Source organism: Methyloterricola oryzae (assembly GCF_000934725.1).
Taxonomy (GTDB): Bacteria; Pseudomonadota; Gammaproteobacteria; order Methylococcales; family Methylococcaceae; genus Methyloterricola; species Methyloterricola oryzae.
In genome coordinates, this window is the sequence record NZ_JYNS01000008.1 from 1 (window position 1) to 90,822 (window position 90,822).

Annotated in this window: 87 protein-coding genes and 2 tRNA genes; 49 read left to right on the forward strand and 40 right to left on the reverse strand. The window is 61.2% G+C overall.

All coding sequences use genetic code 11. The annotated features are described in order from the left end of the window. Positions 1-388 (reverse strand): methane monooxygenase/ammonia monooxygenase subunit C (locus EK23_RS11830; RefSeq protein WP_045225592.1); only part of this gene is annotated, 388 nt, incomplete at its 3' end. Between the two features lie 358 nt (positions 389-746). Between EK23_RS11830 and EK23_RS23310 the strand changes: the two genes are divergently transcribed. Continuing rightward, positions 747-1,046 (forward strand): c-type cytochrome, encoded by a 300-nt coding sequence (locus tag EK23_RS23310; protein WP_045225593.1) that lies wholly within the window; start codon positions 747-749, stop codon positions 1,044-1,046. A gap of 19 nt (positions 1,047-1,065) precedes the next feature. After that, the gene (locus tag EK23_RS11840) at positions 1,066-2,322 is read left to right on the forward strand and encodes an NAD(P)/FAD-dependent oxidoreductase (protein ID WP_045225594.1); all 1,257 of its coding nucleotides are present in this window, start codon (positions 1,066-1,068) and stop codon (positions 2,320-2,322) included. 22 nt (positions 2,323-2,344) lie between these two features. Here the strand turns inward: EK23_RS11840 and EK23_RS11845 are convergent, their stop codons facing one another. Together EK23_RS11845 and EK23_RS11850 are read right to left on the reverse strand one after the other, a co-directional pair. Further along, positions 2,345-5,974, reverse strand: a complete 3,630-nt coding sequence (locus EK23_RS11845; RefSeq protein ID WP_082054143.1) for an HAD-IC family P-type ATPase — start codon at positions 5,972-5,974, stop codon at positions 2,345-2,347. A gap of 76 nt (positions 5,975-6,050) precedes the next feature. Then, positions 6,051-6,638, reverse strand: coding sequence for a DUF4202 domain-containing protein (locus EK23_RS11850; protein ID WP_045225595.1), 588 nt, complete (start codon positions 6,636-6,638; stop codon positions 6,051-6,053). Between the two features lie 127 nt (positions 6,639-6,765). Here EK23_RS11850 and uvrC point away from each other — a divergent pair, with 127 nt between their 5' ends. The 5 genes from uvrC to EK23_RS11875 all read left to right on the forward strand — a co-directional run bounded on the left by uvrC (position 6,766) and on the right by EK23_RS11875 (position 10,790). Continuing rightward, positions 6,766-8,610 (forward strand): excinuclease ABC subunit UvrC, encoded by a 1,845-nt coding sequence (uvrC, locus tag EK23_RS11855; RefSeq protein ID WP_045225596.1) that lies wholly within the window; start codon positions 6,766-6,768, stop codon positions 8,608-8,610. A 3-nt stretch (positions 8,611-8,613) separates the two neighbouring features. Beyond that, positions 8,614-9,183 (forward strand): CDP-diacylglycerol--glycerol-3-phosphate 3-phosphatidyltransferase, encoded by a 570-nt coding sequence (gene pgsA / locus EK23_RS11860; protein WP_045225597.1) that lies wholly within the window; start codon positions 8,614-8,616, stop codon positions 9,181-9,183. Between the two features lie 42 nt (positions 9,184-9,225). Next, a tRNA-Gly gene (locus EK23_RS11865) sits at positions 9,226-9,301 on the forward strand. Positions 9,302-9,357: 56 nt separating this feature from the next. Further along, a tRNA-Cys gene (locus EK23_RS11870) sits at positions 9,358-9,431 on the forward strand. 318 nt (positions 9,432-9,749) lie between these two features. Then, positions 9,750-10,790, forward strand: a complete 1,041-nt coding sequence (locus EK23_RS11875; RefSeq protein WP_045225598.1) for a TolB-like translocation protein — start codon at positions 9,750-9,752, stop codon at positions 10,788-10,790. 394 nt (positions 10,791-11,184) lie between these two features. Here EK23_RS11875 and EK23_RS11880 read toward each other — a convergent pair whose 3' ends face one another. The 11 genes from EK23_RS11880 to EK23_RS11930 all read right to left on the reverse strand — a co-directional run bounded on the left by EK23_RS11880 (position 11,185) and on the right by EK23_RS11930 (position 25,465). Continuing rightward, positions 11,185-13,119, reverse strand: a complete 1,935-nt coding sequence (locus EK23_RS11880; protein WP_082054144.1) for an IPT/TIG domain-containing protein — start codon at positions 13,117-13,119, stop codon at positions 11,185-11,187. A 385-nt stretch (positions 13,120-13,504) separates the two neighbouring features. Continuing rightward, positions 13,505-15,259, reverse strand: coding sequence for a flagellar hook-length control protein FliK (locus tag EK23_RS21785; RefSeq protein WP_052808142.1), 1,755 nt, complete (start codon positions 15,257-15,259; stop codon positions 13,505-13,507). Positions 15,260-15,398: 139 nt separating this feature from the next. After that, the gene (gene fliJ, locus EK23_RS11890; RefSeq protein ID WP_045225599.1) at positions 15,399-15,860 is read right to left on the reverse strand and encodes a flagellar export protein FliJ; all 462 of its coding nucleotides are present in this window, start codon (positions 15,858-15,860) and stop codon (positions 15,399-15,401) included. A gap of 92 nt (positions 15,861-15,952) precedes the next feature. Further along, complete coding sequence (fliI, locus tag EK23_RS11895; RefSeq protein WP_045225600.1) at positions 15,953-17,308, reverse strand: flagellar protein export ATPase FliI; 1,356 nt, start codon at positions 17,306-17,308, stop codon at positions 15,953-15,955. Next, positions 17,305-18,048, reverse strand: coding sequence for a flagellar assembly protein FliH (fliH, locus tag EK23_RS11900; RefSeq protein ID WP_045225601.1), 744 nt, complete (start codon positions 18,046-18,048; stop codon positions 17,305-17,307). The genes fliI and fliH overlap by 4 nt, the downstream gene beginning before the upstream one ends. Next, positions 18,035-19,036 carry a flagellar motor switch protein FliG gene (gene fliG / locus EK23_RS11905; RefSeq protein WP_045225602.1) on the reverse strand — a complete coding sequence of 334 codons (1,002 nt, stop codon included), beginning with the start codon at positions 19,034-19,036 and terminating at the stop codon, positions 18,035-18,037. Before fliG ends, fliH begins: the two co-directional genes overlap by 14 nt. After that, positions 19,029-20,825 (reverse strand): flagellar basal-body MS-ring/collar protein FliF, encoded by a 1,797-nt coding sequence (fliF, locus tag EK23_RS11910; protein ID WP_082054147.1) that lies wholly within the window; start codon positions 20,823-20,825, stop codon positions 19,029-19,031. Before fliF ends, fliG begins: the two co-directional genes overlap by 8 nt. Positions 20,826-20,854: 29 nt before the next feature. Continuing rightward, positions 20,855-21,169 carry a flagellar hook-basal body complex protein FliE gene (fliE, locus tag EK23_RS11915; protein WP_045225603.1) on the reverse strand — a complete coding sequence of 105 codons (315 nt, stop codon included), beginning with the start codon at positions 21,167-21,169 and terminating at the stop codon, positions 20,855-20,857. Between the two features lie 180 nt (positions 21,170-21,349). Beyond that, complete coding sequence (locus EK23_RS11920) at positions 21,350-22,705, reverse strand: sigma-54-dependent transcriptional regulator (RefSeq protein ID WP_045225604.1); 1,356 nt, start codon at positions 22,703-22,705, stop codon at positions 21,350-21,352. Further along, on the reverse strand, positions 22,692-23,921 hold the full coding sequence (locus tag EK23_RS11925; protein WP_235282028.1) for a sensor histidine kinase: 1,230 nt from the start codon (positions 23,919-23,921) through the stop codon (positions 22,692-22,694). The genes EK23_RS11920 and EK23_RS11925 overlap by 14 nt, the downstream gene beginning before the upstream one ends. Before the next feature lie 101 nt (positions 23,922-24,022). Continuing rightward, complete coding sequence (locus EK23_RS11930) at positions 24,023-25,465, reverse strand: sigma-54 dependent transcriptional regulator (protein WP_045225605.1); 1,443 nt, start codon at positions 25,463-25,465, stop codon at positions 24,023-24,025. Positions 25,466-25,858: 393 nt separating this feature from the next. Between EK23_RS11930 and EK23_RS22525 the strand changes: the two genes are divergently transcribed. Together EK23_RS22525 and EK23_RS23930 are read left to right on the forward strand one after the other, a co-directional pair. Beyond that, on the forward strand, positions 25,859-26,890 hold the full coding sequence (locus tag EK23_RS22525; RefSeq protein ID WP_082054148.1) for a collagen-like protein: 1,032 nt from the start codon (positions 25,859-25,861) through the stop codon (positions 26,888-26,890). A gap of 209 nt (positions 26,891-27,099) precedes the next feature. Then, entirely contained in the window at positions 27,100-29,091 is a 1,992-nt protein-coding gene (locus EK23_RS23930; protein WP_200892147.1) for an FkbM family methyltransferase, read from the forward strand. 29 nt (positions 29,092-29,120) lie between these two features. Here the strand turns inward: EK23_RS23930 and ettA are convergent, their stop codons facing one another. From ettA to EK23_RS21790, 3 genes are all read right to left on the reverse strand, one after another. Continuing rightward, on the reverse strand, positions 29,121-30,788 hold the full coding sequence (gene ettA / locus EK23_RS11950; RefSeq protein ID WP_045225607.1) for an energy-dependent translational throttle protein EttA: 1,668 nt from the start codon (positions 30,786-30,788) through the stop codon (positions 29,121-29,123). Between the two features lie 114 nt (positions 30,789-30,902). Further along, positions 30,903-32,864 (reverse strand): CRTAC1 family protein, encoded by a 1,962-nt coding sequence (locus tag EK23_RS11955; RefSeq protein ID WP_158002499.1) that lies wholly within the window; start codon positions 32,862-32,864, stop codon positions 30,903-30,905. A gap of 56 nt (positions 32,865-32,920) precedes the next feature. Next, the gene (locus EK23_RS21790) at positions 32,921-33,769 is read right to left on the reverse strand and encodes a sulfotransferase family protein (RefSeq protein ID WP_052808143.1); all 849 of its coding nucleotides are present in this window, start codon (positions 33,767-33,769) and stop codon (positions 32,921-32,923) included. A gap of 352 nt (positions 33,770-34,121) precedes the next feature. Between EK23_RS21790 and aat the strand changes: the two genes are divergently transcribed. From aat to infA, 3 genes are all read left to right on the forward strand, one after another. Then, positions 34,122-34,826: a leucyl/phenylalanyl-tRNA--protein transferase gene (aat, locus tag EK23_RS11965; RefSeq protein ID WP_097990956.1), complete on the forward strand. Its 705-nt coding sequence runs from the start codon at positions 34,122-34,124 to the stop codon at positions 34,824-34,826. Next, on the forward strand, positions 34,823-35,542 hold the full coding sequence (locus tag EK23_RS11970; protein WP_045225609.1) for an arginyltransferase: 720 nt from the start codon (positions 34,823-34,825) through the stop codon (positions 35,540-35,542). The genes aat and EK23_RS11970 overlap by 4 nt, the downstream gene beginning before the upstream one ends. Before the next feature lie 81 nt (positions 35,543-35,623). Continuing rightward, complete coding sequence (gene infA, locus EK23_RS11975; RefSeq protein WP_045225610.1) at positions 35,624-35,842, forward strand: translation initiation factor IF-1; 219 nt, start codon at positions 35,624-35,626, stop codon at positions 35,840-35,842. A 25-nt stretch (positions 35,843-35,867) separates the two neighbouring features. Here the strand turns inward: infA and clpA are convergent, their stop codons facing one another. The 3 genes from clpA to EK23_RS11990 form a co-directional block, all read right to left on the reverse strand. Beyond that, positions 35,868-38,144, reverse strand: coding sequence for an ATP-dependent Clp protease ATP-binding subunit ClpA (clpA, locus tag EK23_RS11980; protein WP_045225611.1), 2,277 nt, complete (start codon positions 38,142-38,144; stop codon positions 35,868-35,870). 12 nt (positions 38,145-38,156) lie between these two features. Then, entirely contained in the window at positions 38,157-38,477 is a 321-nt protein-coding gene (gene clpS, locus EK23_RS11985) for an ATP-dependent Clp protease adapter ClpS (protein WP_045225612.1), read from the reverse strand. A gap of 125 nt (positions 38,478-38,602) precedes the next feature. Continuing rightward, positions 38,603-39,355, reverse strand: coding sequence for an Aq_1264-related membrane protein (locus EK23_RS11990; protein ID WP_045225613.1), 753 nt, complete (start codon positions 39,353-39,355; stop codon positions 38,603-38,605). A gap of 102 nt (positions 39,356-39,457) precedes the next feature. Here EK23_RS11990 and EK23_RS11995 point away from each other — a divergent pair, with 102 nt between their 5' ends. The 9 genes from EK23_RS11995 to EK23_RS12035 are packed head-to-tail and all read left to right on the forward strand — an operon-like array spanning position 39,458 to position 47,560. Next, a complete protein-coding gene (locus tag EK23_RS11995; protein WP_045225614.1) occupies positions 39,458-39,934 on the forward strand; it encodes an NUDIX hydrolase in 477 nt (158 codons plus the stop codon). Then, the gene (gene mnmA / locus EK23_RS12000) at positions 39,931-41,019 is read left to right on the forward strand and encodes a tRNA 2-thiouridine(34) synthase MnmA (RefSeq protein ID WP_145998648.1); all 1,089 of its coding nucleotides are present in this window, start codon (positions 39,931-39,933) and stop codon (positions 41,017-41,019) included. The genes EK23_RS11995 and mnmA overlap by 4 nt, the downstream gene beginning before the upstream one ends. A 47-nt stretch (positions 41,020-41,066) precedes the next feature. Next, positions 41,067-42,425 (forward strand): adenylosuccinate lyase, encoded by a 1,359-nt coding sequence (gene purB, locus EK23_RS12005; RefSeq protein ID WP_200892148.1) that lies wholly within the window; start codon positions 41,067-41,069, stop codon positions 42,423-42,425. After that, the gene (gene lolA, locus EK23_RS12010) at positions 42,422-43,081 is read left to right on the forward strand and encodes an outer membrane lipoprotein periplasmic chaperone LolA (RefSeq protein ID WP_052808144.1); all 660 of its coding nucleotides are present in this window, start codon (positions 42,422-42,424) and stop codon (positions 43,079-43,081) included. The genes purB and lolA overlap by 4 nt, the downstream gene beginning before the upstream one ends. Before the next feature lie 7 nt (positions 43,082-43,088). After that, positions 43,089-44,411 (forward strand): replication-associated recombination protein A, encoded by a 1,323-nt coding sequence (locus tag EK23_RS12015; RefSeq protein WP_045225615.1) that lies wholly within the window; start codon positions 43,089-43,091, stop codon positions 44,409-44,411. Between the two features lie 53 nt (positions 44,412-44,464). Beyond that, positions 44,465-45,052 carry a PilZ domain-containing protein gene (locus tag EK23_RS12020; RefSeq protein WP_045225616.1) on the forward strand — a complete coding sequence of 196 codons (588 nt, stop codon included), beginning with the start codon at positions 44,465-44,467 and terminating at the stop codon, positions 45,050-45,052. Positions 45,053-45,073: 21 nt separating this feature from the next. Continuing rightward, a complete protein-coding gene (birA, locus tag EK23_RS12025; protein WP_045225617.1) occupies positions 45,074-46,066 on the forward strand; it encodes a bifunctional biotin--[acetyl-CoA-carboxylase] ligase/biotin operon repressor BirA in 993 nt (330 codons plus the stop codon). Continuing rightward, complete coding sequence (locus tag EK23_RS12030; RefSeq protein WP_045225618.1) at positions 46,056-46,811, forward strand: type III pantothenate kinase; 756 nt, start codon at positions 46,056-46,058, stop codon at positions 46,809-46,811. The genes birA and EK23_RS12030 overlap by 11 nt, the downstream gene beginning before the upstream one ends. Then, positions 46,808-47,560 (forward strand): hypothetical protein, encoded by a 753-nt coding sequence (locus tag EK23_RS12035; protein ID WP_045225619.1) that lies wholly within the window; start codon positions 46,808-46,810, stop codon positions 47,558-47,560. Before EK23_RS12030 ends, EK23_RS12035 begins: the two co-directional genes overlap by 4 nt. A gap of 29 nt (positions 47,561-47,589) precedes the next feature. Here EK23_RS12035 and EK23_RS12040 read toward each other — a convergent pair whose 3' ends face one another. Beyond that, complete coding sequence (locus EK23_RS12040; RefSeq protein ID WP_045225620.1) at positions 47,590-48,597, reverse strand: COX15/CtaA family protein; 1,008 nt, start codon at positions 48,595-48,597, stop codon at positions 47,590-47,592. A gap of 461 nt (positions 48,598-49,058) precedes the next feature. On the opposite strand from EK23_RS12040, the gene EK23_RS21795 reads away from it, so the two are divergent. Further along, the gene (locus EK23_RS21795; protein ID WP_082054150.1) at positions 49,059-51,401 is read left to right on the forward strand and encodes a methyl-accepting chemotaxis protein; all 2,343 of its coding nucleotides are present in this window, start codon (positions 49,059-49,061) and stop codon (positions 51,399-51,401) included. A gap of 86 nt (positions 51,402-51,487) precedes the next feature. Here the strand turns inward: EK23_RS21795 and EK23_RS12050 are convergent, their stop codons facing one another. Genes EK23_RS12050 through htpX form a run of 3 tightly spaced genes read right to left on the reverse strand, consistent with a single transcriptional unit; the run spans position 51,488 to position 54,203 of the window. After that, on the reverse strand, positions 51,488-52,327 hold the full coding sequence (locus EK23_RS12050) for an HDOD domain-containing protein (RefSeq protein WP_045225621.1): 840 nt from the start codon (positions 52,325-52,327) through the stop codon (positions 51,488-51,490). A gap of 24 nt (positions 52,328-52,351) precedes the next feature. Further along, positions 52,352-53,281, reverse strand: coding sequence for a CAF17-like 4Fe-4S cluster assembly/insertion protein YgfZ (gene ygfZ / locus EK23_RS12055; RefSeq protein WP_158002500.1), 930 nt, complete (start codon positions 53,279-53,281; stop codon positions 52,352-52,354). A gap of 37 nt (positions 53,282-53,318) precedes the next feature. Further along, positions 53,319-54,203, reverse strand: coding sequence for a protease HtpX (gene htpX, locus EK23_RS12060; protein WP_045225623.1), 885 nt, complete (start codon positions 54,201-54,203; stop codon positions 53,319-53,321). 103 nt (positions 54,204-54,306) lie between these two features. Here htpX and EK23_RS12065 point away from each other — a divergent pair, with 103 nt between their 5' ends. Genes EK23_RS12065 through radA form a run of 3 tightly spaced genes read left to right on the forward strand, consistent with a single transcriptional unit; the run spans position 54,307 to position 57,597 of the window. Beyond that, positions 54,307-55,422 carry a PQQ-dependent sugar dehydrogenase gene (locus EK23_RS12065; RefSeq protein WP_045225624.1) on the forward strand — a complete coding sequence of 372 codons (1,116 nt, stop codon included), beginning with the start codon at positions 54,307-54,309 and terminating at the stop codon, positions 55,420-55,422. Then, positions 55,419-56,165, forward strand: a complete 747-nt coding sequence (locus EK23_RS12070) for a class I SAM-dependent methyltransferase (protein WP_045225625.1) — start codon at positions 55,419-55,421, stop codon at positions 56,163-56,165. The genes EK23_RS12065 and EK23_RS12070 overlap by 4 nt, the downstream gene beginning before the upstream one ends. Positions 56,166-56,223: 58 nt before the next feature. After that, positions 56,224-57,597: a DNA repair protein RadA gene (radA, locus tag EK23_RS12075; protein ID WP_327037053.1), complete on the forward strand. Its 1,374-nt coding sequence runs from the start codon at positions 56,224-56,226 to the stop codon at positions 57,595-57,597. Positions 57,598-57,627: 30 nt separating this feature from the next. Here radA and EK23_RS23935 read toward each other — a convergent pair whose 3' ends face one another. Both EK23_RS23935 and EK23_RS12080 read right to left on the reverse strand, forming a co-directional pair. After that, entirely contained in the window at positions 57,628-57,789 is a 162-nt protein-coding gene (locus tag EK23_RS23935) for a hypothetical protein (protein ID WP_200892149.1), read from the reverse strand. 156 nt (positions 57,790-57,945) lie between these two features. Continuing rightward, positions 57,946-58,698, reverse strand: coding sequence for a DUF3530 family protein (locus EK23_RS12080; RefSeq protein ID WP_082054151.1), 753 nt, complete (start codon positions 58,696-58,698; stop codon positions 57,946-57,948). Positions 58,699-58,913: 215 nt separating this feature from the next. Between EK23_RS12080 and EK23_RS12085 the strand changes: the two genes are divergently transcribed. The 4 genes from EK23_RS12085 to EK23_RS12100 all read left to right on the forward strand — a co-directional run bounded on the left by EK23_RS12085 (position 58,914) and on the right by EK23_RS12100 (position 61,642). Next, positions 58,914-60,368: a polysaccharide deacetylase family protein gene (locus EK23_RS12085; protein WP_045225627.1), complete on the forward strand. Its 1,455-nt coding sequence runs from the start codon at positions 58,914-58,916 to the stop codon at positions 60,366-60,368. 111 nt (positions 60,369-60,479) lie between these two features. Next, on the forward strand, positions 60,480-60,794 hold the full coding sequence (locus EK23_RS12090) for a hypothetical protein (RefSeq protein WP_045225628.1): 315 nt from the start codon (positions 60,480-60,482) through the stop codon (positions 60,792-60,794). Between the two features lie 81 nt (positions 60,795-60,875). Continuing rightward, a complete protein-coding gene (locus EK23_RS12095) occupies positions 60,876-61,355 on the forward strand; it encodes a metallophosphoesterase family protein (RefSeq protein ID WP_045225629.1) in 480 nt (159 codons plus the stop codon). Positions 61,356-61,462: 107 nt separating this feature from the next. After that, the gene (locus tag EK23_RS12100; protein ID WP_145998649.1) at positions 61,463-61,642 is read left to right on the forward strand and encodes a hypothetical protein; all 180 of its coding nucleotides are present in this window, start codon (positions 61,463-61,465) and stop codon (positions 61,640-61,642) included. Between the two features lie 33 nt (positions 61,643-61,675). On the opposite strand, the gene EK23_RS12105 is transcribed toward EK23_RS12100, so the two are convergent. Further along, positions 61,676-62,539, reverse strand: a complete 864-nt coding sequence (locus EK23_RS12105; RefSeq protein WP_045225631.1) for a M28 family peptidase — start codon at positions 62,537-62,539, stop codon at positions 61,676-61,678. A gap of 117 nt (positions 62,540-62,656) precedes the next feature. On the opposite strand from EK23_RS12105, the gene metG reads away from it, so the two are divergent. After that, on the forward strand, positions 62,657-64,747 hold the full coding sequence (gene metG / locus EK23_RS12110) for a methionine--tRNA ligase (protein ID WP_045225632.1): 2,091 nt from the start codon (positions 62,657-62,659) through the stop codon (positions 64,745-64,747). 32 nt (positions 64,748-64,779) lie between these two features. Here metG and EK23_RS12115 read toward each other — a convergent pair whose 3' ends face one another. After that, entirely contained in the window at positions 64,780-65,256 is a 477-nt protein-coding gene (locus EK23_RS12115) for a hypothetical protein (RefSeq protein WP_045225633.1), read from the reverse strand. 252 nt (positions 65,257-65,508) lie between these two features. On the opposite strand from EK23_RS12115, the gene rsxA reads away from it, so the two are divergent. The 13 genes from rsxA (at position 65,509) to EK23_RS12180 (ending at position 77,880) form a co-directional block, all read left to right on the forward strand. Next, a complete protein-coding gene (rsxA, locus tag EK23_RS12120; RefSeq protein ID WP_045225634.1) occupies positions 65,509-66,090 on the forward strand; it encodes an electron transport complex subunit RsxA in 582 nt (193 codons plus the stop codon). A 10-nt stretch (positions 66,091-66,100) separates the two neighbouring features. Beyond that, on the forward strand, positions 66,101-66,640 hold the full coding sequence (gene rsxB / locus EK23_RS12125) for an electron transport complex subunit RsxB (protein WP_045225635.1): 540 nt from the start codon (positions 66,101-66,103) through the stop codon (positions 66,638-66,640). Further along, on the forward strand, positions 66,640-68,106 hold the full coding sequence (gene rsxC, locus EK23_RS12130; RefSeq protein ID WP_045225636.1) for an electron transport complex subunit RsxC: 1,467 nt from the start codon (positions 66,640-66,642) through the stop codon (positions 68,104-68,106). The genes rsxB and rsxC overlap by 1 nt, the downstream gene beginning before the upstream one ends. Before the next feature lie 65 nt (positions 68,107-68,171). Beyond that, the gene (gene rsxD, locus EK23_RS12135; RefSeq protein ID WP_045225637.1) at positions 68,172-69,200 is read left to right on the forward strand and encodes an electron transport complex subunit RsxD; all 1,029 of its coding nucleotides are present in this window, start codon (positions 68,172-68,174) and stop codon (positions 69,198-69,200) included. Beyond that, positions 69,197-69,841 carry an electron transport complex subunit RsxG gene (gene rsxG, locus EK23_RS12140; RefSeq protein ID WP_082054152.1) on the forward strand — a complete coding sequence of 215 codons (645 nt, stop codon included), beginning with the start codon at positions 69,197-69,199 and terminating at the stop codon, positions 69,839-69,841. Before rsxD ends, rsxG begins: the two co-directional genes overlap by 4 nt. Positions 69,842-69,958: 117 nt before the next feature. Then, positions 69,959-71,419 (forward strand): MBOAT family O-acyltransferase, encoded by a 1,461-nt coding sequence (locus EK23_RS12145; protein WP_045225638.1) that lies wholly within the window; start codon positions 69,959-69,961, stop codon positions 71,417-71,419. 1 nt (position 71,420) lies between these two features. After that, on the forward strand, positions 71,421-72,380 hold the full coding sequence (locus tag EK23_RS12150; protein WP_045225639.1) for a hypothetical protein: 960 nt from the start codon (positions 71,421-71,423) through the stop codon (positions 72,378-72,380). 16 nt (positions 72,381-72,396) lie between these two features. Continuing rightward, positions 72,397-73,122 carry an electron transport complex subunit E gene (locus EK23_RS12155; protein WP_045225640.1) on the forward strand — a complete coding sequence of 242 codons (726 nt, stop codon included), beginning with the start codon at positions 72,397-72,399 and terminating at the stop codon, positions 73,120-73,122. 64 nt (positions 73,123-73,186) lie between these two features. After that, complete coding sequence (gene nth, locus EK23_RS12160; protein WP_045225641.1) at positions 73,187-73,822, forward strand: endonuclease III; 636 nt, start codon at positions 73,187-73,189, stop codon at positions 73,820-73,822. A gap of 154 nt (positions 73,823-73,976) precedes the next feature. Next, a complete protein-coding gene (locus EK23_RS12165; RefSeq protein ID WP_045225642.1) occupies positions 73,977-75,623 on the forward strand; it encodes a putative bifunctional diguanylate cyclase/phosphodiesterase in 1,647 nt (548 codons plus the stop codon). A 289-nt stretch (positions 75,624-75,912) separates the two neighbouring features. Next, positions 75,913-76,227, forward strand: a complete 315-nt coding sequence (locus EK23_RS12170; protein ID WP_235282030.1) for an HvfA family oxazolone/thioamide-modified RiPP metallophore — start codon at positions 75,913-75,915, stop codon at positions 76,225-76,227. Between the two features lie 59 nt (positions 76,228-76,286). Further along, positions 76,287-77,123: an HvfB family MNIO-type RiPP peptide maturase gene (locus tag EK23_RS12175; RefSeq protein WP_045225644.1), complete on the forward strand. Its 837-nt coding sequence runs from the start codon at positions 76,287-76,289 to the stop codon at positions 77,121-77,123. Next, positions 77,116-77,880: an HvfC family RiPP maturation protein gene (locus EK23_RS12180; RefSeq protein ID WP_045225645.1), complete on the forward strand. Its 765-nt coding sequence runs from the start codon at positions 77,116-77,118 to the stop codon at positions 77,878-77,880. The genes EK23_RS12175 and EK23_RS12180 overlap by 8 nt, the downstream gene beginning before the upstream one ends. A 52-nt stretch (positions 77,881-77,932) precedes the next feature. Here the strand turns inward: EK23_RS12180 and ccmI are convergent, their stop codons facing one another. The 10 genes from ccmI to EK23_RS12230 form a co-directional block, all read right to left on the reverse strand. After that, positions 77,933-79,150 carry a c-type cytochrome biogenesis protein CcmI gene (gene ccmI / locus EK23_RS12185; RefSeq protein ID WP_045225646.1) on the reverse strand — a complete coding sequence of 406 codons (1,218 nt, stop codon included), beginning with the start codon at positions 79,148-79,150 and terminating at the stop codon, positions 77,933-77,935. A 6-nt stretch (positions 79,151-79,156) separates the two neighbouring features. After that, positions 79,157-79,618, reverse strand: coding sequence for a cytochrome c-type biogenesis protein (locus EK23_RS12190; RefSeq protein WP_235282032.1), 462 nt, complete (start codon positions 79,616-79,618; stop codon positions 79,157-79,159). After that, positions 79,615-80,151, reverse strand: a complete 537-nt coding sequence (locus EK23_RS12195) for a DsbE family thiol:disulfide interchange protein (RefSeq protein WP_200892150.1) — start codon at positions 80,149-80,151, stop codon at positions 79,615-79,617. The genes EK23_RS12190 and EK23_RS12195 overlap by 4 nt, the downstream gene beginning before the upstream one ends. 18 nt (positions 80,152-80,169) lie before the next feature. After that, entirely contained in the window at positions 80,170-80,634 is a 465-nt protein-coding gene (gene fliW / locus EK23_RS12200) for a flagellar assembly protein FliW (protein ID WP_045225649.1), read from the reverse strand. A gap of 107 nt (positions 80,635-80,741) precedes the next feature. Next, positions 80,742-82,727, reverse strand: coding sequence for a heme lyase CcmF/NrfE family subunit (locus tag EK23_RS12205; protein ID WP_045225650.1), 1,986 nt, complete (start codon positions 82,725-82,727; stop codon positions 80,742-80,744). Further along, positions 82,724-83,176 (reverse strand): cytochrome c maturation protein CcmE, encoded by a 453-nt coding sequence (gene ccmE, locus EK23_RS12210; RefSeq protein WP_045225651.1) that lies wholly within the window; start codon positions 83,174-83,176, stop codon positions 82,724-82,726. Before ccmE ends, EK23_RS12205 begins: the two co-directional genes overlap by 4 nt. Further along, positions 83,173-83,343 carry a heme exporter protein CcmD gene (gene ccmD / locus EK23_RS12215; protein WP_045225652.1) on the reverse strand — a complete coding sequence of 57 codons (171 nt, stop codon included), beginning with the start codon at positions 83,341-83,343 and terminating at the stop codon, positions 83,173-83,175. Before ccmD ends, ccmE begins: the two co-directional genes overlap by 4 nt. 101 nt (positions 83,344-83,444) lie before the next feature. Beyond that, positions 83,445-84,068 carry a calcium-binding protein gene (locus EK23_RS12220; RefSeq protein ID WP_052808146.1) on the reverse strand — a complete coding sequence of 208 codons (624 nt, stop codon included), beginning with the start codon at positions 84,066-84,068 and terminating at the stop codon, positions 83,445-83,447. Between the two features lie 109 nt (positions 84,069-84,177). After that, positions 84,178-84,735 carry an NUDIX hydrolase gene (locus tag EK23_RS12225; RefSeq protein ID WP_045225653.1) on the reverse strand — a complete coding sequence of 186 codons (558 nt, stop codon included), beginning with the start codon at positions 84,733-84,735 and terminating at the stop codon, positions 84,178-84,180. 15 nt (positions 84,736-84,750) lie between these two features. Further along, positions 84,751-85,191 (reverse strand): Rsd/AlgQ family anti-sigma factor, encoded by a 441-nt coding sequence (locus EK23_RS12230; RefSeq protein ID WP_045225654.1) that lies wholly within the window; start codon positions 85,189-85,191, stop codon positions 84,751-84,753. Positions 85,192-85,430: 239 nt separating this feature from the next. On the opposite strand from EK23_RS12230, the gene purD reads away from it, so the two are divergent. The 6 genes from purD to EK23_RS12260 are packed head-to-tail and all read left to right on the forward strand — an operon-like array spanning position 85,431 to position 89,306. Continuing rightward, positions 85,431-86,714: a phosphoribosylamine--glycine ligase gene (purD, locus tag EK23_RS12235; protein ID WP_045225655.1), complete on the forward strand. Its 1,284-nt coding sequence runs from the start codon at positions 85,431-85,433 to the stop codon at positions 86,712-86,714. Between the two features lie 16 nt (positions 86,715-86,730). Then, positions 86,731-87,336 carry an alpha-ketoglutarate-dependent dioxygenase AlkB family protein gene (locus EK23_RS12240; protein ID WP_045225656.1) on the forward strand — a complete coding sequence of 202 codons (606 nt, stop codon included), beginning with the start codon at positions 86,731-86,733 and terminating at the stop codon, positions 87,334-87,336. 3 nt (positions 87,337-87,339) lie between these two features. Then, the gene (locus EK23_RS12245) at positions 87,340-87,519 is read left to right on the forward strand and encodes a hypothetical protein (protein WP_045225657.1); all 180 of its coding nucleotides are present in this window, start codon (positions 87,340-87,342) and stop codon (positions 87,517-87,519) included. 3 nt (positions 87,520-87,522) lie between these two features. Further along, positions 87,523-88,044 (forward strand): NUDIX hydrolase, encoded by a 522-nt coding sequence (locus EK23_RS12250; RefSeq protein ID WP_045225658.1) that lies wholly within the window; start codon positions 87,523-87,525, stop codon positions 88,042-88,044. Between the two features lie 50 nt (positions 88,045-88,094). Further along, positions 88,095-88,766, forward strand: a complete 672-nt coding sequence (locus tag EK23_RS12255; RefSeq protein ID WP_045225659.1) for a DUF1614 domain-containing protein — start codon at positions 88,095-88,097, stop codon at positions 88,764-88,766. Between the two features lie 57 nt (positions 88,767-88,823). Then, entirely contained in the window at positions 88,824-89,306 is a 483-nt protein-coding gene (locus EK23_RS12260) for a CDP-archaeol synthase (protein ID WP_045225660.1), read from the forward strand. A gap of 42 nt (positions 89,307-89,348) precedes the next feature. Here the strand turns inward: EK23_RS12260 and EK23_RS12265 are convergent, their stop codons facing one another. Both EK23_RS12265 and EK23_RS24700 read right to left on the reverse strand, forming a co-directional pair. Beyond that, complete coding sequence (locus tag EK23_RS12265; protein WP_052808147.1) at positions 89,349-89,930, reverse strand: HupE/UreJ family protein; 582 nt, start codon at positions 89,928-89,930, stop codon at positions 89,349-89,351. Positions 89,931-89,985: 55 nt separating this feature from the next. Further along, positions 89,986-90,702: an Ig-like domain-containing protein gene (locus tag EK23_RS24700; protein WP_499842561.1), complete on the reverse strand. Its 717-nt coding sequence runs from the start codon at positions 90,700-90,702 to the stop codon at positions 89,986-89,988. Positions 90,703-90,822: the final 120 nt, after the last annotated feature.

The following is a 90,822-nucleotide window of genomic DNA, read 5'->3' on the forward strand; positions in this document are numbered from 1 at the left end:
AGGTGCCGTCCTGCTCGGTGAAGTAGGAAGCGCCCCAGTAGATGGCCCACGCATAGGCAAACAGCCAGATCAGGTGGGTCATGTTGCGACGCAGCTCTTCACGCGGGGTGATGGCAGCCAGGTTGCGGTCACGGGTCTTCCAGATGTAGCCCCACAGGATGGATGCCGTGGTAACCTCGAGGACGATTTCCGTGTACAGGAAGTTCATCCAATAGGTTTCGAATTCCGGAGCGAAAGAGTCAAGGCCAGCGGACCAGCCATAAACACCTTCGTACCAACGAACCCACATGTAGAACACCGTGTAGATGGTGAACGCGAAGGCAAGCCACTTCTTGTCGAGAAGCGGCTTATCTGCGACGCTCACATCGCCGATAGCGGTTGCAGCCATAGTGCTTTACCTCATTGTCGAAATTAACATTGAATGCTGCTCATGACTCGGAAGTCGCGGCAACCCTCTCTGCGTTCTTCCCTGGCACGGCAAACCCTGACAAGGTTCGCCCCCCTGGTCCCGAGGTGTGCGACACTTTGTCACACCCCCCTACCCCTGTCAAGACGACAAAACCACGAATTTTTGTTGCCATTTTCCAACGGCGGCTCGGTTTCCGACGGCGATTTCCGGGCACGGGGCGCGCATGCGCTACCCAGTGATCGGCTTCGTTTTTATACTGGCAACCTTCGTGCTGGCATCATGCAATTGGCTGATACCGGCGCCTGCCAATTGCTCACGAGGGGTTGCTACCGAGCTCATGACACGCACAATTCTTTTTCTCTTATGCCTGTGTTCTCAGGCGCTCGCCGCACCAGCACCCGGTGCGCGCCCGGCCGCCGCCATGCTGGCGCGCGCTTGCTCCGGTTGCCACGCTGCCGTTGACGAGCGAGCAGGCCCGGCGGTGCGGTCATTCTCAGGCATGCGGCGTGATCAGTTCCTCGGGGCCATGCGCGGATTCAAGTCAGGAGAACGCCAATCATCCATCATGAACCGCATAGCCAAGGGCTATCAGGACGCCGACTTTCAGGCCTTGGGAACCTACTATGAATTACCCTGACCGGCGGTCGGCGACACCCATGAACCGTCGCCAGTTTCTGGCGGTCTCCGCGGCGCTCGGATTAAGCGCCTGCAGCCATGGCCTTCGCTCCAGCCGTAACGCGGCTAAAGTGGTGGTCGTCGGCGGCGGCTATGGCGGCTCGACCGCAGCGAGGTATCTCAAGCTGCTTGCGCCTGAGATTGATGTCACCCTGGTGGACCCGGAACCGGCCTACCTCTCCTGCCCAGGATCCAACGAAGTGCTTGCCGGTTGGCATGACATGGCCTGGCTGCAGCGATCCCGAGACAGACTCTCGTCCCGGTTCGGAATTCGCTTGATAAGGTCCAGTGCCGCGTCCATCGACACCACATTCAGACGTGTCCGCCTGGATGATGGAACCGTGCTCGCTTACGACCGCCTCATCCTTTCGCCCGGAATCGCCATGCGCTGGGATGCCCTTGAAGGCTATGATCAGGCCGCCGCGGAACTGGCGCCTCACGCCTGGAGGGCCGGCCCACAGACCCAACTGCTGCGCAGCCAAATCCAAGCCATGCCGGATGGCGGTGTGATACTAATCTGCGTGCCAGCCAATCCCTATCGCTGCCCGCCCGGCCCCTACGAGAGAGCCTCGTTGATCGCGCATTTTCTGAGTCGACGGAAACCGCGGTCCAAAATCATCATCCTGGACGCCAAGACCCAGTTTTCCAAGCAGGCCCTGTTTCAAAAAGGCTGGAATGATCTCTACCCGGGGCTCATCGAATGGATTTCATCTGAAAAGGAGGGACGCATCGACCACGTCGACGCGCAACGTCGTATCGTTACCACCGAATTTGGGGAACACCGGGCCGCGGTCTTGAACGTAATACCGCCTCAAAAGGCGGGCGCCATTGCCGAGCGAGCGGGATTGACCGACGTCAGCGGCTGGTGCCCGGTAGATCCGCGCAGTTTCGAATCCACGTTGCAGCCTTGCATACACGTGATCGGTGATGCCTGTATTGCGACGCCGATGCCCAAATCCGCCTTCGCCGCCAACTCACAGGCGAAGGTCTGTGCAGCCGCCGTAATTGACTTGCTGGCCGACAAGCGCCCCGGCCTTCCGGCACTGATCAATCACTGTTACAGCCTGCTCGCGCCAGACTACGCGATTTCCATCAATGGTGTGTACGAATACACGGAGGAGACGCGTGAGCTTCTAGCTGTTGCCGGAGGCGAGACCCCGATGGATGCAGACCGTCAGGAGGAAGCCCGCTTCGCCCATGATTGGCTGAGGCACATCGCCGCCGATAGCTTCTCCTGAAGTTTTCCGGCCGACGCGCTCATCAGCCCCCACCGATACGGCGCGGCGATTCATCGTGGGCAAATGAAGCCGGATCCTCCAGAGGCTCCAGGTGCGTGACGATGGCAATGTCGCCCAGACGCCCACGCACCTCTCCCTCCATTTCCTCCGCCAAGTCATGGGCTGCCTTGACGGTCATTTCGCCGGGAATCAGCATGTGCACTGTCATGAAACGCTGCGTCCCGGATTGCCGCGTGCGCAGATCGTGAAACTCGACGCCTCGCGCGTTGAATCGCCGCAGCACCTCGTCGATGATGGCGTTTTCCGATTCGGGCAAGGTGGCGTCGAGCAACCCGGAGGCCGAACGGCGCAGCAACGAGAAACCCGCCCACAGGATATTGGCCGCGACCAGCATTGCGATGATGGGGTCCAGGACCTGCAAGCCCGTCAACCATACGGCAAGCAGGCCAGCGACGACGCCAACGGACGTCCACACATCGGTCAGCAAGTGCCTGGCGTCCGCCTCTAGCGTGATCGAGCGATAGCGCTTACCTACGTTCAAAAGTACCCGCGCCACCATGAAGTTCACCAGCGAGGCCAGCGTGGTGATCAGTAAACCCACGTCCAGCGATTGAAGCTCGCGCGGATTCAGGATGCGATCATAGGCGATGGCGCCAATTCCGGCTGCGGCTAGCACGATCAGCGCACCTTCCATACCGCTGGAAAAATATTCGGCTTTGCCATGCCCATAATGATGGCTGGCGTCCGGTGGTCGCGCCGCCAGCACCAGCATGGCCAGTGCCATCAGGGCCGCCATCAGATTGACGACGGACTCCAGCGCATCCGAAAGCAGCCCCACCGAGCCTGTCAAATAGAAAGCGCCGGTTTTCAGCGCGATGGTCAAGACCGCCGCCGCGATGGACAGCCAAGCAAAGGGCGTGAGGTTATCGGCACCACGGTGGCGCCAGGCCGCGCCGATGCGGACCAGCCACTTCTCAGCTTCCACCACCACGAACAGAACCAAGCCAAAAGCCAGGGTCCGGTGCCAGGCCACGAGGTCCATGGCCTGGGTCTTGAACAGGCCCTGCATGGCCGGGACATAGGTGAAAGCCGCTTGCAATCCCAGCAAGGCCAGGATCGCCATGGGCACATAGCGGTTGCCGCCAAAAGCGCGCGGCCGCAGCGCCGACGCGACGATGTAGCGGCTGTTGAACAGATAGAAGATCTCCCCCATGACCAACGCGTTGACAGCCGCCGTGCGCGCCAGTTCCAGGGTGGCGCCCTGCTGCAGCTCGTACATGAAGATCCCGAGCAAGCCCAGAACTAGCAGCAGGGAAACGAAGGCCACCCGCCAGGTGAGGAACCAGTCCAGCAAGGGCGCATCCGGCGCGCGCGGCGGGCGCTTCATCACCCGATCTTCCGGCGGCTCGAAGGCCAGCGTCAGGCACAGCGTGACCGCCGTCACCATGTTCACCCAGAGTATCTGCAAGGGCGTGATCGGCAGTGTCAAACCGAACAGGATGCCCGCCATGACGCCGCCGGCCTGTCCAAAACTGACCGGCAAAATGTAGACCAGCGCCTTGCGCAGATTGTCGTGGATGGTCCGGCCCTCCTCGACCGCATGGGCGATCGAGGCGAAATTGTCGTCTGCCAGAACCATTGCCGAGGCCTCCTTGGCCGCTTCGGTCCCCTTGCGCCCCATGGCCACCCCCACATCGGCTTGCTTTAGGGCGGGCGCATCGTTGACTCCATCCCCGGTCATGGCCACGATGTGGCCACTGCGCTGCAAGGCATTCACCAGCCGCAATTTATGTTCGGGACTGGTCCTTGCGAAAATGTGCGCATCGCTGGCCGCCTCGCAGAGAGACGCCTCGTCCATGGTTTCGATCTCTGCCCCGGTTAGCACGGCCGCGCCACGCCCAAGCCGCAACTGTGTGCCGATCGCAGCCGCCGTTACAGCATGATCGCCGGTGATCATCTTCACCTGGATGCCCGCATCGTGACAGCGCGCCACCGAGCGGCGCGCCTCGTCCCGCGGCGGGTCCATCAAGCCGCACAGACCGAGCAGGACAAAGCCGCCCCCCATCTCAGCCTCGCTCAAGGCCGCTGGCAGCGCGTCCAGCCGTTTCATGGCCACCGCCAGCACACGCTGCCCGTGCTGCGCCATACCGGTGATGCGCTCCAGCCAGCTCTCACGCTCGAACGGCACCTCTGCACCGCCGCGGCGCGCCCAGCGGCAGCGGTCGAGCACCGCCTCCGGCGCGCCCTTGAGCAGCACCGTGGCCGCTCCGCCTTCTGGCAGCGCATGCAGCGTCGCCATATAGCGGTGTTCGGATTCGAACGGGATGACATCGAGACGCGGAAAACGGGCTCGCTCAGTCTCCAGGTCCAGCCCCGCCCGATGCGCGAAGCTCAGCAAGGCCCCCTCCGTAGGGTCGCCGTTCACCCCGAACCCGTTCTCAACCCGGATCAAGCGAGCGTCATTGCACAACAGCACCGCGCGCGCCAGCTCTTTCAGGGCCTCGTGGTCGGGAACCGAGCCCGCCTCCGGCGTCACCTGCCCATCGGGATCGTAACCATTGCCCGAAACTTCGAAGCGGCTATCACCTGCGACAACGTTGCAGACGGTCATCTCGTTGCGGGTCAGCGTACCGGTCTTGTCCGAGCAGATCACCGTCACCGCGCCCAGGGCCTCGACGGCGGGCAACTGGCGAATGATGGCATTGCGCCTGGCCATGCGCTGCACGCCCACGGCCAAGGTGATGGTGACGATGACCGGCATGCCTTCGGGCACGGCGGCCACGGCAATACCCACCACCGCCATGAACATCTCGTTCCATGCGGTGCCTCGCACCAGCCAGCCAAACAGGAACATGCCCGCCGACATGGCAAGAATCACCACCGTCAGCCAGTGTCCGAAGGCCGCCAACTGGCGCTGCAGAGGCGTATCTGGCGCCTTCACCTCACTCAGCATGGAGCTGATGCGGCCAAGCTCGGTCTTTTCACCCGTGCGGACGACAAAACCCAGTCCTCTCCCACTGGCCACCAGGGTGCCGGAATAGGCCATGCATGTGTGGTCAGCCAGCACCGTCTTGGCCGCGACCGCAGCCACGGACTTTTCCACCGGCGCGGACTCCCCGGTCAAAGGCGCCTCGTCGATGTTGAGATTGCGCGCTTCCACCAGTCGCAGGTCGGCGGGCACCTTGTCTCCCGATTGCAGTATCACGATATCACCGGGAACCAGGCTCTCCGCCGCCACTTCCGCTTGCTTGCCGTCGCGGCGCACCGTTGCCGAGGGTGAAAGGAGATCGCGAATGGCGGCCAGGGCGTCCTCGGCCTTATCCTCCTGAATGAATCCGATCAAGGCATTGATCACGACGACGCCCAGGATGACGCCGGCATCCACCCAGTCGGCCAGGAAAAAAGCACCGGCAGCCGACACCAGCAACACGTAGATGAGGACATTGTGGAACTGCAGCAGAAACCGGAACCAGGCGGAGGGTCGTTTCGGCGGGGGCAGCCGATTGGGCCCGAAGCGGCTGAGTCGGGCGGCGTATTCCGCTTCGCTAAGACCGAGCTTCGGGTTGGTTTCCAATTCAGCAGCGGCTTGTTCAGGCGAAAGCGCGTGCCAAGCCGGTCCAGACTGCGCTTTTTCGTCAACTGCCTCGCTCATGCCTCATCTGCCTTGAATGTAGGGACTTCGGAGGGGGACCCCGCCATAATCATGGCCGATGGCCGACTGCGCATGCCTAAGCTGCCAGTGCTTTGCCGACCAGGACGGCCAAGTCGTCCGGCAATTTCATTTTCAGCGCGCGTGCCCTGGCCGCGTCGGACATCTTGCGCCAGGTCTTGCGGACGATATCGATCAGCTGCGCCTCGTCCCGCGCTTGCGCAAAGGCTGGGAAGTAATGTTCCAAAAAAACCAGGCAGGCGACGTCCTCAATGACCTGCACATCCGGCTCCTTGCGCAGCCCTTGCTTGCCCACCATGCGCCGCACCGCCTGGACGGTCTCATCGTCAACCCCCGCCTGTCGCAGGAGCGCCTCGGCCTGATCGGCATGGAAGCCGTACAAATAGGTGCGCCAGCGATGATAGCCCTCCCGCGTCGCGGGATAGTCTGCACGCGGCACCTGCCAGCGCCGCACATGCTGGGCGCGAGCCGCCAGTTGCAAGGCTTCCCCAGCATCGGGCCTGAACCCGGCCAGGCATACGCTCATACGTTGCCCATATAAAAGTTCCTTGGGAACCGCTTGGCCATCCGAGTATTCGACGTTGGGGTCCTCGGCATTGGCCGCATCGATGAGCGCGATGGCCCTTTCAAACTGTTCCGACTTCATAGCCTCATGCGCGTCAATTAGTCAAAATGTCGCCGCCTCGATCGTCAAAGCCCCACGCCTAGGCGCTCTGGCTGGCCTCGCCGTCTTTCCGCATTATAATGCGCCTTTCGCCCCTGTGCCCCGCACCATGAGCCACAACGATACTCCCGTCGGGGAAAGCTTCGATGTCCAGGCCTTCCTGAAAACGCTGACCCAGCGGCCCGGCGTCTACAAGATGCTCGACGAGGGTGGCGAGGTCATCTACGTGGGCAAGGCGAAGAACCTCAAGAAACGGGTGTCCAGCTACTTCCTGGCCCGTGACGCCACGCCCAAACAGCAGGCCATGGTAGCGCGCATCGCCCGCATCGAAGTGACCGTCACCCACACCGAGGGCGAGGCGCTACTGCTCGAAAGCCAGTTGGTAAAGCGCTTTCAGCCGCGCTACAACATCACCCTGCGCGACGACAAAAGCTTTCCCTATATCCATGTCTCCACCCACCAGACCTTTCCCCGAGTCAGCTTTTACCGTGGCGCGCGCAAGAAGCAGGGCCGTTTCTTCGGCCCCTACCCCAGCGCCGGCGCCGTGCGGGACAGTTTGAAACTGCTGCAGAAGATCTTTCCGGTGCGCCAGTGTGAGGATTCCTATTTCAAGAACCGCTCGCGACCTTGCCTGCAATATCAGATCGAGCGCTGCACGGGGCCCTGCGTCGATCTTATTGAGCAGGAGACCTACGCCGAAGATGTGCGCGACACCCTGATGTTCCTGGAAGGCAATGGCAAGCGCCTGATCGACGAACTGGTGGGACGCATGGAGCGTGCGTCCGCCGCACTGCAATTCGAGAAGGCGGCTCGTTACCGCGACCAGATCGCCAACCTCCGCACCATCCTGGCCAAGCAATCGGTGACCGGCGAGCAGGGTGACCTGGACATTGTCGCCTGCGCCATCAAGGGTTCGCTGGCCTGCGTTCAAATGCTGTTCATCCGCGGCGGACAGCAGATCGGCGACCGTTCCTTCTTCCCCCGGATGGCCGAGGAGCACGATGCCGCCGCCGTGATCGAGGCATTCCTCGCGCAGTATTACCTCAACCGCCAGGTGCCGCGGGAGATACTGGTCAGCCACGATCTGGAGAATCGTGAATTGTTGGAGGAAGTGCTGGCCAATCAGATCAAGCACCCGGTGCAGATCAGCCCGCGTACCCGTGGGGAGCGTCTAAAGCGGGTACAACTCGCCCTCACCAATGCGGAGAACGCCCTGCAGGCGAAACTGGCCAACCAGGCCGATCTGTTCGGCCGCTTCCTGGACCTGGGGGAGGCGCTGGGATTCGAGGACGCGCCGCGCCGACTGGAATGTTTCGACATCAGCCACACTCAGGGCGAACGCACGGTGGCCTCCTGTGTCGTGTTCGACCGCCAGGGCCCGGTCAAGTCCGCTTACCGCCGCTTCAATATCGAGGGCGTGACCGGCGGCGACGATTATTCCGCCCTCGCTCAGGCGGTGGGGCGGCGCTACGAACGCATTCGCAAGGGCGAATACGAAGCGCCCGATGTACTGCTCATCGACGGCGGCAAAGGGCAAGTAAGGGCGGTCGAAGAGGCCCTGAAAGAATTGGGCATGGATCACATCTATATTTTGGGCGTGGCCAAGGGCCCGGATCGCAAGCCCGGCATGGAAATGTTGTTTCCCCCGGGCCGCAACGAGCCTATGCTATTGCCTCCCCACGCGCCGGCCCTGCTGCTGATACAGCAGATCCGTGACGAAGCCCACCGCTTCGCCATCACCGGGCACCGCCAGCGGCGAGCCAAGGCCAGGAGCCAGTCGACACTGGAGTCCATCGAAGGCCTGGGGCCCAAGCGGCGGCAGCAGTTGCTGAAGCAGTTCGGCGGACTGCGCGAGATCAGCCGCGCCGGGGTCGACGCTTTGTGCAGCGTAGACGGCATCAACCGGCAACTGGCGCAACGCATTTACGAGACCTTTCACGAACAGGACGCCTGATCTATGGAGTTCAACCTGCCCACCTATCTGACCCTGACGAGGATCGTCCTCATCCCGGTCCTGGTGGCCCTTTTCTATCTACCCTGGCACCTGGCGCACTTGGCGTGCGCCGCGGTCTTCGGCCTCGCCGGCCTCACCGACTGGCTGGACGGCTACCTGGCGCGCAAGATGAGCCAGACCACCCTGTTTGGCGCCTTCCTCGATCCGGTGGCCGACAAGCTCATGGTGGCAGTGACCCTGGTGCTGATCGTACAGGCCGACCCCAATCCCTGGGTGGCGATCGCTTCAGCCGTCATCATCGGCCGGGAGATCACCATCGCCTCCCTGCGCGAGTGGATGGCGGAAATCGGCCAGCGCAAGCGGGTGGAAGTGTCCTGGCTGGGTAAATGGAAGACCACGGCGCAGATGGTGGCCATAGTAATCCTGTTGCTGGGCATGGACGTCTGGCAGGACTCCCTGCGCCAGATTGGCCAGGCCTTGCTGGTCCTCTCTGCCGTGCTGACCCTGTGGTCCATGATCCAGTACCTCCAGGCCGCCCTGCCAGTTCTGACAAATCCCAGACGCGAGCCTTGACACAAAAATCTGAGCCCTTATAATGCTCGTCATTGAAAGCAAGCGGGAATAGCTCAGTTGGTAGAGCACAACCTTGCCAAGGTTGGGGTCGCGAGTTCGAGTCTCGTTTCCCGCTCCAAATTATTGAAAAGCCGCGAATTTTAACCGCGGCTTTTTACTTTCAAGCTCACTCTCGGCTGAGTGGCAGAGTGGTCATGCAGCGGCCTGCAAAGCCGTGGACGCCGGTTCGATTCCGACCTCAGCCTCCAATCCCTCGTTTTTTTCAAAGTCTTCGCGCGCTTCGTTACGTGTAGCTCTCGTGGACGTGTTCGAGTACCGCTGATCATTACGGGCGGCCGGTCTTTGGCGCATACTTGCTAGGCCCATGGTAGCCATGGGTGTGTCTTCAATCGCCCGTTTCAACTGAGCGCGGCCGTTTTCTTCCTTCTCGCCCCCCTGATCGACCCATTTCGGCTCGAATCCACTTTATGTCGCGGCGATAAATCAGGAGAATATTAGCCGGTACTAAATGGTGTCCGCGTCGGGTAAGGCCGGGGTGGAGGATTTGAGGAAATCGGGACGTGAAAATGAATCATCGAACTGCCTGCTTTTGTTCTGTTTTGCTGGCGCTCCTGCTGGCGCAAGGGGTTGCCTACGGCATGCCCGGAATGTCCATGACCGGTGGAGCCGGCACGGAACCACCGCCGACGTCCCATCCCATGGGTGGCGGGCTGGAATCCCCGGGATCGAATTTCGAGATCACCTACAGCACCGACGGCAAATCCGCCCTCTTCACGTCGACCCGCCCGGGCAGTATCGAGTCGGGCACGCCTTACAATTTCGACGTCTGGATGTCCCAGAACGTGGATGGTGTCTGGCAACCGCCTGTCCCGCTAGGCCCTGGAATCGATCCCGCACTCGGGCCAAACATCAATACGCCCGCCTGGGAATTGGAGGCGAGCTTTTCCGATGACGGCAATCTCATCTACTTCACGCGCTACGAGGCAGGCAACCTTTCTACCGGCGATCTCTATGTAGTGGAGAAGCGCGATGGCGCCTGGCAGACGGCACGCAACTGGAACGAGGTGCCCGAGTTGCCGCCCCTCAATACCCGGACCGGCGAGGAACATTGTCCTATCATCGCCTCCGACAGCCTGATCTATTTCAACTACCAGCAACCCGGCGTGACCCAGGACAGCGATATCTGGAAAGTGGAGAAGAAGGATGGCATCTGGCAGAAACCGCAGAGCCTGGGGCCCCGGATCAATTCGCCCTATCGCGATCACCTGCACTGGACCGGGCTTTCCAGGGACGGCAAGAGCATGATCGTCACCAGCAACCGACCCGACCTGGGCTCGCGCGGCGGGCACGACGAATGGATCGCCTACCAGAATTTGAAGGGTGAATGGCAGGAGCCCTTGAACCTGGGGGATTCCATCAATACCGCCGGTGAAGACATGTGCTGGACCTTTACCCCTGACGGCCAGCAATTCACCGGGGGTTGGGGACCACAGGGTAGTTTCGATTTCAGCCCGCGCTGGGTGAGCAAGCATGATATTCCCCTGCTGAAGCAATTCGAGCCGGTGGGCCCGCCGCCCAATCTGCTCCTCGCCAGCCGCGCGAGATAAGCCAGCCGCAGCCCCGTTCGGATCGGTTTGCGCAGGCTGCGGCGGGGCTTCGCTATTTCGAGGTCAGAAACCGGGGTGGCGTCGATCCCGAGGCGATCACCCACGCCCTGGCGGAAGCGTTCAGAAAGTCTTTCGGTTCCGACCCCATGCAATATCCGATGCAGGCCATCCTGTTCGAGACGGTAAAGCGCTGACGCCAACGAAGCCCCGGTGCGCCTGGTTTGGTGACGGCCGCGCTCAGCCCCGGTAAAGCGTGCCTTGATCGGCTGGGCGCACTGCATGCTTGCGGGAAACTCAAAGCGGATATGGGAAGGCATGGCAAAGTGGGCATAGAAGACAGACTTTGCAGCCCAGTCCAAGACGGGGAAGCCGGGAACGCCCTTCCTGTCAGCCCTCAATCATCCGTAGGGCCGTCATGGCAGGTGTAACAGCCAACCTGCTCACCCTTCTTGATGGTGCGCGTGCCCTTTTCCTCCACCGTGTAGCTGCGATCGGCCACCGCAACGGATAGTACACTGCCGCGGAAATCCTGGCCGTGGCAGGCGCTGCAGGCGGACAGATTGTGCTCGGCATAGTCCTCGTGCCCGCTCACCCAGCGCTGGTCGTCTACCGGATGCATGCCGTGGGGACCGTCAAGCCCCATGGGCACGGCGTCTTTGCGGTGGCACGTGGTGCATTCCATAAGCGTGCCGGAATGACCTTGAACGTGCTTGGCGGCGACATTGTCATTGGGATTTTTCAGGTCATCCGTCGGCCAGATGGCATGGGTGCTGCCGTGACAGCCTTCGCAGGCGATTCCTCCATGCCCCTTGCTGTGCCGAAATAGCTTGCCGGTGTTCTCGGCGAAAATTGGGTTCAACGCACTGCGCGGCGTGGCGGCCGTATCTACCGGGTCATAGGCCAGATAGCGGCGAATGCCGTCCGCAGCCAGTTGGCCTGCGGCATGCTGATTGGCATCCCCCGTGTGGCAGGATTCGCAGCGTGGCTCGTCAACCCAGGGACGGCGCAAACCACCCTCGCCGCCGCCTGTTTTCAATGCCTCGGTGCCGCCCACCGCCTGCATGTCGCCATGACAGTTCTGGCAAGTGACTGTTGCGGTCATGGCGCCGCGCAGACACTCGGTGCTTCGCCCCGGATGGCATTCATAACACGATTGCTGGGCAGCCTCCACGACCGGCTGTCCGGGGAGATCCGGCTCATCCTTGGCGCCCTGCATCTTGCCCGCGTGATAGGCATGCATCGCTTTGGACATACTGGGGTGAGCCTGCTGCGTGGGATTCGGTCCCGCGCCAGCCAGATCCAGGGCCGGAGAATAGTGGCAAGCGGCGCACAGCACCGGCTTGTCCGCCTCCAGATGTGTCCCTTCCTTGGCGTCATGCAGTTTGAGGACATTCAAGCGCGCTGAGTTCTCGGGATCACTCCCGGCCGAAGCCCACTCTATGGACGGGTCGTCAGCCGCTGCCGCCCCTTGGGAGTGACAGGTTCGGCAGGTCGTTTCCTCCGACACCGGCAATACCGCATCGACCGAGGCAACTGCCGCGCCCCCTGATTTGTCATAGGCGGTGACGCGCATCAGGGGATATCGGTTCTTGAAGCCCCCGTCATCGACGGGCAGGATGGGTACGCCTTCCGCGGAAAACAGATCAAGACCGCTGTTCCAGCCAAATACGGGCGGCGCATCGGCGGGCGCGTCGGCGGGCATGTAGAGCCCCTTTAAACCCTGGCCGGGCAGCAGATCGGCACCGTAAAGCGATTTGGCGTATTCCCAGAAATCCGTTTTCCCGAGGCTGGTGGAGTTGATGGAGCCGGAGGCATCGGAAACCGCTGAGTAGCGCAGGCTGACTTGTGATTCGTCAAGCAATCTGGGGCGACCATCGGCGTCCTGAGCCAGTACTTGGGCATTCACGACATTGTAGGGCGGGAGAATGGAGAACACCTTGAACGATTCATCCACGCAATGCATGCCCAGGTCGTTGTTTGCGATGACCTTGGCCCCGCTGAAGGTGCTCGCCTCCGAATAGGCGAAAATGCGGGGCTTGCTTAAGCCGTACCGGCGACTCTTTATCCTGAGCTTCACCGAACCCTTGCCCTTGGGCACCGTCGCGTCGATGCGGGTATCCGACCAATTCTGGACCTTGGCCTGCCGGCTGCCGAAAAGTAGCCTGCCCTTGCGGCCGAAGTGACTGCCTGTTACGGTAATTCCGACGCCGCTCGCCCCGCCCTCCGGGGAGATCGCATCAATGACAGGCTTTACTCGCGCGGCCTCGGCGCACCCTGCATAGCCGAGTGTAATGGTAAGGGACAACACCAGAATGTGCCGTAAAGTCATTAGGGGAACCTCAAACAATGGCGTCAGCGAACCAAGAGACCGCTAATAAATATTAGCATACCCTAACATGCTGTTATAACCGGAGTTCGTATCACTGAAAGCACATTGCGAGGAACGAGGTGCATGCAGCCCAGCCAAAAGCGACCGGAACACTGAATTGGGATCAGACAGCCCTCTGATCGAGAGAAGTCCGCCATTTGCAGCGGCCAAGCGTGCCCCAGGTAGGCAGGGGACTCACCGTTGCGCTTTGAGCCTGAAGCAGATCGCTACCCGGCGAACCATGCGAGGCCCGCGCAGGCGTATCGGCGGGCCAGGGATGTTGGTGAGCAGGTACGATGCCAACCATGTGGACAACTGGCGCGACTCTACCCCCATCGGCGCTTGCTTATGCGTACAGGTTCAGCAGACCACGGCCGGACTGGTGAACCGCGGCCGTTTCACCCTCGATCTGCCCCGGTTCATCCACGCCGCCTCCAAGCGGCTGGCCGGAGCCGTGCCCGGACGACTGTGACTGCTGATCGTAAGCCTGCTGCGCGCCCCGAAAGTCGCGCGGGTCCTGGAAAGACTGCTGTGCGACGCTGACATCAGCCAGATTGAGCTGCTGCGCGCCCAACATTTCCCGCAGTTTCGGAATCGCTGCCTCGATCGCATCGCGCACCGCCGCATGATGGGCGACGAACTGGACGCTGGCCTGATCCTGGCTCAGGTTGATGCGAACCTCCACTGGTCCCAGGTGCTGAGGATTCAGTTGCAACTCCGCGGACTGAATGCCCTTTCCCGTCATCCACACCACGCGCTCGCCGAAATCATCCGACCAGTCCGGCCGGCCAAAGGGTGTGCTCATGGCGGGAACTCCTGTTTGCGGGGGCTGAACGCCGCTGCGCATATCCTGCGGAAGCGCCTGCGCCACGCGTCCCAGATCGAAACCTTCCGGCAGGACGTCTGCCATCCGCGTTCCCTGCGATGTGGAAGTCAACGGTTGAGCCAAGGGCGCCGCCTCGCCGGTTTCGGCCTTGCCGACCTTGGCAGCCACCAGCTGCAGCAATTCCGGTGTCAAGGCCATGTCGTCCAGGCTGGAGCCGAGCGCGTCCTTGAACGGGACGCTAGCCGCGGCATTGGGCGCCGCGCTTGGCGGGGCCTCGCCCTTGATTGCCGAAGCGACCGCGGTCGCAAACGGGGCGGCGGGCACCGGTATCACGGCGGCGGTCACTGCGGGGTTAACCGGCGTGGAAGTGGCTACCGGAGCTGCCGGCCCCGGCTCCGCCCACGCCTCAGACGTTGGTTCTACCTGCATGGATTCATTAGAGGCTTGCGCCGGTGGGGACGGAACGGCGCCGACGGCAGGAACCGACCGGGTCGCGCCAGATTCCACCGAACCCGCGTTGAGAGCAGCTTGCACGGGGGGGGAACTGGCGGCCGTCCCCTGGGTTGAGGCTGGGAACGGGGCGGCGGCGACCGGAGCAGGCGCCGGAGCGGGCTGGTCCATAGCCGGCGCAGGCAGCTGTGTCGCCGCCACTGCGGCCTGAGGAAGCGCCAACTCGGGGACGCCACTCTCGATTCGCGTGTCTGAATCCTCGGACGGTATCGGCAGATTCTGGCGGGATACGGCCGATGCCGAGGTCTGCGCGCTACCCGTTGCAGTCAACAGAGTTTGCGGCGTTGACTGCGCTATGCTTGTCCCTTCTGTAGCTGACGCTGTGGCCTCCGGCGTCGCCGGTGCCGGCGAAGCAGTCCTCCCCAGCAACTGGTTTACCAGTTGCTCCAGTTGGGCCGTGGTGAGCGGCAAGGCATCGCCCTCGCCTGCCAGCGGCACCGGCAAGAGATTGCCGTCCGCCTCGCTGTCACCGCCGCCTTCGGCCGTCTTGGAAACCGCCGCCTGCCCCGCCAGGACCTTGATCTGCTCGATAAAGGCGGTGAAGTCCTCCATGGGCAGCGGCACTGCCGCACCCTCTGCAGCTACCGGCGCCGAAGCCTCGGCAGTCACGACATCTGGCGACAATCCTTTGATTTTATTAACGAGCGCGTTGAGAAACGCATCTGACCCTTCTCCCGCTGTGGCCGGAGTGGCCGCCACGCCCGCAACGCCGAGGCTGAAGCCGGCGCTAGCCGGCTGCATGGAAAGCAATGATTCGGTACTCATGATTTTTCCTCCGCTAATCATGTATTAGCAGGATCGATGCCATGTTCTAGGCGAACCCGCGGGAGGCGTGCAGACTAGACGCAGCTACCCGCAGCAGCGGCATGGGATAGTGCGAGCGGGCCGTGCGAGTGGATCGGGATCAGATGAAGACCGTCAAAAGCGACTTCAGCCCGGCGCCCCGGCGCGACGCCCGGTCGTCCTGCTCCGCTTGCTCCCGCTTCTGTTCCTTGCGCGATTGTTCGGCCTGGAGCTTATCCAGCACTTTATGCATGCCCAGAGTATGACCGTGCGCCGTCTCCCAGGCCAGTCGAGCCGCCTCCAGCTCGGTCTCGGCCGTGGCCACGGTCTTTTCCTGCTCGGCGATGGCCACGTTGATCTTGGCCAGGAAGGCCCGGTATTCATGCAATTGACGCATGCCAATGCCCTTGGTACCGGACTGGTTGAACAGCGCCGAATAGTTCTCCCTGAAAGACCGCAGGCTGTTCAGGGCCTTGCGCGCTTCTTCGAGCTTCTGCTGCTTCATGCCATAAGCCTGAACCGCCTGCTTTTCCTTGGTTTCCGCCAATTCCACAATGGGTGCGATACGCTTGATCCGGTTCATGGTAGCCATCTCTCAGTGTCGTCTGTGCAATGTTATTCTGACGCCCTGGCTCAGAATCAAAGCGCCACGGCGTCTCCGCCAACCGGCAAAGCCTAGCCGCCTAGCAGCTTGTTCAGGTCCTGCAGGCTTTCCTCGAAGGAAACCGCCTGGTTCATATCCTGCTGCAGAAATCCCACGATTCCCGGATTCATGGCGATGGCTTCGTCGATCCTGGGATCGGCGCCGTGCTGGTAGGCACCAACGCTGATCAGGTCACGGTTCTGCTGGAATGAGGAATACAGCCTTTTCAGGCGGCGCGCCTGCGCCATGTGCTGCTCGTCGGCGATATCCTGCATGACGCGGCTGACAGAAGCCTCCACGTCTATGGCCGGATAATGACCCGCATCGGCCAGGGCGCGCGACAGCACGATGTGTCCATCCAGTACACCGCGGGCGGCGTCGGCGATGGGATCGTTGGTATCGTCGCCCTCCGCGAGAACCGTATAAAACGCGGTGATGGAGCCTTCCCCTTCGTCGCCATTGCCCGCCCGTTCCACCAATTGCGGCAGTTTGGCAAACACGGAGGGCGGATAGCCCTTGGTGGCCGGAGGCTCGTCGATGGCCAGGGCAATTTCGCGCTGGGCCTGGGCAAAGCGGGTCAGGGAATCCATGAGCAGGAGTACGTTCAAGCCCTGATCGCGGAAAAACTCCGCCACGGCAGTCGCCAGCAAGGCCCCGTGCATGCGCATCAAGGGCGGATAATCGGCCGGTGTGGCGACGACCACCGCCCGGCGCAGACCTTCGCTGCCCAGGATCTTCTGCACGAATTCGTTCACTTCTCGGCCTCGCTCGCCGATCAGCCCCACCACCACCACGTCCGCACTGGTGTACTTGGTCATCATGCCGAGCAGGATGCTCTTTCCGACGCCGGTGCCGGCGAACAGGCCCAATCGCTGGCCACGGCCCACGGTCAGCATGGCGTTGATTGCGCGCACCCCCACGTCCAGCGGCTCATGAATGGGCTTTCGCGCCAGGGGATTGATGGGCTTGCCGGTGAGCGGCATGCTCGCTTCGGTCAGCAGCGGCCCGCGTCCATCCAGCGGCTTGCCGCCGCCGTCAATCACCCGGCCGAGCAAGCCGAAGCCCACCTTGGCACTGCAAGCACGACCCATGGGAATTACCCGGCAATCCGGTTCCAAGCCGTGGATGTCGCCGGTGGGCATGAGATAGATGCGTTCCCCGGCAAAACCCACCACTTCGGCCTCGATGACGCGCCCGTGCGGCGTTTCCACCAGGCAACGCCCGCCCACGGCGGCACGGCAGCCGATGGCCTCCAAGGTCAAGCCGACCATGCGCGTGAGCTTGCCTTCCACGATCAATTCCGGCGGCGTGGCGAGGCGCTTGCGGTAGAGGGACAGCTTTTCCCGCCAGTTCACCGAGCGCGATGTCAGAGGCGATTGCAGATTCATGCCGGATCGCCTCCTCGCTCACCACCGAGCGCGCGGGCAATGGCAGCCGCCATGCGCGTCTCCACCGTGGCGTCGATAGCCGAGTTCTCGCTGATGACGCGGCATCCGCCGCGGGTTAGGAGGGGGTCGTCCACCAGTTTCCAGCGCTGGCCGTGATCGTCGATGGAAAGCGCCGAGCGCACCAGGTCCGCATCCTCCGGGTGGAGGTAGAGGTTGACCTTGCGCGAATTGGCGGGCAGGACGGACAGGGCTTCACGCACCACGGCGATGATCTGCCCCGGGTCGGTCTTGAGCTCACGGCGCACCAACTGGCGGGCCAGGGCGATCGCCAGGGCGGTCAGTTCCTCTTCGACCTGTTCATCCAGGTCTTCGAGAGGTTTATCGAGGGTACCGACGATTTGCTCCAGCAGGGCGATCTGCTCCTTCACGGCGCTTTCGCCTTGGGCATAGCCTTCCTCCCTGCCCTGCTCGAAGCCCTCCTGGTATCCTTGCGCCCTGCCCTGTGCGTATCCTTCCTGCTGCCCTTGCGCTGCGGCCTCTTCATAGGCCTGCTTCTGCATGGCCTCGATTTCTTCCGCCGTCAGGCGCGGCAAGCTCTCCAGCTCTTCCTCGCTGACGACTTCCGAAGTGCCCTGCCCTGGCGGCCTTGGACGCTCCCATTCCTCGTCAACGGAAGGCAGACGCCAGGGCGTGACGGTGGTCAGCTCCTCGGCGGAGTAAAACTCCTTAGATGAGTTCATCGGCGCCGCCTAGCGAGATCTCACCGGTGTCCGCCAGACGACGGGCGATGGCGAGAATGTCCTTCTGCGCGGCTTCCACGTCGCTGAGGCGTGCCGGCGGCGCGGCTTCGAGATCGTCCCGCAGCATTTCGGCGGCGCGCCTGGACATGTTGTTGAAGATCTTCTGCTTGAGGGTATCGTCCGCACCACGCAAAGCCAGCAGCAGAGAGTCGGTGGCCACCTCGCGCAGCAGGGTCTGAATGCCGCGGTCGTCCACGTCGGCCAGATCGTCGAATACGAACATCTTGTCCTGGATCTTCTGTCCCAGTTCCGCGTCGCTCTCGCTGATCTGCTCGATAATCGTGGCTTCGATGGCGCTGTCGAGAAAGTTGAGGATGTTAGCGGCCGTATCCACGCCGCCCAGAGTCGAGGATTTGACGTTGGCATTGCCGCTCAGTTGCTTGTCCATGATGTCGTCCAGTTCCATCAGGGCGGAGGGCTGAACGCCTTGCAGGGTAGCGACGCGCATGATGACGTCGGCGCGGGTGCGCTCCGGCAGGAAGGCCAGGGTTTCAGCCGCCTGGTCGCTGTCCAGCAGGGACATGATGATGGCAACGATCTGCGGATGCTCCTGCTTGATGAGGTCGGCAATGGCGCGCGGGTCCATCCATTTCAGCTGGTCGAGACCCTTGCTGTTGCGCCCGAGCAGAATGCGATCGATCACGTTGGCGGCCTTGTCGGCGCCAAGGGCCTGGGTCAGCATGGTGCGGATATACTCGTCCGAATCCACGCCCAGGGCCGTCTGGTTGCGGATGGAGGTGACGAAGCGCTCCATCACGTTGTCGACCATGTCGGAAGTGATGTTGCGCAGCTCCGCCATGGCGGCGCCGATCTGCTGCACCTCCTTGGGCCCCATGTCTTTCAGGACCATGGCGGCGCGGTCGTGGCCGACGCTCAACAGGAACAGGGCGGCCTGCTGTGCATGATCCAGTGCGTTATCGTTAGCCATTTGTGTTCAACCAGGTTTTCAGGACCTGCGCCACGCGCTTGGCATCCTGATCGATTGCCTTTTGTGCAAACTCTAGCCGCTTTTCATAACTTTGCGGCGCCTCCAGCATTAACATCTCGTCGGGCCCGCCGCCGCCCAGCATCAGCGGCTCGCCGCCCACTGCCTGGGCCATGCCGGGCAGTTGTTGCACGGCTTCCTGCGCCACCGAGGGGGCTTGTGCCGCCACAGCGGCCGAGCGCTCGGCCTCGATGGCGGCGCGGTTCGCCAGCCCCTTGATGGCGGGCCGCAGCACGGCGAAGACCAGAATCAGGAGAAACAACGCCGCGCCCGCCTGCTTGGCCACGCTCCAGAACCAGGGCTGCTCCCAGACCTGCGCCGGCGGCGGCTCAAGCTCCTGATGGAATTCCGCGTTGGTCACCGTTACCCGGTCGCCGCGAGCGGCGTCAAATCCGACGGCTTCCTTCACCAGATTGGTGAATCGCCCCAGGTCCTCCTCGCTATACGGTTGGGAGGCAAACGTGCCGTCCGGTTGCGGGACGCGGCGATTGTCCACCACCACGGCAACCGTGAGCCGACGAATCTCGCCAGTGCTCAGGCGCGAATGGCTGATGGTCTTGTCCAGGTCGTAGTTGCGCGTTGCGCTCTTGCTGGCGTTGATTACTTCCGGTTTGGGCGTCGGCTCCGCGCCGGGCTGTCCCGGCGCCGCGGCCTGGCCGGGGGCTGCCGCTTGTCCAGGGGCCGCCGGCTGGCCGGGCGCCACTTGCGGCGCGACACCCGCCGGCGGCGGTTGATTGCTGAGCGCACCGGGGACTCCCTGCACGCCGGCACCCTGGCGCATCTGCTCTTCGCTGGTCTGCTCGCTGCGCAGGGCTGGCAGATCAGGATTGTAGATTTCCTGTGTACGTTCGGTGACTGCAAAATCCAGGTCGGCGGATACCTGGGTGCGCAGGCCTTCAGGCCCCACCATGGGGGTAAGGATATTGTCCACCCGGTCGATCAGGTGGTCCTCCACCTGCTTCTTGTAATTGAACTGCTTGGATGTCAGGTTCAGTCCGCTGGCGGCATCCCTGGAATTGAGCAAGCGCCCGCGCTGGTCCACCACAGCCACCTGTTCCGGCTCCAGCTGTGGCACGCTGGCCGCCACCAGGTGCACGATGGCATCCACCTGATCCTGCTCCAGGGATCCAGAATTCAACTCCAGCACCACCGAAGCGCTGGGCTTGCGCGCCTGGCGCACAAAGACCGATTCCTTGGGCAAAGCCAGGTGCACCCGCGCGCTCTTGACGCTACGGATGCTGGTGATGGAGCGCGCGATCTCCCCTTCCAGGGCGCGCTGAAAACGGCTTGTTTCCATCATCTGACTGGAACCGAAGCTGGTTTCCTTGTCCAGCAGTTCGAAACCGGAACCCGTTTCGCGGGGCAAGCCCTGTGCGGCAAGTTTCAGGCGGAGTTCATGGACCTTGTCGTTGGGCACCAGGATGGCCCCGGTCCGCTCGTCCAGCTGATACTCCATATTCAGTTTTTTCAGTGCTTCCACCACCTCGCCGGCTTCCTTTTCAGGCATGTTGCCGTAGAGGCGTTCGAAGTTCGGCTGCTGCGACCACAGCAACAGCGCGACGGCCAGGGCCAGGGCCGAAGCCAGCGAGACGATGACGGTAATCTGACGCCCCCGCGGCAAAAGAACGAACCCGCGGACCACGGGCGGCAAATTATCGCCTCCTGCGTGCGGCTTGTTTTCGCCGGCTACGAGATTCTTGCCGCTCTCGTTCTGGTTGCTGGTCAGTTCCATGATAAGTGCGCCGCCTCGCTATTCACCGGTCAGATGGGCATGTTCATGACGTCTTTGTAGGCCTCGACCAGTTTGTTACGCACCTGGACCATGGCCTGAAAAGACACGCTCGCTTTCTGCAAGGAGATCATCACCTCCGCCAGGCTCGCGTCGGTCTGCCCGGTTTCAAAGGCTTCCGCCAGCTTGTTGGCCTGCTGCTGGGTATCGTTGACCTTGTCGATGGAATCGCGCAACAGCGCGGAGAAGTCGGTTGCCGGTGCCTCCGTGCGGATGGCGGTACTGCGGGCCTGATCCCCCATGATGCGCATCTGCGCGAGTACTTGGTTGATGTCCATGTTGCTCATGTCGGGCCTCATCGGAAATTCGTCACTTGCCTATGAGTTTGCATTAATCGGGCCATCGTCTCCGAGCCACCCGCAAGACCCTTAATCGTCCACCCCCACAAACCACAAAGCCCGCCATGGGCGGGCTTTGCAGCTTTACTCAAGATATGCCGCCGAACCTTTGTGCGGCAAGCCTGGGCCTCAGCCCGGCACCGCAATGCCGGACTCGCGCATGCGCGCGATCTTGTACCTGAGGGTCCTCTGGCTGATGCCCAGCCGGTCGGCTACGTGCTTGCGGCTGCCCCCCGCGTCGCGCAAGGCATCCAGGATGATTTTCTCCTCCACCGAGCGCAAACCGTCACCGAGCCGGTCGGCGGACGGCGTTTCGTCCTCCTCCGTGTCCTCCAGCCTGGGCAGCGCCTCCATGGGAACAAAGCCGGCGTCAAACACCAGGTCCGTGGGCTCGATGCGCGTGCCGGCACGCAGGATCAGGGCCCGTTGCATGACGTTGTCCAACTCGCGCACGTTGCCTGGCCAGGCGTAGCTCTGCAGCATCGCCTCGGCCGACTGCGAGATCGCCGGCGCCTCCTTGCCGCTCCGCCAATGCCGGCGCAACAGCAAGCGCGCCAGGGGCAGTATGTCGCCGGGCCGCTCGCGCAGCGCCGGCAGGCTCAAGGGGAACACGCTAAGCCGGTAATACAGGTCTTCACGAAAACTGCCTTCCTTCACCATCTCTTTCAGTACGCGGTTGGTCGTGGCAAGCACGCGCACGTCGAGATGAATGGTGCGCCGGCCGCCGACCCGTTCCAATTCCCGCTCCTGCAGCACACGCAGCAGCTTGGCCTGCAGCGGCAGGGCCATCTCGGAAATCTCGTCCAGCAACAGGGTGCCGCCCTGGGCTTGCTCGAAGCGCCCGGGCACTGTTTGTACGGCGCCGGTGAAAGCGCCTTTTTCATAGCCGAACAGTTCCGCCTCCAGCATGTTCTCGGGGATGGCGGCGCAATTGATGGCGATGAAGGGCCCGCCGTGGCGGGGTGAACTCTGGTGGATATAGCGTGCGATCACTTCCTTGCCGGAACCGCTTTCACCTTGTATCAGCACCGTTGCCTCACAATGCGCCACTTTCGACGCCAGGGCGAAAACCCGCTTCATGGCCGGATCCTCGACCACCCGCTCGGAGGTTTCCACGGGCCTCGGCGCCATGTGCAGGCCTGCCTGTTGCACCAGCACATCGGCAGAAAACGGCTTGACCAGATAATCCGCGGCGCCTAGTTGCATGGCTTGTACGGCCTTTTCTATGGTGCCGTAGGCCGTCATCAAAAGCACCGGCAGATCGCTGTAGATTGCCCGGATCTGCTGCAACAGCGCGATGCCGTCCATCTCGGGCATCTGCACGTCGCTGATGACCAGGCGCGCATCGCGCTCGCGCAGGGACTTCAGCGCCTCGCGGCCGTTGGGCGCGCTGGCGACACTGAACCCGGCCAGTTCCAGGGTGTCGCTCAGGGCTTCGCACAGGGACAGGTCGTCTTCAACGATGAGGACGTCAAGCTGGGACATGGTCTTGCACTCCAGGGGATTGTTGTTTTCCGCGGTAGCCGCCGGGCAGCAGGGAACCGGCGCCCGCCACGGGCAGGTCGATGAGGAAACGCGTGCCCTTCCCGGCTTTGGACTGACAGGTGACGCAGCCACCGTGGGAGCGAACCACGCAATCGACGATGGCCAGCCCAAGGCCCGTGCCCTGGGCGCGTGTGGTGAAGAACGGCTCGAAGATGTGTGGGCGCACATCCTCCGGGATACCGGGGCCGTCATCGGCCACCACGATACGCAGGCGAGATGCGCCCGGCTGCTCCAGGCTCAGCCTGATGGTCCCGGGCTGACCGGCAAAAGCCTCGACGGCGTTGTTGATCAGGTTGTGAAGAATCCCCAGCAGGGCATCCTGATTTCCAAATATTTCGCACTCCCCGACGCATTGTCCCAGATCCAGCCGGACCTGCCTGCCATCACGCGGCGGCTCGAACGACTCCGCCACCTGCCGCAGCAAGCCCGAGGCATCGATCTTTTCCAATGACAAACGGCCGATGCGAGCGAAGGCCAGCATGTCGTTGACCTGGCGCTCCATGTGCTGCAAGCGCTCCACCAGCTTGGCGGCGAATCGGGCCCGTTGGGCGCCGCTCAACTGCTCGCCACCAAGATTGGAGGCATACAGCAAAGCCGCGGAGAGAGGCGTTCGAACCTGGTGCGCAAGGCTTGCCACCATTTCGCCCAGCGCCGATAGCCGCTTCTGCTGGCTCACCATCTCCTGCAGGGCGCGTACTTCGCTGATGTCGGTGAGCAGGATGATCTGACCCGGCTCGTCCACCAGAGGATTCAGGGAGAGACTGACGGTGCGGCCGTCCAGGAGTTGGCGCTGGTTCGGGGTGTCGGCGAGCGGCAGCGCAGCGGCATCGAGGGCCTCCAGCCAGCGACGCCCCTTGAGATCGCCACCGAGCATGGCGGACGCCGCCGCGTTGTGCTCCACCACCCGGCCCTTGCCATCGGTCACCAGCACGCCACCCGGCAGCGCTTCCAACAAGCGCTGCAGGCGTATCGCCAGCTTTTCCTTTTCCATCAGAGTGCTCAGGCGCTCGCTGCGGGCAGCCGCCAGTTCGGCGGTCAACCGCCCGACCTGGGACTCCAGGTCAAGGTAGGAGCGTGTCAGATTTTCCGATAGTTCGTTGAAAACCTGAAAAGCGTCTTTCAGGGTTTCCGCGCTACCCATGTAGGTCTGGTTCACTGGATCCTCGGCAGGGTTCAAAGAGCGTACCTGCCAGGACCCAAGCAATTACAATGCCTTAAACTTTTCCCATTAATTTACAGACAGTTATGAATGGGCGGTCAAATTATTGACGTTTCTTCGCTGCGCAGTCCGTACTTGCGCAGTTTCTCCACCAGGGTCGTGCGGCGCATGCGCAACAGGTTGGCGGCGTGCGCGACCACGCCATTGCACTCATCCAGGGCTTGCTTGATCAACTCGCATTCGAGTTGATTCAAGTGTTCGCGCAAGTCCAGTCCATCCTCCGGCAGGCGCGGGGAGGCGCCGATGGCATCGCTGGCGCGTTGTGGCATCGTGAACGCACTTTCCTCATCCGCCGAGGCCGCGTTCTCCAACCGGCCCTCTTCGTCCAGCGAGGCGGGTGCGTGTCGCTGGAACTTTTCCGGCAGATCCCTGGCTTCAACCGTGCCATTGGGAAACAGGATGGCCAAGCGCTCGATCAGGTTGGACAACTCGCGCACATTGCCCGGCCAGTGGTGCTTCTGCATCAAGCGCAACGCCGCGGCGCTGACGCGGATCGTGCATTTCTTCTCGGCTTTGAGGCGGGACGTGAGATCCTCCACCAGCACCGGTATATCCTCCACCCGCTCACGCAGAGCCGGCACTTCGATGGGAAAGACGTTGAGGCGGTAATAGAGATCCTCGCGGAAGCGATTCTGCCGGATCTCTTCGTCCAGGTTGCGATGGGTCGCGGCAACGATGCGCACATCGCATTGCATGGTCTTGTTACTGCCGACCCGCTCGAAGGTACGCTCCTGCAAAACACGCAAGAGCTTGACCTGCATGGACAGCGGCATGTCGCCAATCTCATCCAGGAACAAGGTGCCACCCTCGGCCATTTCGAAGCGACCCTGGCGTGCGCTCAAGGCGCCGGTGAAAGCGCCTTTCTCATGCCCAAACAGTTCGCTCTCCAAAAGCTCGCTGGGTATCGCTCCGCAATTGACCGGCACGAAGGGCCTCTGGCGACGGGGGGAATAGTAATGCAGATTGCGGGCGATCACTTCCTTGCCGGTGCCCGACTCGCCCAAAACCAGCACCGTTGCGTCGGAAGGCGCCACCTGTTGAATCAGCTTGCGCGTGCGCTGGATGGCCGGGCTTTCCCCGGCAAGGCTGCGGAACAGCTCGGGGGAGCGCACCGGCGGGGTGCCCGAGGGCTGGCTCAGGCCCTCGAAACATTGAGCCAAGGCGGGATAGTTGCAGGGCCAGTCCAACTTGGCCGCCGCCAGGGTCTGCAGCCGGGCGCACAGCGGATTGGGATCGTCGGGGTCCTGAACCAGGACCAGCGGGACGTGCCGGTGCAGCTCAGCGAAATGCACCAGCACATCCTCCTCCACTGTCTTCACCGCCAGGAATACGGCCGTGCAGGCGGCCCCGGACGCTTCAGCCGGCACGTCCCGCGGCGAGGCGGTGATCACTTCGCAGTCGACGAAGCGAAGGATGCGTTCGATGTCCCGGCAAAGCTCCAGGTCTTCTCCAATCAGCAAAACGCGACGGGGGAGGGCCATTGCGCTCATTCTCCTGTGAACATACCGGGAATCTCCATCATGCGAACGGGCAAAACGGGCTGAGAGAGCGACGGTACGAACATGCCGTACCGGCGACGCCGAAAAGCTGGCGGCTTCAAAGGCAACCCATCGCCGGCTATCAGTGTAGTAGTCAAAAATCCGTCGTCAACCGCTCCGCGACGGTATGCCAAAGCAGATTTTCACCGGTACCGCGCCAGTTTAAATCCTGAGTACAGCGCAGAACTACTTTCAATCTGCTCGCACGACTCATAGGGCATTTCCTTGTATTCAACAGAGTTCCGACTACGCTTTCGGCGTCGTTGGTGAAGACACGCTGATCGCGTGCCCTCATCTCCGCGGAACTCGACCTGTCCCTAGAATCTGAGAAAACATATGAACCGTCATCGCCTCATCAAACCCTCCGCACTGGCACTGGCCATCGGACTGACGTTCGCCGCAAGCTCCGAAGCCGCCATCCACATGCGCTACCGCAATGACTGGTCCGCCGACAAGACCTACGGTCGCGGCGCGGTAGTTCGCTACAAAAATGCCTTATACCTGAGCACCAAGGGCAGGGTGCAAGGCGTCGCGCCCGACAGCGATGCCGGCGTCTGGAGGGTGCTGGCGGCCACCGGCCTCGCCATCAAGGGCGTGGTCACCAACACCACCGATCTGCCGCAATCGGATAACACCACAGGGGACTTGTACATCAGCCAGGACAACGGCCATGGCTATGTATGGAATGGCACATCATTCTCGGACACTGGTTCGATCGCGGGCGCCACGGGAGCAACCGGACCTGCCGGTGCCACCGGTGCCACTGGCCCTGCGGGTGCCAGTGGAGCGACGGGTCCCGTCGGCCCGACAGGAGCAACCGGGCCGCAGGGCCTTCCCGGACTTCCCGGCGCGACCGGTGCCACGGGGGCGACCGGCGCAACAGGAGCCACAGGGGCTACCGGCGCCACCGGAGCCACCGGAGCCACGGGAGCAACCGGCGCCACCGGAGCTACTGGCGCCGCCGGCATCTCCGACTTCGGATATACGTATGAACTGGCCACCATTGCCGACTCCACCGTCGTCGGTGGCGCCGATGTGCCCTTGAGCAACAATGGACCGCTGACAGGCGTGAGCCACACGCCTGGGTTGACAACGATCACGGTGCCGGCCGCTGGCACCTACGAGGTCGAGTATTCGGTCTCCATCACTGCCGGCGTTGGCGCGCAGTTAGCTATCGCCGTCAACGGCACGGTGGACGCTTCCACGCCGGTCACCATGCTGGTCGCAGTTGGCATGGTGGAAGGTCACGCGATGCTGACCCTGGCGGCGGGGGATGTGATCACGCTTCGCAACAACTCCGCAACGCCCTTCGTCATGACCCTGGCGCCTGGCGTCGGCGCCCAGGTAACCCTGAAACTTCTCGATTGATCCGGCATACCCGCTGAAGTCCCGGGGGCCACAGTGCCCCCGCGGCAGCCCGGCTGATTGGCCCACCCCGGCGAACCCTGCGACGGCCGCCGCGAAAAGCGGAGGAGTCAGCCATAATCAAGCATGAAGCCGCAAAGGCGCTGTGCGCAAGTGCTTGCGCGCTAATACGGCTTCCACAGAATCGACCGCGCACGCTCAATGAAAACACCGTGAAGAAAATCGCCCTGTGCATGATCGTCAAGGACGAAGCCCATATCATCCGCCGCTGCCTGAGCCATGCCCTGCCCCTTATCGACCATGTGCTGGTGGTCGATACCGGCTCGGCGGACGGCACGCAGCAAGTCGTGCTGGATTTCCTCCAAGAGCACAAGATTCCAGGGACCGTGATCGAGGAACCCTGGCGCGATTTCGCCCATAACCGCAGCTTCGCCCTGGCCCGTTTGCGCGAGGAAGCCTCTGTCGACTATGGCCTGATGATCGACGCCGACAACATTCTGCGTTTCCGGGAGGACTTCGACAGCGCCGCCTTCAAGTCGAACCTCGTGTCCGACTACTACGACCTACCGCTACGGCATGGCTCCGTCAGCTACCATCTGCCCTGGTTGTTCAGCAACCGGCATCCGTTTCGTTTCCGCGGTGTTCTGCACGAATTTCTAGAAACTCCGCCTGGCCTGACAAGGGGCACGGTGACGGGCTTCCATGCGGAACAAATCCAGGACAGCGCCAGGAACAAAAATCCACTGAAGTATCAATCCGACATCACCGTCTTGCGGAAGGCCCTCGACGAAGAGCAGGACCCGTTCATGCGGTCGCGCTATACGTTTTACCTGGCGCAAAGCTACCGGGATGCCGGGCGGCGCCAGGAGGCACTGGACCACTACCTGCAACGCAGCCGGCTCGGCTTCTGGCAGGAAGAGGTTTTCATCAGCTTTTACCAGGCGGCGCAGCTCATGCAGAGCCTGGGTCATGATGATGAAGCCGTCATCCAGGCATACCTTACAGCACATCAAGCGCAGCCGGCCCGCGCGGAAGCCCTGCACGGCGCGGCCCGCTTATGCCGGGAGAAAGGATACTTTGCTAGGGGATACGAGTTGGCCAAAACAGGCCTCTGGCTTTCGCCGCCGTCGATCGGCCTGTTCGTGGAGAACTGGATCTACGACTACGGCCTGCTCGACGAATTCGCCGTCAATGCCTATTGGGCTGGTCATTACCGGGAGTCCCACGAGGCCTGCGTGAAAGCCTTGAACTGTCCATGCCTGCCGGAGGCTGACAAGGCGCGCATTCTGCGCAACGACGCTTTCGCCCGGGACAAGCTGGGCATTCCCCTCCAACCTGCGCCTTCGGCCATTGAACCGGCGCGTCAGGATCTCTATTCACTGCTCGCCCCAACGCGCAAGACTCACGTCGTCGATATCGGGGCGAACCCGATCGATGGCGAACCGCCCTACCGCCCCATGCTGCTGGCTGGCATCTGCGAAGTTACCGGGTTCGAGCCGCAGGCGGAGGCGCTGGCAGAGCTGCAACGCCGTCAGGGGCCCCATGATCGCTATCTCCCTTATGCGGTGGGCGACGGCGCAGAGCACATGCTCCACATCTGCCGGGCCTCGGGAATGACCAGCTGCCTGGAACCCGATGCGGCGCGCCTTGCGCTGTTCGAACCCTTTGAGTCGTTTGGGGAGGTCACCGCCCGCGCGCCCATCCAGACCTGCCGACTCGATGACATCGCGGAAATCGAGCACATGGACTTTCTCAAGATTGACATACAGGGAGGCGAGTTGGCGGTGTTCCAAAATGGAATTCGGAAACTGTCAGAGGCGGTCGCCGTCCAGGTGGAAGTTTCGTTCGTGAACCTCTATCAGAACCAGCCGAGCCTCGGCGAAATCGACCTGGAGCTGCGCGCTCAAGGGTTCATCCCCCATACCTTCGCCGCCGTCAAGCACTGGGCCATTGCGCCCTGGCAACCTGGAATGGGTGTCGCAGGCGGCACGAATCAGCTTCTGGAAGCCGATATGGTGTATGTGCGCGACTTCAGCCGCCCGGACAACCTAAGTGACGAGCAACTCAAGCACCTGGCGCTGATCGCGCACCATTGCTATCGCTCATTTGATCTGGCTCTACGCTGCATCTTGCTGCTCGAGACGCGCTCAGCCGTGAAGGCTGGCGCCCAGGAAGCCTACAAGCGCCTGATCGCCGCCGCCTGAACTCAGTCCAGGCACGGCGCCTTGCCTTCTTACGCCTGCAGCTTGCGGTACTTGATGCGGTGCGGGGTGTCGGCATCGGTGCCCAGGCGGCGGTGGCGATCCGCCTCGTAGTCGGCGTAGTTGCCTTCGAACCAGACCACCTTGCTGTCACCCTCGAAGGCGAGCATGTGGGTGGCGATGCGGTCCAGGAACCAGCGGTCATGGGAGATAACCACGGCGCAGCCGGGGAAGTCCAGCAGCGCCTCTTCGAGGGCACGCAGGGTTTCCACGTCCAGGTCGTTGGTGGGTTCGTCCAGCAGCAGGACGTTGCCGCCGCTGCGCAACAGCTTGGCCAGGTGGACACGGTTGCGCTCGCCGCCGGAGAGGTCGCCGATGCGCTTCTGCTGGTCGGACCCCTTGAAATTGAAGCGGCCGCAGTAGGCCCGCGACGGCGTCTGGTAGGCTCCGACGGTGATCATGTCCAGACCGTCTGAGATCTCTTCCCATACGGTCTTCTTGTCGTCCAGTTGGTCGCGCATCTGATCCACATGGGCAATCTTCACCGTCTCGCCTACCCGAATGGAACCGCCGTCCGGTTGTTCGATACCGGCCATCATGCGGAACAGGGTGGTCTTGCCGGCGCCGTTGGGACCGATGATGCCGACGATGCCGCCGGGCGGCAGCCGAAAACTCAGGTCTTCGATCAACAGGCGGTCGCTGAAACCCTTGCGGATACCCTCTGCTTCCAGCACCACATCGCCCAGCCTGGGGCCTGGAGGAATGTAGATTTCCTTGGTTTCATTGCGGGCCTGGGTTTCCTTCGAGGACAGTTCCTCGAAGCGCGACAGGCGCGCCTTGCTCTTGGCATGGCGGCCCTTGGGGTTGGAACGGACCCATTCCAGTTCCGCCTTCATGGCTTTCTGCCGGGCGGACTCCTGTTTCTCCTCAATCTCCAGGCGTTTCTCCTTCTGTTCAAGCCAGGAGGAGTAATTGCCTTCCCAGGGGATGCCATGCCCGCGGTCCAACTCCAGAATCCAGCCGGCTACATTGTCGAGGAAGTAGCGGTCATGGGTAACGGCGATGACCGTTCCCTTGAAATCGTGCAGGAAGCGCTCCAGCCAGGCGACCGATTCAGCGTCGAGGTGGTTGGTGGGCTCGTCCAACAGCAGCATGTCCGGGCTGGAAAGCAGCAACCGGCACAAGGCCACGCGGCGGCGCTCGCCACCGGAGAGCTTGGTCACATCCGCGTCCCAGTCAGGCAGCCGAAGGGCATCGGCGGCGATCTCCAGGGTGCGGTCCAGTTCATGCCCCCCGGCCGCCTCGATGAAGGCCTCCAGTTCCGCCTGCTTGGCGGCTAGGGCATCGAAATCCGCGTCGGGGTCTGCGTAGGCGGCATAGACCGCATCGAGTTCGGCCAGCTTGTCCTTGACCGCTTGCACCGCCTCTTCCACATTCCCGCGCACAGTTTTGTTGGGGTCGAGTTGGGGTTCCTGCGGCAAATAGCCGATCTTGATCCCGGGTTGCGGGCGTGCCTCGCCGTTAAACTCGGTATCCACGCCGGCCATGATGCGGAGCAAGGTTGATTTGCCGGAGCCGTTGAGTCCCAGCACGCCGATCTTGGCGCCGGGGAAAAAGGACAGGGAGATGTCGCGCAGGATTTCGCGCTTGGGCGGGACCACCTTCCCTACCCTGTTCATGGTGTAGATGTATTGGGCCATGTGCGATGCAATGTGGTTAAAATTACAGCATTATCCCATGAACAGCCCTGCGAATCACGACAAGGGACGCGTCATGGAAATGGGATTGTGCGAACTAGCCAGCCGACAAGTAACTCAGGGAGCGGCAGGTTCCACAACCGTCATCACTCTGTCGACCCCCAAACCTTTGAGCTCTTGCACGATTCCGCTCGGCCAGCGCACGGTCAGTCGGTCGATGTGGGTGTTGCCTGCGAGGCCAAAGTGCAGACGCTGGTGGTCTTGGGCAAACCGGTGAATACCCCCCCCCTGGTCCCGCATTTGAACCACCCCACCGGCATGCACTTCGACGTGACTGCCTATGCCATCGCGGTTGGAACTGCGGCCCTGCAAGTCCAATTCGATCCAGTGATTGCCATTGCTGCGATTTCGAAATAAGCGGTCCGGACCAGGAACCATGAGAGGCGACGCCTTATCAGCCCCGTTAGCGACAAACAGATCGAGAAAACCGTCACGGTCGTAGTCGGCAGCCAGAGCGACATCGCCACGCCCTTTTTCGCCACCTTCCGCGCCACCGGCACCCGGTACGCTAGTGAAGTGTCCTTTACCATCATTCTCCAGGAGCAAATTCGGTTCTTGCCGCGCCGGCCCCGTACAGACTGCATAAAGGTCAACGTCCATATCATTATCGAAGTCCGCGGCCACCGCTGACAAACATGAATGATCCGAAGACGAAGATGGCAAATCGGCCCGCTGGTAACCACTCTCGCCCTTGATTACCATACTGAAAGGCACCATCCCACCGGGAGCTTCAAAACCGCTAGATCCCACCACCTCGAGAGCATCGTCCGCCTGTACTATCAGACCGACGTTCAGCATTGCGCAACGCACCGTCCATAATTGCCTAGCGGCGTCATACGAGATGGCGATGCTGCCCGTTTTCCCCCTGTCAGCTGGCGCAACTAACTCTCCCTCGAAATCCTCAGGCCCCAAAGAGAAATCCAATTTTTCGGGATGCTGGCGCTTGGGACCGATAAAAACCTTGCCGAGATCCAACTCGTAAGGCTGGAGTCGCAGCCGTATTGGGCCTTTGTTGTGGAAACTCAGTTCTTCGTAAGCCTGGCGTCTCGGGCCGGAGAGCGATAGCCACAATTCGTTGTGATGAGGTTGACTCCACTGGGGCCACTCATTGCCATGGGTAAAGAATAAATCCAGTCGGCCATCCCCATTAAAATCGGCAATGGCTGCATCGGTGATGCTTCCTGCTAGATCCACCTGAAATTTATCGGTTATGTCGTCAAAGGGAATTTTCCCCAGAGCATAAAATCGAGACTGCCAGCCATAAGCAGCCAGATCGGGAAGATGGCCTGCTGACAAACCCGCAATCTGGGCAAACGGCTCAGAACTGCCCACATACCGCGGCATGTGCCAACGCCAATGCAGGAGGTTGACAAACATATCCCTTATTTTGTTGTACTTCCTTGCATCTAAAGCGAGGCCGAACTTTTCATTTGCGGCTTGAAATCCTTCCTGCCTTTGCTGCAGCAATACCGTTGCGCCTTGCCCGTCGGGGCGCGGTGCATTCAACAGAAGCAGGTCCAGCCGCCCGTCAACATCTGCGTCGAACCACAAGACGTTGCGCCCACGTCCCAGAGGCCAATCGACGCCCAATTTCGAAGCCTCGTCGCGCAAACTCATTCCGCGGTCGTTGACCATCAGCTGTTTAGGACCTTGCCCCGTGCCGGAAACCGCTCCCACCGTCTGCATGAGATCCTGGTCGCCATCGTTGTCGAAATCAGCCCACGCGGCAGCATGCTTGTCCGCGGTTAGGTCGGCTGTTACCACTGAGCGAACTTCATCCCTGAATCTGCCGTCACGCTGGTTAACAAATAGGTTGGCTTCGTTTTCGTGGTTCCCCGCCCATAAGTCTGGCCAGCCGTCCCCGTTAAAGTCTCCCCAAGCGGCAGCGTAGCTGAAGCCTTCGTAACGTATGCCGGCCTGCTCCGTCACATCCTCGAAAGCAATCGCAGCCAGACTAGATTCACTCGCCAAACCGAGGAGCAAACAAATCAGCCGACTCTTGTGAAACTTCTGTCTCATGCGCTCCATCTCCTGCTCCCAGAGTCTCTTATTTACGCCCTGCACTCTCAACCCAGTCAGAACTGCAGCCACGGCGACACACGCTCGCCAAATCGCCGTTGAAGCTCCCGTAGATCAGCCTCGTACATTTCCATGAGCAGTTCATGGCAGTGCGCGGGCATCAGTGCGCTGGAATTAACGTGATTCGATGCCACCACGCCACGGCCCTGATCCTCATCGCGGAACTCAGGCTTGGCCGGGGGAAGAATCACCGCCGCATACGGGAGGGTATCCCAGTCAAGGTCGGTAGTAACGCCAATGTGCCGGAACACGCGCTTCAGCAATTCCATAGGCTGCTGTGAAACGTCTTCATAAAATCCGATCAGCACTTGCTCCTGTCCAAAGGCCGACGTCCAGCGGTCAACGATCCTGGACATTCCACCCGATTGATAAATCGCCGACTTTTCAAAACGCGCGCGCCATTCCTCCGCAGGAACCGACTCAATGGGTCGGCCCTGGCAATAGGCCAGATCGTGTACCGCGTGCGACCATTGCTGTTCTATAGGATTCCGCAGCATGAGGATGAGCTTGGCGTTCGGTACAATGCGCTTGACTTCGCTCAGTCTGTTGCAGGGCAGGTAGGCGTAGCCTGGCGAAATCTCGCCGCAGACCTTTCCGGCACCCTCCCGAAATTTCTCGGCATAGCTGCTCAGCGGCTCTGCATAACCCTTAGTGAAATAGTTCAGTTCCTTGGGATGGCTCATGTAAACGTCGGGGTGCTTGCGCAGATTTTCGTACAGCCAGGTTGTGCCAGCCTTGGGAAAACCGATCCCCAGAAAGTTTGGCAAGGTCAAGCCGGCCAAGGAGCGAAGCCCCAGGAAATAGAGCTGTTTGTCGATGGTGCCTAGAATGCGCGAAATGTTCATGGTCACTTTCTTGATTAGCTGGGAGCGGGCCGAATTGCGCGAGGAAAGCCGAATGACAGACTTTGGTTTTTTTCCGCCAGCGGGCGAAGCGCACCGCACGACCCAAGCCGACCTCGCCGCGCCTTTGGCACTCCTTTTACCTTAGCAAATCCGAGCCACCCTATCCATGCCGCTCGGAACGGGCGGTTTCCTTTCGACAAGGCAACTCTAGGGGTAAATTTCAGTTTAGAATTCGGCTTTGAACTTCAGAGCGTAAGCCCGCCCAGTGCCCGCAGCAGATCCCTCAACGTCATTCAAGCTCACCAGAAGGGTCGTAGCGAAGTCATGCCCTGGCTGTTCTGACGCTTGAACCATGCTGACCATACTTAATCGCCACGACCGCAATCAGCCGTTTCCTGACGTGGATCAGGCACTGGACGAGCCTAACGGGCTGCTCGCCGTGGGCGGTTGCCTGTCCCCGCGGCGTCTGGAGAATGCCTATCGCAGAGGCATCTTTCCGTGGTACGGCGAGGGCGAGCCCATCCTGTGGTGGTCGCCGGACCCGCGTCTGGTCCTCGCCCCGGATCACATCAGAATTTCCCGGAGTCTGCGCAAGAGCCTGCGCCGGGGCGACTTCGCCTTCAGCTTCAACCGATGCTTCGAACCCGTGCTGGAGGCATGCGCCGAACCGCGCGCTTATGCTACCGGCACGTGGATCGTTCCCGAGGTGCGCCGCGCCTATCTCGATTTCCATCGCCTGGGCTTCGCCCATTCCTTCGAGTCATGGCAGGGCGACCGGCTGGTAGGAGGGCTCTATGGCGTAGCCATCGGGCGCGTATTCTTTGGCGAATCCATGTTCCATCGGGTCAGCGACGCGTCAAAAGCGGCCTTCGCCTACGCGGTCCACTGCCTGAAATCCTGGGGCTTTGTCCTGATCGACTGCCAGGTTTACACCGATCATCTGGCCAGCCTCGGTGCTCGGGAAATTCCGCGCAGTGAATTCATCCGGCTGTTGGACCAATACTGCGGGCAGCCGCCATCGCCCGAGGCCTGGCGTTGTGCCGCCGAGTTTCCGTGAAACACATCCCCCTGTTCCTGGCCCCGCCGCACGACTGTTCCTACCTGGCAGAACGCGAGGCACAATTCGCGTTCATCGATCCCCACCGCCGCATGGACGTCGGCCTGTATTCCACGCTGGCCGATTTGGGTTTCCGGCGTAGCGGAGATATGGTCTACCGCCCCTATTGCGGCCCCTGTCGCGCCTGCACGCCAGTGCGGGTTCCGGCAGCGCGGTTTGCGCCAAACCGCAATCAGTCCCGGGTCGCGAGGCGTAATAAGGACCTGCATGTGGCGGTTCAACCTGCGGCGTTTCTTGACGAGCACTTTCAACTGTATAAACGCTATTTACAGAGCCGCCATGGGGACGGCGACATGGGGGACGGCGATCCCGCCCAGTATATGGACTTCGTCGCCAGCGACTGGTCTGACACGGTTTTCGTCGAGTTCAGGGAGGACACAGACTTGTTGGCCGTCGCTGTGGTTGACCGGCTGGAGCGGGGCCTCTCCGCCGTCTATACCTATTTTGACCCCATCCATGAATCGCGCAGCCTGGGCGTCCATGCCGTGCTCTGGCAGATCGAGGAGGCGCAGCGTCTTCGCCTGGACTGGGTTTACCTGGGCTATTGGATTGCCGCCTGCCGCAAAATGCGGTACAAGGACCAGTACCGGCCCATACAGGCGCTGGTGGAGGGGCAGTGGCTCGAATACGAAAAAGGCGAGAAGATTCCGGGCTGATATGGTATGATCGCGCGGATAATTCCGCTGCTCCCGAACCGTTCGCGAGCGCTCGTCAAAGTCATTCGTCTGAGAGAGGTTATGTCAAAAGAAGATCAGATCGAGATGGAAGGCAAGGTCATCGAAACCTTGCCCAATACCATGTTCAGGGTGGAACTGGATAACGGGCATGTCATCATCGCCCATATCTCAGGAAAAATGCGCAAACATTACATCCGCATCCTTACCGGGGACCGCGTGAAAGTCGAAATGACCCCTTACGATCTTAGCAAAGGCCGGATTACCTTCCGCCAGCGCTAGCGATAAGACCGCCCCGCGCCGGCACTCAGGCCGGTTCCTCCAGGGTCTGCTCCCGTGTACCCACGATGGAAAACGAGAGCCTGTCATCCACCACACTGATTCGGACCATGCCGCCGCTGGCCAGCTTGCCGAACAGGATCTCTTCCGCCAGCGGCTTCTTGATGTTCTCCTGAATAACCCGCGCCATGGGCCGCGCGCCCATCTTGGCGTCACAGCCATGTTGCGCCAGCCACTCGCGCGCATCAGCCTCGAGCGCTAGGGAGACATGCTTCTCCGCAAGCTGCGATTCCAGTTCGAACACGAACTTGTCCACCACCTGCCGGATGATATCCATGTTCAACGCCTTGAACTGGATAATGGCATCCAAGCGGTTGCGGAACTCCGGAGCAAACAGGCGCTCGATGGCCTTCATGCTGTCGGTGGAATGATCTTGCTGGGTGAAGCCCATGGATGGACGGTCGCTGTCCGTGGCGCCGGCGTTGGTGGTCATGATCAGCACCACGTTGCGGAAATCCGCCTTGCGCCCGTTGTTATCCGTGAGCGTGCCGTGGTCCATCACCTGCAGCAGCAGATTGAAGACATCCGGATGGGCTTTCTCGATTTCGTCCAGCAACAGAACGGCGTGCGGCTGTTTGGCGATGGCCTCGGTCAACAGGCCTCCCTGATCAAACCCTACATAGCCCGGCGGCGCGCCGATCAGACGGGAGACGGTGTGACGCTCCATGTATTCCGACATGTCGAAACGGATCAATTCAATGCCCAGCACCTTGGCCAGTTGACGGCTCACTTCCGTCTTGCCGACACCGGTGGGTCCCGCGAAGAGGAAAGAGCCTATCGGCTTCTGGGATTCCCGCAGCCCCGCCCGAGAGAGCTTGATGGCCGAACCCAGGGCGGTGATGGCCTCGTCCTGCCCAAACACCAGCATTCTCAGGTTCTTGTCCAGATCCTTGAGCTTATCGCGGTCGTTGGTGGAAATGGTCTTGGGCGGAATCCGCGCGATCTTGGCGACGATATCTTCGATCTCCAGGGTGCCGATCAGCTTTCGGCGCTTGGAAACCGGCAACAGCCGCTGGCAGGCCCCTGCCTCGTCGATCACGTCGATCGCCTTGTCTGGCAGATGCCGGTCGTTGATGTAACGGCTGGAAAGCTCCGCCGCGGTGCGCAGCGCAGCCAGCGAATATTTCACTTCATGGTGCTTCTCGAAACGGGATTTCAGGCCCTTGAGGATCTGATAGGTTTCGTCCACGCTGGGCTCATGGATATCGATCTTCTGAAAGCGCCGCGCCAGGGCCCGGTCCTTCTCGAAGATCCCGCGATATTCCTGGTAAGTCGTCGAGCCGATGCAGCGTAGCTCCCCCGAAGCCAATACCGGCTTGATCAGGTTGGAAGCATCCATCACGCCGCCGGAAGCCGAGCCCGCCCCGATGATGGTATGGATCTCGTCGATGAACAGGATGGAGTTGGCCTCTTTCTTCAATTGGGCCAGCAGGCTCTTCAGGCGCTTCTCGAAATCACCGCGGTATTTGGTGCCAGCAACCAGGGAACCCAGGTCCAGGGCATAGATAACACTGTCACGGAGAATCTCGGGCACCTCGCCTTCAACGATCTTCTTGGCCAGGCCCTCGGCGATGGCGGTCTTGCCAACCCCGGCCTCTCCTACGAGCAAGGGATTGTTCTTGCGCCTGCGGCACAGCACCTGGATGGTGCGCTCGATCTCCTCCTTGCGGCCGATGAGCGGATCGATCTTGCCCTTGCGAGCCAGGTCATTGAGGTTCGCGGCGAATTTCTCCAAGGGATTGGCGGAAATGCCGGCTTCCGCCTCCTCGCCTTCGGCAGCGGTATTGCGCGCAGCCGGCTCGCTTTCTTCCCGTACCTTGGAAATTCCGTGCGAGATGTAATTGACGATGTCCAGACGGGTGATGTCCTGCTTGTTGAGCAGATACACCGCTTGCGAATCCTGCTCGCTGAAGATCGCCACCAGCACGTTGGCGCCGGTGACCTCCTTCTTGCCGGAGGACTGCACGTGAAACGCGGCGCGCTGCAGCACCCGCTGAAACCCGAGCGTCGGCTGGGTGTCACGCTTGACCCCGGCAGGAATCAAAGGCGTGGTCTCGTCCAGGAACTCGGTCAGTTCCTTGCGCAGGGTGTCGATGTTGCAGCCGCAGGCCCGCAGGACCTCCAGGGCGGCCACATTGTCGAGCATGGCCAGCAGCAGATGCTCCACGGTAATGAATTCGTGCCGTTTCTCGTAGGCGGTGCGAAAAGCGGCGTTGAGCGAGTTTTCGAGTTCTTTGCTTAACATAGTGGTGTCCGACTAGGCCTCTTCCATCGTACACATCAATGGATGCTGATGTTTTCGGGAAAAATCATTGACCAACCTGACCTTGGTTTCTGCCACGTCCTTGGAGAACACGCCGCAAACACCGATACCGCGGGTGTGGACATGCAACATGACCTGAGTGGCTTTCTCCTCGCTCATTCCAAAAAAGTTCCTTAGCACCATCACGACGAAGTCCATGGGGGTAAAGTCGTCGTTCAGAAGAATCACCTTGAACAGCGGCGGCCGCTTCAACTGCGGCTCAGCTTCCTGTACCTCAAGCTCATCATTGAGTTTGTGTTCAGGGTCTTGAGACATCAATTCCTCGTTGATACGAATTCGCTGTGACGATGATTTACTATAGCACCCGGAAACTGACGAGTGTAAGACCGCGAAATGCAACTCGCCGTTCCCTGAAACCTCCCTGATTCAAACCTTTGGCATCAGTTACGGCGTATGGCGTCACGCCGATCGGGAAACGGCAGACGCGTGGGCAGCACCCACATCTCATACATCGACACGACCCACATGAACACGAAGGCCATCGCCAATCCGCCGCCCCCCACGATGACCAGCAGGGCAAAATGCGGGTTCAGCTTGGTCAGCCACCAGGACGTGATATCCATGATCAGGAAGATATACGGCATGATGATGGCGGAGGCTTTCAATTTGAGCGGCACGCCGGACGACAGGGAAAATATGCCGCCCACGAACATAAAGATGAAGGCGATGCCGAATAAGTGGATATGCGAAACCCGGGTGAGCGAGGCGAAGGTCGCGCCTTCGTCTGAGCGGGTATACTTTTCCAGGTTATCGAATTTGCTGAAATCGGGGAGCCCGCCGGCCTCCGCGTTGTGGCAGGCGACGCAATGGGTATCCACCAGGGACTTGATCTCCGTGTCATAGGCGCCCTTGTCGGCGCCATCACGAACCCACTGGATGATCTTGAATCGCACATCGTCCGGCGCGTTGGCCTTCATGGATCCGTTCAGCTTGCTTTCCAGCGGCGAGCCAGAGCGGTTACCGTAATAGCTATAGACCACGTCTTCGATGGACAGACCGAATTTGCCATCGGCCATGCCATGGGTAAACAGGATCTGCACCATCGCCATGGCGTAACCAATTGCGATCACCATCAAATACCCGGAAAATAACAGCTTGACGGAAATTCCCAGGTTGCTGAGATTGGTCGGCATCGATCGGCTCCCATGTCCCGTTCATTGGCCTACAGCATTGTACGGTTATTCTTAGTGAGTGCGGCCCGATTGACAACACCTGCGGTGAAAAACATTAGTGCCATGTACAAACAGCAAAACTCCGATGCGGCCAACCGCCCTCGCCTGACGGTCGCGGCCGTCGCGGAAATGAACGGACGCTTTCTGTTCGTCGAGGAACGGCTGCGCAACGGCGAACTGGTGATCAACCAGCCCGCGGGCCATGTGGAGCACGGCGAAACGCTTCTGGAGGCGGTCGTGCGGGAAACCCTGGAAGAAACGGCCTGGGACTTCAGGCCGGACTTTTTGGTGGGCGTCTACCTGTGGCAACATCCGACGACCCATACCAGTTTCCTGCGCGTGACCTTTGCCGGCGGTGTCGCCGGCCGGCGCGAGAACCTGGAACTGGATGAAGGCATCGAAAGGGCAATCTGGCTGACGCCGGAGGAACTGGCGGCGCAGTCGCAGCGGCATCGCAGCCCCCTGGTACACAGCGCACTGGCGGACTACCTGTCCGGAGAGCGCTATCCGATGGCGCTTCTCAAATCCCTACTGCCGTGAACCGACCCGGCAAGGTGATCGTCGGCATGTCCGGCGGCGTCGATTCGTCCGTCACGGCCTTGCTGCTGCTGGAGCAGGGGTACGAAGTCAGCGCCCTGTTCATGAAGAACTGGGACGAGGACGATGGGACCGAGTACTGCACGGCCAAGGCCGACCTGGCCGATGCCCAGCAGGTATGCGACCGATTGGGCATCCAACTGCACAGCGTCAATTTCGCCGCCGAATACTGGGACCATGTGTTTGAGATCTTTCTGCAGGAATACGCGGCGGGACGGACCTCGAATCCGGATATCCTGTGTAACAAGGAAATCAAGTTCAAGGCCTTTCTGGACTATGCCCGCGACCTGGGCGCCGACCTCATCGCCACGGGCCACTATGCCCGGGTGGAAGAAACCGACGACGGGTTCCATCTCTTGAAGGGCTGTGACGCCAACAAGGACCAAAGTTACTTCATTTACACCCTGGGGCAACCGCAGTTGTCACGCACACTGTTTCCTCTGGGCGGCTTGGAGAAAGCCGAAGTGCGCCGTCTCGCCGCGAAGGCCGGCTTCGACAATGCCCGCAAAAAGGACAGCACCGGCATCTGCTTCATCGGCGAGCGGCGCTTTCGCGAATTCCTGCAACGCTACCTGCCTGCCCAGCCCGGCGACATCCGCACGCCCGATGGCCAGGTCGTGGGCCGCCATCAGGGCCTGATGTACTACACCCTGGGCCAGCGGCGCGGCTTCGGTGTCGGCGGCATCAAGGATGCCGGCCAGGACGCGTGGTACGTGCTGCGCAAGGATCTGGAGCAGAACGTGCTGCTGGTGGGGCAAGGCCACGATCATCCTTTGCTGTTTTCAACGGAACTGGAAGCCGGTACCCTTGACTGGGTTAACGGCAGCGCACCGGCAGGCCCCTTAAGCTGCAAGGCAAAAACACGCTATCGCCAAGCCGACCAGGCTTGCATCGTCGAACCGCTGGACACTGGCCGCTGCCGGGTCCGGTTTGAGCAGCACCAGCGGGCCGTGACGCCGGGCCAGTCGGTGGTCTTCTACCGGGGTAATGAATGCCTCGGCGGCGGCGTGATCGAGAAGGCCGCCTGAGATACATCCCGTACGCCCATTCGAATGTCAAAGAATCGCAAGCCATCATGAGTTTGACCAGCCTTTCACCCGTCGACGGCCGCTATGCCGGCAAGGTCGACGTGCTCCGCCCCATCCTCAGCGAATACGGACTGATCCGCTACCGTGTACTGGTGGAAATCCGCTGGTTGCAGGCGCTCAGCCGAGAACCCGCCATCGTCGAGGTTCCGCTATTGGGCGACGCGGCCAGTCATCACCTGGAAGCCATCATCACGGAGTTTTCTGAAAGCGACGCCGAACGCGTAAAAGCGATCGAGCGGACCACCAACCATGATGTCAAGGCGGTGGAATACTTCCTCAAAGAGCGGATTGCCGGCTTGCCCGAACTGGTGCGCGTCAGCGAGTTCATTCATTTCGCCTGCACCTCCGAGGACATCAACAACCTCGCCTACGCCCTGATGCTGCGCGAGGCCCGCGCCGCGGTACTGCTGCCGCAGATGGACGGGCTGATCGAGGTCATCACCGGGATGGCGCACGGGTTCGCCGGGCAACCCATGCTCTCGCGCACCCACGGCCAGCCGGCGACGCCCACCACGGTCGGCAAGGAATTCGCCAATGTGGCGGCGCGCCTCCAGCGCCAGCGCGAGCGTCTGGCCGCGGTGGAATTGCTGGGCAAGATTAACGGCGCTGTGGGCAATTACAATGCCCACAGCGTGGCCTATCCCGAAGTGGACTGGCCACGCTTCGCCCGCGACTTCGTGGCCTCGCTGGGACTGGAATTCAACCCCTACACCATCCAGATCGAACCGCACGACTACATCGCCGAGTTTTTCCATGCCCTGAGCCGCTTCAATACGGCCTTGCTGGATTTCGACCGCGATGTCTGGGGCTACATTTCCATGGGCTTCTTCCGGCAAAAAACCGTGGCCGGTGAAGTGGGGTCCTCCACCATGCCGCACAAGGTGAACCCCATCGATTTCGAGAATTCCGAGGGCAACCTGGGCATCGCCAACGCTCTCATGGCCCATCTGGCGGAAAAGCTCCCCATCTCGCGTTGGCAACGGGACTTGACCGACTCCACGGTCCTGCGCAACATCGGCGTGGGGATCGCCCACACGGTCATCGCCCTGGACTCCACCCGCAAGGGCCTTTCCAAACTGCAATTGAACCCGCAGGTGCTGGAGGCGGATTTGGATGCAAACTGGGAGGTGCTGGCGGAACCCATCCAGACGGTCATGCGCCGGCACGGCATCGCCAACCCCTACGAAAAGCTCAAAGAACTGACCCGCGGTCAGCGGGTGACCCCGGACGAACTCAAGGCCTTCGTCACCACCCTGGACATCCCCGACGACGCCAAACTGCGGCTGCTTGAACTGACACCGCGGACCTACACCGGCCAGGCGGAAACCCTCGCAAGGAACCTATGAAGCCATTCGAATTGACACCTGGCCCGCTTCGGCACGCGTTTGCTGCTTGCCTGGTCGCGTTATCCCTGGCCTGGTCGGGCACGGCGGGCGCCGAGGAGGAGGCCCTCAAGCGCCTGCACGCCTTCCTGGCCAAAGCGTCCAGCCTCAAGGCCGACTTCAGCCAGGTGGTGATCAACGAAAAGGGCGTACCGGGCCTGAAAAGCAGCGGTGAATTTCATCTCCAGCGGCCAGGGCGATTCCGCTGGGACTATCAGAAACCCTACCGTCAGGAAATCGTGTCCAATGGCGGCAAAGTCTGGTTCTACGACGTGGACCTGGAACAGGTAACCGCCAAGCGCCTCAACGATGCCATCGGCTCCACCCCCGCCCTGCTCCTCAGTGGCGACGTGGCGCTGGAAAAGAACTTCAGCGTGGAGAGCCACGGCATGGACGAAGGCCTCTACTGGATCAAGCTGCTGCCCCGAAACGAAGACAGCGGCTTCAAGTACGTCCTCATCGGGCTGGACCAGGACACCCTGGCCGGCATGGAACTCAATGACAACTTCGGCCAGTTGACGCGCATCTATTTCTCCAATGTCAAGATCGGGGGCCGCCAAGACCCCGCGCTGTTCGATTTCAAGGCACCGGCCGGCGTGGATGTCTTCGAGGAAAAATAGCCCGGCCATGGACGAAGCCTTCCGGCCGTTGGCTGACCGCCTGCGACCGAGGATGCTCGATGAGTATATCGGCCAGTCTCACCTGATCGCCCCGCGCAAACCTCTGTACGAAGCGATCAAGGCGGGGCGCCTGCACTCCATGATCCTGTGGGGGCCGCCCGGCACCGGCAAGACCACCTTGGCACGCCTCATCGCCCACCACGCGGACGCCCATTTTCTCACCCTGTCCGCCGTTCTTTCCGGTGTGAAGGAGATACGCGAGGCCGTGGCCGAAGCTCGGCGGGTGCAGGCGGAGGAGCAGCGCCGGAGCCTTTTGTTTGTGGACGAGGTCCACCGCTTCAACAAGTCGCAGCAGGATGCCTTCTTGCCCCATGTGGAGGATGGTACGGTGTTTTTCATCGGCGCCACTACGGAGAACCCATCCTTCGAGCTGAACAACGCGCTGCTCTCCCGTGCCCGCGTCTATGTCCTGAAAGGCCTCAGCGAGGATGACCTGGGCAAAGTGGCTGCGAGAGCCCTGGCCCTGGAAGCGGAGCGTCTGGGCGTGGATATGGATTTTCCGTCGGAACTGCGCCGCTGGTATGTCGACGCCGCGGACGGGGATGCGCGCCGTCTGCTGAACCTGCTGGAAATCACCCTGGACCTGCTGCAAGCTGAACAGGCCACCGTCGACGCCGGGAGCAGGCTCTCCGTAAGCGAAGAACTGGCTCGCCAGGTCCTGGAAGGCGGCTCGGCGCGGCGCTTCGACAAGCAGGGCGAGGATTTCTACAATCAGATATCGGCGCTACACAAATCAGTCCGGGGCAGTGCCCCGGACGCGGCGCTTTATTGGCTCTGCCGCATGCTGGACGGCGGCTGCGACCCCATCTACCTGGCTCGCCGCATCGTGCGCATCGCCAGCGAAGACATCGGCAATGCCGATCCAAGGGCGTTGCAGCTGGCGCTCAACGCCTGGGACACGCAGGAGCGCCTGGGATCGCCGGAAGGCGAACTGGCGCTGGCGCAGGCCGTCCTATACCTGGCCTGCGCGCCCAAGAGCAATGCAGTCTACGCGGCTTACAACGCGGCGCGGCAGGATGCCAGCACGACCGGGAGCCTGGAGGTGCCCTTGCATCTGCGCAACGCACCGACCCGATTGATGCGCGAACTGGATTACGGCAAGGCCTACCGCTACGCTCACGACGAACCGGAGGCCTACGCGGCGGGAGAGAATTATTTTCCGGATCGCATGCAGGCGCGAAATTACTACCAACCAGCCCCTCGCGGTCTGGAAATCAAGATAGGCGAGAAATTGAACCGTCTGCGCGAACTGGACAAGGCTCAGAACTAGGCCGCACACACAAGCACACGAACACCGTGGCACCCCAGAATCAGGAGGAAGCGATGCAGGAAGACACCGGAAGCGAGCGTCGTCGCTATTTTCGCATTGAGGATGAGGTCATCCTGTTCTTTCGTGAAGTCGCACGGGACAGCGTGCCGGAACATGGCGCCTTTCAGGAGCAGGATCTGGACGCCTTTTCCCTCTCCTCGAAGATGGACCTGTTGACCGCCGAATCGCGCCCGCTCTTGCGCCGCATCGAGCGGGAAGTACCGGACGTGGGCGCTTTCCTGCGCCTACTCGAGCAAAAGATCGATCTGGTGGCGAAGGCACTGCTATCCAGCGAAACGGATTTGATGGAACAGCCTACGCGCAAGGTGAGCCTGAGCGCCTCTGGGCTCTCGTTCGAAAGCGAACTGCCATTTCAGATTGGCCGGGTTCTGGAATTGAAGATGGTGCTGCCACCTACCCTGGCCGGCGTGCTTGCCTATGGCAGCGTCGTCTACTGCCGACCCGCCTCCTTGGCGCATTCATTGTACCAGGTCGCCGTGGATTTCATCGGCCTGCGCGAGCGGGACCGCGAACTGTTGATTCGACACGTGGTGAAGCGGCAACTCCGGCAGTTGCGTGAACGCAATCAGGCGTCCAATTAGAGCCCGGCCTGCATTCCCAGCATGCAACTCTCGACGGTCCAGAAATCCCTGCTGACCCAACTGGCGGACGGACGGTTTCATTCGGGTGCGGCCCTCGCCAGAGATCTCGCCCTCAGCCGCACGGCGATCTGGTCGCTGGTGCACGAACTGGGTGATTTGGGCCTGGACGTGAATGCCATTCCCGGCAAGGGCTACCGGCTGGGCCAGCCCATGGAACTGCTGGACCGCGACGCCATAGTCTCGGCCCTGAACGCAAGAGCGCGCGCGGCCCTGCCGCTGTTGGAACTGCATGACTGCATCGATTCCACCAGTACCCGTCTTGGAGCCCTGGCGCGCGAGGGCGCCGATTGCGGTAGCGTATGCATCGCCGAAGCGCAGACCGGTGGCCGGGGGCGCATCGGCCGCAACTGGCTGTCGCCTTTTGCGGGCAGCCTGTGTCTCTCGCTGCTCTGGCATTTCGATGATGCGTCCTCACTTACCGGCCTGAGCCTGGCGGTGGGCGTCGCCACCGTGCGGGCCTTGAGCGCCTGCGGCGTGCATGGCGTCGGACTGAAATGGCCCAATGACCTGCTCTGGAACGATCGCAAGCTGGGCGGCATATTGCTGGAAGTATCCGGCGAAGCGCACGGCCGTCATGCGGCAGTCATAGGCATCGGACTCAACGTGCAGATTTCCCAACAGACCGGCATGTGCATCGACCAGGCCTGGACCGATCTACGCACCGTTGCCGCGGGTCCCCCCCCTGGACGCAATCGACTGGCTGCCACACTCTTGAATGAATTGGTGGACTTGCTGCAAAGCTACCCCGACACGGGGCTGGCCGCCTACCTGGATCAGTGGAACGCCCTGCACTGCATGCGTGGCCGCCGCGTCGTATTGCATCAAGGAAGCGTGTCGGTGCGCGGCGAGGTAATAGGCATCGATCCGCTGGGTCTGCTGATCCTGCGTCTTGAAAATGGCGAGCAAAAGGCCTTTGCTTCCGGTGACGTCCGGGTCCGGTTGGATGCAGGCTGAGCCGGTGTTGCTGGTGGATGCCGGCAACAGCCGAATCAAGTGGGGGCTGGGGCATAAGGGACGGATTCAGGCCGAGGTCCCATTCTGCAGTCGTGGCGCCGGCCTGGAGCAGGATCTGCAGAGGCTTTGGGCCGGCCTGCCCAAGCCTGATCGCATCCTCGTCTCCAACGTCGCCGGTAATCAAACAGCCAACGCGCTGTCAGACTGGACTCTGCGCACTTGGGGGCTTACCCCGCACTTCGTGCGCTCCCAGCGCGCCGCCTGCGGGGTGATCAATGGCTACGAGGAACCGGAGGCCTTGGGCGTGGATCGTTGGGTTGCACTTATCGCTGCCCATGGACTGTACCGGGAACCGTTTTGCATCGCCGATTGCGGCACCGCGCTGACCCTGGACGCGATGGATGCGCAGGGTCGCCATCTGGGTGGTCTGATAGCGCCGGGCCTGGGTTTGATGCGACAATCACTTGGAGCGGGCACCGCAGCCCTGAGCAGCCTGCCGCCGGGCCGGAACGCTGTACCGGCCGGCAATACCGCCGATGCGGTTCAGAGCGGAACCTTGCTCATGGCGTCTGCCTTGGTCGAACGATTTGCCCGCCACATGGAGTCACGCTTCGGCGCGGTTCCGCGCCTTGTCCTGACCGGCGGCGATGCGCTAGCAGTGAGCAATGAATTGAATTTCCCCTATGTCATGGAGCCGGATCTGATTCTGCGCGGTTTGGTGCTCATAGCAGAGGACGCTGCATGAAGTATCTCTTCTTTCTGTTGATGGTGATCAACATCGCCTTCTACCTCTGGGAAACCGGGGCGGGACGCGAGAGGTCGAGTTTTGACACGGTGGAAATCAAACTGCCGGACGATACCGAACGTATCGTGCTGATCGACGAACTGCCGGCAGTGCCGCACCTTTCGCCGGATCCTCTGGCCAAGGGGGAAGCGGTGCTGGAACAGCCTTCCCTGGTGGCTACCACGCCAGCGCGCAGCCGCTCCACACAGGCATCGCCCTCGCCCACTCCGCGTCCTCCCGACCCGTTCTGCTACCGTCTGGGTCCCTATCGAAGCGAAGGTCAGGCCCGTGGCGCCAAGGACCTGCTGCAAGAGCAGGTCGGCGAAGCCGAGGTCGTGGCGGGGTTTGCGGAAACGCCCGATGGCTTCTGGGTGCTTTATCCCAAGGCGGAGAGTGTCGACGCGGCCAAATTCAACCGCACTATGCTGATGAGCAAAGGCATCAAGGAATTGTGGGTTTTCGACAAGGGTGAATTGGCGGGGGCCATCTCCCTTGGCCTGTACCAGACGCGGGAGAAAGCCGAACTGGCGCAGAAGAGCTACTTCGCGCAAAACCTGAACGTGGAGATCGTGCCTCGGATGAGTCGCTCCCACGCGCTATGGGTCAAGTTGCACTGGGAGGGTGAGCCTGAAGAATTGAAGGATATGATCGACCGGTTGCCGGCCGCCCGCCAAAACACAGCACAACCCGAACTCAAAAGCTGCGACTGAGCGCTGCCTCCCGCGAGGATAGCGCCGTTTCAACCCTTGCCTGCAGCCGCCAGGTCGGGTTCCGCGACCAACTCTCGCTCACTCCAGCGGCAAATCATCAGCAACAGGAACTGTGCGCCGAAGATCAGGTTGGCGAGCAGCAAATGCACGGGCTGCACGGCGGCCGGAAAGCCCAGCCGATCCAGGGTGACCCCACTCAAAATGGCCACCAGAACGAGGCCCGCCAGCGACATGGCGACACGCCGTAGCAGCATGCTGGCCCCTGCAGTGCGTAAAATCTTCCAGACCAGCCACAGGTTGGTGAACAGGATGACGGACGAAAAAGAGCGGTGGACATAGAAGATGACGGGGAACTCCTCACGCCACAGATGCCGCTCGCCCTGCTCGAAAGCCATGGAAATGAGGTCCACCGATTCGCGAATCTGCGTACCCATGGCCACCTGCAGCAAGGTCATGGAGATTGCTGCGATCAACACCGTCCGGAATCGGCCAGGCAATGCGCTGGCGCCCGCCGTCGCAAGGCGCTCGCGCTGAGAGCGGGTGACCGTATAGATCAAGATGCACTGGATCAGGAACGCCATCAACATGTGGAAGGTGATCATCACCGGCCGCAGATTGCTAGCCACCACCGCGGACCCCAACCAGCCCTGAAAGCCCATCAACAGAAAGGCGGCCAGTGACCACCAGAAAATTCCTGGGTCGGTCTTTAGAAAATCGCGTGAACGCAACAGCGTCAGGAAAATCAGGATGCCGGCCGTGGCGCCGATGAGCCGATTGGTGTATTCAGTCCAGGTCTTGACGGGATTGAAATTGGTGTCGGCGTAGCCCCGCGCCGCGTAAACCGCATGGTAATCAGCGGGCAGTTGCGCTTCGTCGGTCGGAGGAATCCATTGGCCGAAGCAGGTGGGCCAGTCCGGGCACCCCATGCCCGCCCCCGATGCGCGGACAGTACTTCCCGCCAATATGACGAGGTAGATGGAAGCGATGGTCAGAATGCCCAGGCGTAGGAAGCGGGCGCAGGCAGACGAATTTGGCATGGCTTAATTGGCGAGGTGTCAACAAATTGGGCATGATACCACCGCTGCTCGATTACCGGGTCAACCTGATCAGCGTAAACCCGGCGCCGCCGGACAAACCGTCTAAATGGCTGAATCTTCAGGTATATGATTCGATAAAAGGTTACGGGAGTCGGCTTGGTGGAGCCCATGCGAGGTTGACAGCACAAACCTTCCGGCTATCGTGAAACCCAATTTACTCAAAACAAAGAAGGAAATGTGCGCACGTAAGATTCAGCTTACGATCGTTTTCTAATACTTAACTGGCGCCATCTGCCGATGCCCAGTGTGCAGCACGTCACTCGCCAGCTCCGCCCTAACCGCCGTTTGGACCCGATCATCGGTCACGTGCCGGAGCACATGAAACTGGAATTTCGCCTGTCACGATGAAACTCCGCAACCAGCGAGTTTCCCTGGACCGAACACACGATGGAGACTGAAGCATGAACGCAGAGCACATGGAGTTTCTCAACAAAGCCATCACCGGCCACATCGGCTGGCGAATGCGGATCAACGATTTTGCCGCGGGCAAAGCGGACATCGACCCAGCCGAAGCCGCCAAAGACAACGCGTGCCCCTTGGGCAGATGGCTGTACGGGGAAGGTAAGGTCTACGCGCAGCTGCCCGAATTCAGGGCGCTGGTAGCCGATCATGCTGCATTTCACCGCCGTGCCGGAGATGTCTGCGGGATGATTGCGACGGGAAATGTCGAGTCCGGCGCCGCCCAGTTGCGCGCCGAGGACTCCCCCTTCAGCGCGGCCACGCGTGCCACAGTCGCGTCGTTGCAGCGCCTGCGCGATACCATCTACCGCGCCAGCTCTGGCTTCAGCTGGAAGAATGTCAGCGTGAGCGTGCGGCTGGCCGGCGCCTTTGGCCTGATGGCAGCAAGTGAGGTGTCAGCCCTGGCCCTAAATACCAGTCTTGTGGCAGGAAGCAGCCAAGCCTGGTGGGACACTGTCTTGATCGCGACCGGACTCCTGACAGTCACTGCCCTCGCCTACTGGCTCGGTAGCGTGTCCCTGCGAGGCTCCCTGGAAAGGATGCTACAGGTGGTGGAAAGCGTCGCGGGTTCTGGCGATTTCAGCAAGCGCATGGCCGTCGAGAGTCAGGACGAACTGGGCAGAATCGGCTATGCCTTCAACACCTTGCTCGACGATGTGGAAAGTGCATGCACGGAAATCGGCCACGTGATGCACTGCCTGATGGTTGGCGACCTGTCCAACCGGATCACCGGCGGCATGAAAGGCCGCTTGGCGGACATGAAGCAGTCGGTCAATGTGGCCGCGGACGGCGTCCAACAGGCCATGGAGGCCGTCCTTGAACTCAGCAGCGCCTTAGATCAGGGCAGACTCAATCACCGGGTCAGCGTTGAAGTTCAGGGCGAATTCAAGCGCACCGTCGATCAGACCACCCAGGGCATGAGTACCCTCAAGAAGGTCGTGGACGACATCGGCCGGGTCATGCAAGAACTGGCGCAAGGCATCCTCGATCAGCGAGTCGAAGCGGAAGCAAGCGGCGATCTGGACGCACTCAAGCAGGATTTCAACCTGTCTCTGGACACCCTGGAAAGCACCCTGAACGACGTGACCCGCATCGCGGCGGGCTTGGCCGAGGGCGATCTCACCCAAACTAGCATCAAGGAATTCCCGGGCGCCTTCGGCCAGACCCAGCGCGGCGTCTGTCAGACAGTTAGTGCCCTGTCCGGCATGATCATCGAAATCGAAGGCATGGTGGAAGCCGCCGCCATGCAAGGCAACTTCAGCCTCCGCTCAAACCTGGATGACAAGCGGGGATATGCCCGCACCCTTTCTGAATTGCTCAATCGCCTCAGCGAAGTGATCGAAGCCAGCCTCTCCGACTTCATGCGGGTGGCCGGCGGCCTGGCGCAAGGAGATCTGACCCAGAAAGTCACCCGCCAATACCCAGGCATGTTGGGGAAGACCAAGGACGGCATCAACGGAACTGTCGATCATCTGACCGAACTGGTACAGCACATCATCGAAAGTGAAAGCCTGGTCTTGAGTGCGAGCAAGGAACTCGCCATCGGCAATGCCGACTTGGCCCAACGCACGTCGGAGCAGGCTGGCACACTCCAGGAAACCAGCGCCAGCCTGGAAGAACTTTCCAGTTCGGTCAAGGAGAAAAGCGAACACGCCGCCCACGCGGACCGACTGGCAAGGGAGGCCACGCAGATCGCCATAAAGGGGGGCGAAGTCGTGCAACGCTCGGTGGAGACCATGACCAAGGTAACGGAAGCCTCCACCCGAATCGCAGACATCATCGGCGTCATCGACGGCATCGCCTTCCAGACCAACATCCTGGCACTGAATGCGGCTGTCGAGGCCGCACGCGCCGGAGATCACGGCCGCGGGTTCGCCGTCGTAGCCGGCGAAGTGCGCACCCTTGCGCAGCGCTCGGCCACTGCGGCCAAGGAGATACGGAATCTCATCAGTGCATCGGTGGAGGAAGCCCACAACGGCGCTAAGGAAGTCAATCTGGCCGGGAAGACCATGCAGGAGGTGGTAACAGCGATCGCGCAGGTGACTCAGATCATGGCGGAGATCAACAATTCCAGTGCGCTGCAATCGGCCAGCATCGAGGAAATCAGCCGGGCGGTGCAGCAGATGGATGAGGTGACGCAACAGAACAGCGCCCTGGTGGAGGAATCCGCCTCGGTCGCGGAAACGCTGGAGAATCAGGCCGAAAAGCTCACGCAGGCGATCGCGGTTTTCAAGGTCGTCAAGGAACCCAGAATGCAGATCATGCCGGCACGCCTGGCGTCATGACTCCAAACAGCGTTGAAGGAACGACCCGCCTGTCGGCTGCGGTCGCCCCGGAAGACCACACGCCCACTCAGTGCGAGAAGGACGGCTCACAGCAAAATCTGCTCGCACTCCTGCACGCTTTCGGCCACGCCTTCGATCTCTAGGACTTCGATCTCGGAATCCAGCCCCAACTTGCGAAACGCCGGCATGTCGGCGATCTCCAGAGCCAATTGAGGACTTCGCAGCAATTCGCTCTCCACGAAAGCGATCTGCACCAGGTCGACATAGTCCGCTTGTGGACCTGAATCGCGCTTGAAGTCCAGGTATTCGGAAGCCACGCTGACCAGCGCTTGCGGCATATCCCATTTTTCCAGCACCAGCTTCCCGATCACCGTGTGCAGGTTGCGCAGATGCCCATCCAGAACTGCCTTGTCCTGGGCAAGCTCCGGAAAGCGCTCGGCCAGCGTCAGGATGGGCAACTTGCCGATCTGATGCAGCAACCCCGCCAGCATGGCCTGTTCCTTGTCCAGGTGACCACAGCGCAACGCGAGCGCACGCGCGACAGCTGAAACGTTGACGCTCTGCTTCCAGATCTCGTGAAAATACTGCTCCAGCACAATCTGCTTGGGCTTGAACAACTGATTCATGGCGAGGCTGATGATCAGGGTGCGCACGGTATTGCGCCCCAACCGGGTAATCGCCGTCTGCAGGTTGTCGATCTTCTGCCGGGCCCGGAACAAGGGGCTGTTGGCAATTTGCAGCAAACGCGCAGCGAGCCCTGGGTCCTGCGCGATGATGCGCGCGATTTCCGCGTCCGAGGCATTCTGGCTGTTGATGGCTTGGCGCACACTCAGCGCCACTTCGGGCAATGTGGGAAGTTCCAGTTTGTTGCTTTCGACCGCGGCCAGTATGTACTGGAGGAATTCGTCAGTGTTCTTGAGGTCCATGCTTCCGGTCAGTCAACCAAGGATTTAAGGGAATGTGTATGGCAAAGGCAGGATGCTCACGGCGGGGCCTTCCGGTTCGCGCCCATGCAATATCCCCCCGTCAGCGCCGTCCAGGGCTAGGACCGCCAGCAATTCCTGGCCCCCCTCGCCGTCGACAGCCACCTGCACCACCGTTCCCACACTCTGCTCCGGCTTGCCTTCCAAGTACAACGCATCCCCGCTGCTGAGGCACACCTCTCCACAATGTAAGCGGAACATCCGCCGCTTTGGCCTTCCAAGATAATGGGTGCGGGCAACAATCTCCTGACCAATATAGCAGCCTTTGTTGAAGCTGATGGCTTCCAGCAGGTCCAGATTGATCATCTGGGGAACGAACTCTTCGCTAGTTACCTGACTGATCTGAGGAATCCCGGAACGCACGTCCTCCAAGGTCCAGAGATCACAGCCTGATGCGCCGAAACCAGGCCCCGGCGCAATCGCCCTTGCGTCGGCGGGCTGCATGATCAACAGCCGCTCGCCCGGCCAACTGATGACATACCCTGAGTCGCACGCGGCGACTTGTTCCACTTCTTCCGGCACAACAGCCCCAAAATGACGGGCGGCAGCCTCCAGATCCCCACCGGCACCACACATCCGCCACGCCCCGCTCACATTCTCAACCGTCGCAGCGGCCCTAAGGATCACCCGTCGCAGACGCTGCTCCATGACTTCGGCGCGTTCAAGGGGAAGCAGCACATAATAGGTGCCCGCGCTCTGAAAGGTACAGAAGCTTGCGATCACCCGGCCCTTGGCATTGCAGAACGCGCCCAGCCGGGCGCGCCCCTTTTCTAGGCCCAGAATGTCGCAGGTACATTGACCCTGGAGCAGTTTCCCGGCGTCTTTTCCAGATACAGCGAGAACGCCTTGGTGCGGCAGTTCGCAGTACCAGGGTGCCAGGGATCCCCTCCCTTTCACTCCGACCCTGAATTCCTCCTCCATCGAACCGGAATCCTTAGCGCATGCTTTGCAGGGCGGCGATGCGCTCCTCCAGGGGAGGATGGCTCATGAACAGACGGCTGAGGCCACCGCCGTTGATCCCGAAAGCGGCAAACTCGCCCGGCAACGGTTGCGGATCGTGAGCACGCTGCAAGGCCTGCAGGGCGCTGATCATCTTGCCGCGACCGGCAAGATTGGCACCGCCGGCGTCGGCACGGAACTCGCGCCAGCGCGAGAACCACATGACGATCATGGTGGCAAGCACCGAAAGCAGTAGCTGCGCGATCATCTGGGTGATGTAGAACGCGGGGCCGACTCCGCTGCGCCCGTCGTCGCTGGAGCGAGTCAAGGCGCGGTCGACCACGAAGCCGATGACATGGGCAAGGAAATACACGAAGGTATTCACCACCCCCTGCAGCAAGCCCAGGGTGACCATGTCGCCATTGGCCACATGGCTGATTTCATGGCCCAATACCGCCTCCACCTCGTCGGCGCTCATGTTGTGCAACAGCCCCGTACTGACCGCCACCAGCGCATCGTCCTTGCTCATTCCGGTTGCAAAGGCGTTCGGGTCGGGCGAGTCAAAAATGCCGACTTCCGGCATGCCTATTCCGGCCGCCTCGGCCTGGCGCTGCACCACCCCCACCAGCCACTGTTCGGTGGCATTGGAAGGCTGCTCGATGACGTAAACCCCCATGCCGCGCTTAGCCATGAACTTGGACAGCATCAGGGAAACGAACGAACCCCCCATGCCAAAGACGGCCGATATGATCAGCAGGCGCGTCAAATCCAGGTTATAGCCGCTCTGACGCAGGAACCCATCCAGGCCCAGCAGGTTGAACACGGCGCTAATTAGAACGAGCACCGCGGCGTTGGTCAGGAGGAACAATAAGATGCGCATAGGCTGTTTCCAGTGGGAATTAAGGATGTACCATATTTGGTGACGCAGGATGAAAAATCAAGTCAACTCCCCGCCACCCGTTCCTGCAGACCCCGGAGGCACCATGAAGTTCATGCAAGGCTTGGTTCTCGGTATCGCCCTTGCCAGTCCGGCCGCTGTGCTCGCCATGCAGGCCGACCGCTGGCTGGAGGCCATCCATCTGCCTCAAGGCTTTCAGATCACGGTATTTGCCGATGAAGTCCCGGGCGCACGCTCCCTGTCCCGGGACGAAAATGGCACGGTCTACGTCGGTAGCACCCGTGAAGGCAAAGTGTATGCGCTCAGGGATGCCGACGGCGATGGGCGCGCGGAAGACGTCCGCACCGTGGCATCAGGGCTTAACGGACCCAACGGTGTGGCCGTGCTCAATGGCGACCTGTACGTGGCAGAGATCAGCCGGATCCTGCGTTTTCGCGCCATATCCGGCCACCGCGAGGGGGAGATCAAACCCGAAACCGTGTACGCCGGATACCCGACAGAAACCCACCATGGCTGGAAGTACCTGCGCGTCGGCCCCGACGGCAAGCTCTATGTGCCGGTGGGCGCGCCTTGCAATATCTGCCTGGAGCAAAACGAAATCTTCGCCACGCTGACACGCCTCGACCCGAATGGTGGCCAGCCTGAGATCTACGCTCGCGGCATCCGCAATACTGTGGGCTTCGACTGGCATCCGGTAACCGGCGAGTTGTTCTTCACCGATAACGGACGGGACCTGCTCGGAGATGACGTGCCCCCGGAGGAATTGAACCGAGCGCCCTCCCCTGGACTGCATTTCGGTTACCCCTACTGCCATGCCGGCAGCATCGCCGATCCCGTCTATGGAGCGCGCAGGCCCTGCTCGCAATTTCAGGGACCCGCCTGGACCTTCCCGGCCCACGTGGCGCCCTTGGGAATTCGTTTCTATCGCGGAACACGGTTCCCACAGCGCTATCATCAGCAGTTGTTCGTGGCGCAGCACGGTTCCTGGAATCGTTCGCAGCCTCAAGGCTACCGGGTGGTAGTGGTAACATTCCGCGATGGACAGCCGGTGGCCGATGAAGTGTTCGCCGAAGGCTGGCTCAGGCCCACGGGCGAGGTGTTGGGTCGCCCTGTGGATATTCTGGAGATGCCCGACGGATCCTTGCTGGTTTCCGACGACCATCGCGGCGTCATTTATCGAATCACCTATCAAAACCCATGAGCGAAGCGCATCATCATTCTGCCGAAACGCTGTTTGCCGGGCCGATTGGAAAAGAGTACGACATGCTGAAACGGGTCTGCCCCGCCGCTGCCACCATCAGCCAGCGCGTGGCCGACTTCGTGGCCGGTTGGACGTCCCCACTGGACGGACAACCCCTGAGCGCGGTGGAGATCGGTTGCGGGACCGGCATCACCAGTGCCGCCCTGCTGCAATCGCGCGACGATCTGATCCTGCAGGCCCTGGACAACGAACCGACCATGCTGGATCAGGCACGTGTGAACCTGGCGCGCTGGGTTGAAGCAGGACGCATCGAGCTCCGCGAAACCGACGCCTTGAGCGGGCTGCGCGCGCTCGCCGATGCAAGCGTCGATCTGGTGGCCTCCGGTTATGCACTGCACAATTTCCTGCAGGGCTATCGCCGCGCGGTCATCACCGAGATAAGGCGGGTGCTACGTCCCGGCGGACTTTTCCTCAACGGCGACCGCTACGCCCTCGACGACACGCGCGAGCACACGCGTCTGACCCAGGAGGAAGTAGCCCACTGGTTCCGGGTCTTCACCGACATGGGGCGCACCGACCTGCTCGAGCACTGGGTGGTGCACCTGTTCAGTGACGAATCGCCCGATCACATCATGCGCCTGACACCCGCGCTGGAAAACCTGCGGGAAGCGGGCTTCGACCGCGTGGATATCCACTATCGCGAGGGCGTCAACGCCCTGGTCAGCGCGGTGAAGCCCCACTGAGGCCGTGAGGCGGCAGCGAGCCAGGACACGCGATGCAACAATCAGGCAAGGCTTACCTTTGAGCAAGCCCAAAGGCGGCAAAATCCTTTACCGCTGCACCGAGTGCGGCCACGCCCAGAGCAAGTGGTCAGGCCAATGCGGCGGGTGCGGGCTGTGGAACAGCCTGGTTGAAAGCGTGGAGGAACGGTTACCCGCATCCTCACGCCATGGGGGATACGCCGGCAGCGTTGCCGGCCCTGCGCAACCGGTGGATCTGGCCAAGGTCGAGACCGAGGAAATCAGCCGATCGACCACGGGATTGAGCGAATTGGACCGGGTACTGGGCGGTGGCCTGGTGCCCGGCTCCGCCATACTCATCGGCGGCGATCCGGGGATCGGCAAGTCCACCCTGTTGCTGCAGACCCTCGCCCTGACGGGGAATCGATTCAAGGCGCTTTATGTCACCGGCGAAGAGTCGCCACAGCAGGTGAGCCTGCGCGCCCGTCGACTGGGCTTGGCCTGCGAGGGCGTGCGCCTTCTGGCGGAAACTTCCCTGGAGCGCATTCTGGGCATCTGTAGCGAGGAACAGCCGGCCCTGCTGGTGGTGGATTCCATTCAAACCATCTACAGCGAACTGCTGCAGTCCGCGCCCGGTTCCGTGGCGCAGGTGCGCGAGTGCGCGGCGCAATTGGTGCGTTACGCCAAGCAGAGCGGCACCTCGCTGTTTCTTGTGGGACACGTCACCAAGGAAGGAGCCCTTGCCGGCCCGCGTGTGCTGGAGCACATGGTGGATACCGTGTTGTACTTCGAAGGCGATTCGGGGCAACGCTACCGGGTGATCCGCGCCTTCAAGAACCGCTTCGGCGCCGTCAACGAACTGGGCGTATTTGCCATGACCGAAACGGGATTAAAGGAAGTGCGCAATCCTTCTGCGATCTTTCTGTCGCGCTACGAGGAGGACATGCCTGGTAGCGTGGTCACCGTGATGCGCGAGGGCAGCCGCCCCTTGCTGGTGGAAGTGCAGGCCCTGGTGGACGAATCCCATCTGGCGGCACCTCGGCGCGTCGCCCTGGGTCTCGAAGGTAATCGACTTGCCATGTTGCTCGCCGTGCTCCACCGTCACGGCGGTGTCGGCATCCTCAACCAGGACGTCTTCACCAACTTGGTGGGGGGCCTGCGCATGTCGGAAACGGCCGGCGATTTGGCGGTGCTGTTCGCGGTGGTCTCCAGCTACCGTGACAAACCCATACCGCGCGACTGGATCGCTTTCGGCGAGCTCGGACTGAGCGGCGAGATACGGCCGGTGCCCGGCGGTGAAGAGCGACTGCGCGAAGCGGCCAAACAGGGCTTCAAACACGCGGTCGTCCCGGCCAAGAACACGCCCCGCGGTAGCCCGGAGGGCTTGCAGGTTATGGCCGTGAAGTCCCTGCGCGACGCACTGGACGCGCTCTAGGCGCGCCGCATACGCGCGCCTCGGGCGCCTTTAGGCGTCGATGTCCTCTTCCTCGAAGGCCAGGAAGCCCTTGCTCCACAGAGCATGATCCTCGCTGCCCTTGGGATAGGGGTTGTCCTCCGGCACCAAGCCGTCGATCGCGGCGTTGTAGCCTTCCTCGAATGCATCGCTTGCTTTGATTTCACTGATCATCTCATTTTCCTCCAACACAGCCTTCCAGCTGTCCCGCGAGCGGCACGCCCGGCCACGCGAGGACAATCAAGTCCGCCACATCTGCACCAAGCAAACGCGCAGCTTCCTTCGTCTGCCGCGCGCCTGCCCCTTAAGCACCACCTCAAGTCGCCAGACTTAAGGCCCCTTACCACGTTTCAGCCAACCGTGTATCCGGTTCAGCAGCATGTCCTGAAGTAAACCCAAGTCGCTCCCTGCGTCGATTATGCGGAGCTGCTGATAGCCCGCGTTGTTCTTCATCAGCGTCCTGCGCTGCCTGGCCTGATCGTCAGGATCGGGCTGCTTGCCCCCCGCCACGATATCCAGGATCGGAACCTTGACCTGGTCCAGACCCAACCAGGCATCGTTTGGCAGATCAATCAGCACCACCGCTGCCGCCTGCCCACCGCCAGCCAGATACTTCACCAGCATGGCGGCGCCCGTCCGCTGCCCGATAAAAACCGGAGGCGCCAGCTGCTTTCCTGCCAGGAAACTCGTCGCAGCCTGCAACCTGGCTTTGTACTCAGCTTCCATCGCCATGTAGGCGGACACTCCGGCTCCGTCTTCGCGCACCGGAGCAAAAAGTCCCAGGGTGGTCCAGCCGTGCTCGGCCAGCCCTGTCCGGAGGTGCAGCAGCAATTCTGGATCGTCGGGTGACTTGTCGATCCCATGGAGCAGCACGATGCCGCCTTCCACGCGGCTGCGTCCGGTCTCCCGCAGCAAAGCCGCGAAGCGGTCTTTACCAGCCGTAAGCCAAATGCTTTCGTCCTTACCGTACCTGGAGGTGACCCCTTGGATCAAGCCGGCCTCCCGGACCGGATCGGTCGCCTGGCAGATTCCCACCAGGGCCAGCCATACCGCTAGAACCCTCGTAATCCCGTGTATTTGCACGATTTGACAACCTCCTTCCCGGTATCGTTCAAGGTCTCGATTGCTTTAGTGGACATGGACTATTTCCTTCATTATCCCTTTCTGGCCTGAGCAGCCGGGCCGGGGCCCTGTCATTTTCGGTTAAACTCGCCAAAACCGAGGCCGGACAACGATCTCGCGCAGGCGAGTCACCGGCGCCAGGGATTCCTTGAACCACCCCATTGCGAGGTCAGTGCATGGCAGAGCTACCGGAATACGTCGACGGCCTTCCCAACATCTGCGGTCATGAAGACACCATCGAACGAACCCAAAGGGAACGTCCCCAAGCGGCATTTTCGGACGGAGGCATCGTCCTGGGCCAGATCAAGAGCGCGGCCGCCATCGCCCTGCACATGCACCAGCCTTTGATCCCTGCCGGCGGCCACGATCTGCAGCACGCTGAGATGATCAGCAACCTGCAGTACATGATGGAGCACCAGGATATCGGCGATAACCACAACGCCCATGCCTTCCACTGGTGCTACAAGCGTATTGGCGAGTTCGTCCCGCAACTTATTGGCGAAGGCAAGCAGCCACGGGTGATGCTGGAATACTCCGGCACCCTATTCCACGGCCTGCGCAAAATGGGCCTGCATGACGTACTCGACACCCTAGGCAACGTCACCTGCAACCCTGCTTACCGGCACACCGTCGAGTGGCTGGGCTGCCCTTGGGGCCACGCGGTGGCTCCTTCGACGCCGATTCAGGATTTTCGCCTGCACGTGAAGGCCTGGCAGCATCATTTCGCCGCCCTCTTCGGCCTCGAGGCACTGGGACGCGTGCGGGGCTTTTCACCCTCGGAAATGGCACTGCCCAACCACCCGGACGTGGCCTACGCCTATATCAAGACCCTGAAGGACTGCGGCTTCACCTGGCTGCTGGTGCAGGAACACACCGTTGAACGGCCCGAAAACGGTCACGGCCCCGAGAAGAAACACCTGCCGCACCGCCTGGTCTGCCGCAATTCCGAAGGCGACAGCGTCAGCATCATCGCCATCGTCAAGACCCAGGGCAGCGACACCAAGCTGGTGGCGCAGATGCAGCCCTACTATGAAGCGAAGAGCCTGGACCGCTGGGAACTGGCCGGGAAAAGCGTCCCGCCCTTGGTGACGCAGATTGCCGACGGCGAGAACGGAGGCGTGATGATGAACGAGTTCCCCGGCAAGTTCCATGACGTGGTGCGCGAATCCAGCGGCAGTCAGACGCCCTTGATGAACGTCAGTGAGTACCTGGAACAGCTGTTTGCCATGGGCATCACCGAGGCGGACCTGCCGGAGTTGCAACCCGCGCTGCAGAAGCAGATCTGGGACCGGATTCAACCCGGCGCCGGACCCGAACTGCTGGAAAAGACCATTGCCGAACTGCGCCAGCAGGATCACCGCTTCCACATGGAAGGCGGCAGTTGGACCAACGACATCTCCTGGGTCAAAGGGTATGAGAACGTGCTGGGGCCCATGGAGGAGGCCAGTTCCCTGTTCTACGAAAAGATCATTAAGCCGCAAGTGCCCTCCAGCGACCCGCGCTACCGCAATGCCCTGTTCCACCTGATGACGGCGCAAACCAGTTGCTACCGTTACTGGGGCCAGGGGCTCTGGACGGACTATGGCCGCGAAATCTGCCGCCGGGCCTGCGATACACTCAAGTCCATGTAAACAAAGGCGGGGATTGGGTGGGCTGGCGGGATCGGGATATAATCCCGGCCCAACGGCGATATTTTCCCGTATCCCCAGACTTTCAATCCATCCGAAGGAAAAGCGTAACCCATGACCCAATCCAACGTCTTGTCGATCTCCCTGGCCTCCCTCCTGTTGTCTGCGGCCGTCGCGCCCCAGGCCCAGGCTGAATACCCGCCGGAATTCGTTCCCAGCGTCGTTTACCGCGATGCCGACTTGATCGCAAAGCACAACAAGCCCATCGAAACCGCCATTCCGTCGCCTACCGACAAGGCCGCCGCGCCCGCCGCCGCCGGCAAGGTGCTTGGCCAGCCCGACCAGCCAGTGACCGCCGACTATGTGGTCTATGGCGTTGCCGCCGCCCTGCTCGGTTTCGTGCTGTTCAGCGCCCGCCGCAAGGCTTAAGCTCCCCAACCCGCCGTCCCCTCGCGGGACGGCACCTTCGGCGCCGCATGGCACCACAGCCTCCCCGCGTGCCCGAATTGCATGCCTGAAGCCAACGCCAACACACGCATCGGTGTCATCTCAGACACCCACGGCTTGCTACGTCCTGAAGCCCTGAGCCTGCTGCAGGGCTGTGAGCTGATCATCCATGCCGGTGACATCGGCAAGCCCGAGGTCTTGAAGGACTTGGAGATCATCGCTCCGGTCGTAGCCGTGCGCGGCAACAACGACAAGGGCGCGTGGGCCGAAGCGCTCCCGCACAGTGCCGTGGCCGAAGCGTGCGGCACCTATCTTTACGTCCTTCACGATCTGCACGAACTGGATCTGGACCCCGCTGCCGCGGGATTCGCCGCCGTCATCACCGGCCACTCCCATCAGCCGGAGATCCGTCAGCGCGAGGGCGTGCTGTACCTCAACCCCGGCAGCGCGGGGCCGCGCCGCTTCAAACTGCCTGTCACTTTGGCCTTGATGGACATCGGAGCGGCCACGCTCGACGCCCGTATCGAAAACCTGCTCCCCTGAGCTGGCGGATTTCCGCAGCGGCGCGGCGTATGGATTTCGCACCGCTCCAGGCGCATGATGGAGCCATCGAGATCTGCGGCGACCTGTGCCGCTGTCGGAGGTCAGCCATGAAAACCCTCATCAAGAATCCGAAGGCCCGCCGTACCGCGTCCCTGAGTCTGGCCGGGATAGGCGGATTGCTGTTGTTCCTGGCGCCGGAAGGGGTGCTGTTCGGCTGGGTGCTGTTGCTGTTGGGCCTCAGCATGGAGTTCATCGGCATCGCCCTGGGGCACGACGGTCAGTCCTGAACGGCATGCTGCTGAATCCAGGACCGGCCGGATTCAGACGCGCAGTCCCTCGAACGTGCGCTGCAGCCCCGCTACTACCCTGGCCATGGAGGCGTAGTCGATCTTGTCGGGCGTGTCGGCCGCGGTGTGGTAATACGGATAGCGAAAAAAGGCGGTGTCCGTGACCATGAGCGCCTTGTAGCCCTCGCGCCAAAATGATAGCTGGTCGCTCCAGCCCACCCCGGGCACGAGGCTGGGCGCAGCCAGGCTCTGCAGCGGAAAATCGGAATGCGTCTGGAAGGCCTGTACCGTCTTGCGCAGCAGACCCGAGGACTTCAAATTGGACACAAAGGCGATGAAGTTGCCGGTGTCCGGATAGAAATAGCCCAGCAGGGGCGGATAATCCTGGGTTCCGGGCTCCTGGTGGTAACAACCGAGCATTTCCAGCGAGACCATCAATCGAATAGCGTCGCTTCGCGCCCTGGCCGCCTTGGCGTAAACCAGGCTGCCCATCTTTCCCCAGTAAAAGAAGGGCGGCTCCTCGTTGACGAAGGCCACGCAACGGACGGTCATGGCCGGCGTTGCCTGCGACAGCGCGCGGCTGATCTCCAGCAGTCCCGCCACGCCGGAACCGTTATCGTTGGCCCCCGGGCTACCCTTGACCGAATCGTAGTGAGCTCCCACCAGGATGAGGCCAGGTCCAGCCCCCGGGCACGTCACTGCCAGATTCTCGCAAACCAAGCCATTCGCCTCATAGGCCTGGGACACCACCTCGAAACCCTGATCCTCCCAGACGCCGCGGACATAGCCGGCTGCCGCCTGCAACGCGTCATAATGGAATACATTGCGCTCGCCTATTTCCCCCGCCAGCCGGAAGACATGACGGCGCAGACTATCCTGCAATGCCTCATAGACCATGGTTCCACCTCCCGGCCCGCGGTGGCGCAGACCTCAGGCCGCCGCGCGCTGTGAATGCCGATGCGTAGTGTGGGATAATTCGCGCCCATTTGAAACCGCAATGCCCGTACAGCCTGCATGAGCACACCACGCAAGATTCTCGTCACCAGCGCCCTGCCCTACGCCAACGGCCCGATTCACCTGGGCCATCTGGTGGAATACATCCAGACCGACATCTGGGTGCGCTTCCAGAAGATGCGAGGCCATGAGTGCCATTACGTCTGCGCCGACGACACCCACGGCACCCCCATCATGCTGCGTGCGGAAAAGGAAGGCATTAGCCCGGAGGAACTCATCTCCCGCGTGCACGGCGAGCACTACCGCGATTTCTCCGGCTTCCACATCCAGTTCGACAACTACCATTCCACCCATTCCCCGGAAACCCGAGAACTGGCGGAAACCATCTACAAGCGCCTCAAGGAGCGCGGTCTGATCGAATCGCGGGCCATCGAGCAATACTACGATCCGGTGAAGGAAATGTTCCTGCCGGACCGTTTCATCAAGGGCGAATGTCCCAAGTGCCACGCCAAGGACCAGTACGGCGACTCCTGCGAAGTCTGCGGCGCAACTTATGCCCCTACGGATCTTATAAATCCCTATTCGGCCGTTTCCGGCGCCGAGCCGGTTCGCAAGGAGTCGGTGCATTACTTCTTCAAGCTGGGGGAATGCGCCAATTTCCTGAAGGACTGGACCCGGTCAGGCCGCCTGCAGGCGGAGGCGGCCAACAAGATGGACGAATGGTTGCAGGGCGGGCTTTCCGATTGGGACATCTCCCGCGATGCGCCCTACTTTGGTTTCGAGATCCCCGACGCCCCCGGCAAGTATTTCTATGTGTGGTTGGATGCGCCCATCGGTTACATGGGTAGTTTCAAGAACCTTTGCGCGAAGGCCGGCATCGACTTCGAGGAATTCTTCAAGCCGGACTCGGAGACGGAACTGTGCCATTTCATCGGCAAGGACATCCTCTATTTCCATGCCCTGTTCTGGCCGGCCATGCTGGAGCACTCGCAGTTCCGCACCCCCACCAAGGTGTTTGCCCATGGCTTTCTCACCGTGAACGGCGAGAAGATGTCCAAGTCCCGCGGCACCTTCATTACCGCCCAGAGCTATCTGGAGCAGGGCCTGAACCCCGAAGCCCTGCGCTACTACTACGCCTGCAAGCTCAACGGCTCCATGGAAGACATCGACCTCAGCCTGGAAGACTTCGTCGCCCGGGTGAACAGCGATCTGGTGGGGAAATACATCAATATTGCGAGCCGGACGGCAGGTTTTGTAAGCAAGCATTTCAGCGGGGAAGTAATCTCCGGTGCTTGGAACACCGATATCGACCACTGGGATTCCGCTGAAGGCAAAGGCATCCTCGACGGCGCAAAAGGCTCCGCGTTTGGGACAATTGCCGAGGCTTACGAGGCCCGGGATTTTTCGCGAGCACTAAGAGAAATCATGCGAATCGCCGATAGCGTCAATGAATACATTAACAAATACGCACCATGGGCAATCGCAAAGGACGAGAATCGCCGCGACGAACTTCATGTCGTCTGCACTCGTGCTGTTCAGGGATTCCACCTTCTATCTATAACGCTATCGCCGGTTCTTCCCCAATTGACCGCGAGAGTCGCGAAAGAATTTTTCGGTATGGATCGAGAGTTTCTATGGAATGACGTGGAGCAGCCTCCAGCCTCGATCCGGCCCTACCAGCACCTCATGACCCGCGTCGATCCCAAGCAGATAGAAGCCCTGGTAGAAGCCAACAAGCAGTCCCTGCAGGCTCAGCCCCAGCCAGCGCCCCACTCCCAGGCTCGGCACGCGGAGCATCAGCAGCACGAGATTCAACCCATCGCCGAGACCATTTCCATCGACGATTTTGCGAAAATCGACCTCAGGGTCGCCCGGATCGCAAAGGCCGAGCATGTGGAGGGCGCGGACAAGCTGCTGAAACTGACCCTGGACCTGGGCAGCGAGACACGTACCGTGTTCGCCGGCATCAAATCCGCCTATGACCCGGGGCAGTTGGAAGGGCGGCTAACGGTGATGGTCGCCAACCTGGCGCCGCGCAAGATGAAGTTCGGGATGTCCGAGGGCATGGTGCTGGCTGCGGGCCCCGGCGGCAAAGACATCTTCGTGCTGCAGCCGGACGCTGGGGCGCAACCCGGGATGCGCGTGAAATAAGGGAAAGCGGGCGGGCATGGTCCCGCCCGGCATCAGATCAGGACCATGAGCATGCCGACCCCGGCCATGATCATCAGCCCCTTCCAGGGCCACCACACGCCGCGCCAGGAGAGCTTCACCAGCAGCCATTTATGGGTCACCCAGCGCTTGATGGCGGGAAAGCCCTTGCGCTTGTTCCAGCGCCAGAGCGCGCGCAGGATCAGGAATGCGAAGAGCAGCTTGACCGGACTCATGGTCCAGGCGGTGTACATCTCCGCCTCCCAAGGCTCCAGATGGAACCAGTCCTCGACGGCGTCTTCCAGGAACTCCTCGCTGCCCTCGACCGCCAGGAATATGCCCTCGCCGATGGCTTCCGCCAGTTCCCAGCCGAATTCCAGCAGCACCTCGCCCAACACGATCAGGGCGATGATGCTGCCTAGAAACCAAAGCAGGGGTTTCCAGCCGGGGTTCGGCAGATCCTCCGGGAGAATCTGCCCCACGTCTTCAGCGTTCTTCTGTTGTTCTGTCATACGTTCTTATCGCGTTCCCGCAAAACACCCGATCACTACCCATTACGGCGGCCCGTTTACGCCGTTTTGTCCCTGAATCCGATAAGGATATTGCGGGACGCGCAGAATATAGCAGCGGCTTTGACCACTGACCAGCAGGCCGCGTCCATTGCGCCGGCAAAGGCAGCCTCGCCGTTACGGAAAATTGATAGTGAATTCAATTGACAAGCCATCTGCTGTCCTTACAATGGGCTGCCTGATCCCCGCCGCCCGATGAAAGACTACCTGCTCATACTGGTCAGCACCACGCTGGTCAATAACTTCGTATTGGTGAAGTTTCTGGGACTGTGCCCGTTCATGGGCGTGTCCCGCAAACTGGAAACCGCCATGGGCATGGGCCTGGCGACCACCTTCGTGCTGACCCTGTCTTCGGTCACCAGCTACCTGGCCAACCATTATCTCCTGGTGCCTCTGGGGCTGGAGTACCTGCGGACCATCACCTTCATCGTGGTGATCGCGGTGGTGGTGCAGTTCACGGAGATGGTGGTGCGCAAGACCAGCCCCCTGCTCTACCAGGTGCTGGGAATTTTCCTGCCCCTGATCACCACCAATTGCGCCGTGCTGGGCGTCGCCCTGCTGAATGTGCAGTCGCAGCATGGATTTATCGAGTCCTTCCTCTACGGCTTCGGCGCCGCCACGGGCTTCACCCTGGTGCTGGTGCTGTTTGCCTCGGTGCGCGAGCGGGTGGACGTATCGGACGTGCCGGCGCCCTTCCGCGGCAACGCCATCGCGCTCATCACCGCGGGATTGATATCCATGGCGTTCATGGGCTTTTCCGGCCTGGTCAAAGGTTAGGACTGTCATCATGCTGGCGTTTCTGGCGGTGTGTGCAGTCTTTTCCGTCTTCGGCCTGGTGCTGGGTTATTCCGCCATCCGCTTCAAGGTGGAAGGCGATCCGCTGGTGGACAAGATCGACGCCATCCTGCCTCAAACCCAATGCGGCCAGTGCAGTTTCCCCGGTTGCCGGCCTTACGCCGAGGCCATCGCGCGGGGTGAGGCGGACATCAACCAGTGCCCGCCCGGCGGCGAGGAAGGCGTCAAGGCCCTGGCGGAATTGCTCGGCGTGGAGCCCAAGCCGCTGAGCGCCGAACATGGCGTGGAGAAGGCGCCCGCCGTCGCGGTCATCGATGAGAACACCTGTATCGGTTGCACCCTCTGCATCCAGGCCTGTCCGGTGGACGCCATCCTGGGCGCCGCCAAGCAGATGCACACAGTCATCGCATCCGAATGCACCGGCTGCGAACTGTGCGTGAAGCCCTGTCCCGTTGACTGCATCGCCATGGTGCCCATCGAGGAAAACCTCGCCACCTGGGCCTGGCCCAAGCCCGGGAAACGGCCACACTGATGTTCAAGCTCTGGCAATTCGGCGGCGGTGTACACCTGGATACCCACAAGACGGAATCCACCGGCAGGCCCTTGCGCGATGCCGGCCTACCCGAACACCTGATTCTGCCTTTGCAGCAGCGCGGAACGAGCACGGCCAAGCCGGTCGTGGCGCCGGGCGAGCGGGTGCTGAGGGGCCAGTTGCTGGCCCGGGACGAAAACCCGCTCAATCCACCCATTCACGCCTCGACGTCGGGCATTGTGAAGGCTATCGAAGACCTGCCCCTGCCCCATCCCTCGGGCTTGCCCGGTCCCTGCCTGGTGATCGAGGTGGACGGCGAGGACGAGGGCCTTGCGCAGGAGCCGATGGAAGACGTCCGTGACCTGCCCGTCGAGGAACTGCGCCGGCGTATCCATGAAGCCGGCATCGTCGGTTTGGGCGGCGCGGCCTTCCCGGCGGCAGTCAAGGTCGATCCCGGCGCGCGCCGGCGGATCGACACCCTGGTGCTCAACGGCGCCGAGTGCGAGCCTTACATCACCTGCGACGACAGCCTGATGCGCCATTACCCTGACGATGTGCTGGGCGGCGCGGAGATCCTGCTGCATATCCTGGGGGCGGAACGCTGTCTGCTGGGCATCGAGGACGACATGCCGGAAGCCATCGCCGCGCTCGAAGCGGCCAAGGCAAGCGGCGGCTACGAGCGCATCGAGATCGTGCCGGTGCCGGCGGTGTATCCCACCGGTGGCGAGAAGCAACTCATCAAGGTGCTTACGGGGCGCGAAGTTCCAGCTGGCGGGATTCCTGCCGATGCCGGCATCGTCTGCCAGAACGTGGGCACCGCCGCGGCGATCCACCGTGCCCTGGTTCACGGAGAGTCCCTCACCTCCCGCATCGTCACCGTCACCGGACCCGGCGTTCGGAAACCGCAGAATCTGATGGTGCGTATCGGCACGCCCATCGCGCACCTCATCGCCCAGTGCGGCGGCTACACCGAACATGCCCAGCGGCTGATCCTCGGAGGCCCGATGATGGGGCTCGCGCTGCCCAGCGACGAACTGCCCATCATCAAGGCCGCCAACTGCGTGTTGGTGGCCGGATCCGAACTGGTAACGGGCGAGAAGCAGGCCTTGCCCTGCATCCGCTGCGGCGAGTGCGCGACGACCTGCCCGGTGAATCTCTTGCCCCAGCAACTGTACTGGTACAGTCGCGCCGACAATCTGGACCGCGCCGTCGAACACCATTTGGCCGACTGCATCGAATGCGGCTGCTGCGATTTCGTCTGTCCCAGCCATATTCCGCTGGTGCAGTATTTCCGCGCGGCCAAGGCACAGGTGACGGCTCGCCAGCGTGAGCGCGACAAGGCCGCCCACGCCAAGACACGCTTCGAATTCCGCGAACAGCGCAAGGAGCGGGAGAAATTGGAAAAGGCCGAAAGCGCCCGGCGCAAGAAGGAACTATTGGAACGGGTCCAGAACGATGCATCCTGATTCCTCGCCCAGCGCGACGCCTGACGAGGCTGACGAGTTCGTTGCAAGTCCGGTCGTGAATCCTCATGCGCTTTGACACCGCCCCCTCGCCCCACCTGCCGCCGGCCAACTCTGTCAGCCGCTTGATGCTGCTGGTGCTGCTGGCACTGGTTCCCGGCATCCTGATGCAATGGTGGCAGTTCGGTCCGGGCGTGCTGATCAACATCGGGATCGCCGTCGTGGTCGCCGAACTGGCCGAGGCGGCTGTTTTATCGCTCAGACGGCGTCCCCTGAAACCCTTCCTCAGCGACGGCAGCGCCGCGCTGACGGCGGTCCTGCTCGCCGTGGCCCTGCCGCCGCTTTCGCCCGCCTGGATGACCGCCTTCGGCACCCTGTTTGCCCTGATCTTTGGCAAGCACCTCTACGGCGGGCTCGGCTATAACCCTTTCAACCCGGCCATGGTGGGCTATGCCGTGCTGCTGATCTCCTTTCCCCGGCACATGACGGCGTGGATGCCACCAGCCGACCTGCTGCCCCAGGCCCCAGGTTTCGGAGACACGCTGGCCCTGATCTTCCAGCGCGAGAACGCGCCTGTCTTCGATGGGCTGGCCCAGGCCACGCCGCTGGATACCTTGAAGACGCAGTTGGGACTCGCACGAGGCGTGGACGAGATCCAGTCTGTCGCGCGCATTTTCGACGCCATCGGCGGCAAGGGCTGGCAGTGGGTCAACCTGGGCTATCTGGCGGGTGGGCTCTGGCTGCTGCGGCGGGGCCTGATCGGCTGGCAGATTCCGGCGGGCTTTCTCGTTACCCTGTTCGCCGCGGCGATGCTGGGTTTTCTCTTTGACCCCGCCCTGCATCCGACGCCCTTGTTCCATCTCTTCAGCGGCGCCACCATGCTCGGGGCCTTCTTCATCGCCACGGACCCCGTCAGCGCCGCCACCACGCCGCGCGGCCGCCTCCTCTATGGCGCCGGGATCGGACTGCTGGTCTTTGTCATACGCAGTTGGGGCGGTTATCCGGACGGCGTGGCCTTTGCCGTGCTGCTGCTCAACCTGGCGGCACCCGCCATCGATTACTACACCCAGCCCCGGGTATACGGACACGGCTCATGATGACACGTCGCAGCGCCATTCTGGCCGCCGCCGGTATCCTCGGCCTGTTCTCGATTGCGGGCACCGGCCTGGTCACCCTGGCACAACACGGCACCGCCGGGCGGATCGCCGAAAACCAGCGGCAAACCCTGCTGCATACCCTGCAGGCGGTGCTTCCGCCACAACGCTATGACAACGACATTCTCGCCGACGTCACGCATGTCAGCAGCCCCGAACTGGACCCGCGCCGGCCTGTGGCCGTTTACCGCGCACGCCAGCAGGGAGCGCCGGTGGCGGCCGTGCTGGAGGCCACCGCGCCGGACGGCTACAGCGGCGAAATCCGCCTGCTGGTGGCGATCAAGGCCAGCGGCGAACTGGCGGGCGTGCGGGTACTGAGTCACAAGGAGACGCCGGGACTGGGCGATCCCATCGAAGATAACAAGTCCGATTGGATTCTGCGCTTTACCGGCCTCTCCCTGCAGAACCCCAGCTACGGTCAATGGAAGGTGAAGCGGGACGGCGGTGCTTTCGACCAGTTCACCGGCGCCACCATCACCCCGCGCGCCGTGGTCAAAGCCGTCTTCAGGGCACTGCAGTATTTCGACACTCACAAAACTGAGCTGTTCGACGCTGAATCCACCGGACCCGGCGCCGCCGAGTAAGAAAGTTTTTGCATTGACCTTGTCGCGCATTCCAGGTTAGTTTTCGAGCAATATACTTTGAACCCAAAATATCGCCACGTGCGCCCTGTGCGCTACGCTGGTTGAGGTAGCCCAAGCATGCTATTCAACTCTGCGGAATACGCCCTTTTTCTGCCCATCGTCTTCTTCGCCTACGTGGTTTCGGGCCTTATCTCACTGCGCGCGCAGAATATCGTCCTGATCGTTGCAGGCTATGTGTTTTATGGCTGGTGGGACTGGCGGTTTCTGTCCCTGATCGTGCTGACCTCGATCATCGATTTCGCTGCAGGCTATGGCATGGATGTGACCCCTGATGGCAAGGCCCGGCGATGGATGATGTTTTCCAGTCTCGCGGCCAACTTGGGCATCCTGGGGTTCTTCAAGTACTACAACTTTTTCATCAGTTCCTTCGTGGATGCTTTCGCCGGCATCGGCATCAGCGTGAACGTGCCCTCGCTCAATGTCATCCTGCCGATTGGCATTAGCTTCTATACGTTCCAGTCGTTGACCTACACCATCGATATCTATCAGCGAAAACTGCGCGCCACCCGCGACCCGGTGGTCTTCATGGCCTACGTGGCCTTCTTCCCGCAACTTCTGGCGGGTCCGATCGAGCGTGCCGTGCATATGCTGCCGCAGTTCAGCAACCCGAGGCACATCACGCCGCAAGGCTTTGCCAGTGGGCTGCGCCAGATCACCTGGGGCCTGTTCTGCAAACTGGTGGTCGCGGACAACTGTGCCGTCATCGTCAACCGGATTTTCGAACAGCCCGCCCCGATCCAAGGAAGCCTGATCTTCGTCGCGGCGTTTTTTTTCGCTTTCCAGATCTATGGCGATTTTTCCGGCTACTCGCATATCGCCTGTGGCAGCGCGCGGCTGCTGGGTTTCGAACTGATGCAGAACTTTGCCACGCCCTATTTTTCCCAGAGCATGCCGGAATTCTGGCGGCGATGGCACATCTCGCTATCATCCTGGTTCCGCGACTACGTCTACATTCCCCTGGGCGGCAACCGCGGCACGCGCCTTAGGCAGGCTGGCAACATTCTGACCACCTTCACCGTAAGCGGACTGTGGCACGGGGCTAGCTGGACTTTCGTCATCTGGGGCTTCCTCAATGGCCTTTTCTGTCTGCCGCGCTTGTTCATCGGCGAACCGCTGGGCCGTTTTGTGGCCTCAGGCCGGTGGCCGGTCCGCCTGGCGACTGTGACCTTCCGCATGGGAATCACCTTTCTGCTGACCCTCGTAGCCTGGATCTTCTTCCGGGCAAAGACCGTCGGGCAGGCCTACGACGCCATCGCCAGCCTGGTGTCCCCGACTCTGCTTACCGACCCCACAGCCAGCCTGCGTGCCTTGGGCCTGCTGAGTACCACTCTCTACGCAGGGCTCGGTGTCGCTTCCCTGCTGGCCCTTGAGTGGGTGCAGCGCGACAAGGCCTACGCCCTGGATATCGAGACCCGGCCCGCCACGCTGCGCTGGGCGGCCTATGCGGCGATGGTCGGCATGATCGTTACCCTGCGATATACCGGCCAGACATTGGACTTCATCTACTTCCAGTTCTGACATGAAAACGACGACTTCCTGGAAAGGCCTGTTTTTCAAAGCCCTGGCCGGCGCGGCCCTGTTCGCCCTGGCGAATGCGGCGGTCTATCACGCAAGCGAATATTTTCACGTAGCGCGGGACTATGACGCGACCCTGCAAGGCGCCATCGACAATAAGTCCGTCAGTGTCGTTCTGGCGGGAGATTCCCATGCCGCGACCCTCAAAAACGACCTGTTGGCTGACCGGGTTTACAACCTGGCCTATGGCGGCGACGGCCCGCGTGAAATGTATGCGAAACTGCGCCGGGTATTGGAGGCGAACGACGGGGTGAGAACCGTCATGCTTTCAGCCGACGTCCATATGTTCGCCGAAGCCAGGCAAACGTCTTCGAACCGCGCCTTTGTCGACTGGTATCTGCTGATAACCTCCTCACCCTATGGCCTCGAGCACGGGCGACTGTCGGCCATGCTCAACGCCGTGCCCCTATTCAATGACGACTATGTGCAATTCCTGAAAAAATCGATCTCCACCCGGAGTAACAGCACTTCCAATGCGGAGATCGATAAATCGCCAAGCTGGTCGGAATTGAGTGAACATGACAGAACGGAAATTGCCCACCGTTCCGGGGAGTACGACCATCGCGGCGCAAGCTCTGAAACACAGGCTCTTGCATGGTACGGCCATATCGCCGATTTGGCTCATAAACGCGGAGTGCGAATTATCACCGTGCGTTTTCCAGCGCACCCAGCCTACTTCTCTGCCATTGACGAGAGCACTGTCCGAAAGATCGATGAGAACCTGGAACGACTGGGTCTTGGGCGACCTTTGGATTACCGGCGCGCGATTGCAGACCCGGCTGATTTTGCCGACGAGGACCACCTGAACGTAGTCGGTGCCGTCGCGCTCTTACATCGTTTGGAGCAAGACACGGGGGAACATCTGCGCAACACTTCAGTTGCTCAGTTGACCGCAATGCGCTGATAGCCTCTTTGCCACCATGTTGCATAACCGTTTGACTCTTCCTGTTCTCAACCGCTACCGACAGCTTGCGCTGGACGGCCTGTGGAAAAACAACCAGGCCTTGGTTGCACTGCTCGGCCTGTGCCCCTTGCTGGCGGTGAGCAATTCCGTGGTGAACAGCCTCGGCCTGGGCCTGGCAACCACGGTGGCGCTGGTGTTCTCCAACACCATCGTGTCCCTGATCCGAAACTATGTGTCCAACGAGGTACGCCTGCCGGTATTCGTGCTGGTGATCGCCGCCAATGTGACCGTCATCGAACTGCTGATGAATGCCTTCTTCCACGATCTGCACAAGATCCTCGGCATTTTCATACCCCTGATCGTCACCAACTGCGCCATCATCGGCCGCGCCGAGGCCTTTGCCTCTAAAAATCCCGTGGACCGCGCCCTGGCCGATGGCCTGTTCATGGGGCTGGGTTTTTCCTGCGCCCTGGTGGCGCTGGGGGCGCTGCGCGAGGCCATCGGCACGGGCACGCTGTTCGCCCGCGCCGACCTAATGTTCGGAGACTCCGCCAAGCAATGGACCATCCAGTTGTTCGACGACTATGGCGGCTTCCTGCTTGCGGTCTTGCCACCCGGCGCCTTCATCGGTCTGGGGCTGCTGATCGCCATCAAGAACCTGGTGGACGCCCGGGCGGCACGAAACATGGCCACCTCACCGGCTTCCCATGCGGCAACCCATTTGTCACAGCCCACCGCGTGAGTGCTCTGGCAGGGCATTGCCCTGGCACTGACCGAATGGCCCCAGTTATTCCAGGCGCCCCGCCATGAACGCCGCCAAGCGCCAGGACATCTTCGATCGGCTCGCCGCCGCCATCCCGGAACCGACCACCGAACTGGAATATTCCACGCCCTTCGAACTGCTGGTAGCCGTCGTGCTTTCCGCCCAGGCAACCGACAAGGGAGTCAACAAAGCCACCGCGAAACTCTTCCCCGTCGCCAGCACGCCGCAGGCCATACTGCAACTCGGTGAGGAAGGGCTGCGCGGATTCATCAAGACCATCGGCCTGTTCAACAGCAAGGCCAAGAACATCATCCAGCTGTGCCAGGACCTGCTGCAGCGGCATGGCGGCGAGGTCCCCAGCACCCGCGCGGAACTTGAAGCCTTGCCCGGCGTAGGCCGCAAGACCGCCAATGTGATCCTGAACACCGCGTTCGGCCAGCACACCATCGCCGTAGACACGCACATCTTCCGGGTCGCCAACCGCACCGGCCTGGCGCCGGGAAAAAACGTGCTGGAAGTCGAGAAAAAGCTCGACCGGCATGTCCCCAAGCAGCACAAGAAAGACGCACACCACCTGCTCATCCTGCATGGGCGCTACACCTGCATCGCCCGCAAGCCACGCTGCGGGAGCTGCGTGATCGCCGATCTGTGCGAATTCCAGGATAAGACCGAAGACTGACCTTTCAGGTCAGACACCCTACTGCCCCCGTGCGTTTGTCGCGATGGGCTACACTTCTCGCCAATTCCCGATTTCCGCCGTTTTGGGCCAAATTTGTCGCTTTTCGCCGGAATTCGAAGCCATGTAGCGGGCAGCCGCCTTACGAGGAACCACGATGGGTGCTTTCGGCAACGACCTGATGAAACACAATCTGGATTTGCTCAGGTCCAAGGCCCGCAAGGAAGCCGTGCAAGGCGTATTCATCGCCGCTGCCGCGATTATGCTGGCGACCTTGATGGTCTGCTTCTTCGAACAGCGCGAGATCACCCTGTCCGGCCTGATCCAGGCGCAGCGGACCAACCTGGCGCTTTGGATCCTCAATGCCATGGCGTTCGTATTTCCCCTCTGGGGCCAATACGCCAGTCGCATGATCGTATACGAAGCGGGTGCCATGGTCCGCCACCAGACGGAGGAACTGCGCGTCCGCAACGACCAACTGGAACGGGAAAAAGCCTTCGCCAGCACCCACGATCCCATCACCGAGTTGCCCAACCGCCCCCTCTTCTACGACCGGGTCGAACAGGCCATCCGCAGTTACCGTGAAGGGTCGGGCAACCTGACGCTGTTCCTGTTGGAACTGGAGAATCTCAAGGAGATTCAGGACACCATCGGCCCCACGGCGGTGGACATCATCCTGCGGCAAGTGGCGACGCGCCTGCTGCAAAGCATGAGCGCCCAGGACAGCGTGGCGCGCCTGGACGGCTTTACCTTCGGCATCCTATGCAGCGAGTCGACCGGGAAGGAACAGGCCGAACACACCGCCCATCGCCTGCAAAAGGTGATGGAACACCACTTCGATGTGCAACGCCTGAAGCTGAGCCTGCATACCAGCATCGGCATCGTCCTGTTTCCCGAGCACGGCGAAGACGCGGACACGCTGGTGCAGAAGGCCGGGGTCGCCGTTTTCATGGCGGGCAAGTCCCACGATGGCTTCGCCTTCTACTCCCCCAGTTTCGACGAGCACAGTCCGCGCCGGCTTACGCTCATGGGCGAGTTGCGCCAGGCGATCGAACGCAATCACCTGCAATTGCACTATCAGCCCAAGGCTGCCATCCCCGGCGGCAAGATCATCGGCGCTGAAGCCCTGGTCCGCTGGAACCACCCCAAACACGGCTTCGTCGCGCCGGATGAATTCATCGGGCTGGCCGAACGCACCCGCATGATCAAGCCCCTGACCCAATGGGTCATGGAACGGGCCTTCAACGACTGCGCCCAACTGCGCGGTCAAGGCCACGAGATCACGGTTTCCATCAACCTCTCGGCCAAGGACCTGCATGATCCGCAACTGCCGGACCGCATCGTCGGTGCCATGAGCAAGACCGCCGTGCAACCGGAGTGGTTCATCTTCGAGATTACAGAGAGCAGCATCATCGCGGACCCGGACCGGGTGCTCAACGTCCTGGAGCGCATCAACGGTTTGGGCTTCGGCCTCTCCATCGACGATTTCGGCACCGGCTATTCCAGCCTGGCCTACCTCAGCAAGCTGCCGGTCCAGGAATTGAAGATCGACCGTTCCTTTGTGCGCGGCATGCTGCTGGGCAGCAAGGACGGCGTCATCGTGCGCGCCACCGTGCAACTGGCCCACAACCTCAACCTCAAGGTCACCGCCGAAGGGGTGGAGAACGAAGAAACGCTGGAACTGCTGCGGCAATGCCAGTGCGACATCGCCCAGGGCTATTACCTGGGCAAGCCCCAGCCCCTGGAGCAATTGACCGACCGCCTCGGGCAGCTCGCCGCGCGGTCCGAAGTAAACACCGGCTAAGCCCGTCTGGACCTCTCTGCAACTGCCCGACGCAGCATCGGCAGGTTCGCTCATCGCCCTTCATTCCAGCGCTTTTCAGCGTCGTTGTGCCTTGATGGCGCAATATGGGAAAATCACGGGACCGCTTGGACGATTACCGGTCGATTGCCGTATCCGGCAATCACCACGACACGCCCAGCAACTTTTCAGCCTCAGGCGGTCTAAGGCTGGACCAGGGCGCGTCCCTGCGCAACACTGCAATACAACCCATGAGGAACCACGAGCGATGAGCAAGAACGAAAACAAATCTTTGGCCACCATCATCGGCGCGACCCTGGTCGGGTCCCTGTCCGCGGCCGCTGCCCACGCCACGGAAAATCCGTTCGCGCTGAAGGAAATGTCCAGCGGTTATGCTCAGGTGGCCGAAGCGGCCAAGGAACAGAAGGAGAGCACCTGTGGCGAAGGCAAGTGCGGCGCTGAAATGATGAAGAAACCGGAGATGAAGTGCGGCGCCGGCATGAAGACCGAACAAAAGGCGCAGGAGCAGAAGGCGATGGAAGGCAAGTGCGCCGGCATGAAGATGGAAGGCGGCGCCGCCCCCAGCGCCGCGCCGACCGCGCCCTAAGCAGCTTCCCTGCAATCAGGCTGGCCCCGCCAGCCTGATTAGTTCAGGCGCAACCGACAATGGCCAAGGCTATGATCGCAGGCGCGGGGCTCGGTCTTCGGCGGGCTTTCATCGACGAGGTGGTCACTGCTCCGCCGGCCGTGGATTTCTATGAAGTGGCGCCGGAGAACTGGATTCGACTGGGGGGCCGACTTGGCAAGTTGTTCCGCTCCCTCACCGAACGCGTTCCCTTCGTCTGTCACGGCCTTTCCTTGTCCCTGGGCGGGCCAGCGCCCTTGGACGAGGCTTTTCTCCGGGAACTGAAAGATTTTCTGGAGACGCACGGAATCGCCCTCTACAGCGAACATCTGAGCTACTGCGGGGATGACGGCTTGCTGTACGACCTCATGCCCATGCCCTTCACGGCCGATGCCGTAAGCCATGTGGCAGGGCGCATACGCCGCACCCAGGACATCCTCGAACGGCGCATCGCCGTGGAAAACATCTCCTACTACGCGGCACCCGGACAGGAAATGCCGGAGATCGAATTTATCAACGCCGTTCTGGCGGAAGCCGATTGCGACCTGCTGCTGGACCTCAACAACATCTACGTCAACAGCGTCAACCACGGCTACGACGCGGCCGAGTTTCTCGGGCGGATTCCGCACGAACGCATCGTTTATGCGCACATGGCGGGACATTACGTGGAAGCCCCGGATTTCCTGGTGGACACCCACGGCGCAACAGTCATCGATCCGGTCTGGCGCCTGCTCGACCAAGCCTATGGCCGTTTCGGCGTCTTTCCCACCTTGCTCGAGCGCGACTTCAACATTCCGCCCCTGTCGGAACTGCTCGATGAGGTGGAGGCCATTCGGACCACGCAGGCCCAGCACGTTCCTCAGCGGCGTTATGCCTGACCGGCGTCCAGCGTTCCAGGCGACGCAGTTTGCGTTTGCCGCCTACATCCGCGATCCCGCAACCCAGCCGATTCCCGCCGGCGTCAAGCCGGAACGCATGCGCATGTACCGGGAACTGTTCTACAACAATGTTTACAGCTTCCTGGAAAACGGCTTTCCGGTCCTGCGTAGCCTGTTGGACTACGACACGTGGAACTCACTGGTGGGTGATTTCTTTGCCCGCCACCGGTGCACGACACCGTTATTCTCAGGGATCCCCGAAGAATTTTTGGATTACCTGCAGAACGAACGGAAGCCCGCTGAAACCGACCCGCCCTTTTTGACCGAGCTCGCCCATTACGAATGGGTGGAACTGGCGCTGGCCATCGCCGAAGGTGAACCTCCCACACTGGTGCCAGAGGCTTTGGACGACCCATTGTCGAAATCCTGGGTGCTCTCGCCGCTCGCCTGGCCATTGGCCTACCATTTCCCGGTGCATCGCATCGGAACAGACTTCCAGCCGCAGGAAGCGCCTGAAATCCCGACGTGTGTGGCGGTTTACCGCGATCGCGAGGACGCCGTGCGGTTTCTCGAAACCAATCCGGTCACCCATCGACTGCTCACCCTGTTGCGCGATGAAGGCCCCATCGAAGCGACCGACTGCCTCGCCGTCATCGCCCGCGAACTCGGGCACGCCGATGCGACGCACTTGCTGCCGCATGGCGCTGCAATGCTAAGGGAATTGGCGGAACGGAGCCTGATCGGAGCCAGCGTCTGAAAGCGCGCCATACGCGTCTTGCGCGCGTAGCACCATTTGTAGCTAGCCAGCCTCAGCGAACTTCTTCGCCAATCTCCACGGAATAGGTCTTGCCGTTCTCAACTTTCGTGGGCGGGTTAAGACCCTGCAAATCGCCGGGTGCCGGCAAGGCCTTCCCAGTCTTGGAGACGCGCGCGCCGATGACCAGTTCCTCGAAAGCGGAAATGTTCATGCCCTGCACCATGCCCATGGTGTCGTCCAGAGTGACCTCCAGGGGTAATTCGCTGACCTGACGCTTGGCGATAGCCAGGGGCATGGGCGGGCCGCTGGCGGCGCGGGCGAAGACGAACACGGTGTCCCCAGGCGCCGCCTTGGATTTAAGAGCAGGCGCCAAGCTCACTTTAACCTGGATCGTTTTCTGCGGCTGACCGGCATCCGGCGCGCTTGCCTCGGCCTGGTTCTCCGTCTCGGCGGGAGCACCTTTCAGCTTGGCGATGACACCAGCCACGAATTGGCCGTCTTCACTGCCAGCAGGAAACTGCGACTTCAGTTTTTCCAGGTAGGCGAGGGCCTTGTCAGTCTCACCCCGCTCCGATGCCGCCGCCGCGGCTACCCAGAGTCCGTTGCGGTGCTGAGGGTCGACCGCCAGAATCTCGTCAGCCATTTCCGCTGGCCGGCCCTTGAAGGTGCCGCCGTTGGCCTGCGCCAGGGCTTCCGCGTAATAGCCTTTAATATCCAGGCTCTTCGGATCGAGCGCAAGAGCACGCTCATAGGCTGCCACCGCCTTATCGTATTGCTCGATCTGGCCATAAGAACGGGCCAGCAATAGCCAGCCCTTGAGATCATTGGGCTCTTTTTCCAGGCGCTGGGCGAGCCGCTCCACCATGACCTCCAGTTCAGCCGCCATCCCTTGCGCCTCGGCATTGGCTTGCGGAGCGGCGCTGAAATCGGACAGATCGGGTCGCCCCAACTGCGAATAGAGGACGTAGGCAACCACAGGCACGATCGCCAGGGCAACCAGGAAAACACCCCGGCCACTGGTGCTGGAGGTTTTAGCCGGTGACTCCGCCAGCGCCAGATCACTCAGCAACTCGCGGTCCAGTTCGGCCTCCAGGCCTGCAGCATCCTCCCCGGTATCACCCAGAATCTCTTCCCGCCGTTGCCGGTGCAGCTCGAGATTGAGCCTCTGACGGTTCACGGCCTCGCTCATCACCCTCCCGCGCAGAGCGGGAACAAACAGAGCATAGGCAACCGCTAGCAGCAGGGCCGCCACAATCCAAAATGCGAGCATGGAAGTCTAACCTTCGATCTTGTTCTTGAGTTCCTGCAGGCGCCTGCTTTCCTCGTCAGAAAGTGGAGCAGCCTCATGCGCGCGCAGCTGGCTTCGGCGCCTTGCCTGCCGGATCAGGAAAACGATACCAACAGCGAGGAGAATGAAAGGCCCGACCCAGAGCAGGGTTGTATTGGCTTTCAAGGGCGGGCGATAAAGGACGAAATCGCCATAGCGATCCACCAGAAACTGGGCGGCCTCACTTTCGCTTTTACCGCCCTGAATGATGCCGTAGACCTCATCGCGCAGGTCCTTAGCCAAGTCCGCATCGGAGTCAGCCAGAGACTGGTTCTGGCAAACCAGGCAGCGCAATTCCTTGATGAGATTCTCATAGCGCTGCTGCTTGGCGGGGTCATCGAACTGCCGGATCTCCGTGGCATGCGCCGACAGCGCGGCGCACAGCGCCACAAGCGTTAACCAGATCCTCACGATGCCGCCCCTTCCTGCTGCAGGTTACGGATGAGCGGCAGCAGGGTTTTCTCCAAGACCTCCTCGGTCAAAGGGCCGGTGAGCTTGTAGCGTATGATTCCCTGCTTGTCGATGACAAAGGTCTCGGGCACTCCGTAGACACCAAAATCAATGGCGACCCGTCCATCCTCATCGAAGGCGCTGGCGACGTAGGGATTACCCAGCTTGCTCAACCACCCTAGAGCCGCATCCCGCTCATCCTTGTAGTCCAGGCCATACACGGGGACGATGTTGCGCTTCGAGAGGCTCACCAGCAGGGGATGCTCCTGCCGGCAGGAGACGCACCACGAAGCCCAGACATTGAGCAGACTCACCTGCCCCTTGAAATCCTGAGTGCCCAGCGTCCTGGCAGGGTCACCCACCTGGGGCAGCGAAAATGTCGGGGCCGGCTTGCCGATGAAAGGAGACGGAACCTCCCGGGGATCCAGGGTCAGCCCTATACCCAGAAAAACGACAAGACCTAGGAAAACGAATAGGGGTATGAGAAAGCGCATGATGAAATGGGTCGGGCCTCAGCGCACCTTGAATTCGATGGAACTAGATTTTTCGCGCACGGTGATGGTGGGCTCGATGTCGCCCAGCACCTTCTGCAGCCCTTTCAGGCTTTTGACGTTGATGACCAGGGGAGACTTGAACGAGCCCTTGACCGCAGCGGAGCCCTGCTCACTGGCCGTGTCCTCACGGTATAGCAGGATGAGCAGCAGGATATCCTCGGGCGATGCAGGACCGATCAAGCCTTCCTCTTCGTCAGTCAGGACAAAGTCAAAATTGATGCCGAAAACCGTGGGATCGGCGACAGAAAACATCACATCCGGCTGATCCAACGACTGCAGCCAATAGACCACGGGGTTGCTGCCCTCCTGGTGAAACAGCTTGAATTGCTTGCATTCCTCGAATCCTGGCAAACCGCGCGGAAACTGGATGGCAGTACTCGGATCGACGACCTGTTCCCCAAAAACCGCTGTCTTGACTAGCATGGTGGCACTCCTTTAGTCCTGATTGACATTAAAGACGACTGATTTCCGCATTGAATAGCCTCAAGAGGATAAAAGTCGTCCATTTACCGCGCTTTTGCAAGTAATCCCTACCGCGCCGCCGCCCCGGCCTCGAGCGTATTGTCCCGCACGGTTTCCACGCGGCGAACCATCAATCGGTACCGCCTGTCGCTTGCCGAAAGCAAGCCGCCGGCCACCATGAACAGGCCGCCCAGCCATACCCAACGCATGAAAGGCTTGTAATACACCCGCACGCTCCATGCCCCCTGATCAAGTTGCTCGCCCATGGCGACGTAGAGGTCGCGGAACCAGCCGGGGTCTATGGCCGCCTCGGTCATGGTGTTGCGCTGGACCCGATAGAAGCGCTTCTGCGGCTTCAGTTCGTCGTCGACGGCCCCATTCTTTAGCACCGTGAAGCGACCTTCCTTCGCACGGTAATTCGGGCCTGTGACATCGGAAATGCCCTCGAACCTGAACGTGTAGGCCCCAAGTTCGGCCGAATCCCCAGGCGCCAGTCGCACAACCTTTTCCTGGCTGTAATGGTTGGACATGACCACACCCACCAGAAACACCGCAGCGCCCAGATGCGCGGCAGTCATGCCGTAAACACTCGGCGACTGAGCGCGAAAACCGGCCAGCAAGGAGTCGCGGGTTCGAACACGGCCATACAACGAGAGTAATTGGGTACTCGCCAGCCAGATGGCCATGCCCAAGCCTGCCATAGTGGCGTAATCGTCCTCGTCGAGCCATAGCCAAACCAGGCCCCATCCGAGCATCAGGCTGAAATCGAGCAGATAGCGCACCCGCTGAAATAGCGCTCTCACGCTGCCGCTGCGCCAAGGCACCATGGGTGCCACGCCAGCCAGAAGGAATATGGGAGCCATCACTGGCGCGAAGACAGCCGTAAAATAAGGTGGGCCCACGGAAATCTTGCCCAGCTTGAGCGCATCCAGAATCAGCGGGTACAGTGTCCCCAGGAGTATGCTCCCCGCCGCCGTGACCAGCAGGATGTTGTTGAGCAGCAGCAGGTTCTCCCGTGAAACCAATTCATAATGTGCGTTGTCTCGCACGGTGGGCACGCGGAGGGCGTACAGCAGCAGGGAGCCGCCCACAACGATGGCCAGGAAGATCAGTATGAACAGGCCGCGAGCCGGATCCGACGCGAAGGCATGCACTGACGTCAAGACACCGGAGCGAACCAGGAAAGTCCCCAGCAGGCTCAGCGAAAACGCGAACAGGGCCAACAGCACCGTCCAAGCCTTGAAAGCGCCTCGCTTCTCCGTCACCGCCAGGGAATGCAGCAAGGCCGTCGCCACCAGCCAGGGCATGAAGGAAGCGTTTTCCACTGGATCCCAGAACCACCAGCCCCCCCATCCCAGTTCGTAGTATGCCCACCATGACCCCAGGGTGATGCCGAAAGTCAGAAACACCCAGGCCACCAGGGTCCAGGGGCGCGACCAGCGGGCCCAAGCTGAATCCAGGGAACCTCCCAGCAAGGCCGCGATGGCAAAGCTGAAGGCCACGCTCAAACCCACGTAGCCCATGTACAGCATGGGCGGATGGATGGTCATGCCGAAGTCCTGCAGCAGCGGATTCAGGTCATTGCCCTCAACGGGCGCGGGAACGACCCGCTCAAACGGATTGGAGGTCAGCAGAATGAACAACTGGATGCCGATACTCACCAGCCCCATGACACCCAAGACACGGGCCAGCATCTCCTCGGTAAGGCTGCGGCTGAACAAGGTCACAGCGAAAGTCCAAAGCCCCAGGATGAAGGCCCACAGCAACATGGAACCCTCGTGTGCACCCCACACCGCGGAGATGCGGTAATAGAGAGGCAGCGCGCTGTTGGAATTGCGCGCTACGTAGGCCACGGAGAAATCGTTGTTCACGAAGCTCAAGGCCAGACAAAACATGGATGCCGCTAGAAACAGGAACTGGGCCCGCCCCGCCGGCCGCGCAACTGCCATCCAGATCGGCACGCCCTTCTCAGCCCCCATCAGAGGAAACACGACCTGCAGCAGCGCCATCATGAAGGCCATGATCAACGCGATATGTCCCAGTTCCGCGATCATTTCTGGTAGTCCTTGTAACTCGTGGGCATCTGGCCGCTCTTTTTCAGCGCCTCGCCAACTTCCGGCGGCATGTAGTTTTCATCATGTTTGGCCAAGACTTCAGAGGCGGTGAATACACCGCTTTCGTCCATCTGCCCGATGGAAATGATGCCCTGTCCCTCGCGGAACAGGTCCGGCAAAATGCCGCTGTAGACCACCGGCACGGTCGCCGTTCCGTCGGTTACGCTGAAATGGACCGTGACCCCCTCGGAACGTTTGACGCTGCCCGCCACCACCAAGCCGCCCACGCGAAAGGGATAGCCTTTTGGCGCCTCTCCGGCGGCAACCTGGGAGGGCGTATAGAAGTACAGCAGGTTCTTCTGAAACGCGGTAAGCCCCAAAAAAGCCGCCACCGCAACACCTGCCACCATCAACCCGACCAGGGACATGCGTTTTTGCCGTGGCGTCATGAGCGGCCTCGTGTCTGTTTCAGCATGCGTCGGATGCTGTCTCGCACCTCGGACTTGCGGCGCCAAGGCAAGACTAGATTGAAAACCAGCATGGCGAATACCAGGCCATAGGACGTCCAGACATAGAAGGCGTAGCCGCCCATGGAAAAGAATTGCTCAAAGTTCATTCTGCACTATCGGTCAAATTGGAATATCCCTATTGCAAAGATTAAAGATGGCTGCCCGTCTGCCCCGGAAAAGCAGGTTTATTCCGAAGTTTCGGACAGGCCTAGGGTGTCAACTGGCAATTCTGATAGACCAGCGGGATGGTGCCAAAACAGGTGTTCTTGCCCTTGCCGCCATCGACCTCGATATCGTCGGAACTGATGAACAACTTGTCATTCCCTGCATTGCCGAAAATCCGGTCACTGCCGGCACTCCCCACAACTGAATCGGCGCCGTTATTTCCACTCAATACGTCATTGCCGCCGTCACCGTCTATGGAGTCTTTTCCATTGCCCCCGGCTATGGAATCGTTGCCTTCGTCACCATAGATGAAGTCATTGCCGTTTTTTCCCTTCAGTTGATCGTTGCCCAGGCCTCCATTAATCACATCGATCCCGTTATCTCCGGAAATGAAGTCATCACCGTCGCCACCGTCGATCGTGTCGTCACCGTTATCGCCATAGATTTGGTCATTACCGGCACCGCCGCTGATGGAGTCATTACCACCCTGCCCGCAGATCAGGTCATTACCACCGTTTCCATTGATGGAATCACGCTTGCTGGTGCCGATGATCACATCGTCGCCTTCCGTCCCGGTCACACCGGTGACTGTAGCTTCGCGCCCCTGACACTTCGGCGCTGCCAACGCCGTATCGGTAGCCAGAAAGAGCAACAACGCGGCCGCCATGGCTGCCGGGAATGTCCTTGACGTCATAGGTAAGAACCTCAGCATTGAGTTAGTTAAAGTTCTGGGATTGATGATCTAGTAATTAGGTTCAAAATCCGGTGAGCCGCATTCAGCACTCGCCCGGAATGCGGTGCGCCTCCGGCACCACATCTTCGGTATGCAGGTTGAAAACCCCATTGCGGCGGTCAGCGAAAAAATACCTGAGAGACCGCCGCACGGTCTCGAATGCAATTTCATTCCATGGAACCTCAGCCTCCAGAAACAGCCGCGTGTCCAGACTTTCCGCGCCGGGTGAAAACCGCTTTGCCACCATCCGGGCGTGATAAAACACGTAGACTTGGGAGATGTGCGGCAAGCTGAAAAGGCTCTGCAGCCCAGTAATCTCCACTTCCACGTTTGCTTCCTCGAAGGCCTCGCGCATGGCCGCGTGACTCAGGGTCTCGCCCTGTTCCATGAAACCCGCGGGCAGGGTCCACAAACCTTTGCGGGGCTCGATGGCCCGGCGGCAGAGCAGCACGTGATCCCCCCAGACCGGAATGCAGCCGGCAATGATCTTCGGGTTGTGGTAATGGATGGCTCCACAGGCATCGCAAATATGCCGCGGCCTATCGTCACCCTCAGGCACCCCTACACGCACAGGGGATCCACAGTGACTGCAAAAATTCACAAGTTGCCGTCCACTTCAGGCCATCAGGCTCCGAATCAACTGGTCTTCCAGCTCAAACCGGGCCGCCAATTCTTCCCCCAACTTGGACAGGTCCTGAGCCAATGTTCTGCGCAAGGTGTCGCCCTCGACCCTTTCATAGGTGTCGTTGAACTGCACCGCCGCCTCCGTAGCCGCCGAAAGGCGAGGATAAATTTTCTCCGCCACTTCAAGAACACGCTGGCGGCGCTCACTTCCATCGCCCAGGCGCTGAAAGATTCCAAAGTGCGCCAAGGAGACATAGTCGATCAGTACTTGGCAGAATTGCTGGACTAGGATCTCCAAGGGTTGCTCCGCCTGGAAAGGCTGCATCTCGGCAATATGGCTGTAGACGGACCAAACTTCCTTTCTCTCATCCAGCAATTCCTGTACCAGTTTATTCGTTTGCTGGCGGCGCTCGCTAAGACTTTGAGTAATCATGGCATCCTATTCTACGATGAGGAAACTCGGCATACTTTATGCCATACTGCCGGACAGAACAATTGTCCCGGCCAATAAAGCCGCACACTGCGGCCGTCTGACGACGGACGTGGCACGTTGTAGCGAACACTCTTAACGGCGACATTTTTGCGCCTCCCGCGATAAAATGGGCGTCGAATCACTCGGCTCGTCATGGCTGGCGACGGCTGGCATCCTAAAAGAATTACAAAGGTTTCCCTATGAACGTGCTTATTGTGGGCGGCGGTGGCCGCGAACATGCGCTGGCCTGGAAGGCTGCCCAGTCGCCCCTTGCGGGTAAGATCTTCGTTGCCCCTGGCAACGCCGGAACGGCATTGGAAGCCGGCGTCGAGAACGTGCCGATCGCCGCCGATGACGCCATTGCCCTACGCTATTTCGCGCAAGAGCATGGCGTAGGCCTCACCATCGTGGGGCCAGAAGCCCCGCTGGTCGGTGGCCTCGTGGATGAATTCCGCCAGGCGGGCCTGCGTTGTTTCGGCCCGACAAGTGCCGCCGCGCAATTGGAAGGCTCCAAGACATTCTGCAAGGACTTCCTGGCACGGCACGGCATTCCCACAGCGGCATACGGCACGTTCACCCGGGCGGAGGATGCGATCGAATACGTGCGGCAACACGGCGCCCCTATCGTAGTAAAGGCCGACGGCCTGGCCGCGGGAAAAGGCGTGGTGATCGCGCAAACTGTCGATGAAGCGGTCGCGGCTATCGAGGACATGCTCCAGGGCGACACTCTGGGTGCAGCCGGGCATCGGGTCGTTATCGAGGAATTTCTCGTGGGCGAGGAGGCCAGCTTCATCGTCATGGCAAACGGTCTGCAGGCCCTACCCATGGCTACGTCCCAGGACCACAAAGCCCGTGACGATGGTGACCAGGGCCCCAATACCGGTGGCATGGGCGCGTATTCTCCCGCTCCTGTCATCACGCAGGCAATCCATGATCGCGTCATGGCCGAAGTGATCATGCCGACGCTCCGCGGCATGCATGACGAGGGGATACCCTATACCGGTTTTCTCTATGCCGGTCTGATGATCGGACCCGATGGTTCCGCCAAGGTGCTGGAATACAATTGCCGCTTTGGCGACCCGGAAACCCAGCCCATCATGATGCGCTTACGCAGCGACCTGATTGCCCTGTGCCTAGCCGCTCTGGAAGGTCGGCTGGACCAGACGGAGGTTGTTTGGGATCCCAGGCCTGCGCTCGGGGTGGTTCTAGCGGCCGGTGGCTACCCGGGGCCGATACGGAATGGCGATATGATCAGTGGGCTACCGAAAGACCAGGCGCAAGACGCCAGAATCTTTCACGCCGGCACCCAGTTCCGCGATGGCAATGTAATCACCTCCGGAGGCCGCGTGCTCTGTGCCTGTGCCCTGGGAGATTCGATACAGGAAGCACAGGCCCGCGCTTACCGCCTCGCCAGAGGGATCAGTTGGCAAGGCATGTTTTACCGCTCCGACATAGGCCATCGCGCCATCGCGCGTGGTTGCTGAACGTCTGGACCACGCTATGAGCTTCGACAGATCGGCCAACCTGATTGAGGAGGACGGCGAACTGTACTACCTGCCCGCGTTCATCGATGCGGAGGCTGCCGCCAATCTGTTTCGTGATCTGCGCAAGGAGTTGGACTGGCAGGAGGAAACAATCACTATCGCTGGGCGACAGGTCAGGGTTCCTCGTCTGGTCTGCTGGTACGGCGATGAACATGCCCGTTACCGGTATTCAGGCGTCATGCACGATCCGAAACCCTGGACGGAATCCTTGCTGCGGATAAAGGCAAGGATCGAGGCATTTTGCCGCCTGCCATTCAATAGTGTGCTGGGCAATCTGTACCGGGATGGCCGCGACTCCATGGGTTGGCACGCGGACAAAGAAAAGGCGCTGGGCAGAAATCCGGTCATAGCCTCCCTTAGCCTGGGAGCAACGCGGCTGTTCAGACTCCGCCAACCCGCCAGCGGCAAGTCCATGGAACTGGACCTGCAGGACGGCAGCCTCTTGATCATGGGCGGCACCCTGCAGCATCACTGGCGTCACAGCCTCCCCAAGTCCCAAGCGGCGCTCGACGCCCGCATCAACCTAACCTTCCGCCGCATCATGAGCGAGGACAAGGCTTAGCCTATGGGCGATGTCGTGCCTTTCAAGCCACAAAAGCGCGCACGCAAGAGCATCACCTTGTGCAAGAGCGGATTTCACCGCTGGGAAATAGAGCGCGACACACAGTTTGACGTCAAGCTGGGCAAGCTTGTGACCGTTTACCGCTGCAGCCGTTGCGGCGCCAGCCGTAACGAGGCCCGCTGATCCATGGACAACCCCGAGGAACTCTTATGCCAGGTGGACGCGTCGGATCAAATCGTCGGCCCCTGCCGGCGCGGTGACGCCCATCGGCTGGGTCTCCGTCACCGCTCGGTGCACATACTGGTTTTCAACGCCTTTGGCGACATTTTCCTGCAGAAGCGCTCGCTAACTAAGGATGTCAATCCCGGCCTCTGGGACAGTTCCGCCGCCGGACACGTGGATTTCGGCGAAAGCTACGACGCCTGCGCCGCCCGGGAACTTCATGAGGAACTGAATATCGAAGCGGGACACGTGCCGGAATTGCTCTTCAAACTGGAGGCATCCGAGGAAACCGGATGGGAGTTCATTCAGGTCTATCGCTTGCAGTGGGATGAGCCTATCGACCCGAACCCCGAAGAGATCAGCGCGGGGGCCTGGTTCAGCGGCGCCGAAATGGAGGGATGGTTCAGTGCCAGGCCGGAGCAATTAACTCGCTCCCTGCGCTGTATCTGGAGCCGCTTTCTGGCGACGCGGCATCAAGCCGCGTAAGGCCTCTTACCGCTCACGACGCACCCTATTTAACAACGGAGCCAGCGACCATGCGATCGCCGTTTTCGCCCATACACCTGCTGTTGCTGAGCCTGTTCATCCTGTGGCTGATCTTCGCCGTCAATCTCGAGCTGATGACGCTCACCTTCAGCAAACTGGGCCTGGACCCGCATTCCGCACTGACGCTCCTGATAGTTTCCCTCTTCGGCAGCGTGATCAACCTGCCCCTGTTTACCTTCAAGGCGACTCCAAAAGCGGAGGGCAGCCCTCCGCCACGCCCGATGACGGGACTGCTCCGACCACCCGAGTTGCCTTACACGGGCGAGACCCGGGTTGCGGTCAACGTGGGCGGTTGCCTCGTGCCGGTGTTTTTCAGCATTTTCTTGTTGCGGCATACCCCGCTCCCCGCCGGCAGCGTGGTACTCGCCGTGACCCTGGTATCAGGGCTGAGTTTCTGGCTGAGCCGTCCCCTGCCGGGGCTCGGGTTCGGCATGCCCATTCTGGTCGGCCCGATCGGCGCGGCGTTGACCGCCGTGGCCCTGGGCGGCGAGCAGCGGGCCGCCCTGGCTTACGTGGCGGGCACCCTGGGTGTGCTGATCGGCGCTGATTTACTCAGGTTGAAAGACGTACGACGCCTCGGGGTACCCTTGGCTTCCATTGGCGGTGCTGGAACCTTCGATGGCGTCTTCATCACCGGACTCATGGCAGCACTGTTGACCTGAAAGCCATCAACGGCAGAGGAACGACCTGCCGGGAACCTCATTACGAAGGGACATGGAATGACGCTGGACATCAAACTGCTCGCCCTGCTGTTTTTCGTCAATGGAGCGCCGATCATACTGCGGCGTCTGCTCGGGGCGCGCTGGAACGCGGCAGTGGATGGGGGCAAAACATGGTTCGACGGGAGGCCGCTTTTCGGCCCGTCAAAAACCTGGCGAGGAACGCTCGGAGCCCTGGCCTCGGGACCTCTTGGCGCGTGGGCGGTGGACCTGCCCGCCGACCTTGGCCTGCTGGCAGCCGCCGCCGCCATGCTGGGCGACCTGCTATCGAGTTTCATCAAACGCCGCCTGAATATAGCGGCCAGCGGTCAGGCGCTCGGACTGGACCAGATTCCTGAGTCCCTGCTTCCATTGCTTCTACTGCGTGACGAACTCAACCTCGCCGACCGTGACATCTTCATCATCGTCGTCGACTTTTTGGTCCTCGAACTGCTTCTCTCGCGACTGCTCTTCTGGCTACATATCCGCGAGCGGCCATACTGATGATGCGGCCGCGCGTCCCTGCGCTCAGTTTTTCCTAAAAGTTCAGGCTCCTGCAGCCGCAAGCAAGAACGCGCCAGACAGAGCAATCAAGGCCCCACCAAACTGGAACCCCATCACGCCACGCTTTACGACGAGGCCCGTCAGCAAACCGGCGCTGTGTAGTAACGCGGTTGCCAGCATTAAGCCGGCTGCGTAGTGGCCGGCATAGGCTGCTTGCGGTAGCTCAAGGCCATGTGCGTAGCCGTGTCCCAGCGCGAATAACGCCACCAGTAAGATACTGACGGCCAGCCGCAACCTGACTGAAAAGCCAATCAGAAGCCCCAGAATCAGCACGGTGCTGGCAATGGCGGACTCCAGATGAGGAAGCATCGCCCCCCCTTCGCCGAGGAGGGCTGCGGCACCCATCACACTGATAAAGCAGGCCGGCGCAAAAATCATAGCGCGGCCACCTAACTGTGCGGCCCATATGCCGACCGCGACCATGGCAAGAAGATGATCCATCCCGCCGAAGGGGTGCAAAAATCCCTCATATAACCCCGCGTTTTGCGCTCCAAAGGTATGGGCTTCGATGCCGGTGGATACGAGGACCATCAAACATGCCATGGTCATCTTCAAGACGTTCATTTTGGTCACCCTATGTTAAAAATGGCCGGTGGGCTCAGCTTGCCAACTTGACCCACTAATCATCACGTTCTACTGCCTCATTTTCGGGTTGGCCGCAAGCCAGTGCCGATCCGATCGTACAACTAGATGGAGCGCCCTGGACGCTCATCTGACCGCTCAAACCGTCGATCTCTGCGCGGACCCGACAGGGAGCCGGCTCATCGACGTCCCTCTCCAACCGCCAAGCTCCGCTGTCCCCAACCCGGGTCGTGCCGAACAAGCGACCATTGGCAGCATCGTAAATGTACACGGTCGAGCCTCGGGTCGCGCCCGCTCCACTTACGGTGAGCTCTTCATCGTCCCAGCGCGCGGAGCTTATCTTGACCTGACTGGCCAGGAGTTTATCGACGCATGCATTGGTCGTTACGCAGAGTGTCACGCGTGAGTCGTTGTCGTTACAGTCAATCGGACCACAGGACTTGCCCTCGGGTGAATAGCCGTCTCCATCTCGATCCAAACACGGCCCAGTTACCTTGATGCTCACGACCGCCGTGTTCCCGGCGCGACTCCCTGAATACAACCTGTAAGTGAAACTATCCAGACCGACATATCCCTGTCTCGGCGTGTAGCTGAAACCGCCCGATCGAGAGAGACTGAAGCTACTTGCATTTCTTGGGGCCGCGACTGCTCTGACGGTCAATGTGCCGCTGCCGCTGTCATTCGCGATCACACCCGGTGACGCTATCGACAAGACTCTGCCAGTCTCGACCGAGTACGCGTCAGCATTAGCTATCGGAGCACCTGGTGCCGGACTCGGGCTCGGACTCGGGCTCGGACTCGGACTCGGACTCGGACTCGGACTCGGGCTCGGACTCGGGCTCGGACTCGGGCTCGGACTCGGGCTCGGACTCGG

Excerpts from the sequence above, each read along its gene's own strand:
- EK23_RS23310 (WP_045225593.1), top strand. The coding sequence starts at position 747 with ATGACACGCACAATTCTTTTTCTCTTATGCCTGTGTTCTCAGGCGCTC.
- EK23_RS11840 (WP_045225594.1), top strand. The coding sequence starts at position 1,066 with ATGAACCGTCGCCAGTTTCTGGCGGTCTCCGCGGCGCTCGGATTAAGC.
- EK23_RS11845 (WP_082054143.1), bottom strand. The coding sequence starts at position 5,974 with ATGAGCGAGGCAGTTGACGAAAAAGCGCAGTCTGGACCGGCTTGGCAC.
- EK23_RS11850 (WP_045225595.1), bottom strand. The coding sequence starts at position 6,638 with ATGAAGTCGGAACAGTTTGAAAGGGCCATCGCGCTCATCGATGCGGCC.
- uvrC (WP_045225596.1), top strand. The coding sequence starts at position 6,766 with ATGAGCCACAACGATACTCCCGTCGGGGAAAGCTTCGATGTCCAGGCC.
- pgsA (WP_045225597.1), top strand. The coding sequence starts at position 8,614 with ATGGAGTTCAACCTGCCCACCTATCTGACCCTGACGAGGATCGTCCTC.
- EK23_RS11875 (WP_045225598.1), top strand. The coding sequence starts at position 9,750 with ATGAATCATCGAACTGCCTGCTTTTGTTCTGTTTTGCTGGCGCTCCTG.
- EK23_RS11880 (WP_082054144.1), bottom strand. The coding sequence starts at position 13,119 with ATGACTTTACGGCACATTCTGGTGTTGTCCCTTACCATTACACTCGGC.
- EK23_RS21785 (WP_052808142.1), bottom strand. The coding sequence starts at position 15,259 with ATGAGTACCGAATCATTGCTTTCCATGCAGCCGGCTAGCGCCGGCTTC.
- fliJ (WP_045225599.1), bottom strand. The coding sequence starts at position 15,860 with ATGAACCGGATCAAGCGTATCGCACCCATTGTGGAATTGGCGGAAACC.
- fliI (WP_045225600.1), bottom strand. The coding sequence starts at position 17,308 with ATGAATCTGCAATCGCCTCTGACATCGCGCTCGGTGAACTGGCGGGAA.
- fliH (WP_045225601.1), bottom strand. The coding sequence starts at position 18,048 with ATGAACTCATCTAAGGAGTTTTACTCCGCCGAGGAGCTGACCACCGTC.
- fliG (WP_045225602.1), bottom strand. The coding sequence starts at position 19,036 with ATGGCTAACGATAACGCACTGGATCATGCACAGCAGGCCGCCCTGTTC.
- fliF (WP_082054147.1), bottom strand. The coding sequence starts at position 20,825 with ATGGAACTGACCAGCAACCAGAACGAGAGCGGCAAGAATCTCGTAGCC.
- fliE (WP_045225603.1), bottom strand. The coding sequence starts at position 21,169 with ATGAGCAACATGGACATCAACCAAGTACTCGCGCAGATGCGCATCATG.
- EK23_RS11920 (WP_045225604.1), bottom strand. The coding sequence starts at position 22,705 with ATGTCCCAGCTTGACGTCCTCATCGTTGAAGACGACCTGTCCCTGTGC.
- EK23_RS11930 (WP_045225605.1), bottom strand. The coding sequence starts at position 25,465 with ATGGCCCTCCCCCGTCGCGTTTTGCTGATTGGAGAAGACCTGGAGCTT.
- EK23_RS22525 (WP_082054148.1), top strand. The coding sequence starts at position 25,859 with ATGAACCGTCATCGCCTCATCAAACCCTCCGCACTGGCACTGGCCATC.
- ettA (WP_045225607.1), bottom strand. The coding sequence starts at position 30,788 with ATGGCCCAATACATCTACACCATGAACAGGGTAGGGAAGGTGGTCCCG.
- EK23_RS11955 (WP_158002499.1), bottom strand. The coding sequence starts at position 32,864 with ATGAGACAGAAGTTTCACAAGAGTCGGCTGATTTGTTTGCTCCTCGGT.
- EK23_RS21790 (WP_052808143.1), bottom strand. The coding sequence starts at position 33,769 with ATGAACATTTCGCGCATTCTAGGCACCATCGACAAACAGCTCTATTTC.
- aat (WP_097990956.1), top strand. The coding sequence starts at position 34,122 with ATGCTGACCATACTTAATCGCCACGACCGCAATCAGCCGTTTCCTGAC.
- infA (WP_045225610.1), top strand. The coding sequence starts at position 35,624 with ATGTCAAAAGAAGATCAGATCGAGATGGAAGGCAAGGTCATCGAAACC.
- clpA (WP_045225611.1), bottom strand. The coding sequence starts at position 38,144 with ATGTTAAGCAAAGAACTCGAAAACTCGCTCAACGCCGCTTTTCGCACC.
- clpS (WP_045225612.1), bottom strand. The coding sequence starts at position 38,477 with ATGTCTCAAGACCCTGAACACAAACTCAATGATGAGCTTGAGGTACAG.
- EK23_RS11990 (WP_045225613.1), bottom strand. The coding sequence starts at position 39,355 with ATGCCGACCAATCTCAGCAACCTGGGAATTTCCGTCAAGCTGTTATTT.
- EK23_RS11995 (WP_045225614.1), top strand. The coding sequence starts at position 39,458 with ATGTACAAACAGCAAAACTCCGATGCGGCCAACCGCCCTCGCCTGACG.
- purB (WP_200892148.1), top strand. The coding sequence starts at position 41,067 with ATGAGTTTGACCAGCCTTTCACCCGTCGACGGCCGCTATGCCGGCAAG.
- lolA (WP_052808144.1), top strand. The coding sequence starts at position 42,422 with ATGAAGCCATTCGAATTGACACCTGGCCCGCTTCGGCACGCGTTTGCT.
- EK23_RS12015 (WP_045225615.1), top strand. The coding sequence starts at position 43,089 with ATGGACGAAGCCTTCCGGCCGTTGGCTGACCGCCTGCGACCGAGGATG.
- EK23_RS12020 (WP_045225616.1), top strand. The coding sequence starts at position 44,465 with ATGCAGGAAGACACCGGAAGCGAGCGTCGTCGCTATTTTCGCATTGAG.
- birA (WP_045225617.1), top strand. The coding sequence starts at position 45,074 with ATGCAACTCTCGACGGTCCAGAAATCCCTGCTGACCCAACTGGCGGAC.
- EK23_RS12030 (WP_045225618.1), top strand. The coding sequence starts at position 46,056 with ATGCAGGCTGAGCCGGTGTTGCTGGTGGATGCCGGCAACAGCCGAATC.
- EK23_RS12035 (WP_045225619.1), top strand. The coding sequence starts at position 46,808 with ATGAAGTATCTCTTCTTTCTGTTGATGGTGATCAACATCGCCTTCTAC.
- EK23_RS12040 (WP_045225620.1), bottom strand. The coding sequence starts at position 48,597 with ATGCCAAATTCGTCTGCCTGCGCCCGCTTCCTACGCCTGGGCATTCTG.
- EK23_RS21795 (WP_082054150.1), top strand. The coding sequence starts at position 49,059 with ATGAACGCAGAGCACATGGAGTTTCTCAACAAAGCCATCACCGGCCAC.
- EK23_RS12050 (WP_045225621.1), bottom strand. The coding sequence starts at position 52,327 with ATGGACCTCAAGAACACTGACGAATTCCTCCAGTACATACTGGCCGCG.
- htpX (WP_045225623.1), bottom strand. The coding sequence starts at position 54,203 with ATGCGCATCTTATTGTTCCTCCTGACCAACGCCGCGGTGCTCGTTCTA.
- EK23_RS12065 (WP_045225624.1), top strand. The coding sequence starts at position 54,307 with ATGAAGTTCATGCAAGGCTTGGTTCTCGGTATCGCCCTTGCCAGTCCG.
- EK23_RS12070 (WP_045225625.1), top strand. The coding sequence starts at position 55,419 with ATGAGCGAAGCGCATCATCATTCTGCCGAAACGCTGTTTGCCGGGCCG.
- EK23_RS23935 (WP_200892149.1), bottom strand. The coding sequence starts at position 57,789 with ATGATCAGTGAAATCAAAGCAAGCGATGCATTCGAGGAAGGCTACAAC.
- EK23_RS12085 (WP_045225627.1), top strand. The coding sequence starts at position 58,914 with ATGGCAGAGCTACCGGAATACGTCGACGGCCTTCCCAACATCTGCGGT.
- EK23_RS12090 (WP_045225628.1), top strand. The coding sequence starts at position 60,480 with ATGACCCAATCCAACGTCTTGTCGATCTCCCTGGCCTCCCTCCTGTTG.
- EK23_RS12095 (WP_045225629.1), top strand. The coding sequence starts at position 60,876 with ATGCCTGAAGCCAACGCCAACACACGCATCGGTGTCATCTCAGACACC.
- EK23_RS12100 (WP_145998649.1), top strand. The coding sequence starts at position 61,463 with ATGAAAACCCTCATCAAGAATCCGAAGGCCCGCCGTACCGCGTCCCTG.
- EK23_RS12105 (WP_045225631.1), bottom strand. The coding sequence starts at position 62,539 with ATGGTCTATGAGGCATTGCAGGATAGTCTGCGCCGTCATGTCTTCCGG.
- metG (WP_045225632.1), top strand. The coding sequence starts at position 62,657 with ATGAGCACACCACGCAAGATTCTCGTCACCAGCGCCCTGCCCTACGCC.
- EK23_RS12115 (WP_045225633.1), bottom strand. The coding sequence starts at position 65,256 with ATGACAGAACAACAGAAGAACGCTGAAGACGTGGGGCAGATTCTCCCG.
- rsxA (WP_045225634.1), top strand. The coding sequence starts at position 65,509 with ATGAAAGACTACCTGCTCATACTGGTCAGCACCACGCTGGTCAATAAC.
- rsxB (WP_045225635.1), top strand. The coding sequence starts at position 66,101 with ATGCTGGCGTTTCTGGCGGTGTGTGCAGTCTTTTCCGTCTTCGGCCTG.
- rsxC (WP_045225636.1), top strand. The coding sequence starts at position 66,640 with ATGTTCAAGCTCTGGCAATTCGGCGGCGGTGTACACCTGGATACCCAC.
- rsxD (WP_045225637.1), top strand. The coding sequence starts at position 68,172 with ATGCGCTTTGACACCGCCCCCTCGCCCCACCTGCCGCCGGCCAACTCT.
- rsxG (WP_082054152.1), top strand. The coding sequence starts at position 69,197 with ATGATGACACGTCGCAGCGCCATTCTGGCCGCCGCCGGTATCCTCGGC.
- EK23_RS12145 (WP_045225638.1), top strand. The coding sequence starts at position 69,959 with ATGCTATTCAACTCTGCGGAATACGCCCTTTTTCTGCCCATCGTCTTC.
- EK23_RS12150 (WP_045225639.1), top strand. The coding sequence starts at position 71,421 with ATGAAAACGACGACTTCCTGGAAAGGCCTGTTTTTCAAAGCCCTGGCC.
- EK23_RS12155 (WP_045225640.1), top strand. The coding sequence starts at position 72,397 with ATGTTGCATAACCGTTTGACTCTTCCTGTTCTCAACCGCTACCGACAG.
- nth (WP_045225641.1), top strand. The coding sequence starts at position 73,187 with ATGAACGCCGCCAAGCGCCAGGACATCTTCGATCGGCTCGCCGCCGCC.
- EK23_RS12165 (WP_045225642.1), top strand. The coding sequence starts at position 73,977 with ATGGGTGCTTTCGGCAACGACCTGATGAAACACAATCTGGATTTGCTC.
- EK23_RS12175 (WP_045225644.1), top strand. The coding sequence starts at position 76,287 with ATGGCCAAGGCTATGATCGCAGGCGCGGGGCTCGGTCTTCGGCGGGCT.
- EK23_RS12180 (WP_045225645.1), top strand. The coding sequence starts at position 77,116 with ATGCCTGACCGGCGTCCAGCGTTCCAGGCGACGCAGTTTGCGTTTGCC.
- ccmI (WP_045225646.1), bottom strand. The coding sequence starts at position 79,150 with ATGCTCGCATTTTGGATTGTGGCGGCCCTGCTGCTAGCGGTTGCCTAT.
- EK23_RS12195 (WP_200892150.1), bottom strand. The coding sequence starts at position 80,151 with ATGCGCTTTCTCATACCCCTATTCGTTTTCCTAGGTCTTGTCGTTTTT.
- fliW (WP_045225649.1), bottom strand. The coding sequence starts at position 80,634 with ATGCTAGTCAAGACAGCGGTTTTTGGGGAACAGGTCGTCGATCCGAGT.
- EK23_RS12205 (WP_045225650.1), bottom strand. The coding sequence starts at position 82,727 with ATGATCGCGGAACTGGGACATATCGCGTTGATCATGGCCTTCATGATG.
- ccmE (WP_045225651.1), bottom strand. The coding sequence starts at position 83,176 with ATGACGCCACGGCAAAAACGCATGTCCCTGGTCGGGTTGATGGTGGCA.
- ccmD (WP_045225652.1), bottom strand. The coding sequence starts at position 83,343 with ATGAACTTTGAGCAATTCTTTTCCATGGGCGGCTACGCCTTCTATGTC.
- EK23_RS12220 (WP_052808146.1), bottom strand. The coding sequence starts at position 84,068 with ATGGCGGCCGCGTTGTTGCTCTTTCTGGCTACCGATACGGCGTTGGCA.
- EK23_RS12230 (WP_045225654.1), bottom strand. The coding sequence starts at position 85,191 with ATGATTACTCAAAGTCTTAGCGAGCGCCGCCAGCAAACGAATAAACTG.
- purD (WP_045225655.1), top strand. The coding sequence starts at position 85,431 with ATGAACGTGCTTATTGTGGGCGGCGGTGGCCGCGAACATGCGCTGGCC.
- EK23_RS12240 (WP_045225656.1), top strand. The coding sequence starts at position 86,731 with ATGAGCTTCGACAGATCGGCCAACCTGATTGAGGAGGACGGCGAACTG.
- EK23_RS12245 (WP_045225657.1), top strand. The coding sequence starts at position 87,340 with ATGGGCGATGTCGTGCCTTTCAAGCCACAAAAGCGCGCACGCAAGAGC.
- EK23_RS12250 (WP_045225658.1), top strand. The coding sequence starts at position 87,523 with ATGGACAACCCCGAGGAACTCTTATGCCAGGTGGACGCGTCGGATCAA.
- EK23_RS12255 (WP_045225659.1), top strand. The coding sequence starts at position 88,095 with ATGCGATCGCCGTTTTCGCCCATACACCTGCTGTTGCTGAGCCTGTTC.
- EK23_RS12260 (WP_045225660.1), top strand. The coding sequence starts at position 88,824 with ATGACGCTGGACATCAAACTGCTCGCCCTGCTGTTTTTCGTCAATGGA.
- EK23_RS12265 (WP_052808147.1), bottom strand. The coding sequence starts at position 89,930 with ATGAACGTCTTGAAGATGACCATGGCATGTTTGATGGTCCTCGTATCC.